The sequence below is a fragment of the Bacillus salipaludis genome (genome assembly GCF_004358205.1).
On record NZ_SMYO01000016.1, the window covers coordinates 1 to 89,952 of the forward strand.

Below are 89,952 nucleotides of genomic sequence, written 5' to 3' on the forward strand. Positions count from 1 at the left end.
CCAACAAAAAAACATATGTTCCTTAATCTTTATATACATATTAGACTATCATTTCAACATCTGGTTATAGATTCCAATATGTATTAAAAAAGAGGATATATGCCATCAAATTGGACAAAGTATTCTCTTCTAAATATAGTCTGTTTAACGTAAGCCGTGGATCAATGGAGGAGCGGTCAACTGGAAGACACAGCGTCCATACAGAGGAATTAATACTTTTCTTTTAGAAGCTGGTGAATATGCGACATTTAAGCAAATCCAGGATGCTGGCGGAAAGGTAAAAAAAGGAGAGAAATCACATATCGTAGTTTTCTGGAAGTGGATTGAAAAAGAAAATGAAGAAAGTCGAGATATCGAAAAAATACCTTACCTTCGGTATTACCGTGTATTTGAAATCAACAACCAAGTGGAAGGGCTTAAAAGCAAAAAGAAAGAAACAACTTTTGACCATGATCCAATTGAGAAAGCAGAAGAAATTTTTAAAGAATACAACAATTCACCAGATTATACCTTCTATTCAGGAAGAGCCGTTTATTATCCAACCGTTGATAAAATCAACTGCCCGCCATTAAAGGATTTTCCGAAAGCTGAAGAATTTTACAGCACATTATTTCATGAAATGATTCACAGTACAGGTCATAAAAGACGATTAGCGCGTCTAGGAGTGACAACGCAAAATGTAGCGTTTGGCGATGAGGTTTATTCGAAAGAAGAGTTGGTGGCAGAAATGGGTGCAGCCATGCTTTGCGGAATAGCTGGAATTGATAACAATACTCTCGAGAATAGCGCTAGTTATATCCAATCATGGCTTCGCTCGTTAAAAGAAGATAGTCGGCTGGTTGTCCAAGCAGCTGCACAAGCACAAAAAGCAGCAGATTATATTTTGGGTATAGAGGAAATTGAGGAAGGCTAAAGAACTGTAATATATAAACTCAAAAGCTCAAAGGACCGGTCGCCTTCCTCTTAAGGAAAGGAGACCATAAATAGATTCATACGATTATAGGGAGGTACATGATATGAAAGACTATGAGGTAATTACTTGTCCATATTGTGGGAGTGAATTGGTTGAGCAGGTAGAACAATATTATTGTGAATTTTGTCTCATGCGTTTAGATTTGAATCAAGTACAACGCAATCATGAAAGAATTTCTGTTCGAATAAGAGATTTTTGCTAGAAGTTTATCTGGACAAAACTACACCTGAGCTTATGAGACTTTCAACTTTTGAGTTACTAAGTTTGCTAAAGTACGCCAGAGCTGAAAGAGTATCTCTTTATCATTATTTAAATGTGTTCTATAAAGCTCGAAAGCTCGGTCAAACAGAGGAATATAAAGAAAACGAGGAAGAAAGCGGGAAAGAATACGAAAAAATCACTCGGAAAATGTTTGTTCTCGAAAATATTCTTCGTCAGCGGTTGGGATATGTTCCCCATCGCATCACAGATGACTATTTGGCAAGGTATTTGGAGGAAATGAAGAAAGGCAAGCATAAACCTATGATTATACGTCAAAAAAGAAGAGATGAAGTCAAAAGTGGCAGTTGAATTTCTAACTCTTTAAAGTAGTTAGCAGGAAAAATCACTTTTTTTTATAACGAAATTAGAGGAATCAATAAACTTGCAATCAAAAAAGAAATATTAAATATTGGGAATTGTATTAAAAGAACTAAATAAAATGTGTACTCTAAAAGGGAAGTTTTCCCGGATGTTTTGATGATAGATGTTCCTCAAAAATTTGTTTAAAAAGTTTAGGCAGCGTATGGTAACCGAAGGTCTTCGTGAGCTTCGCCGTCACCCCAACCCCATCATTACATTTACTTATATATTTTTTTCTTCGAAGTCAGGAATATCGGACGCCATGTTAGATCTGCAAATGCAAATTAGACATCGAATTGGGGTACGAGTTGAGTGTTTATTCACTGTTAAATCACAAAACTATAATTTCATATGCAAAACAGCCATTAGCAATATAAATGGCTGCTTTTTCAATTTATATTTGAATTGGATTTTTTCTTCCTATTTCGAAGGAATGCGATAAGTAGTAAGATGCTTGGAATGATAATTTGAAAAGGGAAATCTAAATAGACTGGTTCAAATTTAAGTCCTTCTTTATTAAACTCAGCATACGTTGATGCAATGGATATAGATGCAAACAAAACAATCATTCCAATTGGAAACACGAGATTTCCCAGTTTTTTATACTGAAATAAATCCGCTGTACCTGCTACTGCAACATAAAAATACAGTAATATTTTAAAAAATCCGCCAATGATTAGGTAGAGCATAAAAAGAACATCCAGCCGCTCAATAAAATTTGCTAGTTCAATTCTTGAAACGGTTGTTAACAACGGAAAGGTTGTGCGGGTATAAAGCTCGGGACCAATGGTTGACATCGTAATAATCACGGTAATGGTAATATTAAGCCCGCTTAAAATCATTCCGCCCATACAAGCAAATTTTATTTTCTTCGATGCATTTACAAGTGGGTATATCATCGTGAAAACAATTATTTCTCCAAACGGAAATACAAGTGTTTCGTGGAAAAACGTTTTGAATACGGGTTTCCAGCCATTTTCAAGAATAGGCTTAAGAAATTCAAAATGGATTAACCCGGAAAAAATAATTAGCAGAAATCCTATTAGGGCCATAAAATATACAATGCCAAAATAAATCTGTCCCACTCTTGCGATTACTTCTAAACCTTTATGAATGCCATAGATGATGGTCAGAACCATCAATGTATTGATGACAAATAACGGCGTATTTGTATAAACAGTCGTTACCAAAAGTTCCCCAAAATCTCGTAAAACTCTTGCGGTAAGATAGATAAAATAAGTGATATAGAATAACGCGATGATTTGGCCCGGCCATTTTCCTGCAATTTTTTTTATATAGCTAGTTAGAATTAATTCTGGATAAAAAAGAAACAAACGATAGTGTATAAAGAAGACGATCAAACCACCTGCTAACCCTAATAAAATGGTAATCCATGCATCTTGTTTTGCATTTGCTCCTAGACCAAAGAGGATTGAACTACCCATTTCAAATAAAAATACTAGTACGAAAAGCTGGGATGCGCTTATTTTAATCTTTTCCATTTACTATATTTCCCCTTTGCATAGGGTTATTTTTGCTTCTCCAAAGTACTTTTTTTCTTTAGTGTACTAATTGTTTCTTGGGCATCCTCTGAATTTCTTTTCAACCAAATGATCAATTTTTTAACAACAGCAACATTTATCAAATCGATAGGAATAAAATACTCTCTTCATTTGCAACTTTTTCGTTTCTCTTTAACAAATGAATAAAATTAAAAACAATCTCCGCCTAATTTAGAAGGTATCTCAAATATTTTCCCTAATATTGGGTAGAGTGTCAAATATCCACCAAATTATTCAAGTCGCATAGAGTATAAACGTTTTAACGTTACAATCCATGTTGAACTCGATTTATTAGTAAAAGAGAATGGTTCTGCTCGCAATTGTGAAATCCTAATGAAGAGAAAGCCATGGGAAGAAGGAAAGGGGGAAATTGTTATTGATGAAGAATGAAATACTATTGCAAAGGTTGGAGTTTGTGCAAAAAAAGAACAGAGCATTTATAATAAAATCCAAAAATAACATTGTTATGAAATAGAACAGGAGTCATTGTTTTTGAATCGGATATAGATAATTCAATACATATAAATATTATGTAATGATCCATCTTTAATATTAAGGATTTGAAAAAGGACTAACTAAGTAGATTGAATTTGGGAGCCGACAATTAATTAATCCGTTCGACATCAAAACCGAGTGAGTTTTTGTAGTGTGGGAGGGTAAAGGAAAGTTCTGACTAAGATTATAAAAATAATTGGAATAATTGTTTGCTTTTCTAAACTGAATGAGAATGAAAAAAACTTCAAATATATTTTCAAAATTTGGATTTTTTTATAATTCCCTAGGTTAAAGTAGACCACCAATAATATAAAATATTAATCTAATAATAAATTACAATTTCAATGCACCTAGGAAGGGTATGAAAAAAGAAGCGCAATAACAATAAAGAAAATTTATTATTACACTTCTGTATCTTCTTTCATTTCTTGAATTTGTCTACTGATACTTTCTTTATTCTTTTTTATATATTCTGCTAAAATTTTCAATAAATTTTCTGTATCTTTTGTTGGGACACCTTCTTCATTTTCTAAATACTTTTCAAGTAGTGCTCCTTTTTGAATCAATCTTCTAGTTCTTGACCTTCGATTTTCATTTGAAATTTTAAATTCTAATGCTTTCTTTTTTTGCTCTAGGACTTTAATTTTGTTCTCAAGTTTATGTATATCTTCCTTTGTCATTTTGAACACCCATGAGAATTAAATTTTAACCTCGTCCTCTTCTTGATTTTCTTTAGATGAAGCAACTTCTGAATATACCTTTACCTGGTCTTTAAGTAAGTCTATTAATTTTTTGGCTTCACTATACCACTTCGAGGATATGGTGCGTTGGCTCCTTCTTTGAAGAAGCCAATCTCGTGACGCGTCCAAAAAATTCGCTTCGCTCATGTATTAAAAAGAATGTGGGGTGTAATATCGATGGCTATCTATCATTTCTCAAATCAGATCATTTCAAGAAAAAAACAGCAAAATACAATAGCTGCTGCAGCTTACCGTTCTGGTGAAAGATTGATAGATGAAAGAACAAATGAGGAGAAGTTCTATAAAAGAAAAGTGAAGCCAATCACTCATATTCTTGCGCCACGCCATGCACCTCAATGGGTTTATGATCGCCAAAGACTCTGGAATGAGGTAGAGTTAAAGGAAAAACAATAGAATGCTCAACTTGCACGTGAAATAAATGTTGCATTACCAAAAGAGTTATCAAATGATGAACAAGAGAACTTAGCTATTGAATTTTGTAAGGAAGTTTTTGTAAACGATGGAATGGTAGCTGATTTATCCATCCACCGAGATAATGAGGAAAATCCACATTTTCATGTAATGTTAACGATTCGTCCATTTAATGAAGATGGGACCTGGGGAAATAAACAGGTGAAAGTAAAAGAAATAATGGAAGGTAAAGAACAAGTTAAAGCATTACATACAACTGATTGGAATACCAAAGAAAAATTGGTTTATTGGAGAAAACAGTGGGCTCATTATGCAAATCGTTATTTAGAGAAAAATGGTTTTTCTGAGCGAATTACTCACTTGTAAAATAAAGATAGAGGGATTGAAACACTGCCAACTATCCATGAGGGATTTGTTGCAAGGCAGATGCAAAACAATGGAAAAAATCCGACAGGATTCAAATAAATCAATCAAGGAAAGAATACAACAAAACTATTATTGAACTCAAAGAAGCGAAGAAAGAAAAACAAAGGAAAGAAAGAGAAATAAAATTTGTTCGTCGCTTTACTCCTATAGAAAAAAAGCAACTGCGTGAAACAGCGAAAAGCTTAAGAATGTTTGTAAACTATGAAAATATTAACACCAGAAAATTGCAGTTGGAAAAATGGCAGTCCCGTATTGAATTTCAAAAGGATACTATTGATAAATATAAAATATTAAATCGAATCGAAAAAGAAACGGATATCTTAAACCAAGATGAATTTATATTAGAAATGGAGGCCAATCGATTTCTGGATAAATATTATCCAAAATTAAATAAAAGTGAGCTAACAAAAGATCAGAAAATAGAAGTTGTTGATATTACAGTTTCGCAAAATAAATTGTTAAGCACTAATGATATTGAAACTGTATATCGTGAATTAGAGAAAAAACAGATTGAAAATGATCTAAATATTTTATTAAATAACCGACCTAAATTTGTTTTAGCATTGCAACAGGTAATACAAAATGCGGGGATGAAATTTGAACAATTAAGAGTAAAAAGTGGAATTAATTTTGCTGATCCAGCTTCCATAAAAAATGCTTCTGATAAAGATTTAAAACAAATGCAATTTTTATTGAAACAAAAGGAAAATATGAACAAATCTCTAGAGTTGATAAATCGACTTTATGATTATCAGCTTAGTGAAATGTATCCTAATTGGGATGGGCGAAAATATTTAACCTTAGAAGAAAAAGAATTATTTGTGATGGCAGAAGAGTTTTATGGAAAAAATTTAACTCCTAAAGATTTCATTAACCCACCAAGAAAATATTCAAAAGAAGAACAAAAGGAGATTATCACTTATTTGTATTCCATTCAAAACAATAAAATTGAATCAAATAGTGATGATCCGAACTATCAATTTTTACAAAACAAATATCCTGATTTCCAGTTGCAAAATCAATCTTATAAACAAATGTTTTACAATGAATGCATGAGATATAGGGATGAAATTGGCCAAGATACAATTGATCAACTTCAACGTATATTTAATGTTCTACCATATAAAAATGTCGAGGAATTACAATCGGATAGTCTTAGCAATTCCATACCAAATTCTAAACTCATTTCCTCTAATGGTTTCGACTTCTTTTCGATTCTTGAAAGTGCAATTCGTGAAGCCGATCGAAAATGGAGGGAAGACGAATTTGAACAGCGGAACAAGAAAAAGAAAAGACAAAAGGGGATGGATCGTTAGACTAACTGTTAGCAAATAACAAAGCTGCATCCTTTGCAACTGAATATCCGATGAATTAGTCAATGAAAGAATTATATGTACATTAATTTAGGAATTAAAATATTAAACAAATACACAAAAACTAATGGTGCTAGAACTTCGTCAATATGATTTTAATTTTAATTCTTGACAGTCTATAATTCTTATTTAGGATATTTACTCATTAATTAAAAACATGGATAGGAAAAGGTGATTCAAAAGACTATTTTAATTGCTTACACTTCCGCAAATTTTTCTAATAGTAATCATAATTACCTTTTTCTCAGTTCCAAAAATTGATGAATAATTATTTTGTATAGTTATGTCAATCACATTTTCTTTTATTTTGTTAATGGCTTAAAGAAAAAGAATGAAATCCGTTGTAATTAAATTTGTATAATACTTGTCAAACAAGTGGAATTGAAAATGTAATTTGGCTATTTAAAATGTTGCCCATATCATAATTGAAGAAATTAAAAAAGCCAGGAGCTTACCTGGCTTAGGCACAATGGTAATGAGGTGGAAACATACTGGTTGAAGGTAATTATTTGTATATACAATACTGCATATGAGGAGTTTAGTTTTGGGTATTTGCCTATTTTATAAAAATATGGGCCTCCAACGGAGCATAATAGACACACTTAATTGATACGTAAATTTACATAATTGATGAAAAAAAGGGGGCCAGTTGCAGGCTCCCTTTTGAAAACATTAATGCATTGAATTCATTGCCGCATGGTTGACGATGACGCGGCGGATAAAGAATGCTAGAACCAGACTGATCAGCGTCACGATCATTGCAAACAAAAACACGTTCTGTGAGCCGAACGTCATTGCGTTAGCCATCTCGGTCGGTTGGGTTGGAGCAGAGGATACGTGCTTATACTTCTCCATACCGCTCGTTAGGATAATGATTGCAATAGTTGTTCCTATCGCACCCGCAACCTGCTGCAATGTGTTCATGACTGCCGTACCGTGTGGATAAAGCTCCGGCGGCAGCTGATTCAGGCCGTTCGTTTGCGCAGGCATCCAGACCATGGAAATGCCGACCATTAATCCGATATGCAAGGCGACAATAAAAGCAATCGAAGATGAAGGAGATATGCTGGAAAGACACCATAGCATAATCGCGACGACGACGAGGCCGGAAATAACAAGCCACTTCGGCCCATATTTGTCGAACAAACTCCCCATGCGAGGTGACAGGATGCCGTTAAGCGCACTACCTGGCAACAACATAAGCCCAGCAGTAAACGCGGATAGTCTCATACCGTTTTGAAGAAACATTGGCAGAATAATCATGCTTGACAGGATTATCATCATACAAGACAGTACCATAAGCAGCCCAACGATATACATTGGATACTTAAAAACACCGAGGTCCATCATCGGCTCACGCATAAATATCTGCCTCAATGTGAAAAGCACGAGTGCAGCCAGCCCGATTGCGATGGAAGAGACCACGGCCGGGCTGGTCCAGACTTCCGCCCCTTCACCCGCCTTACTAAAGCCAAAGACAATGCCGCCAAAGCCGAACGTTGATAATATGACAGAAAGTAGATCAATTCGAGGCTTCGTGACTTCGGTAACATTTTCTAAATACTTCAGCCCTACTAAAAGCCCTATCACTAAAAACGGCAGAGATAGCCAGAAGATGTAGTGCCATGTTAAATATTCGATTAGAAGACCTGCCACGGTCGGACCAATGGCTGGTGCGAACATGATCACAAGTCCGACGAAACCCATCGCCGCCCCCCGCTTCTCCGGTGGATATACGACGAGGATCGTATTGAACATAAGTGGAATCAGCAGGCCCATGCCGACCGCTTGAAGAACTCGCGCGACCATAAGCATTTCGAAATTGAACGATAAAGCCGCAATCAATGTGCCTACGATGGAGCTAACCAGTGAACCGATAAACAATTGCCTGGTTGTAAACCATTGGAGGAGCAACCCAGTCATCGGCATCAAAATGCCGAGAGTAAGCAGGAACCCCGTCGTCAACCACTGTGCGGTAGCAGCCGAAATTTGGAAGACGACCATTAAATTACTAATCGCAATGTTGAGAGCAGTCTCACTGAACATGCCAACGAAACCGCAGATAAGTAGCGACGCCATGATGGCACGCGTATTGTATTGCTTCATTTTCTGATTCCACTTCCCTCTGATATCTATTTTTACACTCCTAGATGTGTGTTACCTGTTAAATTTTAGTGTCCACAATTATCCAAGTCAATAAAAGAAAACTTTAAGGGTAGCTCTTCTTTTTTGAGGAAAATTTTTCTATTGTTCCTGTTTCTTTTATTAAAATTCTAATTTCAATATGTGTTAAATTCAAATTATTATTATATGTATGCTCGGACAAAATATGATAAAAAATCCAAGTGCCATCACCAAACGGTTAGCAAGGAAGAGGGATTAGTCAGGATAATAAAAATAGAAGATAAAAAGTGAAGACTTGAAACAGAGGAAATTTTTAGCCATGCAGAAAACGTTTGGAACGAGGACGTCAGACCGTAAGGCCAACGCTGAGGAATCAAATACTAATGTTAATATTAATAATGGGATTAATCCTAGCGTTAAATTCGACAAAATTGAAGATCTAAAGAAAAGCTCCAGGAGGAAATCCCAAGAAAAAAACTGACGACAGTTATGAAGGGAAATTATTTTAAATGCAAGCTAAGCCGGAGAATCTTAGCGTAAGGTAATCCGGCTATTTTTTGGATAGGATTCAATATTTATCAAAAATTGTACAAAATTTATAAAAAAGTGACGTTTAATGTAATCTCTTCTTTCTTGGACGCTTCCGTAAGCTTAATCCATATATTCCTATTTAATAAAGCCTTCTTCCTAAAAGATTTTTATCAATACAACAGATCTTTATAAAAACATGAGTGAAATAGAGAAAAACTTCAAAATCATAAGATTGAACACCATGACGTTCGCTTTCATTCGCTTCCATTATCAATAAAGGTCACTTTCATAAGGAATACCGACTTTGTAAAAATATAACAAAATGGAGATAATAAAGATGCAACAAAAATATGGAGGTAATTCAAATGGTGAAATTATGGAAATATATTGTTGAGTGGTTAGAGGTTCTAGATAAGGCTTATCAAGTAGCTGAAAAAAAGCGCGAACATACTTTTGTAGAAATGTTAAAAGAAACAGCAGCCAAAATAAATAGAGAAGTGATTTGATGCATGTGGATTGGAAGGGATGATCCCCTGTTCGTTTCCAATATGGAGTGAACAGAGGATTTTTTAAGTAACAGCGTTTGATACCCTAAATTTAAATCTTGTTAAGATCTCGGTTGACACTTTGTTCATTTTAATTTATCAATAGGAACATCAAAATATAGTAAAAGAACAATAATGATTGGTACAGAAAGTGCATATGCCATTAAAGGTTTCTTATAGTGCAAAATTAACATCGGAAACATGACACAATTGAATAAAACGGACCACCAAAAATTCCATCCATGATAATATTTAAATAAACCAATTAGGTGATAAGATATTTCTATTGCTGAGTTTAACAATACCCAAAAAATAATATAGAAAATTTGTTTTTTTTTTTGTTTCAGGGTAACAGGAAAGAAATAGTAGAACAGTACAGGTAAATCCTACAAATGTGATTGCAAGGCTATTTAATGTATGAGTTGGCAGGAAGGTATCGAAATCACTATATTCCCATAAAGGATAATTGTAGGTCAAAACTTCATATAATAATGCACAAGTAATCTTAAAGAGAATGGTACTTTGGTACTTTTCCCAATTCCTCCAATCCCCCCAACGCCAGACAGCAACAATAAATGTAAATAACCCAAGGATTTGAATTGATTATCCCTCGTCTTTCCAAATGAATATTTGTCTAGGGTATTATCATTTCCAAATAATTGGGATTAATTCTATTCCGCTAAGCTTTTGACAATTGTTTTTCTTTCCACATAACAAGTAATATCGAGACCAATGACCAAAATGACAGCAGCGAAAAGATAAGGATAGTGAATGTTGAAGTCAAAAAGTATCCCGCCCATCGCTGATCCGACGATATTGACTAAACTTGTATAAGTTGAATTCATTCAAGCAACAAATTCTTGCTCTTTAATGGGAAATGACAGAAAACACCTCCAATTCAAGGAGGTGTTTTTATCATACTGAATAGTGAGCGGCTATTTAAATTTTATTTATTTTCCCTCATAGAAAACTAGCCTTAAGTTTGTCAATTTAAATAACAGTTTTATAAAATTAATTAATGTGCATTCATTTCTTCTGCGATTCCTTCACCGCTTAAATTAGAAAAATAATAGGTTGGCCAATTGTCTAATTCATTAAAAAGAGTGACATGATCTTCATCTCCAAAATAAATATGGTAATGTTCTGTTTTTGTTGGATAAATACTATGATCACTAAATTGAACATATTTTGGTACTCCATCTGCTTCTCTAACTAAATCAAATAAATAACGAATGCCTCTATTTCCAGATTCATAAGTTAAAAATTCGTATCCATGATACTTATATTCTCCTGTTTTTCCTTTTCCATTTTTATAAAACGTTATCGTATTATCTTTTATAACGATTCGTTCAATGTCTGTTTCATACCCAACTTTATAATATTCTTTGTACTCTTCAAAGGTTTTATCTTTCTTTGTTTCTGCTTTTTTCTGTAAGACCCCATCTAAAGTTCCATCTAATAAGTATGGGTAGACTGATTGCCAATCTCCTTCCCAATCTGATAATTCTCTATCTTCTACTTCATCATCTTCAAATATCCCTGAATATATTTCTTTCTGTTTTTCATCATCGTGAATATGGTTATGATTATGGGTATGATCTGTACTTTCTGCAGATTCAGAATTGGAATCAGAAGAAGCAGGCTCTGATTCAGAGGAAGCATTTTCGACAGGTGAATCCGCTTCTTTTTGACAGCCTGTAAGGATTATACCTAATAAGAAAAACACAATTATTGATTTGATAAATTCTTTTTTCATAAATAAAATCTCTCCTTTTCCTTTTTAATAGTCGACACAAATCGTAATGATTACTATTTGAATTCTATAAATATAGTATGTTTTAAAATTTCTGTCAATATAAAACGTAATGATTATGATTTGTTTAATTTAAAGGCTTCAATAATTGTTAAATGAGGACGAAATTATCCCACTAAAAGTCAACATTTGTTGGCTTCAATCTTTCAGAAGAGGGCAAAATTAGCAGCCAAAGGGGAATTTTGCATCTACATGCAAAATGAATTATAAAATTAAAAATATTTTTGCACTAAAATAAAAAATTTTTGACAAAGGCAGCTGTTAGTAAAGGATTTTTTACTAGAAATTTTGGCATAAAAATTGCATAATAAAATTTTGAATAAGTGCTTTGGTATTCAATTATTATCGGTTGAATTTTCGGAAAAAACTGAAAGTTAAAAGGACTTATTGGTACTTACTTACGTTAGATTACTGGTTATATTGTAAGTACTAAAAAAATAAAGAGGAGGAGTGATGTGAAAATGGGATTAAGGGAAGAAAAAGTGATAGTTCCCCAACACTCAGGAAATGAAGAGCCGAAGTTAAATCGCGGTTTGAAAGCCCGGCATTTAACGATGATTTCGATTGGTGGAGCGATTGGTACAGGCTTGTTTTTAGGCAGCGGTTCTGCGATTCACGCAGCTGGGCCGGGTGGTGCATTATTTGCCTATGCATTTGTTGGATTGATGGTATATTTTGTTATGACGAGCTTAGGAGAACTATCTGCTTTTATGCCAACAAGCGGTGCGTTTAGTACCTATGGAACGAAGTTTGTAGATCCTGCATTTGGATTTGCGTTAGGGTGGACATACTGGTTTAACTGGGCCATGACGATTGCAGCGGAATTAACAGCTTCTACCATGATTATGAAATTCTGGTTTCCGAATAGTCCATCAATACTATGGAGTTTCTCATTTTTAGCCATTATTTTTCTATTAAACTATTTATCCGTTAAGGGATATGGTGAAGGGGAATATTGGTTTTCCTTCATTAAAGTTTCCGCCATTGTGATTTTTATCGTCATCGGCTTATTGATGATTTTTGGAATAATGGGTGGAGAAGTCATCGGATTTAAAAACTTTACAGTTGATAAAGCCCCTTTTAGCGGAGGTTTTCTAGGTACCTTTCTTATTTTCATTGCCGCCGGCTTTTCGTTTCAAGGAACAGAAATTGTCGGTGTTGCTGCAGGTGAAAGTGAAGATCCAGCGAAAAACATACCAAAAGCCATCAATAGTGTTTTCTGGCGTATCCTCATTTTTTATGTACTAGCCATCTTTGTTGTTGGTCTTATTATCCCTTATACAAACCCGAATTTACAAAGTGATGATGTAATGGTGAGCCCATTCACACTTGTATTTAAAAAGGCTGGTCTTGCGTTTGCAGCATCACTCATGAATGCGGTTATTTTGACTGCGGTCTTGTCTGCAGGTAATTCAAGTCTTTATGCATCCACTCGTATGTTATACGCAATGGCAAAAGAAGGACAAGCTCCACGCATTTTTGCAAAGCTTAATAAGCGCGGAGTACCGTTCGCGGCCATTATTTTAACGACTGCAATTGGTATGCTTGCTTTCTTATCTTCCATCTTTGGTGACGGTATTGTTTATGTTTGGTTAATGAATTCGATCGGCATCACCGGTTTTATTTTCTGGTTAGGTATTTCTGTAAGTCACTATCGATTCCGTAAGGCTTATCTAGCCCAGGGCTATTCGCTCGATCAACTGCCATATCGCGCAAAATTATTCCCATTTGGCCCCATTTTCGCGGTATCTATTTGTTTAATTGTTACATTAGCCCAAAACTATCAAGCATTCCTTGGCGACAAAATTGATTGGGGCAGTGTCATTGCCGCTTATTTAGGAATACCGCTTTTCCTTCTCTTGTGGTTTGGATTTAAGTTTATCAAGAAGACAAAGGTAGTTAGACTAGAAGAATGTGAATTTGATTTTAATTTTGAAAAAACACATGATTAATTAGACTGAAAAAAATGCCCTCGATGTTTGAGAGCATTTTTCTTATTTAAAGAATCGATTATTGTTATGTTACCAATCCAACGAGAGTTATGAAAAAACCCGTTTTTTAATGTTGTATTTTCTAAAAGGACTTTAGTGTCCATGCTTTGAGATAATAACCTTTCCATATCTTCTATTTTGTCTCAACTAGATGTGGCTCACGAATAATTACTTGTGAAAGGGTTACTTTTCATTTTGAAGGTAGGTATTATATCTGTTAAAATGAACTGCCCCGTAATTGTTACGGGGTGTTTTTATGACCAGGCATTTTTCAGAAGCGTAACACCAAGTTCAATTTCATCACAATAAAGATTACTAAAACCAATTTTAATAATTTAGTTCATGCCAATATTGGCTCTGCGCGGATACTTGAAAAGAATAGATATGACTTTCATGGAAGATTAAAGGACCACTATTTTATAGAGAATAAGTATTATGATGCATTTCTTTTCGACAAAATTACAAACATGGAAACTTAGCGTTCTTATACAGATAAAATGAAGATCTTTGTTGACCATGATTCAATAAAATATAGTCCGTTGTTATTCAATTAAAAGGCGCGATTGTGGAGTAATTTAGATAGGAAACGAATAAACTTTTTTACAAAAATTGAAACCTAAATCTAATTTATGAAAAAGAATCCACTTTGATTGTAAGGATAAGCCCTTCTTAAAAACTATTTTGCAGAAATACCACCAGCGATCGGGTACTTTTCTACAATGGTTGGCCTTTTCTTTATATCCGCACGGAAACATAATAGCTACACCCCCGCAAACTTTGAGAGCTGCCCAAACCTGCAAGGGAAGAATTTACAACGTGTAAGTCTCTTGTTGGTCTGGCCATACGTTCAATCTTATAAATCACTAATTTGTCTCCTGCTCTTAGATATTCCATGGCATTGTTCAGTTCGGGCCTGCCATTATTACCACTTTTCTTTCGTGAAATATCTTAGTGCATCCATACTTTTCTAATTGTTCAACTTATAAGGAATAATCCTAATCTAAGATACTTACCCTTTGCGTATCCAACAAGTTCACTCAACTTTGATCATTCCTGTCTAAATGATATATAACTTTCTGTACATTTTTTATAGACTAACTTTTAGATGGAAATCAAAATAGAAAAAAAGCGAAAAAACTGATATTTTCGTAGTATTAAAAAACTTACGAGTTTTGGAACAAATAATAAAATGTGTTTTTTAACTTTGTTTAGCAATCGAGCCAAATTGTTGAAGAACGTATTTAAGAAAATTAGATATATTATTAAGTAATAGAATAGATTGTGAAGTAATTGTATTTAAACGAACTGTCAGTTGAATAAGAACTCATAATTTTATAAAAACAGCCAGATATGAATCTGGCAATTTTTTGAAAAGAAAAAAGCGAAAAGTTTCTTTTAGATTAAATTTCATGACTTATAGGACGTTTAATCATCTCATTAATTGATACAAGCTGGTTGTTCAATTGTAAATACAGTGGCAGGAGCAATTCTTAAGCATCCATCGTGCCTTCATAAATTTATATATTCTAACCTTTCTCATTGGCATAAAATTCAAATATCTTCTTGTATTTTTCCCCATACTTATCCAATAGTTCTGCTTCAAAATCTTTCTCAATATGTTGCATGATTAGATCATGGTAAAAAGCTGTTTTGAGCATACCAACTACAGATGGATGGTCAGTCTCTAAGGCAGATAGTTTTGTTGAACCTCCAAAGCCTCCTAGTAATGCTGTATGTGAATCGCATAAAATCGAAAAATTCCTTAATTCAGAAATGCTCCAATCATCGCTCCTTACGTGAACAAATACGTTCTGAAGCATTGTTTGACACTCACCTATAGTAATGAGTATGACATTGATTCCTCTTTTTTCGGCTTCAAGCAAGTCCTCTTCAACCCAATGTAAATCTTCTGACCAAATGTCTATAATTATGAAATCTTCAGCATTTGCAATTATTCGATGAATAGTTGTATTAAGCTGCTTCTCCCCTTGCCAGTTGTAAAAAGACGGAGTAATTCTAGGTGGAGACTTTAATTTATTTACTAAAACTTTTGTAACTTGTTCAAATTCAGCTTGTAAATGTTTCGCTAAATGCTCGATTGGAACAGTATCGTATCGGACCGGTTCTCCCTCAATGCTGCGACAAGCACCTTTATCTGTTAACGATCGCAGGGCGGAATAAACATTAGTACGAGAAACTGACACTCTTTTAGCAACCTCATAACCTGATATTCCGGGTTCATCATGAAGTGTTAAATAGCAGCGTGCTTCAAGATCAGATAATCCTATTTTTTTTAGCAACTCAATCATATGAAACCTCCTTTTATCTGTATAAACATAAGTGTTATTTTATGGTGCTACTAATGGATGAATATATTTAAATACTACTAGAATGCAAAAAATAATCAAGATACTTATTTCCATATTTTACACACATGTTTTGAAGTAATTTCTGGCCAAATATTAGAAAATCGTCGCTTGAAAAATAGTGGTATTAAAAAATACTACTTTAATACATAATTACATTGACACTATTCTGAATATTGTTTATAATCCTTTAAAGAGGTAGTATTATAAAATACTACTCATAAATATCTTATTCCTTATTTTAATTTTTTATAAAAAAAGAAGTGAGGTGAGAAATAATTGTTATAAATTTTACTTTTTAATCACCTGGAGAAATGGAGGGGTTTACATGGGGAATACAACTAAGATGGATAATGAAATTACAAAAAAAATGCGAATAGCGTACGCAGAGGATGAGTGGCAGTTTGGTGATTTACGGATTCCGAAAGGGCCAGGCCCCCATCCTGTTGCAATCGTAATTCACGGTGGATTTTGGAAATCAATTTTTGAATCGGATTTAATGGATGACGTTGCTGAGGACCTTACAAATAGTGGATTGGCAACGTGGAATATTGAATATAGAAGGGTAGGGAACGTTGGTGGATCCTATCCTGGTACATTGCAAGATGTTGCTAGTGCAACAGACTTTTTACGAACAATAGCTGAACAATTTAATTTAGATCTAACGAATGTCATTACGGTGGGGCACTCTGCAGGAGGTCATTTGGCTCTTTGGTTAGCCGGACGTCATCGCCTTTCAATGGGGAGTATTTTGAAAACGTCTAATGATCCTCTTTTGCTCAAAGGAGTTGTAAGTTTGGGTGGCATCATTGACTTAGAGCTTATGAGTAACCTTATACAATACAAACAACGAATGGTAAAAAAGGTGAAAATTGAAAACCCAGTGACTGACCTAGTAGGGGGGACACCAAATGAGGTGCCTGAAAGATATCGAGAGGTATCACCGGTCCATCTACTCCCGCTAAATGTACCCCAAGTATTGATTCACGGTGATCTGGATGTAAATGTCCCATTCAAATTAAGTGCCCTTTATAAAGAACTTGCCGAACAAGCAGGTGACCAAGTAAAGATGATTACACTTTCGAATGTCGAACACTTTGAAATCACTGACCCAAAGTCACCGGTATGGACTACTATCACTGAGCAGATTAAAGAGTTGATTGGCTCCTGATATAAAACATAAAATCAGCTTCAGTACTGAATGTTTGTTCGTTTTCTAAATCAAGAAGATGGAAATGTAGTTTACTCGAGCATTGAAGCCCAGGAACAATTGTACAAGCAGAAAAGAATATTCGGTTCCTCATAAACAGTTATTCTGTACTAATACATTTTATAAACTTTGGAGAGGAATGATCAAACCAATGTCAAATGCAATGAAAAAAGTATGGGGATATCGATACGTTATTTTGTTTATCGTTTGGATACTCTATATAATCAATTACTTTGATCGCATGGCTGTTATAACCTTTTTACCGTTCATCCAAAAAGATATGAATTTATCACCAGTACAGGTTGGACAAATAGCTTCGATATTCTTTCTTGCCTACTCTGTTGGTCAAGTTGCTTCTGGATTTTTAGCGGATAAATTCGGACCGAAAAAGGTCATGTATGTTGCCATTGTCACATTTACTTTAGCATCTTTTTTAACTGGATATGCCGAAACCTTCGGCCAATTTGTTGCTCTTCGAATTGCTTTGGGGCTTGGGGAAGCACATCATTTCCCTCCTTCGGCTAAAGCGGTAAGTAGCTGGTTTCCATATTCCCAGAGAGGGAAAGCGCTTTCTTTTTTCAATACATCCAATTATGTAGGGTTAGCGCTTGCGCCGATTATTTTGACTAGTCTCTCTGCCACTTTTTTTAATGACCAGTGGAGACCTGTATTCTTCACATTAGCTATACCTGGTTTAATAGGCATCTTGTTACTTTGGGCATTTTTTAAAGATACGCCAAAGGAAATGTATGAAAAAGGTCGATTAAAAATAGAGGAACTTGATTTAATAAATGCGGATCAAGGAGCCGTTCTACAAGAATTTCCAAAAGAAAAAGTAAAAAGTAAAATTTTCTTGAAAGACCCTTCTTTCTATGTCATTTGCTTGATTATGTTTTGTCAAATGGGTATTCTTTGGGGTTTCACCACTTGGCTTAGTACATTCTTAGTCCAGCAGCATGGCTTTAATATCAAGGAAATGGGATTCATAGCCTCATTGCCTCCTATTATTAGTATCGTCAGTATTCTAATGGGAGGATGGCTGTTGGATAAATTTAATAAAATGAAACCAGTTGCATTAATCGCATATTTAGGATGTATTCCTACTCTTTGGATAATTGGTTCTATTGAAAAGGGGAATACTGCTGCCCTGATTACTTTACTTCTTCTCTCTGGGTTTTTCGTTGCTTTTAACTCCGGTTGTATCACAGCCGTCGTTCAGAAGAGATATCCGAGTTCAGTTGTAGGTAGTGCAACGGGATTAGTTAATGGTTTCGGTCAGTTGGGGGCATTTCTTACTCCCTTAGTGGCCGGATATCTGGTGACTGTGGGAACCAGCAACAATTATAACTTTTCAAAAGTGTTTATTTATTTCTCTCTTCTTGCTGGCTTGGCAGCTATTAGTGCTCTTTTTCTAAAAGAGAAGCCAATCCAAATGAAAGAAATAAATCAGAAGATCGAAGTTCAAAATCATAAAATATAAAGTACATTCCATAGCATGATGTTGGGCGGACTTGGGATATAAGTATAGGATTGTTCGGAAGATCGTCATGAAAACAAGCAATTTACTTCGTACCAAAATAGGCTATAGCACTTCAGCTATAGCCTATTTTGCCATTAATTACTGGGAGGATAAAAAATGAATCGATATGGCATTTATCAAGTGACTATCCCACTACCGTTTTGGAATGGCAATGTTCATTGTTACTTAGCACAGCGGGAAGGGAAATGGACAATCATCGACACAGCGATGAACCAAGAAGTAACACGGGAAAGTTGGAAGGCGACGTTTTCTAAACATGGTATTAATCCGAAGCATGATGTGGAACGTATCTTGATCACTCATCATCATGCAGACCATTTTGAATACGCAAGAGAATTACAGCAACAGACAGGGGCAGATGTTTTTTTGAGCGAGAAAGAACAATCACTTGCTTTGTCAGTTCTAGACAGAGAATCTTTTACAGAATTTTACTTAGCTGCTGGTATGTCTAAGGAATTAGTCAAGCAATTACAACCGGTCAATAAAATAGATACCAGTTTTCCAAATAATTTATTCACCATAGATACGAATCGACTTTATCCGATTGGAGAGCTTCTATTTGAAGCTTTACACATGCCAGGTCATTCGGACGGACACATTTGTTTTTATAACCGAGAAGAACAGCTTCTCCTTTCGGGCGATCATTTGACTAAAGAAGCGATCCCTTATATTTCATATCATGGTTACGGAGATGAAAATCCATTAAGCAGCTACCTTGCAACATTGAAAAGGATAAAATTAATGAAAATTTCATTGGTGCTTCCAGGACATGGTCCCATTTTTACTGATGTTCAAGAGCGGATCACTGAGCTTCTACATCACTATGAAGAACGGATAGGTTTTGTACTCGAGCAAATAACTGGAGAAATGAATGCATACGAAGTATCACAATCATTATTTCCAGTAGATTCAAGTGTATTTGACCAATGGATTGCGATTGGAGAAACCAATGCCTATTTACGTTATCTAGCTTCAATAGGTGAAATAAGTGTATATAAAAAAGGGAAACAATTTAAATATGTAAGAATGTAAAGTTATTTTAGGTTAAAAGTTCAAAACTACTCCCTAGAAACACAGGATGAAAGTTCCTTGAAAGTTCCATTTAAATTCGCAATCGGGTGCTAGTTAAAATTTCTCCTCCCAAAAAAATAACCAAAATATTTAGTGGTTTATTCATTTCGATTGTAGAATAAGACAAATCAAAAAATCTGATTCCTCAAATATTTAGGGAATCGGATTTTTTAGTTTGAAAATCTTCTTTGTATTCAAAATTCCGGCATACCCTTCTACACGTTATTTTCGTTGACAAAAAAACGACAAAATAAATGAAAAGTAACAGATGGAAATCAAATTAGAAAAAAAGCGAAATTTAAAAAACATACGAGTTTTGTAACAAATACTAAATGTGTACATTTTAAACTTTGTTCAGCAATCGGGCCATTTAACAATAAGTAATTGTGTAAATTTGGAAAATTTGAAATAATTAGTAGTGTCAGTTGAATTAAGTGATTGTTAGAGGATTAGTCTAAAAATGAAAGGGGGAAGAATTAGGAAGCACAGATGAATTTATGATTTTATCTCTTAGTATGTTGTATTTTTTGTTGGGCTACTTAGTAAGAAAAGAGAAATAAAAGTTAGAGAGGTTAATAGGATTTAAGTTGGTGACCAAACCCGAAAAAAACATAATAAAAATGTACGCTAAAGGAGAATGACCATGCGATGGAGAATAATATTGGCATACTTAGTCGTAATAACTTTTGCGGCTACAATCCTTCTAATTTTCAACAGTAAAAGTTATGCTGAGAAGAACGATGTCATAAAAAAACATAATGTCGTCTACGAAGATCTAAGTTCGTATTTTACCGGTTTTAGCGGCACATTCGTGATGTATGATCTCGAGCATAAACAGTATACAATTTACAACAAATCCAAGAGTGAAAAGCGGCTTTCACCCAATTCCACTTTTAAAGTACCTCATGCTTTGTTTGGATTGCAAACGGGAGTGTTGGAAGATGAAAACACGATGTTTCAATGGGATGGAACCGAATATCCATTTCCTCAATGGAATCAGGATCAGACTTTGACCCAAGCGATTCAAAATTCGACGATCTGGTATTTCCAAGAAGTGTCTAGCCGGTTGGGGGAAAATCGTGAGCAGTATTTTTTGCACCGGATCCACTACGGAAATGAGGATATTTCGGGAGGATTGACCCATTTCTGGCTGCAAAGTTCATTAAAAATCTCACCCATAGAGCAAGTGGATTTCTTAAAACGGTTTTACACCTACCAACTGCCTTTCTTTCACCGAAACATCGATATTGTGAAGAAAATACTCGTATTGGATCAGAAGGATGGCGCAATGCTGTCTGGAAAAACGGGTACAGGATGGAAGGATGGAGTGATTAACGGGATTCCGGTCAACGGAAATTTCATCGGTTACGTTGAAAAGGACGGAAACGCTAATATTTTTGCCACGAATATTGAGGCAGACAATCTGGCGAGCAGCAGCAAGGCAAAGCAAATTACCCTTCAAATTTTGAAGGATAAGAAGATTTTTGAATGACTTTCACACGGAAATTTCATCATCTAGAGAAGACTATGGGGATCATCAAGATTTATGTCGCCAGAAGTAGTTTGAATTGGATGCTGGATAAATGAAAGAACTAACGTATTTAATATGGGTGCAATCGCTTTTGGATTGTTGGGTGGAGAACTTGACCGATCAATTTTAAAAAGTTAGATGCAGGTCAAAAGCTTTACGAAGTTGCAATGAAAGCAGTTGAAGTAGATAAAAAAGACAGATATTCAACAGTAAGAATTCTTTGTAGCGTGGGAATCAGCATCTAAAAAGTATCTATCCTGAACTAAGAGATTGTAAAGAAAAATACTTAAACTAAAATAGTTATCCTGAGCTACTCAGTTATTCCATTATAGGGCGCCATTCCTAAATAAGAAGGCGTCTTTCTTTAATGGGCCATATTGTCGGGAATTATAGATTGTGAAAATTGAGAATTTTGAAATAATTGTCCCTGGCTGTAGCAATAAGTTAGGAAGAGGAATAATTTACTAAGTGGAATTTTTATAATTTTATTTAAGACTAGAACATCACAATTGGGAATGAGGATGTAAAAATGGTGATAGTTTTATTCTCAATTTTATTCATGTTTTTAGGTTTATTTTGTTTGTGGATGTCTATTTTCGGTAAAACAAAGATGTTAATAGGAAGGATATTCTCATTCTTTTTAGGAATATGTATTGAAATTGTAGCTATTTATTTGTTAGATTTCTATGTGTTTTTTCAGCTTTAGGAATATATAAACTTTTTAACTATTAAGAATCGGGAGCTAATCCGAAGTAATGATAAAAGTCCAATATCTCAATTTTATTGAGATATTGGGCTTTTTATATTTATTTATAGTGCAAAATATCGCTTAAAACAAGCGCAAATTACCTCCTAAAGTGACAAAAGAAAAAAGCTGCTGTTTTCGTAGTGTACAAAACTTACAACTTTTATATACATAAATTTTTAGCCTTTACCCCTTCAGGGGCACTTCTTTTACACTACTATCTTCCCTTTGTGTTTCTTCGATACCGATGACAGCATTAACTAAAGAATACTCTTTTTCTATTAGGTATTTGAATATATTGGTACAAAATTTAGAGTATTTGAAGCTAAAAATAGCCATTCCAATTGTTGATAAGGAAGTCACAATAAGAGTGAAGTGGAAATTAAATATCTACATCATTCTGCTTGGAACAAATCCAACCATACACAATACAATCAAATCCAAAAAATCAAAATAAACCTTTACGCTTGTATTCATTTCATCGGTTTCAGAAAAATCATTAAGATAATCCAGACAAAACATTTCTCTAAAGGGCTTTTTTATAATGAAAATTGAGCCTTAATAAAAAATTACAATAAAATAATATGAAATTGACTCAAATATGTAAAGATACGGAAAAATTATTTCTACTCATTTTTATGTATAATGTCTATGAAAAACAAAACAAAACTATAAATGCTTGTTTATGAAATAATAATTGTAACTTTCATTCAGCCGGTTGCATTTGTAGACGTTCATTTCAACTTTAGACCCTCAATAGAGTAGGAGTATAGGGGAGGGTTAGTTTGAAGGATATTGTTATTTGTTCTTCTTTATAGAAGGATTTAAATGAGAGGAAAGAATGATAGAGCTAGATGTTAAAAAGGAACAGGCTATGCAAGAAACAATAGAAAAGATTGAACAGCGTAAATACCTTATTTCGAAACACGTAAAGGGATGATTAGATTTTTATTAATTTAATTCGTTATAGACGGATTTTAAATGAAAAGTAATGGACTAAAATCAGTCTCTCATCAGTCAGAGACAAGTTATTGATAACTGCTTCTTTTTAAATCAACTTTTAGTAACTTACACATAGGAGAGAAGATGAATGTCAGAAGAAACGTATCGTTCTCGTCACGAACGAAAACAAGCTGTAAAAATAAGACAAAATCAAAAAAAAAGTAATAAAACGCCAAAAATAGCATCCTTGTTGAAAAAAGTGTTAATTTCCTGTTTGGTGCTGGGATTTGTTTCGTCAGGAGTAGGTGCCATTACCTTCGCTACTATGATTAAAGATGCGCCTAAATTAAATTCTTCAAAACTAGTAGATCCACTACCAACAAAATTTTATGATAAAGAAGGGAATTTCATTTATGAATACGGTAAAGAAAATCGAACGAAAATTACGTATACTCAAGTTCCAAAAGTGTTGGAACACGCATTTATTGCTACCGAAGACGCAAATTTTTATAAAAATGATGGTATAGATTTTAAACGGACCGCTATAGCGATTTTCAAGAATCTAACCGGGCACTTCGGTTCTCAGGGCGGTAGTACCATAACACAGCAGGTAATTAAAAACTCCTTTTTGTCTCCACAGAAAACCATAAAGCGAAAGGTAAGAGAATGGTACCTGGCGTATCAATTGGACAAAAAATATTCTAAACAGGATATTTTAACGATGTATTTAAACAAGATCTACCTTGGAGATGGGGCCTATGGAGTGGCCGCTGCTGCAAAAACCTATTACGGAATTGATGCAAATAATTTAAATAAATTAACGCTTCCGGAGGCTGCCATGCTGGGAGGGCTCCCACAAAGTCCAGCTAATTACGATCCGTCTAAACCTGCGAACAGAGAGGCTGCCACCAATCGACGTAATCTTGTGTTAAGCTCCATGCATAAACAGGGCTATATTACAGAGAAACAAATGAAGGAAGCGATGAAAGTACCCGTAACGGAGGGCCTTGTTCCGAAAACCACTCAACAAGGTATTCCTTATGAAGCATTTTTTGATGCAGCTGTTAAAGAAGTGGAAGGAAAACTTAAAAGTGTAGACATCAGCACGGATGGATTATCTATTTATACCACTTTAGATCCAAAAGCACAGGATTATGCGGATAAAATGATGAACACAAATGATATCATTGCTTATCCTAATTCTAAGTTTCAAGGTTCATTTGTTTTTTTAGATACAAAAACTGGTGAAGTCCGGGCAATAGGGAGCGGACGAAATGAATATAAAGGAACATTTCTAGGAAACAACTTTGCAATTGATATAAAACGTCAACCAGGTTCTTCGTTTAAGCCGATTTTTGATTATGGTCCTGCGATTGAATATTTGAAATGGTCAACTGCTCACCAAATCAATGATCAGCCGACAACGTATACAAATGGTCAATCTATTTCAAATTGGGATAATCAATATCACGGGATGTTGTCAATACGGACGGCACTACAATATTCTTATAATATCCCTGCGCTTCATACTCTTCGTGAGGTTGGCATAGATAAGGCAAAGAATTTTGCAGAAAACCTCGGTATTCCTTTTAATAACAACCAAGTGTACGAATCCTACGCGATTGGAAGTAATACAGTTAATCCTTTAGAAATGGCAGGGGCCTACAGTGCTTTTGGAAATGAAGGAGTATACAATCAACCGCATTTTGTCCAAAAAGTAGTCTTTCCTGATGGAAAAGTTGTGAGCTTTACGCCACAGCCAAACCGTGTTATGCATGATTACACAGCCTATATGGTAACAGATATGTTACGTACAGTCGTAAACTCTGGGACTGGAAAAACGGCAAATGTCCCAGGATTGGATGTTGCTGGAAAAACAGGAACAACCAATTTTGACCATAAGACCAGTGCTCAATTTGGATATCCATCCAACGCAGTAAATGATAGTTGGTTTGCGGGTTATACCCCACAATACACGATGGCTGTATGGACTGGGTATGTGAATAACGGTCCAGGCAACTATATGCTTGGAGATACTACCAAAATCTCGCAAATAATGTTTAAGGACATGATGCAAGCGTTTGGAACAGATTCAACCAGCTTTAAGCAGCCAAGTGACGTTAATAGAGTGAATAATGAACTGTATGTTAAAGGAGGAAATTCTGACGATGCTCCGAACCAGAATAACGAGCATGTTACAAGCTATGATTCAAATTCTCAAGATTGGCAGGAGATGCTGCAGACAATCTCTTCTGCTATTGGAATAAATCAAAGCAATATAACTGTATGGTGGTTAGGGAGCGACAAAAGCAACCCAGGCGGCTCAGTTGGGATTGTATCAGCAAAAGGAAATGGCACGCAAAAATATCGTGTGTATGTCCAATGGGATGGTTCAAGCTATAAAGCAACAAAGGTTGAACCAGCTTCATAAAAAGGAAAAGGGGCTGTCCGATAATTTCTAAAATAAAGCAAGTGAAGAAAAACGGATAGTATTTCTCCATTTGCTTTTGTATTTTTATAATTTTTTTCTGAAAGTATCTGGCGGATGCCTGCTACTTTTAGTTTATTGTGGGCTAAAGCACAATTTGAGGGAATTGTTGGGATAACGCTCCACAAGAGTCTTTTTTTGGCCATTTTAAGGATGAGGCATTTATAAACCAGTGTAATTCTTTAGAAGAACAAAAAAAGAAATAAGGCGTTATATGATCTACTATAACAATTTTAGAGATCAATGGAATTTAAAGAAAATGACCCCTGTTGAATACAGAAATTATCTTCTCAATATGGCATAACCTTTTTTAAAATGTCCTTTACAATGGGTACACTTTAATCATCGAGAGGGGCTTTTTCTAATTCCATTACTAATTCAGTTATATCTTCTCCACTTGCCTTTACTCGCACTATTCTCCACCAAACGGCATTTCTCTTTTGATCTGTTTCCAAAATAAAAAAGTTACTTCTTCAGGCCGTTTTCTTCTCAAAGGAAATTCTCCCCTACGCATGACTTTATTTTCATTCGAGATAAAATGAAGCTTAATGGATACATTCATTCTGGATCAAATCCTATGCAATTGTTTTTTCTTAGCTTCAAATTCTTCATCTTTGCGCAGTAAGCACACATTTGTTTTACTTCCGATTCTCCCAATGCTCTTTAATCTCCAATTCCTCTTCAATCATTCTTTTTAACTGTGTTTCATCCACATATTTAGGACCTTTAATTAAAATATTTAAAGCTTCTCGATAGGTATAGTCTGTTTTAAAGGATGGGCAATTAGAAAGGTTTTCGTACTGTCCACTTTTCCAATGGTTGAACGTGGCACGCCTGTTTGTTTAGAAATAAAACAAAGATAAGTAGGACTACAATTAGTAAAATATCATCCGATAATGATTATGCACCTACACTCCCCACGATTAAAGAGATTATGAAGGCAATTCGTGAAGTGGATCTAGCTGCAAGGGCCGACGATTTTTTTGATATGAAAACTCCTCCGAAACGAATCAAACATTATTTAAGAATTAGCCTTAAGGCTTATATTACAGGCTTAAGCCTGTTAGTCGTATAGATTAGCCATCATTACAATTCCATCAATTTCTCTTTGTAATTCTTCAAGCTTAACAACAAACCACTCTTTAGGAATTAACACTTTTCCTTATAATTGGCTAAAAAATGAGGCCGACCAGGGAGATTTCTCCTTGTGAACTTGGTGACAAGATTTTGAATATAAAACATTAGTAGATTTAAGTTCATCAGGAATTTGAATTCTTTTAGTTAAGAAATAGCATATAACTATTTTACAAATTTGGTATATTATGGTTAACTAATAGAGTAAAATTATACTTTATGGGGGTAAGTTATGAGAAAGAGAAAGTTTAGTATTTTCATTGTTTTAGTTCTTTTGTTTACACTTCTGTATAGTCAGAACCCAGTTAAAACGAAAGCAGCAACAGGTAGTTCTTTAAATGAAAAAGTATTAACAACCACACCAATAGAAGCACAATTTGAACCGTCGGAACAAACGCATTGGTATAAAGTGATGCCCACAAATGAAGATGTTTCTAAGAACACTCACTTTCGCATCAAATTGCAGTCAGAGCAGGAGTTAAACATTTCTGTTTATTCTAGCTTAGAAAATGCACTGAACGATAATACATTTGACCGTTATATGGGATACACTTATTCAAACGAGCCTGCACAAATTGAATTTCCGCTTGCATGGACGGGACCATATTACATAAAGGTTGAAAATTATAATAGTGGATTAGAAGAAGGTGAAAGTAAAGAATTTGAGGGCGAAGAGGGACCTGATTCTCCGCCGATTGTTAATCCGGTATATACCATCAGCTATGAAGGGGATACACTCGCACCATCCGACTCACCTATCGGGGATCAGTGTCCGGCTGAATTAGGTGTTTTAAATAGAGAAAACGGCAAAGGGATTCTTAAAGATTTACGAATGATTCGGGAAACTCTATTAGCTAATACTGATAAAGGAAGAGAATTCACTTCTTTATATTATAAAACAGCGCCGTTTTTAGGCACAAAAATGATTGTCAATAAAGCACTACGAGAAGATGTATATAAAAACTTGGTTCAATTGAAAGGTTTATTTGCAGATCTAGCTGAAAACGGGGACCAAAGCTCCTATATCATTAAAACCAATGAACAACAAGCAATTAACAACTTGTATAAGATTTTACAGGAATCAGTTCCTGGATTTCTGAAAAAACAAATTGAGCAAAAAGCTGCTGAGATAGGTATTTCAAATTTAACTAATTCTAGTTTGTCTTCTGTTATTGAAAAACTTGATTTAAAAACTTCCAATGACAAGGAAGAAAACCGTATGATCGTGAAATTAAAGGAAGGAAAACCGCTTAGTCAATTCAAAACGAAAGTTAAGGCTTACGGATTAAGATCTATTAATCCATTAAATGTGAAACAAACTAATAATCATAATCTACTAGTTGTCGAAATGAATAAAACAAATCAATTTAAAATTGCTATTAAACAAATTGCAAACCTTCCAGAGGTTGAATTTGTTGAACCGATTCAGCAATATAAAGCCCTAACAGCCGATACACAGTACAAATACCAGTGGTCGCTACATGAAAATGAAGGAAATACTGGGCCTGATAAGATCAATAAAGATGCTAATATCCAGTTTGAAAAGCTACAAAATTTAATAAACGGCCAATTAAAAGATACTGTCGTTGCTGTAGTTGATACAGGTGTTGATCATACACTTGCAGATTTACAGGACAAGGTTCAATCTGATCAAGGCTATAATTTTATTAATCGGACAAATAATATTATGGATGATAACGGACACGGTACCCATGTGTCTGGAATTATCGCGGCCTCGGCTAATAATGGGTATTCAATGGCAGGTATCTCTCCTTCAGCTAAAATCCTGCCGGTAAAAGTTTTGGACTCATCAGGAAGTGGGGATACAGAACAGATTGCTCTCGGTATTTTATATGCTGCTGATCATGGGGCAAAAGTGATTAATCTAAGTCTTGGCGGTCCATATAGCCGCACAATTGAATATGCTTTACAATATGCAAACAAAAAAAATATCACCGTTGTCGCTGCATCCGGCAATGATGGGTTTGAAGAAGTTTCCTATCCAGCCTCTTCAAAATATGTAATCGCTGTAGGTTCAACGAATCGTCTAAATGTTGTATCAGATTTCTCTAATTACGGGGAGGGGTTGGATCTTGTTGCTCCCGGAAGTGACATACCAAGTCTTGTTCCTAATGGAAATGTGACGTATGCAAGTGGTACTTCAATGGCTGCGCCACATGTTTCAGCAGTTGCAAGTTTGCTGCTTTCGCAACAACCGAACTTAACACCATCTGAAATTCAATATTTATTGACGAAAACAGCAAATGATATTAGCTTCAATGAACAAGATAATCCGAACGGAGATTTTCCGGGAACCCCGGATCAAGAATATCCGCAACCAACGAAAGAGGTTGTTCCCGGATATGATCAAGTATCTGGCTGGGGGAATTTGAATGCCTATAGTGCGTTTAGTGCGGTGGCATTAAACGCAAATGTAGACCGTCTATTAAACAATCAGACTAAAGTTACCGGAACAGCCATCAATGGATCTACCGTAAAAGTTTTAGATGGAGATACAGAATTAGGCGAAGGTAAAGCAACAGCATCGGGGACATTTACTGTTAATATTCCAGTTCAAAAATCGGGAAAACTATTGAATGTGATAATAAGTACCAAAGGTGTTGACAACGGGCCGGAAACAACTTTTAGAATAGCAGTAGAAAAAGCACCTGAAAAGCCAACTGTCCAACCTTTATCAAACATTGATGAGTATCTAACTGGCAACGCAGCCCCCAAATTAACTGTCAATATCAAGGATTCTTCTAGAAAAGTCATTAAAACGGGCAATACAGATGATTCTGGGGCGTTTAAAATAAAGATTGACAAGCAAAAGGGAAATACTGTATTGTATGTAACTGTTTCAGATGACCAGAACAGGGAAAGCAGTGAAGTAAAGGTTACAGTAAAAGATGTCATTCTTCCCAATTCGCCTAAGGTCAAACCAGTTAGTGATCGGGACGAAGTCATTAAAGGAAGTTCAGAAGCAAATGCCCAAATAACTGCCAAAGTGAATGGGAAAGTAATTGGCACAAGTAAGGCTGATAGAACAGGCGCGTTTGAAATCAAAATTAAAAAACAAAAAGCAGGCTATGAAATAGCAATCACTGCAAAAAATGCAGCAGGAAATAGCAGTAAAGAAACAAAGATAAAGGTGATTGATAAAACGCCGCCGGCTACACCAAAAGTGAACGCTGTCGATGATAATAGTACAGTTATAAAAGGAAAAACAGAGGCAAATGCTAATGTTTCAGCAAAAGTGAATGGGAAAGTAATTGGCACGAGCAAAGCTGATAAAACAGGTGCGTTTAAAATTAAAATTAAAAAACAAAAAGCATACACTATAATAGCTGTCACTGTAAAGGATGCAACAGGTAATAGTAGTAAAGAAACAAGAATTACAGTGATCGATAAAACGCCACCAGCTACACCTAAAGTAAACGTTGTTAATGATAAAAGTACAGCTGTAAGAGGAAAAACAGAAGCAAATGCGACTATTACAATTAAAGTAAACAACAAAACAATTGGAATAGGAAAGGCAAATAAACACGGCAATTTTTTTGTGGGAATCAAAAAACAAAAAGCAGGAACTGTGTTAGTTATTAAGGCAAAGGACAAAGCTGGAAATGTAAGTAAAGGCATAAAAACAACTGTAAAAAAGTCAAAATAATTTTTAGTAGACAGAAAAACCTGGAAGGCAAGAAACCATTGCATCCAGGTTTTTTTGTTATTCGGTCAAATACAACCTTATTTTTTAAACATCTTTAATGCCATTCAAAACCTGATTAAATAAATTGCTTGTTACATCTTTAGCAGTTTTGTTATGGGGGTAATGATTTGTCTTAGCTTAATGGGCATGTGGTACCTCTTAAAGAAAATATGTATAGTGAACAGCTTGCGAAAACATTCACTTACGAATACATTGTTTACATGTCTTCAAAACAAGTTTTTTTACTTCTAAGTTTAGATACGCCCGTATTTACAAAGTTAAGGAGATTCAAAAAAAAAAAATCCCAATTTTCTCAGCATTAATATTGAGAAATTGGGATTTTTCGTTACTCAAGAAAAGAACTCTTTTATTGAATAAGAATTTTCTTCAAATCGAGACGGATTGGCATATAACGTTTTCGCATTCACGAACCCGCGAGCCTTAGAACGAAGTTCTTAAGCACGCAGGGGTGTCGCCTGAATATCTGCTTCTCTGCTTCTTCCCCTGGCGACCAAGGGGCTCGGAGAGTCCCGCAGCGTGAATGCTGTGTTATATGACGTACCCGACTTCTTCAAGTTATTTCACACTGCTTTTCTGTTTCAAGTTTTACTTCAGTAATGTATATTTCAGTAAAGGCTTTTTGTAAAACGTCACTTACTTATTTGTTACCGAGTTGTTCCGCCAAACCGATTAGAAGTCCTTCGCCACGAATGTAGCAGAGCCGATACGAGTCCTCGTACTGAACCACTTCGCCAACGAGCTGACACCATACTTACCAAAACTTTCTGAGGTGCAGCTTACCCATAAAGTAAAAGGTCACCTGCGAGAATGGAATTTCACGAAAACATATGAAGGAGAAGCAGAGTTCCAAAAAATTACGCTGTTTGAAGATGGGGAACAGGTTGCCATCTATTATCTATCCTCTAAAACAGTGACTTTGGAATTTGCTGGATTTACAGAAGCTTTACTCGTATCTGCGGACAATATGCCCAGCAGTGGCAGACTTTAAAGGAAGCCACAGTTTCAATTGCCATTGAACAAGATACCTCTATTCCATCTGGGTTATTTTATATTTATTTTCCGACGGAAAAAGCAACAGAATTGCGAATTAGCTTGAATGGTCCATTTTTTGGTGATATGAGTCGGATACATATGCGACTAGTCTATACCTTTGAATGCTTATTTTTATTTTTAGATTTGTCTCTTTGTGTTTGCATCACCTATATGCAAAAAGGTACTAGGAAATTAGAAATCCCCTCGAATAGTGGATAACTTTAAATTAGGCTTGTAATTTTATGAAGAACAGCGGTTCTATTATTGACATTTAGTTTGTTAAAAATATTATTCAAGTGAGACTTTACAGTATTAATACTCAAAAATCATGTTGCTGCAATCTCATTATTGCTATGACCTTTTGAAATTAAATCAACAATTTCTGCTTCCCTTTTTGATAAACAGTACTCCTTAATGGCCTGATCAATAAAATATCTTTCTTGTTTTTTAGGTTGAATATAAACTCCAAATAATTGTTTATTACTATTTAACACTTGATTAACTTGTTGGAGGTATTCTATTTTAAACAAATCCAAAGTCATAGCCCAGCTGGTCAAGGACGGAAGATGCGCTGAACCTACGATACCGCAAGGTGTTTATGCCGAACTCCGTGTGGCAAAGAAAATACGCGATCTCGAGCAGGAAGGGAATAGTGAGCAAGGTGATCCGTATAAGGGTGTTTTTGCCCGGTTAAAGGAGACTTATCCGAGGATTGAGCAATGTCGCGGAAAACTCGGGAGGATTTGGAGATTTTACCCGATGGGACTTTGTATTGTTAAGAAGAAAGTCTACCTACTTCATTCCTAAGTTCTGTTTTTATTCTGTTGGCCCCCTGATTTTCATAAATAAACGAAAGAAATTAAAATTTTAATTTCAATATGTGCTAAATTCAAAATATAATAATATGTACGCTCGGACAATATATGATAAATAATCCAAGTACTACCACTAAACGGTCAACAGGGAAAGGGTATTAGGCTGGATAATATAATATAAGAAAAAAGGTAATGACACGGAATCGAGGAGGGGAGACCGTACGGTCAAGAAAAACAGAAAAGGAATTGTTTCCATATAATTATTATTTAATATCGCCCGTGAAAAGGACGGATACTCAGCCACTTGATTGTACGTCATACCGATTTGAATTTGATTATATTCAGCTAAAGTAATTCCTTCTCTTTTCCACGGAGAAAAATATCCATTTAACGCTTCTTTTACATGTTTTTTCCAAATTGTTATGGGTTTTACTTTGTTATATGGAACATACACTCTTGCTGTCTTCGTTTTCTTAACCCATTTTTTGCCGATTTTCTTATAATCCATGTACTTTATTGAACCTTTATACCATTTAGAATTAACTTTAGTAAGAAGGGTATCTTTTGATATTTGTATTTTGTAAATTTTTCCTTTACTTGTATGTGCGATAAGGGCGCTAGTAAGACTTGCTTTTGTGTAAACTTGTGTTTTGACAGAAGTTTTATATCCCGAGGTGCGATCATAATCTACATATTTCACGTCGTAACCGTGAATACTGTTATCATCGTCATAATAATATAAATCAGGTAAATCATATAAATTTCTAGCATAAACTGTTTTTCCTCTTGAATCTTGAACATGTAATAATTTACCGTTTGGGCTAAGTGAGAATATAGAGTTTGCTTTAACTGTAATAGTATCAAATGAACTTGCTTCCGTTTTATTTGCTGTACCAACTCCCAGCAATATTCCTAACGATAATGCCCCAGTAAGGAAGGCCCTGCCGATCTTTACCAAATTAAATCTCCCCCTGTTTTACTTTCTATCTACTAGATATTATTTTGGATCTTGCGAGATATTAAGTTTGTATTGCATGTAATGAAAATCCAAGCCCAATTATAGCATTATACGGAATCAAACATGTATATATATAAGATGGTAAAAAATAAACGACTTTTTGGTTTTTAAAGTCGTCTCAGAGGATGATAAATTTACATTTATTGAGCCGATTAAGTGCCGGGTGAAGTATAGAACCTCATTAAAAATGGACTGCTTCGGCTACCTTCATTTTTTAGCTGGAATTAAATAAAAGCATCTTCCACCCCTTATTATCATTTTAAGGACTGATTTTCTTATTCAACAAACGGATTAGGTTAATGGGAGAAGGTTTTTTAGGTGTGATGCAAGGTGATAGCCGGCTTAAGTTTTTGTAAGATTACCCTTTTGGCTTGCCATCTTTTCGCCTCTAGCTTTTGGCTGCCTTCAGGCCAGCCTTATTCCATTCACGAATGATGTCCCGTTTTAAATTCCGTAAATACTGATTACATCCTAATCAATGTTTCAACTTCAGCATGTATCTAACTTATCTATTGCTACAAATTCTCTTTTTTTCCCCGCAGGGGTCAGCAATTTCGATTTATCGTTTTATGAATCTGGCTAAACGATCTAATTTGTAGACCACAAATAACCTTTTTTGAGGTAGTTGGTAATGGATATAATTCGTATAGGACTTTAGGTTAGGGTAGGCTGATTTCCCTCTTTTGTAGCGAATTATCTAATCAGCTATTTAAAGAGGTATTTTTAAAAAGTTCTCGAAGTTAAAGGGAGCGACTAATCTTCGCCTCTTTTTATTTACTTGGACTTTTTTAATACCTTCCCAATCCTCTTTAGAATCTCTCTCATTCCAGGTTAATCCAGGACCCGCTAAACCTAACCACCTTATATCCCTGCTGTTTTATAAAACGGTTTTATGGGCTGAACCGTTCAGTCCGTTTTTTATTTAGTTCTTGTTTAAATGGTATTTACCTCCAATACCGGTCATCATAAAAACTGAGAGTAACAGGCAACATAGTATTCCCTTTTCAAGTGTTAACCCTCCGACGGTACTTTTCAAATATCCAGCTATAGACCCATAAAAAGGGGGGAGCGACATATGCCAATAGAAGCCCTCCTTTCACAATCATTATTTGCCATTTTTCAGATTCATTCCAGGTAGGCTGGTGCCAAAAGATAATTCCAATAAAAATTAATAATAAAACGACTACATGGGAGCTATGATCCTGTTTTCCCAGCAATTTACTAGAACAAAATACAGAAAAATATACCCAAGGGATCCAGGCTGTGGAAACAACAATCAGATAATGGGCCAATAAAATCATGTCGAAACGTTCCAAAAAGCGAAATTCAATTAATTTAACTAGGTTCAGGACGGGTTGATTATATTCTAATATCCCCTCGGGGCTAAAATAGGCAAAACAGACCATCGTTGTAAATAAATAAAACAACATCGTTATTGTGTTCGCAATTGCGACTCCGAGAACAGCATACTGCTTTTTTTTTAAAAAGGGGTACAAGAAGAATGCAACTTCAAATCCCAAAAAGGAAAAAGTAGTGGTCGGCACTGCTGATAATACAGGTTTCCACCCTTCTTTCAGTAAAGGAAGAAAGTGCAACCAATTTCCATCTCGAAGAGGTATCAAGAAAAAAAGTGGGATCCACATCACCAAATAAAAAGATAGTTCGGAGTATCTGCCTAAAATTCGAATCCCGTTTCGGGCAACTAAAAATGTAGGAATCGAAAATAAAAGTAAAATAATGTAATCAGGGGTTTTAGGCAGGAACCATGACTTGATATACAGGCAGGCATTCACAAGAGTCGAACAAGCGAAAAATGCAAAGTACATCATGTACACCAAGACTACTGCTTTCCCAATTATTTTTCCAAATAATCGTATAAGAATTTCGTAAAGGGTGGCACTTGGATATCTTTCCACCGTTTTTACAATTAAAATGTTGGCCATCATGGAAAATATCCATCCTATCAGAATAGCTATCCAACCGTCTGTTCCTGCTTTATCCGCAAGTACACGCGGAAGGGATAGAACACCTGTTCCTACCTGCGCTCCATTAATCAAGAAAATATACTGCATAAGCGTGATTTCATTATAGGCATAATTTTTCATTGTCTCACCTTTTAGTACGATTTCAACCCTAGCGAATCAATCGATTAGGCCCGGTGCCATGAGGGCGTTTTTTCATTGCCTATATGCGGCCATCCTTTTGTTTCTAATCGACAACCTGAAATTTTACCACTTACTAATAGAATGCTATCTCCACCTAAAATAGCATTTTCGACGTCACCCCACGAATAGATGATTTCGACATCTCCTAATGTGACAGGCAGTTCATTATTAGGGTTGAAGAAGCTCTCCATCAAAGGTCTCAAGACGTGAGTATGAATTGTATTTTTATCTGTTGATCCTTTCAAGTACACAAAAGTGGCATCTGTTATTTTAATCCGACGAATGACTAAATCAGGTACTTGAGAAAAGGACGATTGAAGTTTCTCGATATTTTGGGATAAATCAGAAGAAAGGACTTCCTTATCCATATTTTTTTCCGAGAGTTAGAATTATTGTTTATTTGTTGGCATCGAAAAGAATTCAGATCCTTTAAATGCTTCAGAAAATAAACCATCAACTCCGTCCCTTTCCGTATTTACTCTATATTTTTTGGTTTTAGTATGGTTTGTTTATAGGGAAAATATTCTATTCCTCTGGCATCATTGATGTTCGTAAAATACGAGCTAGTTTGGACCTTGTAAGTAGGAAAAAGCAAAAGACAGTCTGAAGGCAAGAATTGTTCGGACAAGCAGGAAGGACAGCAAAGATTTTCCGAATAAAGCAGTGTCGTTTAATACTTAGTTGGAGTGTATTTCATTGTGGAACCACAGTGAATTTTCCCTAATGGGGTACCACCACATGCCCATCAAGTTAAGGCAAATCATTATCCCCATAACGAAAAAAACGCAATCATTTTTTGTAATAAGATGGAAAGGATGGTGCTTTTTGTGTAGTGAGGTTTTAAATGAACTTATTCTTTTTTCTCAAGAATTACAAAGAATTTTGTCCTCACAAGCTATCCAACAGTTGGCCAAAAAAGTAGCGAGTACTTCCTTGACTCAATTATGTTGTTGTTTAGAATCTTCAACGGGTGTCTTGACGATTAGGTGACCAAAACCCACTAAAAATAAAAGCAGACGAAATCTTTGACGGGAAAATTGAATGTATAGAATAAAATCTTTATTATAGGTTCTGATTCTGGAAAGAATGATCATTTTATTTTAGGGGGTTTTTTTATGAAAGAAGTTATATCACTTCCAGCTGGTCAAACACAGGATATTATTAAAAATTATTTGGTACACGCTCATCCTTATCCAAGACCTTACAAGGAAGCTCAATATATGACATTCCGAAAAATTGGCGGTGTTATGGATACATTATTTAGGTTGAACATGAATTCGTTTTAAAACCAGAAGACCAGGATATTGAAAAACAAATTAGTTATCTGAGCACTGGAAAAAAAGAACGTTTGCTAGGGTATATTCATGAAAGGAAACATACTTTTGGATTCGGAGAAAAGGAAGAATATAAATTTTACCTATTAAAAGAAGAAAGGCAATTAAAACAGCTTTCTAAACCTGAAGAGCCAAAACTTCAATCACATACGAATTATACATTTGAAGAAATAACAAGTGGGAAAAGATTGATATCCTGGGATTCCCAAAGAAGTAAAAGGATAAAAAGTAATTAAGAAATTTTAAAAAAGGAAAAAGGAACCAATCTCTTGTTGTTTCGAAAAAGCACTTAATGACATAGAAAAGAGGTTCAACCAATTGGTAATGGAAATGGATAATATAGTTACTAGTAAGTTAAAAGAGTTTGCATTAAATAACGGAAATAAGGTATTTGATAATAAATTTAGTGATATTACTTATAATTCAAGTAACAATAAATTTGATATTATTCTAAATGCAGGTAATATTTACGGTATATTTGTTCAACTAGATAATAAATGTAAAAATTTGTTGTAGGATGAAGTTGCTAATAAAACGAAAATTAAAGATATTAATAGTTTTATTCCTGTTTTTGATAATTGGTATCCTCTGTATTGGGGGAAAGATGTGCAAGGTGCCCAGAGAGTTTCTGCGTATATAAAAGGACATAAAAAGAATGGAAATATTAATATGCCTCAATATGATACTTTAAAAAGGTGAAAATTATTTATGGTTCAATCACTGTAGAAAATTATGTTAAGTTCGAAAAGGATATTATGAAAAAATATGCTCCGCTATTAGGTACATTCCGTAATGGTAGGATGGTTGTCAAGAAGTATTAATTTTTTCTTACATGCAGCAGTAAGTTGACTTCTACTGCTACGTTGTATCCTAAATAATTAAAATTAATATTCTAATATTATTTCGTGTTGACACTTTGTCCTATAAAGAAATTAATAAATAAGGTATTTAATAATCGTGTGGACAATTACATGGCTAGCATTATCTTAATTGGCAATAAACCTTGATAAAACGCCGGTGTGGAGGAATTGGTAGACGCGCACGACTCAAAAAAGTGCCTTTTTCCAAAAAAAATTTGTTAAATCTGGAATACAGAAACCTATAAAACGTAGAATATTAAAACGCTCTGCTGTAAATTGCAGAGCGTTTATGGGCATTTTTTGTTGTTTCAACTTATTTTAGGAATAACCAATATCAAATGTTATATCCGCTTACTTTTACGATTAAATAATCTTCTTACCGGTAAAAATTTATTGTGTTGCTGCTTTAAATGTTCAGAATCCATTTGAATATATTTTCTAGTCGTCTGAATATCAGCATGGTCCAGGATTTTCTGTTACGTGAATAAATCACCGCCGTTTAGAATGTAATTTCTTGCAAATGTATGTCTAAATATATGTGGATGTAGTTTGGGTATTTCCAATTTTTTTTTAACCCATTTAATCTTCTCCTAAAGGCGTCGGCAGTAAAATCATCCCCGTAGGCATTCATAAAGATCCGGCAACCTTCGCTAAAATATTGTTCAGTTTCATCTAAAAGCTGTTTTAACCTTTTGGATATTTCCCGGCTAATTGGTATATCTCTATTCTATCTATTTTTTGCAATTGAGGAAGGAACCAAAAGGGTATTCTGATGGAAGTCAACTTGCTCAGCGGTTAGTGACATTGCTTCATTGATCCGTAACCCCGTGTCTAATAATAGCAACACTAACGTCTTATCTCGCCACTGAGCAAATTGTTTATCATCATATGAATCTAGTATCATATCAATTTCTTCGTCCGATAGCCCTTGGACTTCTTCATGTGCGTCATCTTTAACCAAAGGAATATTCCTAGATGGATTTTTATTAATGATATCTTCCTCAAATAAAAAACGGAAAATTGCTTTTAAATTACGCAAATGAATATTGATGGTATAAACCGATAATCCTTTTTTATTCCTTTCCCGTTGTTCATCACCTGATAGGGGTCACGTTACCAAAAGTGAAAAATTGTACGTTCAGACACAATTTAGACACATTTTATCCAGTTACCTGTACGGTAAGACAAGATATAAAATACGTAAGATTATAATAAATGATGAAAATATATCTTGGTAGAGCTGGCTAGGCCACGTCTATACGCAACCTGCCAACGATTTTAAGAGGCATTTTAGTGTGTAGATGTAGGTATATTTTCTTTCTGTTTCTTATATTCTCTCCATCGACGATAAAAGGTAGCTTCGCTTATATTGGTGATCTTACAGATCTCTTTTATGGGTTTATTCGTGGTTTCATGTAATTCGATTGCATGTTTGACACCGTCATGCCTTAAGGTAAACTTCTGTTTCTTCCCTTTGTATGTCCCTTTCCTTTTTGCAATCGCAATGCCAGCTTGTTGTTTTTCTTTGATCATCGTGCGATCGAGTTCACTAAACGCCGACATAACCGTTAAAATGAATTTTCCTGAAGGAGTTCTCGTATCAATCCCCAGATTCAATATGACCAAATGAATGCCATGTCCTTCTAACTCTTCAATGAGCTCTAACAACTGCTTTGTATTTCTTCCCAGACGATCCATCCTTGTAACAATGAGTGTATCCCCTTTAACTAATCGATTCAGTAGTTGTTGCAATTCCTCTTTCTGATTTTGTACACCTGATACTTTTTCCTGAACAATTCGATCTACGTTTGCATTTCGCAATTGTTCAATTTGTGAATCCAAGTTCTGATCAAACGAAGAAACACGCGCATACCCAAAAATCATAAAATCCCTCCCAAAAACACGTAATCAAAGACAAGTGTATATGATAGTTAGATTGTACAATAAAATCAACACTTGAGCAATCTATCAATAGAGTATACCCTATTGATAGAATAATAGTAATTAGTCACTCAGTCCCTTACATGGATCTGCGCAACTATTCGTGTCAAAAGTGCGCAAAATAAAATGTAAAGTTACAAGCTGAAAAAATTGGTACGAACCAGCGTAACAGAAACGTTCGTTTTTGTTGCGTAATTTAATAGTAAAGGCTACTTTAAAATGACGAAAAAGATTTGAAATTTAACATGAGTTTCATTAAAGGAAATACTTACTCATGCCATTTTTAAATATAGGCAGGGTCTTAGTCACTAGCTCTTCTGGTGAAATAGGTCTTCCATCCTTATTCCATGTGTATGCAGCTCCGTATATACTCCAACTTAGCATAGTAGATAGGGTTGTTACCAATTGTTTATCCTCTAATTCAATGGTATTTTTAGTTCCTTTTAGCATAAGATCAGCTATTAGCTTCTGTAACTCTTCTTTAATTTTACTTTCTATAATAGTTCCTAAAGAGTTATAACCTTTAGGACATAGGTCGCTTAACTCTTTATGGTGATCACACATGGCTAGAAAAATATTTGCAATGACTTTTTCATTGAATCCCTCGTGATCATTTAGTCTTTTTTTCAATTTGTCTATAAAAGTATTGGTGATTGTAGAATGTAATAAATCAAATTTATCGTCAAAGTGCGCATAAAATGTAGCGCGGTTAATAGTAGCCTTTTCTGTGATATCACGTACCGTTATATTGTTGAAATCTTTTTCACTAGCTAACGAAAGAAAAGAGTCTACAATCAATTGTCTTGTACGAAGTATTCTCGGATCTTGTTTTGGCATAATCAATCTGTTCTTCTCCTTTTTAGGTACATAATGGTGTTTAAAAGCGACAATGTTAATAGAGATGTTGTGTAAACAACATATTAGCCATTTTGATGGTTGTTAATAGTTCTTTTTCATCTTATCATCAATTATACAACGCGCGTTGTTTAAATAACACATGTTTTTGTTTGAGGGTGTTGATTCAGCAAAAATTGTAGAGATCATTTAGAATCATACCGAAAATATTGTTCAGATGAAACGTGTAAATTCTTTTAATGAGTATTCAAAAAATGTTTGGGAATAAAAAACATTCATCAAAATCATAAAGGAGACAATTATCATGTCAAAAGTATTATTTGTTAAAGGAACACCTCAAAGTGAGGAGCAATCAAGAAGTACGCAAGTTGCAAGAGCATTTATCAATGAATATAAGGAAGTAAATCCAACGGATGAAATAATTGAGGTGGATGTCTATTATGCAAATGTGCCATTAATTGATGCTGATTTTTTAACTGGACAAAAGAAGTTAAGAAGTGGGGAAGCGCTAACAGATGTTGAAGCACAGAAAGTAGAAGCAGTTAATGCATTCACAAAGCAATTTATGGAAGTAGATAAATACATCATTCAGTCTTCAATGTGGAATTTAGGAATCCAACCGTTATTAAAAGCCTATTTTGATACAATCATGAGTGCTGGAAAAACGTTTAAATATACACCAGAAGGTCCAGAAGGATTGATGAAAGGGAAAAAAGCAATCCATATTCATGGAATGGGAGGGTTTTATTCGCAGGCAATTGGAATGGAGCATTCCGATTCTTACGTGAAAGGTGCGCTAAAGTTTGTTGGGATTGAAGTGGTTCCAACGATTTTTGTTGAAGGTATTGACTATGATCCAACTAAAGAAGAAGAAATTGTTGCTGCAGCAATTGAAAAGGCAAAAGCGGTAGCACGAACTTTTTAAAAAAGAGCATTGGTGGGATTAGTTAAAAAGATTTTTATTAACATAATCCCCTCACAGTAGACTAGTACAAAAAGAACGTTAAATTGTACTTAATATTGGAGGGGATTTTTCTATAGAATCAAGAGGACAAAAATTTAAAAACTATTCTTGCTAAGTAATATCAAATTACGTTATACAATTAAAACTGTCAAGCGTAATAGGGAATAGATAAAACACATTCATCAAAATAATAAAGGGGGAACATATGATGAAAGTAGAAATTTGGTCTGATTTTGTTTGCCCGTTTTGTTATATTGGCAAACGTCAATTTGAAATAGGGTTAGAACAGTTTAAACATAAAGAAGAGGTAGAAGTCTTATTTCGTAATTTTCAATTAGATCCATATGCGAAAAAAAATACAGGAATGGATATCCATCAAGTAGCATCTTCCAAGCATGGTATCCCATATGAAAAAGCAAAAGCAAGAAACAATCAATTGAAACAGAAAGCAAAAGAGGTTGGGTTAGATTATCAATTTGATACAATGATTCCTACGAATTCATATGATGCACTTCGTCTTTCTTATTATGCAAAAGAGAAAGGGAAGATACAGGAGTTTATGGAGCGTATTATGAAAGCTCATCTCACGGATTCACTAGATATCGGTGACCATGCAACACTTGCTCAACTTACAAGTGAGATAGGTCTTGATGGCAACGAAGCTTTGGATGTTTTAGCAAATGATAAATATAGCGAGAATATTGCAGCTGATAGAGCCGAGGGATCAAAAATTGGGATTCAGGGCGTGCCCTTTTTCGTAGTGAATGACAAATATGCCATCTCAGGAGCACAACCTAGCCAAGTATTTTTAGAAATATTACAACGGGTTTGGAAAGAAGAGTACGCGAATGCTAAGGTTGAAGAGCATAAATTAGAGCCGTCGCTCGATGATTATTGTTCAGATGGAACATGTGAATTTTAATGAATATTCAAAAAAAGATACAGAAATCTCAAAAGAATAATATAGTATTTCAAGGCTCCGGTATTGTTGTTCTAAATCTTGAAGTAGTGCCAACATCATTTTGGAATTTTTTATCCTATGCAGATTTTAAGAAGGTAATGGACTGTTTTTGAGTCCGCTAAAGACTTTTCAAAAAGGTTTTAGATTTGTTTTGATGGAACTTTGTTTATGGGGAATAAGTTTCGGAACTAAAAACTATCGATTTTCGGTACATTTTAAACTAACTAATTTTTAGTTCCAAAACACTTGTATTGAACCTAATCGGTGCCTGTGTTATATGACTACATTAAATACCACTTTATAATGAATCGTTTATTTCCAAATAAAAAATCAAAGGGGTTTCGCGATATGAAAAACACAATTTTTCAAGGCACAATAGAGCATTCAGGATTTGTAGTACCCAATATCGAAGTAGCTGTTGAATTCTTCACTAACATTTTGGGTTTTGAAGTCTTGTTCCGGCCAAGACGGATGCAGTTTGAAGACGATAGTTTAAAAAGGTACTTTGGGGTTCACGATAATTCAGTTGTAGAAGGGGCGGCATTTTTGCAATACGGCGGTAGAAAGATCGAACTGGTTCAATGGTCGACGCCAGATCAACAGAATGTTCACCTAAAACCCAGTGATATCGGTGTAGCTCATCTAGCTATTACAGTTACCAATTTAGAAGAGGCTTTGAAATATTTTGCAGAACAGTCTGATGTTAAAGTTAGAGAGCTGAGCCCTCTTGGATTTTTCTATATAACAACTTCATGGGGGATGGAGATTCAAATAATGAAACAGAAGTTTTAACTAAAGACCTTCTACTACGTTAAACTTGGGGCAATGGGGGGAAAGAAGACGAATTCCAACCGTCCCTTCTGCTCTTCCAGAAAGAGTTCCTTCATGTAGCCGCCGTCGGCAAAGTTAATTGATCGGAAAAATGCCCATTGAATTCAATAATTATATTAGCTTTAATCTCTTCGGGTCTAATTCCGAGGAGATTGGCGAGACAAGCTGGATTTACGCAGCGAAAAAGTAAGTTCCAGGAAATTCCGAAATAGAAAAGAAAATAATTACGGTATGACGAATGACGTAATAACCATTCCTTCATTTCATCAATCTTTTCAAGTGAACGAATTGGCTCTTTTGCTCCAGGCTTTCGCCCTCCTTTCGACATGTCAATAACCTCCTAACTTTCTGATGTAAACCATTATATGTAAAACTTAATTACATACATAAGGGGACCATACATATGGCGAGACAAGAACTTCTTACAGAAGCACAACGAAAAGAGTTTTATGATGTTCCAGAGTATGTAAGTGATCGCGATGCGATCAGGTACTATACGCTTTCCGATGAAGAATTAAATATTATCTACAAACAGCGTGGTGCTGCAAATCGATTGGGCTTTGCTATTCAAATTGCTTATTTAAGTTTCCCAGGTCGCTCTTTAACACCTGGAGAGAAAATTCCAGAGTATCTCGTGCGTATTATCGCCAATCAGCTTGGGATTGTGCCTTCTGCTATATATAACTATGCACAAGGGCGTGATGTAACACGACGGGAACATCTTAGTAAAATTCGAAAAGAGTTTCATTTTCGCACTTTCACAATTCGAGAATACAGAGAATTAGCACAATGGCTTCTTCCGACTGCAATGGGAACTGATAAAGGTTATTTACTAGTGAAGGCCCTTATTATGGAAATGCGCAAGCGAAAGATTATTTTGCCTGCTATATATGCAGTGGAACATTTAGCATGGTCGGTTCGTGAACGGGCACAAAGACGGACATTCAAACAACTGGTGCAAGGTCTTTCCCCTCATCAAGAGTGGCAATTGGATAAATTACTGCTTGTGAGTCAATCAGGGAAACAATCTGACTTATCCTGGCTTCGCCAGCCGCCTGGCGTTGTTTCTATTAAAAACTTTCATGAACTGATGGATCGATTGGAGTATATTCAAAAGCTAGCTCTACCATTAGACAACGGACGGGAAATACATCAGAATCGATTGTTGCAAATGGCACGTGAAGGCTCACGTTATTCTGCTCAGCATCTCTCCAGGTTTCATACCTTAAAACGACATGCCACCTTAATGGCATTCCTCATTCACATTTATGCATTTTTGACAGACCAGGGGCTACATATGGGTGAGAAACTAATTGGAAGAATCTTTAATCGTGGAGAGAAAGTACATAAGGAAAATTTTCAGAAAGATGGTAAGGCTATTAATGAAAAAGTGCGGCTGTATGCAAAAGTAGGAAAAGCGTTAATTGAAGCAAAAGAAGCGAATTTGGATCCATTTGAATCCTTACAATCTATTATTCCGTGGGAGCAATTTATCCAAACCGTGGAACAGGCGGAAACATTATCACGACCAGTAGAGTTTGATTTTCTAGATCTTTTGGATAATCATTATGGGCAATTGCGTAAATTCGCACCACGGTTACTGAGAACTTATACTTTTAAGGCATCTCATGCGAGTCAATCTCTCTTTCAAGCTATTGAACTATTACGGGAAGCGAATCGTTCAAAGAAACGGAAAATCCCTGAAATAGCTCCCACAAGTTTTATCAAGCAAAAATGGACTAAACATGTATTTAAAGAAGATGGCATTGACCGTCATTATTATGAGTTCAGTGTACTATCAGAGTTATGTAATCATCTTCGGTCTGGCGATATGTGGGTGACAGGTAGTAAACAATACAAAGACTTCGAAGAGTATCTCTTACCTCCGTCCAAATGGAATGCGGTGAAACAAACAGATGGAATTCCTTTGACCATTCCAACCAAAGTAGATCAGTATCTACAAGAGCGAATGGAACAGATGGAAGAGCAAATCAAGCAGGTAAGCTATCTCGTGGAAACACAACAGTTACGGGATGCTACGGTATATGCAAATAAAATTCAGGTGAAATCCTTAGCAAAGGTGGTTCCGGATGAAGTTAAGGATATAACAAGACTGATTTATGATGTATTGCCACGTATAAAACTAACGGAATTACTGATAGAGGTGGATCGTTGGACGGAATTTAGTAAATATTTTGTTCATCTTCATACAGGAGCACAACCAAAAGAGAAGTCTGTGTTATTTGCGGCCATTATGGCGGATGGAATTAACCTAGGTCTTACCAAAATGGCGGATGCTTGCCCCAATATCTCGTATGCGCAATTGGCTTGGATATCTGATTGGTATATCCGGGATGATAGCTATAACAAAGCACTTGGGGCCATTGCAAATTTCCATAACAAGCAGCCGTATTCTTCTTACTGGGGAGATGGATCCACCTCCTCTTCTGACGGTCAATACTTTCGAGCTGGAGGCACCTCAAGTCCACTAGCACAGGTGAATGCAAAGTACGGTCGAGATCCAGGTGTGAGTTTTTATAGTCATATCTCAGATCAATATGATCCTTTTTATGTCCAAGTTATTAGTTCCTCTGAAGAAGCACCACATATTATTGACGGTTTGCTTTATCATGAAACAGATTTACAGATTGAGGAGCATTATACAGATGCAGCGGGCTTTGTAGATCATGTTTTTGCCATGTGTCATATGCTAGGATTTCGGTTTTCCCCTCGAATTAAAACAGTGAAGAATAACAATCTTTATACATTTAATCGATCCTTACAAACACCGTTAAATTTTATGATTGGTGGAACCATCCAAGTTAAAAAGATCAAGGAACATTGGGACGATTTATTACGATTAACAAGTTCTGTCCGGATCGGAACTGTCACAGCTTCTCTTATATTAAAGAAGCTTGCTTCTTACCCTCGTCAAAATGGACTATCAGTGGCTTTACGTGAAATGGGACGTATTGAAAGGAGCCTATACACACTGAAATGGATCCAAAGTCCTGAACACCGGAGACGAGTACAAATAGGACTAAACAAAGGAGAAGCGAAACATGCGTTGGCCCGTGCTGTATTTTTTAATCAGTTAGGCGAGGTACGAGACCGCTCGTATGAAGATCAGTTACATCGAGCAAGTGGCCTTCAACTTATTGTTTCAGCTATTGTATCTTGGAACACGGTATACATTGAACGAGCAATCGAAATGTTACGTTCAAAAGGTATGGAGATTCCAGAGGCATACTTGCAGCACATATCCCCGTTGGGCTGGGAGCATATTACGCTAACGGGAGATTATGTGTGGAACCTAAAACAGGATGGAACTGTTAATCAATTAAGACCACTACGGGTCAAAAAGTAAGAGAATGAACAAAAGCCGGTTCCTTAACCTTAACGTACAGGGAATCGGCTAAAATGTGTCTAAATTGTGTCTAAACGTACAGTTTTTCACTTTTGGTGACGTGACCCCTGATAAGGTAAACGGTCATTTTTTAGATAGTTAATATAATCCCGTAAAATTGAACTTTTGATTTCATCAATGTATTCAATATCTGGATTTAACCAATCCCGGAAATATCGAACTGTATCATAATAACCTTTGATGGTACTGTTCCGTAATCTCTCTGCCTCCTTTGCTTTAATAAAGATTTCGACAGCGTCATGGAGTGTATATCGGTCATCCGGTGTATGTCTGTCATGACGAATCTGTCGGACCCTCGTTTGATTTTTTTTGTCCTCTTTGTGCAACAAATGTACGTCACATAAGTAATTATGCCCTCTATTTTGGTAGATGTGTCCTATAATTACAAAATTTGGTGTCCTACAGTGTGGCGAAAAAAACAACAAAAAAACGCTGATTCTCCGCTACATCTCAACCATCATAAAACAACGGTTAAATAGCGTTAAATCAGCGTTTTCAGGTTTTTGTACGTCCCGAAGAGGATTCGAACCTCCGACCTACAGTTTAGAAAACTTTACGATATGTAATCGCAGTGTCAAACGTTATGTCACCGCATTGTCATTCGGATTGATTGACCGATAGTGTCAGCGGATTGTCAATACGTGTCGATTATAGATTAGCGTCACCCTAACCAGTGGCGTTTTTTATTAAATTAAAAAAGCGCCAATACTGACGCTATTTTAGGGATCCGAACATTTTGGCCACTTACAATACACTTTTCCCAATATAATTTATGTAACCGTGTCAAATTCGGTATGGTTAAGTAAGGAAACTTCGCTTTTATATTAATGCGAAACGCATGTTCGTGATATAATAAACGCGAGAAGGAGCGGTAAATATGTCCGAATTTACTATCGCGAATGCGATCTGCCATTCGAATGGTTCGCTTATTTTCTATTTGAAAGGGATAAATTCTATGTTTGTTCCGATAACCAAAAGATGACCCGAACATTTGGCCAATATGCTATGGAAGGATTGAGGGTCAGTTTCTAAAAAAATTTTTGAAAACGAATACTCTCTCTATTCCATTTTTATGGAGGTTTCCATATGATTGGTGTTATTCGTGTATTTACAACGAGCGACTCGACCATTCTCAATCAGACCCAGTACCAGCGTTGCTGTAACCAGGGGCAAAGTGGACATAGTTTAAGCACCGCTTGCCCCATTGGTTACAGTTAGTCTCTTTATTGTTTTGTATCTTACGATACAGAGTTATTCTAGAGATACCAGCTTTATCTGCAGCATCCGTACGATTCATCCTTTGTTCCAAAAGGTACAAGGTATAATTAACCTTTTACTCATCAGTTTTCGGTCTTCCAGGATGTTTCCCTCGTTTCCTTGCAGCCTGAACCCCTTCCTTTGTACGTTCAGAGGTTAAATCTCTTTCAAATTGAGCAATTCCAGCGAAATTGGTAAACAACATTTTTCCATGTGCTGTGGTTGTATCCCGTCATGATTCCTTTAGGCTTTTCAAGTGTGCTCCTTTTTGAGAAATTAGTTTCCGTGATCTCAATCAGATCTTTTGTAGAACGTGGCAATGGAGTTAGATCTGTTAAACTACCGTATCTTACGGACGAAGAAACTCTAACATACGATCCAACTCCCGTCGGTTCCGTTTTGTTCAAGTTACTTTTAATGCGATTGCATCCAAATTCTTCAAGTTGAACTTTTGACAATCTAAATTTTGTTCTTATGTAGAAACACGCATATAGCCAAACTTCATATTCTTTTTTTAACCATAAACGAAAGTTTTTTGTACTTATATACAGATTCTTATGTATCAAGCGATTCAGTCTTAATGTATAAAGTCTGCGAAATGTTGGCGATACCTCAATTGCAGCAAAAAAATTCAAGGCCGGTGGCAAGGAAGAACTTCTAAATGCGAGGAATATTTATTTTAATTAGTATATTGCATATTATCAGAAATCTTGTTATATTATACCTAACTAAATTAGTTAGGTGGAATGTTGATGACGAAAAATAAAATTAAAGAAGTTGCTTACAGGCATTTAGTTGAGAAGGGGTATGAGCGCACGACCCTTTCTAGCATCGCTAAAGAGGTTGGGATTAAGACCCCGTCCATTTATGCCTTTTATAAAAGTAAAGAAGATCTATTTATAGCAGTATACAAAGATCTGTTGCAAGATAATCACCGTCACATTAAAAGTTCAATTGACAACCTATCAAATGGAACGGTCAAAGAAAAGCTCTATCAAATATTAAAAGCGATATGTGATTATCACTTAAGTGAACCTGAAAAAACGGCAGCCTATATGAAATTTACCTTTTTCCTTCCTCCGACTTTGAATGATGAAGTAAGAAAAACGTTTAGTGAGATAGAAGATATGCTTAGTCAGATGCTTAAAGGTATCTTTTCAGAGGGAATTAGACAGGGAGTGTTAAAAAATCAACCTATTGATGATTTAATTGCCTCCTTTCTATGTTTAATGGACGGGATCTTTTTGGAGTTACTCTATCATTCTCAGGAAGAGAAATTTAAAAGACGGGTGGAGCAAACTTGGAGCATTTATTGGAACGGAATTTATAACGATTAAGAATAAGCAGTAAACTCTGACGAAAGTAAAAAGTCTTTGGCAAAAACAATTTGATACTATGAAAAGGGGGCTGCTCTATGAAAGAGGAAAAGGTTATTTCAGATTTTGCAAGGGAGGCCGTACCAAAGGAATTACGAAGGTCTTGGTTTTCGATGTTTTTCGTATCGTGCGCTATTGGCGTGGATTTATCTTCGGTAATTTTAGGAGCGGAATTAGCAAATGGAATGCAGTTAAATCAAGCGATCTTATCAGTTTTTATCGGATCGCTTCTTCTTGCCATTTTATGCACGACTTGTGGAATTGTCGGTTCTTACACCAATCTATCTACATCAATGATCACAAAGTATGTATTTGGTAAATATGGTGCTAAAGTGTTTTCTCTGATCCTTGGAACATCCTTACTTGGGTGGTTTGGGGTCCAAGTTGGTTTTTTTGCCACTAACGCACACACGGTTTTACAAGATGCCTTTCACCTATCCATTAATGTTAAGGTCCTTTCTGTAATTGGTGGTTTACTGATGATGACTACGGCTATTTTTGGGTACCGGGCTATTGAGAAATTAAGTGTATGGTCTGTACCGCTAATATTAGGATTAATGCTACTTGCCTTATTTTTAACACTGAAAAGCCACTCATTGCCTGCGAGTGTTCCGAAAGCTGGAGAATTTACATTTGGTAGTGCAATTTCGCTTGTCATCAGTATTTTTATTGTAGGCGCAACGACGCAACCTGATATTACCCGCTGGTCAAAAAGCAGGAAGGATGCTATCATTGCCACCTTTTTCGGTATTTTCATAGGGAATAGCATTATGATTGTCCTTGCCATTTTAATGTTGGAGGCAATGGGGACAAATAATATAATGAAAATTTTTATCACGCTTGGCCTAGCAATTCCGGGAGTACTCGTATTAACACTTGCACAATGGACGTCGAATACAACGAATTTATATTCTTCTTCGCTAGGTTTTTCGTTGATTTTTATGAAAGTTCGTAAAGAATTGTTAACGATTATTTTAGGTATCATTTCAACGATGCTAGCTGTCCTGGGTATTTACGAACAATTTATTTCATTTTTAGATATTTTGGCGATCGTGATTGCACCGATTGGCGGCATTTATGTAGCTGAATTCTTTTTAGTTAAAAAAGAGTTCAAGCGTTATGACCAAAAAATGAAAGCGCAACCAGTTGTAACTCGATCGATCATTTCATGGATAGTAGGAATGCTTATTACATATTTGACATCCGCACAGCCGTTAGGATTATCTTTATTTTCGCTTACTAGTATTTCTTCCCTTGATGGCTTTTTAACCGGGTTCATTGTACAAGCAGTGTTAGGAAAACTATTGAAACACAAGGATTCATTTCAACAAGTGAATATCAATACTGGAAAGAGAGAGGAGTTTGGAGAATGAGATATATAGATGAACAGACAATTGAAAAAATCGCATTAGGTGCAGCCGTTTTAGGAACAGGTGGCGGCGGAGATCCCTATATTGGGAAATTGATGGCGAAAGAAGCTATTCGAAAATATGGACCTGTGAAATTAATTTCATTAGATGAATTAGAGGACGATCAATTGGTAGTAACTGTATCTGGGATGGGTGCTCCAACTGTCGTAATTGAAAAAATACCGTCAGAACATGAAATGACAGCACCATTTGAAACGTTAGAAAAAGTGCTGGAAAGAAAAATCGATGTGGTAATGCCAATTGAAGTAGGGGGAATCAACTCTTTATTTCCAATTATCGCAGCTGCTAAAAAAGGTTTACCAATGTTAGATGCGGATGCGATGGGACGTGCGTTTCCAGAAGCTCAAATGGTGACCTTCTATTTGGAAGGTTTTGACCCATCACCTGTTACAATGGCAGATGATAAAGGAAACACAGTCGTTTTGTATCCACAAGATGGAATGTGGACAGAACGATTATCACGTGCTCTCACGATTGAAATGGGAGGAAGCTCATCTGTTTGCGAGTATAGTCTGTTTGGAAAGGATGTCAAGACATCTGTTATCCCTGATACACTTTCTTTGGTTGAACGAATTGGTGAATTTTTGTTAGATAATCAAATGAAAGAACATGTAAGAATCAATAAAATGTTAGAGGAATTAAATGGATATCGTTTGTTTGAAGGGAAAATTGCGGACATTGAACGGAGGCTTAGTGGAGGCTTTACAATAGGTAGTGCAAAGTTGGATGGTAGTCGTAATGAGCAAGGGAAAACATTTACTATCTATTTTCAAAACGAGTATTTAGTAGCGAAAGAAGGCGAGCATCTATTATGTTCTACACCAGATTTAATTGCTGTATTAGATGTAGAAACCGGTTTTCCAATTACGACAGAACGTATGAAATATGGTGCACGTGTTGTAGTCGTTGCATTTCCTTGCCATGATAAATGGAGAACTCTAAAAGGAATTGAAACAGCAGGACCTCGTTATTTTGGGTACGATTTTGATTATAAACCAGTAGAAGTTCTACGGAAGGAGAGAAGATAATGTATCGTTTAGGAGTAGATGTTGGAGGAACTAATACAGATGCAGCTTTACTAGACGAGTATTTACAAGTCATTCATACGGTTAAAGTACCAACTACAAAAGATGTAGAAAGTGGGATCTTTGAAGCCATCGCAAAAGTGGTAAAAGAAAGCAGAATAGAGCGTAGTGATATTGGATATGCCATGCTCGGAACAACGCATTGTACGAATGCGGTTGTTGAGCGGAAGCGTCTAAATAAAGTAGGTGTCATACGGATTGGGAGGCCGGCAACGACTTCTATCCCGCCATTCACCGACTGGCCAAAGGAACTGAGAGAAAAAGTCGAAGTTGCATCCACGATTATTTCAGGCGGGTACGAGTTTGACGGAAGGTTAATCAGCGAATTAAAAAAAGAAGAAGTCGTTCAATTTTGCAGAGAAATAAAGGAAACTGTGGAAAGCATTGCGATATCGGGTGTATTTTCCCCAGTCAATAAAGAACAAGAACAAGTCGTTGCAAAATGGGCAAAAGAAGAGCTTGGTGATATTCCTGTTTCGCTTTCGCATGAAATTGGCAGCATTGGTTTATTAGAACGCGAAAATGCGACCATTTTAAATGCGGCATTAATGACAACTGGCAAAATGATTGTGATTGGATTCGCTAAGGCTCTAAAAGAACTCGATATTGAAGCAGAAATGTTCTTCAGTCAAAACGATGGAACGCTCATGAATGAGTCTTATGCTCTTCGTTATCCTATTTTAACGATGGGATGCGGCCCAACTAACTCGATTCGAGGATCGGCTCATTTATCAGGTTTGCGAGATGCGATGGTACTTGATGTTGGTGGAACGACAAGTGATATTGGTGTTTTATCAAACGGGTTTCCGAGGCAGTCGTCTTTATCCGTTAATATTGGTGGAGTAAACACAAATTTTCGGATGCCTGATATTTTAGCCATTGCTTTAGGCGGAGGTACACGTATTTGTAAAACAAACGGTAGTTTTACAATTGGACCGGATAGTGTTGGCTATGAAATAACGAAAAAAGCGATTCTTTTTGGCGGTGAAGAACTTACTACCTCAGATATTGTCACTCGTTTAGGACGTGCATTTGAAGGTCATCAGGAACAAGTCGATTTTCTGTCAATGGGCTTCTGTAAGCAAGTATTTGCCAAAATGACAGAGATGCTGGAAGAAGCGATTGATCAGATGAAAACAAGCTCTAAAGATATCCCACTTATTTTATCAGGTGGTGGAAGTATTATTGTAACTGATTCATTAAAAGGAATATCGAATGTTATTTGCCCTGATCATTATGATGCAGCGAATGCGATTGGCGCAGCTCTTGGCCATGTGAGTGGAGAAATAGAAAGAATTTATAGTTTGGACCGGATGAGACGAGAAGAAGCGATCGAAGACGCTAAAAGACTTGCTGCTAAAGAAGCAATGAGAGCAGGAGCAGATGAAAGCACCGTGTCCATTGTTTCGGTCGAAGATATTCCGCTCGCCTATCTGCCGGGGAACGCGTTATTTATTCGCGTCAAGGCGGTTGGGGATCTCGTTAGTTACCTCAAAGTGTGATTTATGGGTAGTTAAAATATTATAGTATAACTTGTTGACATTTTTCGCATACCAAACATGTGGATTACTGTACATTGATTAAAAGAATTAAAGAGTAAGCAGATGGGTTTTAAGAATCCATAAAAAGTTGATTCATTTGAGTACAATATAATAATCTTACTTCTAGTCATCGTTCATACGATAGGTGCAGGAGCACATAATTATTTAAAAGTAACGATTGATGTTTTGTAGGGTAAGGAGGAAGAAAAATATGATTGAAAGTATAAATAGTCAGTTATTAATTAATACTTACTTGAAAGCCAAAGCATTAAATCTGGATATCCATTTTATTATTTTGTTAGAAAGGGAAATAAGCAGAAGAGATTTGCATTTTAAAGTTGGGTAAAAATGATATAAGAAAATATGTGACTTTATTTATTTCAATTCATAAATGATTTTGTTGCAAAAAATTATGAGTATCTTATAAAGTCCTATTAAGGTTTCATTAATGGGACTTTACAGGATTAATGATTGAAAAACTGGCCCAGGCTATTCTCTTTTCTTCAGATGATAAGATTGAAGGGACAACTGCATTTTTAGAAAAAAGAAAGCCGCAATATCAAGGAAAATAAGAGATTTTAACTATGAATTAATAAATAGTAACGTATGCTAAGAAAGTAGGACGGTCTTTGCAGTGCCATTGGATTTATCGGACAAACTATAGCTCAACAATATACGACTCCAATGCAAGCGCGCGAGGGGGAATACAGGTAATTTACATAGTGGCGGGGCGTGTATGTTTTCGAGTCTTTGAAATGACTTTAATTTTTTTTTAGCCAATTTGCCTTAGGTGAATCGGCTTTTTAGGTTGTAAATCTAGTCTTTAACACTTTAATAAAATAAAAAACATATTGAAAACTACATTTCAATAATGGTATTAACCCTTCCTGAATGACTTGATCAATCTTATCTTTGTCCTGATACGCTAATATTGCTTTTCCCCCTGCAATGCAGTAGCAAGAAACTTGTTTACCAACCTTTGTAAATACTCGAAAGGGGCGATTGGGCTATTTTGTGAAGATAAACAAGCTTGGTTCCTTCTAGAATTCCGATATGTGCAGTTTCGCCAGTTTTTTGTACTAACTTTTGGAGAACAGGGAGGGCTTCTGATGTCCTGGAAACGACCACAATCATTTTTTAGATCGTTTAACAAAGCTTGTCGCAAAGTATTTTTTCAAATATGATATAAATACATTAATTGAAGATGAAAGAATGATGCAGGATGAAAACAATTTCAGATATTGCAAAAATGGCCGGTGTGGCGAAAAGCACGGTTTCCCGTTATCTGAATGGCGGATCTGTTAGTGATACGACAAAGAAGAAGCTTGAAAATGTGATTAAGGAGACAGGATATATTCCCAATACGTTCGCTCAAAGCTTAAAGGCAAAGAAACCAAATATTATTGGCACCATTATCCCGCGGCTTGATTCCTACGCCACTACGCAAACGCTGATTGGGATTGATGAGGAACTAAGAAAATTAAATCACCAAATGCTTATCTCAAATAGCAGCCAAGACTTGGAACGGGAAATCGAAAATATTTACGAAATGGCAAGGCAAAAAGTAGCAGGAATCATCTTGCTGGCAACGCAAATAACAAATGCCCATTTGGAGGCATTTGAAAAGGTGGACATTCCTGTATTGCTGGTTGGCCAAGAGCACAAAGGTGTTTATAGTATTATCCATAATGATTATGATGCTGCCTATGATATGGGGAAATATGTTCTTGAAAAAGGACACCGGAGAATTGCTTTTCTAGGAGTAACCGAAAAGGATATTGCGGTTGGAGTAAAAAGGAAGGCAGGATTTAAACGGGCCATACAGGAAGTGGATGGGGTCAATGTCAGATTTTATGAAACAACATTTAAAATTGATGATGCTATAGCAATATCATCAACCATTATTGATGAATTTAAGCCTTCAGTATTGGTCTGTGCAACCGATAATATTGCACTAGGTGCGATGAAGGCAGCTTATTTAAAAGGGGTTCGTATTCCAGAAGAGTTATCTATTACAGGATTTGGTGGATATGAAATAACCGAAATCATTCATCCAGCTTTAACAACGGCTAAGTTTTATTATCAAGATGCAGGGAGGATGGCTGCTCAAAGTATGATTCAATTAATAAATTATGAAGAAATAGAGCCATTAATTTTCTCAAAATATAAAATAATTGAGCAAGAAAGCGTTGACAATCTTTAATGCCATGAAATATAATTTCCTAGAACCGGTTTCAAAATACGGTTCTTATTTGAAGGTGAAAATGGAACCGGTTCCGCTCGTATTTATATTTTTTTATTAAAGTTTGGAACCGGTTCCGTCCGTGTGAATATTTTTTTGTGGTTGTTTGGAACCGGTTCCGTATTTTGGGTTTTTATCATGCATTTAAAAGAATTAAATGGGGTTGCAAACTAAAAACTAGAATCAAAGGAGAATGATCATGAATTACAATGATGTTGCTCAAGAAATCCTGAATGCCCTTGGCGGAAAAGAAAATGTTTCTGCAGCTGCACACTGTGCAACAAGGCTGCGGCTCGTCTTGCATGACGAAGAAAAAGTGGACAAAGCTAGGTTGGACAACTTGGATATTGTAAAAGGAACCTTTTCAACATCTGGACAATATCAAATTATTTTGGGTTCCGGAATTGTAAACGAAGTATATAAGCCATTCATAAAAATGGTCGGAATTTCGGAGATGTCCACAAATGAAGTGAAAAGTGCCAGTACCAAGAAAATGAATCCGCTTCAAAAACTGGTTAAATTACTTTCAGACATCTTTGTACCCATTATCCCAGCCATTGTTGCTGGCGGTCTGTTGATGGGGATTAATAACGTTTTAACAGCAAAAGATTTATTTGTTCATGGGAAATCACTTATTGATGCCAACCCTGGGATTGCGGATTTGGCCGCCATGATTAATACATTTGCAAATGCCGCATTTGTGTTCTTGCCGGTATTAATCGGTTTTTCTGCCACTAAACGGTTTGGCGGCAATGCCTTTTTAGGGGCCGCTTTAGGGATGATCATGGTTCACCCAGATTTATTGAATGCTTACAATTATGGGGCTGCGCAAATTGCGCATAAAGTTCCTGCTTGGCACATCCTTGGATTTACGATAGAAAAAGTGGGGTATCAAGGAACGGTTTTACCAGTTCTTGCATCTTCATTTATTTTAGCAAAAATTGAAACCTATTTACGGAAAGTGATCCCGTCCGCATTAGATAATCTTTTAACACCATTACTGTCCATTCTTGTTACAGCCGTATTAACTTTCACATTTGTCGGTCCCATTACACGGACTGCTGGTGACCTTTTTACAAGCGGACTGGCTTGGTTTTACAATACAACAGGCTTTGTTGGTGGAGGTATTTTTGGTTTATTCTATGCTCCTATTGTTATAACGGGTATGCACCAAAGCTTTATCGCTGTTGAAACACAATTGCTTTCCAATATTGCAAAAACAGGCGGAACCTTCATTTTTCCTATTGCCGCAATGTCAAATATCGCACAAGGGGCAGCAACCTTGGCTGTACTGCTGGTAATCAAGGATAAAAAGATGAAAAGCCTAGCCTCTGCATCCGGAATTTCTGCCCTATTAGGGATAACGGAACCAGCCATGTTTGGTGTGAACTTAAAACTGAAATATCCATTCATTGGGGCCATTGTTGGTTCAGGAATCGCTTCCGCTTTTATTACATTTTTTAAAGTAAAAGCAATTGCATTGGGGGCTGCCGGTCTGCCAGGTATTATTTCCATTAAACCAAATGCGATTGTTATTTATGTAATTGGTATGGTGATTTCATTTGTGGTTGCATTTTCCTTAACACTTATGTTGGCAAAAAGAAACGCCAAGAAGCACCCGGTTGAATTTAAGGAGAAAGCAGCTTAATAAATGAAGAAGTAAAAGGGGGAATCCAACGATTCTCCTTTCATTGTTAAAGGGAGATTGACATTATGTTATGGACAAAAGAACAACGTTATCGGCGTATTGAAGATGCCAGTCAGGAGGAAATCCGAAATTTAAAAAAAGTGGTAAAAAGTTGCCGCTGGCGCCAAAGCTATCACATTCAACCAGAAACGGGTTTATTGAATGATCCCAATGGATTTTCCTATTTTAATGGCGAATACCACCTATTTTATCAATGGTTTCCGCTTGGCCCCGTACATGGGTTGAAATATTGGTATCACACGAAATCAAAAGATCTTGTACATTGGGAAAACGCAGGGATTGCTATTGAGCCCACAAACCAATATGACAGCCACGGGGTATATTCAGGAAGTGCAATCGAGCATGAGGGCAGACTGTATTTACTCTATACAGGAAATACTCGTGATGAGAATTGGGTAAGACACCCCTATCAATGCCTGGCCGTCATGAATGAAAGGGATGAAATTAAAAAGCTGGAAACGCCTGTGATTGCTTCGGTTCCAAATGGATATACAGACCACTTCCGTGATCCAAAGATATGGAAAGAAGGTAGCTTGTTTCATGCCATTATTGGGGCACAACGCGAAAATGAAACAGGCTGCGTTGTATTGTACAGTTCCACAGATTTAGTAAACTGGAATTTTAAAGGTGAGATTAATACAAATTTGAAAGAATTCGGCTATATGTGGGAATGTCCGGACTATTTAGAACTTGATAATCAGGGTATTCTCATTTTTTGTCCCCAAGGTATTAAGCCGGAAGGGGATCATTTTTACAATATCTATCAATCGGGATATATAATGGGTGATAAGATGGATAAAAACAAAATGACAATGGTACATGACGCCTTTCAAGAATTAGACAGAGGTTTTGACTTTTATGCACCGCAAACAATGACGGGCCCGGACGGACGTCGAATTTTAGTTGGATGGATGGGACTTCCAGATATTGAATATCCAACGGACAAAAACGGGTGGGCACACTGCTTAACAGTGCCAAGGGAATTATCGATTTGGAATGGCAAGTTGATTCAACAGCCTGTCAAAGAGCTTGAATCCCTACGTAGGAAACGGCAAGATATTAAAGAGGTCCTGGATCATGAAACGAAAGTTTTCGATGAATTTTCAGGAACCGCTTTTGAGATGATTTGTAAGTTCGTGAACTTTGATTCATCTGAATTCGGAGTTGAATTTAGGGCAGGGGAAAAGGAAAAGACCGTTATCAAATATGATGCGATGGAAAAGAAAGTAGTTCTCGACCGAACTTTTTCTGGAGAACCCGTAGCGGAAGAGTATGGAACCGTAAGAAAGTGCTATTTGGATGCCCAATCGATAGAATTTCACATGTATGTGGATACATCTTCCGTTGAGATTTTTGTCAATAATGGTGAAGAAGTATTTACGAGCAGGATTTTTCCGGAAATACAGAGCCAAGAGATTCGCTTTTTTTCGAACGGAAAGACATTATTTCAGGCGACAAAATGGGATTATAAGGGTTAGGATAGGTGGAAGTCATGAAAAGCTTATATTCAATTGGTGAGGTTTTAATTGATTTCATTCCTCTTCAAAAAGGAAGAATGCTTAAAGATGTAGTAGAGTTTGAACGGGCACCAGGAGGGGCTCCAGCCAATGTAGCTGCAACGGTTGCCCGCCTTGGAGGAAAATCCTCGATGATCTCAAAATTAGGCACGGATTCCTTTGGAGATTTTCTGGTTGAGACGCTGCATCAAGCTGGGGTAAAGACAGATAAAATTTTAAAAACGGATAAAGCCAATACTGCACTGGCATTTGTTTCACTACGAAAGGATGGGGAAAGAGATTTTTCTTTTTACCGTAGCCCTTCAGCGGATTTATTAATGAAAGAAGAGGAAATTAACGGAGATTGGTTTACGAGTGGAGACATCCTTCATTTTTGTTCAGTTGATTTGGTTGAAAGTCCTATGAAGTATGCACATATAAAAGCAATTAAAGAAGCGAAACAAAACGGTGCACTTATTAGCTTCGATCCAAATGTTCGGCTTCCGCTCTGGGAGAAGCCGGAAGATTGCAGAGAAACAATATTGAGTTTTATTCCGAAAGCACATCTTATAAAAATTTCTGATGAAGAATTATCATTTATTACGAATATTGAAAATGAAGAAGAGGCGATTCGTTCTTTATTCATCGGTGATGTTACAGTTGTTATTTACACAAAAGGTGCGAAGGGTGCGGAACTTTATCTTAAAAATGATAAATTCACATCGACCGGATATAAGGTTGATGTTCAGGATACAACAGGTGCAGGCGATGCGTTTATTGGCGGCTTCTTGTACCAGTTGCTTTTAAATGAAGTGACTCCTGTTAATTTGAAGGATACTTGTAAAGTTAAATATCACGAATTTCTTCAATTTGCCAATGCAGTTGGAGCTCTTACCACGACAGGAAAAGGAGCGATTAGTTCTATTCCTGATAAAGAACAAGTATTAAAGCTAACTCAGGGATAATCCCTAATTTTTGGATTCGATTAAAACTATTTTACGATAACTTTGTAATGAAAATTGTAATTTTGCTGTGATGCCTACTCCAAATCGAAAAGAATTTTATAAACAGTATAAGAACTATGTAATAGAAGAAAATGAAAAATTCATTTAGCTTGATCAACAAATGAAACTTAAAGTGAAATATAGGAATAAAACCAAAAAGGGACTCCTAAGAATCCCTAGTTTTGTGGAATGGGTTAGTTAGAGTGGCTGAGATGTCACTCTTTTTTTCTGCAGTAAGTTTGCAGTATGCATTCAGTTCTTTAAATGTTATTGTGTAATTGTATTATTGTGTTAGATTAATTGTTATTTACTAAAAAAAATTTTTGGAAAAAATGCTAAAAAACTCTCCCCCCATCATTTTTTCGGTTTAATGGAGATTGTGAAGCATTGTACTTAAACTATCCTGAAAAATAGTAATGGTGAAAGGGCATTTTGGCAATACGAAACTAAACCCTATAAGATCAATTTTTTTAAAAAGATCTGGGTCTCGAGTTTTAGCTATATTTTTTTGACCATAATTACGCTATTGCTTCAACAGTTACTTTACAACCAAGAGTCTCTAATCGTTTGATAGATTGCTTAATTACGATTTCTTTCTTTCGGCGGTCGAAGTAATACAAAGACATGTTGCTTTTTAGGGCTACTAATGGCGCAGTATAACAGAATGATCAGAACGGAAAAACGTTTTCTGTTACTCCGTACGTACCGCTTAGGCATTAAATGGCACGATAACGACGGTCTGTACGGCTAACGCCTACATTACGTAGGTTCCTGTTCCATTTACGGCAGACCGCCGTACCAAACAAGACATAAAATTCTAATTTCAATATGTGCTAAATTCACATTATTATTGTATGTACGCTTGGACAAAATTTGATTTATAATCCAAGTACCACCACCAAACGGTCAGTAAGGGAGGGGTATCGGCAGGATAATAAAACAGAAGGAAAAATGTAAAAACACGGAACTAAGGTAACTTTTTAATCAAACAGCGTACGTTTGGATCGAGAAGGGGAGACCGTCGGCCAAGAAAAATAGAAAAAGGAATTGTTTCCTAATAATAATTATTTAAAACCGCCCGTGAAAAAGTGGATACTTACTTTTTGGGAAATTTCTTCAGATTAATAAAGAAAAACTGGAAAAGATAAAGCTCTACATCCAAAACTCTAAAAGTATGAACACCCAAAGAAGTTACGCGTCGGACTGGAGGCATTTCACAGAGTGGTGTAAGTTGAATGGACAGGATCCGCTTCCGGCATCTGCAAGCACGATCTGTCTTTATTTATCGGAATTGGCCACAACACATAAATATTCGACTATTAAAAGACGAGTTTCTTCTATTAATATTGCGCATAAATTCAAACATCATCTTCCACCTTCCAAGGAAGTTGAGGTTCAAGCCCTACTGGAAGGAATTAAAAGAGAGATCGGTATTCGGCAAGAACCAAAAAAGGCATTGTTGCTACAGGTCCTTCCAGCATAATACAACAAATAAAAAGTATTTATTAGGAACTGAAAGTAAAACTGAGGATCAAATTCTTTTGAAGATACAAGAAAGAATTTATGAAATACGAAAAGCAATTGCTCTTAATGGAAATGGGGGTACTGGATGGATTAATTGTAAGTAAAGATTTTATCCATTCCGTTCAAGAATCGGATGCTGTGTTGCTACCACAAGCAGTGAAGGAAAATGTTAATACATTGGAAGAGTACTTAAAGGTGCGATTACCTGAAGAATTTCAAATGTTACAGTCCGAAGTAGAAGGTATTTTAAAAAGCATTTCAATCGAAGAAATGGAAGACGGTTCCTATGCAACTCCATTTGGTTCTTATCAACACGGAGTCGTAAAATGATATGCCCCGTTTAGAGATTCTGCTACTTTTATTGGAAAAGAAGCAAGGAAGAATTACAGAGAAAAATTGGTTGCCGCTTTAGAAGAGGAACTATCCGAGTTAGATAGAGAGAAAGATGAATTACAATTAATGTTAGAGAAGAATACAAATTCTACTAAAAAATTAAAAGGTGGACACGTTGTGTTAACAAAGTTAACCCAAGAAGAACAAATCCTTTTGCGTAACTGGTTTCAATAAGATTTTTCCGCACAAAAGAGTGCCAAAATTTCTTTAAAAAAATTTGAAAAAAAGTTTGAAGGAACTCGATTTGATGGTGCTATGTTATTCGACGTAGTTGAAGGAGTAATTGGCCGGAAACTGGTCTATAAGAAAGAAGAAAAGGATGTAAATGAGCGTCAAAAAAATCACTTTTTTATAGAATTAGCAAAATCCTATACGTCTGAAGCTACCACTATTCTAACCGCCTCTATTCTTGAAAAACATCCTTTACACGTTGGATTTATTACGGCTTATAACAAAGGTGACCTAAATGAAATAGAAAAAGTTTACAAGGGACTTTCTATTTTACCATCGGGGAAACCCATAAGATTACCACTGTTTGCAGAAAAAGTAACCGGTAATCCGCACGAATTTGATAATGAAGGAAAGATCATTAGTGCTCTACAAATTGTAAGAGAAAAACATTATGGTATAGCTTCTCAAAACAATCCAAATGCAGAATATATCAATCAATTGTTGTTTGACTTTGGAATACTAAAAGATGATGTTACCAATTATGTAACCATATTTGGTCTAATAGGAGAAAGAAATGGAGAAGTTCTACGTTCTTGGAAGGAAACTTTTACTTAAAAATCTGTACGTAATGAGCCTTTAAGAGAAATTGTTAAATTGGATAGGGTATACCCCATACAAAAAGATAATCCCGTTTTTATTGTTGAGAATTCAGGTGTATTTTCAAGTATTGTGGATGAATTGGAAGATTATTCGATTTCGATTATTTGTACACACGGGCAATTTAAATTGGCTGCGGTTCAAATTATTAAATTGTTGGTAAAAGAAAATTGCACAGTCTATTATTCGGGAGATTTTGATCCAGAAGGATTATTAATGGCATATTCTTTAAAACAGAGATATCCAAACAATATACATTATTGGAGATATTCAGTAGAAGATTATATAAAGACGCTATCGAATATAGAGTTATCACCTGATAGATTGAGAAAGTTAGATAACATTAAAGATGTTGAATTGGAAGCTACGATTCAACAAATAAGGGAAATTAAAAAAGTTGCTTACCAAGAAAGACAAATAATAGAATTGGTTAAAGACGTAGCTAACGTACGTAAAGCTTAATTTAGAAACATTTAACAGGCTCTATTTTTAGAGTCTGTTTTTTATTTTTCATAAAAACAAAAACCCCACTCACGGATGAGTAGGGAATTCCAAAACAGTAAATCAAATGGTAATCAAAGTGTAGCATATAATTAGGGAATCTCCTAATTTTTTTCTAACCTGACCTTTATTTTGCAATACTTTATTTCATATTTACTGCATTCTCTTTTATAACCGTTGATAATTTTCCAGTTGTGACACTTGGTAAAGTCAAGGTGATTAAAAATCCAGCCAGTAAGAACACCACTAAGATATAGATTCCAGCACTACTGCTACCCGTTGTGGTAATTAACCAACCAACGATGTAGGGCCCTAAGAATCCCCCAAGGTTACCTAGACCACCAATAATGCCTCGTGAAGCCCCACATACCTCACCCGTAAACAACATTGGAGGAATTGTCCAAAACACACTAGATGCACTTTGCAAAAACACACCACATCCCGTCAAAAACGCGAAGGATAACCAAATATTACTCTTCGTTGCAGTTGCTAGCAAAAAACAAATAGCAAACCCAATGAGCGGAATGGAAACGAAGAGTTTTCGGTTTCCACTTTTATCAGATAGGTTTCCGAATATAAATAGACCAATAATAGTTCCAATATAAGGTATAGTTGACAACCAACCAACTCCAGCAATACCTGAATGTGTTAGTTCCTTAAGTAATGTTGGAAGCCACATGGAAAATCCATAAATACCAACTTGATAACAGAAATAAATACCGATTAGTTTCCATATATTTGACATTGAGAAAATTTGCCCAAGAGTTATGTTTTGCTGTTCATGTTTGGCTGTTAGAGCTCTTTCTGCTGCTATTGTATTAACAATATAATCTCTTTCCTTTTTTGAAAGCCATTTAGCATCTTTAGGAGTTTCACTCATGAATGGTATCCAAACTGCAAGTAGAGCCAACGTAAGTAATCCTTCTACGATAAATGCATATCTCCAATTGGATATAGAGATAATCCAACCGGAAAGCGGTCCTGTTATAATAGAAGCGACTGCAATATTCATAATAAAGTAGGAATTTGCACGTCCCAACTCTTTGCTTGGAAACCAATTAGCAAGCATCCCCAAGATACAGGGCCAAACCCCACCTTCAGCAAGTCCTAACAAAAACCGTACCAAAAGTAATTGCCATGTGTTTTGAACAAAACCGTTTAAAACTGCGATTAGCCCCCATATAAGGATACTGAAGGTGATGAATTTTTTACCAGAACCCCTTTCAGCCATTTTTCCACCAGGAATCTGGAGAAATAAATACCCAAAAAAGAAAATTCCAGCAGCAATACCAGAAACAGTCGCAGATATTCCTAAGGCCTTGTCCATGCCACCTGCCGTAGCAAAACCAATATTTGTGCGATCCATAAAAGCTACAATGTAAATGATGATGCAAGGGGGGATTATGTGGAGCCAGCGTCCATTTGGAATTGATTTCGAAAAGTTAGTCATCAGTTTAACCTCCTGTTATAAAGATATATTTTTGGTGTTAAATTCAATGATAGGAGAACAAATCTGAACCAGTCGATAATACTAAAGCTAGTGCAATCCTACATTTTTTAAAAATTTCAATGTCATAATTGTACTAACAGGCTTAAGATGTAAAAATATGTTGAATCCGCTTTCATAAATTTCCTAATTTAAAACGATATAAAATTAATAAGATTTGAAGTCCTTTTAAGGTTTCCACTAATATTGTTGAATGCATATCTGTATGAAGAACCAATTTCGGGAAGGATGATGAACATATGTAGTTAGATCCAAACGATGCAAACAAAATAGCCTCTTTAAATACATTGACAAAAGTTGAGCCAATTTGATAAAGAAGGGGATTATTAGCCAATTGTCAATGAAGGTTAAATGCTCTTGAATAATCTTTTGAGATGAAAGCCTTATTTATACCAACCGTCTGTTCGAGATAAAATTCCAATTAGCTGCTTCCCCCTCGCTAGGGATGGATTTGTCCTATCATATAAAACTAAATTTTATATGATAGACATGAGAATAGTTAGGTACATTGATAAGGCATCATTTCTTCTTTTTTCCTATGTAACCCTCCTTTGTTCTATAATATAAAACTACGTTTTGTAATATAGCTAAAAAATGAAAACTAAACTTTTATTTAGTTGCATTCACTATAGCATACGCTTACAATTCAAAACAATATAATTATTGGTAAAATTCAAAAAATATTTTATTGAAAAATAATGGCTCTTATAATATAGTTAAGTTGCATCGATTAGAATAGTAGACTGCTATTTTATATTATAAAACAGAAGGAGTGAATGATTATGCCTATTATTCAATCCTTAGATCGTGCCCTTCGAATTCTGGACCTTTTCGATGAACATACGACTGAGCTTAAGATCACACACATAAGTGAGCTAATGGGTCTGCACAAGAGCACTGTCCATTCTTTGTTGAAAACGCTTCAAATGCATGGGTACATCGATCAGGATTTGGAAAGTGGTAAATACAGATTGGGGTTAAAGCTGTTTGAAAGAGGAAATTTTGTCATACACTCTTTGGATATTCGACTTTTGGCGAAGCGGTATTTACTCGATTTGTCTTTAAAAACAGGACAGACTACTCATCTTGTCATTTTGGATGGCAAGGAAGGAGTTTATGTTGATAAAGTAGAAAGTCCTATGGCTACCATCCTTTATTCCCGAGTAGGTAGACGAATTCCTCTTCATTGTTCTGCCGTTGGAAAAGCCTTGATAGCCTTTAGGGAACAAGAAGAAATACAAAAGATTTTACATGGATATAATTATACGAAGAAAACAGAATTTACCATTATAAATGAAACAGACTTTTTAAGTGAACTTGAAAAGGTTCGTCAACAAGAATATGCAATTGACAGTCAAGAAAACGAACCCGGCGTCCGCTGTATTGCTGTGCCAATTCGAAATCATGAAAATCAGGTGATTGCCGCTATCAGCATTTCTACTCTTTTAGCTCGTATAAATGAGACTCAGTTACAGGAGTTTGTGGTATTACTTAAGCAAACAGGCTCCGAATTATCTGAACAAATGGGGTATCCAGTACCTATTCTTTAGGTATGGACCCTATACTTATTGTTTATATAATAAAACTGAGTTTTATAATATAAAACTTTTTAGGAGGATATTATATGCGTATAATTCGATATTCAGATGAAAATTCAGTTCCTGTTCTAGCTGCTTTAACAAAAGATGGGCTCATCTATCAACTACCACAAAGTGACTTCATGGAGTTAGCTCAGCAAGCTCAAGATCAAAATACTTCTATTCTTCACTTTATTGAAAACGCTATCTCAGATTCTACTCCAATTCAACAACCTCTAGAAAAACTATCATTGCTAGTACCAATTAAAGCTCCTGAAGTGTGGGCGTCCGGTGTTACTTATGAAAAAAGCAGAACTGCCAGAAACTTCGAAGCAACAAACGGGAAAATGGGTGCAACTACTTTCTATGACAAAGTCTATGATGCAGAACGCCCAGAGATTTTTTTCAAATCCACCGCTGCAAGAACAGTTGGCCCAAACGAAAAAGTATATATTCGAAACGATTCCCATTGGCAAATCCCTGAGCCAGAATTAGGGCTGGTCATCAATAGCAAGGGAGAAATTTTAGGATATACCATTGGAAACGACATGAGCTGTCGTGATATTGAAGGAGAAAATCCACTTTATTTACCTCAAGCGAAAATATGGAAAAATTCTTGCTCAATTGGGCCTACCATTCTTTTAGCAGAAGTGGTTCAAGATCCTTATCAGTTTGACATTACATGTAGAATCTATCGGAATGATGAAAAAGTTGTAGAAGGTAAGGCTAATACCCGCCAATTAAAACGTACATTTGATGAACTTGTTTCTTACCTCCTTAAAGATAATCAGATTTTTGACGGAACTGTTTTATTGACAGGAACGAGTATTGTTCCTCCTAATGAATTTACTTTAGCGGATGGGGACCAAATAGAGATAGAAATCTCGGATATTGGGATTTTACGGAACTCTGTACGTTTAGCAAACGCAGTTGTACCAAATTTATAAGTATTTCTCTTACCATATTATTAATTAAGCAATATAAAGCAGGGGGAGGTTTATATGAATAAAGCTTATAAAACAGTTATGATGCAACCTAACGATAAAGTGGCAATCGCTTTAATGAATATTCCAGCAGGGAGCCATGTTCAGGTCACATGCAAGGATCAGAAATACTCCATTGAAATAAAAGAGAATATTGAATTCGGGCATAAATTTGCTGTCAAGCCGATTTCCCGGGGGGAAGACATTCTTAAATATGGAGAAGTTATTGGCTTAGCCACTACTGATATTGAGCCAGGTGAACACGTTCATATTCATAATCTAGAAGGTAAACGAGGGAGAGGGGATAAAGTTGAAGTTAAATAGTGAAATGAGGTTTTGGGGATATAGACGCCCCGACGGTCGTGTTGGAGTGAGAAACCACGTGTTAATATTGCCTACTATTACTTGTGCTACACAGGCAGCTAAACAAATTACGGAATTGGTACAAGGCACTGTCTCCTTTATTCATCAGCATGGATGTGCTCAAGTTGGAATCGATTACGACCAAACGTTTAGTACATATGTAGGGATGGGGGCTAATCCGAATGTCTATGGAGTCGTTGTTTTAGGTCTTGGTTGTGAAACTCATCAGGCACGTAGTGTAGCGGAAGAACTGGCCAAGACGGGAAAGCCCGTTAGAGTAGTTTCGATTCAAGACTACGGTGGAACACTTGGCGCAATTACTGAAGGAGCAAAAATCGCAGCGAAAATGGTACAGGATGCGTCTGCTCAAAGAAGGGAACTTTGTGATTTCAGTGAGCTTATTGTCGGAACAGAATGCGGGGGGTCGGATGCATGTTCTGGTTTATCAGCAAATCCTGCGGTAGGGGTTGTTAGCGACATGCTTGTTGATGCTGGTGGTACCGCTATTTTAGCAGAAACGACAGAACTAATTGGTGCAGAACATTTATTGGCTAATCGTGCCGTTGATGATCATACAGCAAAGCGTGTATATGAAGTAATTGAAGCTATGGAAAACCGGGCTATTAAGATGGGAGTAGATATCCGCACAGGTAATCCAAGCCCTGGAAATATAAAGGGGGGATTGAGTTCTCTGGAAGAAAAGTCATTAGGTGCCTCGAATAAGGCAGGGAGGAGACCTTTACAAGAAGTTATCGATTATGCTCAGGTCCCAACTAAAAAAGGTCTTGTTTGGATGGATACACCGGGACATGATATTGAGCAATTAACGGGGATGGTAGCTGGAGGAGCCCAAATTGTTTTGTTTACCACGGGAAGAGGCACCCCTACTGGATCTCCTATCGCTCCTGTCATCAAGATTGCGACAAATACAGGAATATTTGAGAGAATGGGAGACAATATCGATTTGAACGCCGGAACCATTATCGAAGGGAAAGATTCCATAGAATCTGTTGGTCAGCAAATCTTTGATGAAATTGAACTTGTTGCTTCCGGAAAGCTTACAAAAGCAGAAATTCTTAAGCAGCATGATTTCGGCATCTGGCGCATTGGACCTACATTTTAAGGATATTGAAGGGAGTTTTTTTATCATGACAACGATCACCCAAGTGAAAAAATATCTTAACTATATTAACGGAGAATGGGTATCATCTTCCAGGGGATGTGTGGAAAGAAGCATTAATCCGGCCAATAAAAACGAAGTCGTTGGATTAATCCAGAGTTCAACAGAAGAAGATGTAAACAAGGCTGTGGCAGCTGCAAAGAGGGCCCAAAAGAAATGGAGAAGCCTTTCTGGTACCGAACGCGGTGACTTTCTATATAAAATTGCAAACAGTATGGAACGACGTCTTGATGAGATTGCCGAAACGATGACAAAAGAAATGGGCAAAACATTGCCTGAAGCTAAAGGGGAAACAATGCGGGGTATCTCGATTCTACGATACTATGCAGGGGAGGGTATGCGCAAAACGGGTGATGTTATTCCGTCATCAGACAGTCAAGCGTTGATGTTTACTACACGTGTTCCACTTGGAGTCGTTGGAGTTATTTCCCCCTGGAACTTTCCTGTAGCCATCCCAATTTGGAAGATGGCACCTGCATTGATTTATGGGAATACAGTCGTAATTAAGCCTGCACAGGAAGCAGCAGTAACTGCGGCAAAGATCATCGAGTGTATAGATGAGGCCGGCATTCCAACTGGTGTGGTAAATATGGTAACAGGATCTGGATCCATAGTGGGTACAGCAATAGTTAACCATTCAGATGTTAACGGCATTACATTCACAGGTTCAAACGCTACCGGAAAAAAAATCGGGCAGGCTGCTCTGGCCCGAGGAGCGAAATATCAGTTGGAAATGGGAGGAAAGAACCCGGTCATCATTGCAGGAGACGCTGATTTGGATCTCGCAGTGGAAGGAACTATTAGTGGCGGTCTCCGTTCGACCGGTCAAAAATGTACAGCTACTAGCCGAGTGTTCGTTCAGGCAGATGTATATGATTCATTTAAAGAAAAACTTCTTGAAAGAGTGAAAGAGATTACAATTGGAAACGGCATGGAAAGCAGTACCTGGATGGGGCCGTGTACCAGTGAAAATCAGCTGAACACTGTGCTTTCATATATTGAAAAAGGTAAGGGTGAAGGTGCAACATTATTATACGGTGGCGAACGCTATACGGCGAACGGAGCTGAAGATGGTTTTTATGTCTACCCGACAATATTTGATGATGTTACCAATGAAATGGTCATCGCGCAGGAGGAAATCTTTGGACCAGTCCTTGCCCTCATCAAAGTAAATACTATTGAAGAAGCCCTTACGCTAGCCAATGATGTAGAATTTGGGCTTAGTGCCTCCATCTACACAAAGGATATTGGCACAATGATGTCTTTCATAAACGAAATGGATGCAGGACTGGTTCGTATTAATTCGGAAACTGCTGGTGTAGAATTACAAGCACCATTCGGTGGAATGAAACAATCCAGCTCACATTCCCGTGAACAAGGGCAAGCAGCAATTGAATTCTTTACCGCCATCAAAACCGTATTTGTTAAAGCGTAGACAAAATGGTTGAATCTATCGTTCCCTAAAAATCTTTACAAAGTTTTTTTAGGGAACGACTGATGCAGAATATACAGTTTTATTAATCTACTAATCATACCATTATTCTGAAGCTCCAAACTTTTTCCTTATATTCAATAACAGATAGAATATCCAAAGGGGTACATAATTTTATTATCATCCTTTGTTTTAAAAATTAGCTCATGTCTGAAAAGAAACCTTTATCATGATGATAAACATTAAAATATATAAGGAGTTATATTATGCAAACAAGAACAAAATTTCATGGAGTTATTCCACCAGTTTCTACAATATTACATAGTGACGGATGCATTGATAAAAAGGGAATGGGAAACCTTATAGATTTTCTAATCAATTCAAAGGTAGATGGGCTTTTTTTTCTAGGTTCTGGAGGTGAGTTCAGTCAAATGTCTTTGGAATTTAGAAAAGAAGTAGCGGAATTTGCAACTCAGTATGTAAATGGGAGGGTGCCTGTTTTAATCGGAACAGGAAGTACAAGTACAAAGGAGTCCATTTCACTAAGCTTACATGCAAAAGAGATAGGGGCAGATGGAATTGTTGTCATTAATCCATATTACTGGTCACTATCTGAAGAAAATCTTTTTCAATATTATGCTGAAATTGCTCAAAGTGTTGACTTACCGATTCTTTTATATAACTTTCCTGAATTGACTGGTCAAGATTTATCGCCGGAATTTGTCCTTGAGCTTGTGGAGGCGTTTCCGAATATCATCGGTATTAAAGAAACCGTTCAGTCAGTGGGTCACACAAAGGAAATGATTCTAAAAGTAAAGCATAAAAAACCTGATTTTGCTGTGTTTTCTGGATATGATGACCACCTGTTAAATACATTATCCCTTGGAGGAGACGGTGCAATTCCTGCAACTGCGAATTTCGCACCGGAACTTTCAATAGGTATCTATCAGGCTTTTAAGCAAGAAAACTATGGAAAAGCAATTGAATTGCACCGTAAGTTGGCTCAATTAACGCTTTTATATAAACTTGATTCACCTTTAGTTAGTATTGTTAAAGAGGCGGTTAGTATAAGAGGAATAGAAGTTTCTACAGAGGTATTAGCACCGGCTCATTCGCTTAGTGACGAAAAGAAAGAACAAGTAAAAAGTATGTTAAATCAAATTGTAGATAAATCTTGTATTTTATGAAAACTGGGTGCTTAGTATCCTTCAGAAAGCTATTTTCCTTTTAGTTATAGTTCATTTCGTTAACATGATAGCTGAGTAGAGATACTCTTAAATTTATTAGAATTATTTATCTGAAAATATTTAATAAATAGAAAATATACTGTTTTATTTATATACAAGAACATAGTTTTATAATGTAAAACAAATAATGAGTTATTATTTTTTTGCGATTTGATTTAAAACTAATAATGATCCCCCATAATTTGACTGTTATCCGTATGACTTAGATTAAACAATAACGCTTTTAAAGCACATAACTTATTTCATTGGGTTTAGTGCCTTGAGAGAAGCGAAAGGAATGGGAATAAAATTGAAACCAAAAGTATTTATTGCGTTGCCGATTCCTCCTCAGGCAGAGGCTTTTATAGCAGAACATTGTGAGTACCGCAAATGGGATTTTAAAGAACCGATCCCTCGTGAAGTCTTGTTAAAGGAGATTGTGGATATGGACGGACTGCTCACGGTTGGGGGGGAAATAGACCATGAGCTGCTCAACTCTGCTCCCAAATTAAAAGTTGTCAGTAATATTTCAGTTGGTTACAACAACTTTGATCTAGAAGCCATGAAGAAAAGAGGAGTTTTAGGAATGAATACTCCTTCTGTGTTAGATGATACAGTTGCAGATTTGATACTGGCGTTAGTGCTGGCATCAGCAAGAAGGATTCCAGAGTTGGACAGGTACGTGAAAGAGGGAAGGTGGAGAAGAGGATATGATGGAAGTTTTTTTGGAGTGGATGTCCATCATTCCACGATTGGAATCATTGGGTTGGGTCGAATTGGTGAGGCGATCGCCAAAAGAGCTAAATATGGTTTTGATATGAATATTCTTTATTATAATCGGACGAGAAAGTTTAAAGCAGAAAAAAACCTTGGTGCCCAGTACTGTACTATGGATGAGCTCCTGCAAAAATCCGATTTTGTAGTGTTAATGACCCCATTAACACCGGAAACAACACGTATAATGGGACATCAGGAATTTTCTCTCATGAAGAATAGCGCCTTTTTCATTAATGCTTCCCGAGGTCAGACCGTCGATGAACAGGCTTTGATTGAGGCACTTTTGAAAGGGAAAATACGCGGGGCAGGACTGGATGTATATGAACAGGAACCAATTGATCCTGGGCATCCTTTATTAAAAATGGATAATGTCGTGACCCTGCCTCATATCGGTTCAGCCACGGAGAAGACCCGTTTTGATATGGCGATGCTTGCTGCTAAGAATTTAGTTCAGGCTTTGAAGGGAGAACAGCCGCTAAACATCGTCGATGAACTCAGTGGAGTAAAATTTTGATTACCGTTCTTTTTTCAGAGGGATAATAACTTGTTTAGGGTGTTAGAACAGAAAGAAGGATTTTAGATGTTCTTCTACACTAGCTGTATATCTCGAAATACCTGCTTCTACAATCGTTATGAAACTGATTGCTCAGGGAGAGAAGAAGAAGTATAAGAAAATTTGGCTAACATTGACTTCCCCATTAGTTGGAGTAAAACAATATTTATTTAATGGTGAAAGCGGAGACTGCTTATTAAATACCTATAGGGGCTAAAGTGATTTCAGAGGATCCGGATCAACATGAAATTCTTCCAGAAAGAGATCTTACTACTAATATTCTGGAGGAGATATTATGAGGATGGAACTGAAAGATAATCCAACGAAGATAACTATGAAGTCTAAAGGTAATTACCGATGGACAGTTGTTATCTGGCTTTTGATTGGAGGGGTAATTAACTATTTAGATAGGACTAACCTATCGATTGCCGCTCCCGAAATGATTAAGGAACTACATTTGAATAATACCGATATTGGTTTGATGGGGACGGTTTTCTCTTGGACTTATGCTATGATGCAGTTACCATCTGGATGGTTAATAGACCGTTTTGGCGCAAAGCGTGTCTTTTCAATCGCAGTTATTTGGTGGAGTTTTGCGACAGCTTTAACAGGAGCGTGCAACAAACTTGGAACATTGTTAGGCGCAAGATTTTTATTGGGAGTCGGTGAAGCTCCTTGCATGCCATCAAATGCTAAGATTACATCTTACTGGTATCCGAAAAAGGAGCGTGGATTGGCTACAGGAATTTGGGATTCATCATCAAAATGGGGTCCAGCTTTAGCCCCGCCCATTTTAGTATATCTCATGACAGCTTATGGTTGGAGAATCATGTTCTACATCACAGGATTAATAGGAATTATATTTATCCTTATCTTCATGAAATTTTACCGAAACCCCGAGCAAAGTAAAGTTCTTTCCAAAGAGGAGCTGGATTATATTCAGTCTGGAGGAGGAGGGTCAGCACAAGCGGACCAAAGTTCACAGATTAAGTGGGGGCAACTGTTCAAACATCGTAGTATGTGGGGAATGATCCTCGGCTTTTTTTGCACAATTTGGATCTGGAATATTTTCTTGAATTTTCTTCCTCTATATCTATTGAAGACTCATCATGTTCTGCTGAAAGATCTTGGAATATATGCGAGTATTCCTTGGATCGGCGGTATTGTAGGAGATATCCTTGGAGGATATATGACTAAGATTCTAACTGATAAAGGGATTGCCTCACCTATTAATGCAAAGCGTATAATGATTTCTGTTTGTGCTATTTTGTCGGCTGTTTTAGTTATCCTGGTTCCATTTGTTCAAAGCTTGGCAATAACAATTACCTTGTTAACATTTGCTCTTGCTTTTATTTCTGCCATTACAGGAAGTGCCTGGGCACTTGCCGGAGATATTGCCCCAGCTACGATGGTCGGTTCTGTAGGAGCCATTCAAAACTTTGGAGGATATTTTGGCGGCGCTTTCTCTCCGGTTATTGCCGGAATGATTGCTGATTCTACAGGATCGTATTCTTTGGCTTTTATCTCTGGTGGAATCATAGCAGGCTGTTCGGCCTTGTGCTACTGGTTCCTCGTGAAAAAGCCAATTGAAGAATCGGCCGGGTGACGCATTAAAAAAGATAGGGTGATACGGGCAACAAGAGGAGTTAGGAGTACAATGGATCTCTTCCGGATTGAACTTTTCAAAAAAATTATTAAAAAGCGGAGCATGAAATTATAACATTCTAACCTTATAGATTTTGAGAAAGGAGAAATATACGATGAGCGAGCGATTACACTATATTATGGGAAAGGACCGGGAGGAGCTGTATCGGGTTCATCCTCATGCCCCCGGTCCTACCGGTTCTCTTCCGTTAACACCTGATATGCTGTTACATTCTCCAAGTGGAGATTTATTCGGATTATCTCAAAATGTCGGTATGGGATGGAAGCCTAGCGAATTGTTAGGAAAACAAATTCTTATCCTTAGTACACAAGGGGGCATTCGAGCTGAGGATGGGACTCCAATTGCTTTAGGGTATCATACAGGGCATTGGGAGGTAGGATTGCTTATGCGGGCGGCCGCAGAAGAAATTCGAAAGAAAGGAGGCGTACCATTCGCCGGATTTGTGAGTGATCCGTGTGATGGAAGATCCCAAGGCACCACAGGGATGTTCGATTCTTTCCCTTATCGTAACGATGCCGCAATAGTTTACCGCAGATTAATCCGTTCCTTACCAACCCGCAAGGCGGTTATTGGTGTTGCCACTTGTGATAAAGGCCTTCCGGCTACCATGCTTGCCTTGGCCGCAATGCATGATTTACCCTGCATTATTATTCCTGGTGGGGTAACTCTTCCGCCTACGAATGGAGAGGATGCCGGTAAGGTACAAACGATTGGTGCGCGTTATGCACAGAACGAGTTGTCTTTAGAGGATGCCGCTGATTTAGGATGCAGAGCTTGTGCTACACCAGGAGGCGGATGTCAGTTTTTAGGGACAGCGGCTACATCTCAAGTAGTAGCTGAAGGATTAGGAATGTCTTTACCACATTCGGCCTTGGCACCATCTGGACAGCCGATTTGGGAGGAGATGGCCCGTCAATCTGCTCGGGCAGTGATTACCATGGAATCCAAGGGCCTGAGGATGAAGGATATTTTAACAGATGCAGCGATCCAAAACGCGATGGTCCTTCATGCCGCTTTTGGAGGATCGACAAACTTGTTGCTGCATATTCCAGCAATTGCTCATGCAGCCAAATTAAACATTCCAACGGTTCAGGATTGGATTCACATTAACAAAGAAGTTCCCAGGTTAGTAAGTGTTTTGCCTAATGGACCCGAACACCATCCTACCATTCGGGCTTTCATGGCTGGCGGGGTGCCAGAGGTCATGCTTCATCTTCGTAGGCTGGGTGTTTTAGAAGAGTCTGTTCTTACCGTCACGGGAGAGAAGTTGGGTACAGTATTAGACTGGTGGGAATCTTCAGAACGACGCGCTGAAATCAGAAAACGGCTTAAGGAAACAGATGGAGTAGATCCGGATGATGTGATTATGAGCCCGGATCAAGCAAAAGTCCGTGGATTAACTTCTACAGTAACGTTTCCAACCGGAAATATTGCACCTGAGGGATCTGTGATTAAGTCCACGGCAATTGATCCATCTGTTGTAGATGAAGACGGAATTTATCGCCACACAGGAAAAGCGAAAGTCTTTACTTCTGAAAAGTCTGCTATTACGGCAATTAAAAGCGGGAAAATTGAAGCTGGAGATATCATGGTCGTAATCGGCCGCGGTCCTTCCGGTTCAGGAATGGAAGAAACCTATCAGCTGACATCAGCTTTAAAGCACTTGTCGTTTGGAAAGTTTGTGTCGCTCATAACGGATGCTCGTTTTTCAGGAGTTTCGACCGGTGCTTGTATAGGTCATGTAGGTCCAGAGGCGTTAGCAGGCGGTCCTGTAGGAAAACTACGGACAGGAGATGTGATTAAGATAGTAGTAGACCGAAATAAGCTAGAAGGAAGTATTAATTTTATTGGAGAAGGGAAACAAATCTTTACTCCGGAAGAAGGAGCATTGATTCTGGAAGAGCGGGAGCCCAATCCAAATTTAGAACCGGATCCGAATTTACCGGATGATACCCGCTTGTGGGCTGCATTGCAAGCCGTCAGTGGTGGAATTTGGAAAGGGAGCGTCTATGATGTGGACCAAATTATTAAAGTGTTAGAAGCTGGTAAAAAGGCACTTGAAGTAGAATCGAACAATTTTGAGATAGTACAAAACACGGATCACTAAAAGAATTATATACTAGAAACGTTTAACAGATGATAGGCAGGGCAGATCATACGAAAATAGATGTTATTATTCGCTTTGAAATCAAACCTATGAAACTAGGGGTGAAAAAAGGAATGGAATCTCTTGATTTAACTGTATATCCGGAAATACAATTACCTAAATTTTTGAAAATTAAACAACATTTCAATAGTCAGCGGTTAGATAATATCCCTGGTGAAATTTGTAAGAATATGGCGCCTTATTTAGCTGGACTCCAAGGAAAACGAATTGCTGTGGGTGTTGGCAGCCGGGGAATCAGGAACATCGCCAAGATTACAAAATGTGTGATTGAAAATTTAAAGCTAGCAGGAGCTGAACCTTTTATTATCCCAGTCATGGGCAGCCATGGTGGAGCTACACCAGAAGGCCAAGCGGGCATTTTGGAGGCTTATGGAATTACTGAGGAGAAAATGGGAGTGACTATTGATGCTTCGATGGATGTGGAGTCTATAGGGGAGATTGAACCTGGATTAAAGATTTATGTAGCTAAAAGTGCTCTGCAAGCAGACGGTATCGTGATTATACCAAGAATTAAACCACATACAGCGTTTCGTGGCGAAGTTGAGAGCGGCATTTGTAAAATGCTAGTGATTGGTCTTGGTAAACAGAGGGGTGCAGACTGTGTACATAGTAAAGGATTTGGACGATTTGCAGAACTCATTCCTAAAATCGGGTGTATGATTGCTGAAAAAACAAAATTTCTGTTTTCAGTTTCAATTGTAGAGAATGCCTATGAAGAAACGTACAAAATCGAAGTCATACCTAAGAAAGATGTTTTGACATTGGAACGAGAAAAATCACTGCTTCTAGAAAGTAAAAATATTATGGGGAAAATATTATTTCAAAAATTTGATGTTTTGGTGATTGAAGAAATCGGAAAAAACATTAGTGGTGATGGACAGGATCCGAATGTCACCGGGCTTTACATTACGAAGTATGCCAGCGGAGGTCCAGAGTTTCAAACGTCATGCATTTTCGATTTAACCAAGGAATCACATGGAAATGCGAACGGATTGGGACCAGCGGATGTAATCACACAGAAACTGTTCAATAAGATTGATTTCATTTCGATGTATACTAATGCTTTCACAAGTACCGAATCAGTTACTGTAAAAATCCCGATGGTCGCAGCAACTCCAGAAGATGCACTGCGTATCGCTGTAAAGATGTGTAATGGTGTTGAACCTTGCCAACATAAAATTGTTTGGATTAAAAGCACATTGGAACTAAGTGAAATTATTATTAGTGAACCATTACTATCAGAAGTGGAAGCTAATCCAAATATTGAGGTTATCTCTAAGCCAGAGAATCTTTCTTTCATGAATGGAGAACCGTTGCTTGGTTTTGGCTTAGTTACCAAATAATCACGATCCCTGTATGGGGGAAGATGGGAAATGTAGATCTCAATGTTAGGCCGGGAACTATTACCATTTGATATATATAGCAGAACTTCCTTAGAAATAACCTTCACTTTTATCGAATATTGAATTGAAAGAAGGTCGAAATAATGAAAGAATCTAGAAATTTGCTAGAAAGACTGGGTTACCCGTCCACAGATTTAACAGAACTTCCTACATCCCTTAAAACATTTCCTGACGGTGCACAGTACCGGATTGAACTGCCAAGTGTGGAAGGACCAGCAGCTTTAAAAGAAACTTTAAAAGAAATCGATCGTTATGGATTGACAGTACATCGTATTTCTCAAGGAAGCGGTATCATGCTTCAAACAGATGAGGAAATTCTTGAAATGTGCAGGCTAATTTCAGAAAGAGGAATGGAACTTAGTTTGTTTGTCGGGCCGCGGGGCACCTGGGATATCAGTTCCGGGCCATTGACAAGCGCTGGTAAGTCTCAAGCTTTACGTCATGAAGGCGCCGATCAGTTAGTCTATGCAATGGAAGATTTAAAAAGAGGGGCTAAGTTGGGACTTAGAGGTGCATTGGTAGCCGATGAGGGACTTTTAATTTTGACAAAAGAAATGAAAAAAGCAGGACAGCTTCCAGAAGATTTTGTTGTAAAAGTATCCGTGCAAATGGGGTCAGCTAACCCTGTTTCTATAAGACTAATGCAAGATCTAGGGGCAGGAACTTATAATGTTCCATCTGCACTCACCTTGCCAAAACTAGCATCCATTCGCAAATCTATTGATATACCAATAGATTTATATGTTGAGGTTCCAGACAATTTCGGCGGTTTCTTACGCTACTATGAAATTCCGGAAATTATTCGTGTGTTAGCACCGGTTTATATTAAATTTGGTCTGCGTAATCACCCGGATGTTTATCCTTCTGGAAAACAGTGGGAATCAACAAATATTTCACTTGTACAAGAGCGTGTACGCCGTGCTGCAATCGGTGTTCAAATGATCGAGCGTTATTATCCTGAAGCCAAAATGTCAAAATTAGGTGCAGAAGGGCTTGGAATTCCAAAGATCATCACTGCAACTGCAGCAAATAATTAAAAAGGAGTGATTTAAATGAAATTTGTGGCTTTTAGAACCCAATCGGAAACACATCTTGGTGTAGTAAAAGAGAATCATATTTTAGACTTACACACTTTAGAAAAACTATCTAAGAATAATAATTCTGCGGCATTTTTTATCGCCAATGATTTGAAACAGCTTATTGAACAGAGCGAAACAGTCCTTCCATATGTTAGAACGCTTCTTAAGAATAAAGATGAAGTTTCGGAAAAGAGCGGAGATGTATTATTTCTCATTTCCGAAGTGGAGATTTTAGCTCCAATTGCCCAGCCGGAAAAAATCATTTGTGTAGGTTTAAACTATCTGGACCATTGCAAAGAAACAGGATTGGAACCGCCTGCATCACCGGTTATTTTTTCAAAATATGCGAATGCAATTATTGGAGAAAACGCTGCAATTGAACTGCCGATCAACTCCAATCAAGTAGATTTTGAAGCAGAGTTGGCAATTGTTATTGGGAAGGAAGCGAAATGTGTTACTGAAGAAGAAGCGGAAGATTATATCTTTGGCTATACCATAATGAATGATGTTAGTGCAAGAGATCTTCAATTTACCGATGGTCAATGGTCACGCGGAAAGTCAGCTGATACGTTTGCTCCAATTGGGCCAACGGTCGTAACGAAAGACGAAGTAGGAGATCCGCATAATTTAGATATTTCTTTATGCTTGAATGATGAAATCATGCAACAGTCCAATACGAAGAATTTAATTTTTAACATTCCATACATTGTATCTTTTCTATCCCAGTCAATGACCTTAAAGCCGGGCGATATAATTGCAACAGGTACTCCACCAGGAGTAGGAATGGGAAGAAATCCACAAATATGGTTAAAAGATGGAGATCAGGTGTCCATTACTATTGAAAAAATTGGAACTTTATCCAACCATGTTAAAAAAAATCATTCTAAATTAAGAGCAAGCATAAAAAAGGAAATACAGATCTAATTTCTTAAAACGGATACATTCCTGATTGATTCTGATTTACAAAACCCTTTATTTGTTTCGGATAGGTGCATACTAAGTTTGCCGATAGCAATTGATCTTTGCAAAGCATTTCCCTCATGAGTCCCTTAGAAGCAGGATAATACAAGCGGTCAGCTATGGCCATAAGGAACGAAATACCATATAGGACATAAAGATGAAAGGTCCCTGTCAGTAAAAGAATAGGAACAGTAAGCAGGAGAATCCCTTTTAATAATTGAATGACTACTACTATCAGCCTTCTATCCCAATTATCGATTAAAACTCCAAAGAATGGGGAGAGAATAATGACGTGTAGGGTTGACAAGGATAACAACCAGCCCAAGGAAGAAGTGGATTCCGTCAGGTCCAGAACTAACCAAGACATGGTGAATAAGTGAATGCCTAACCCAATGTTTGAAAGAGTATGACTGAAAAGATAGAGAAAGAAGGGCCTGTTCTTGATTAACTGGAGCATACGATGACTCCTTCAGTTTCCTCATCTTCAATGACAAATTTGATCTTGTTGAGTGCACATTGAGTATTTAGTAGTGCAACATCTGTGTTTTCTCCTGTGGCCAGCACGCATGCGGAACGTGAGAAACTGTCTTTCATACCCGTAATCTTAAGTCCCTGTTTTTGCAAGATTTCAACTCTAGAAACTCCGGCTTGCGATTTAGCTTCTTCTTCACCTAAAACCTCTTTTACTAGTCCAACGGAAGAAGGAGTTCCATACCAGATAGCGGCCGATTTTTTCATACTCGGGGTTTGTGGAATCTCATTTATAATGCTTTCACCCATTGCTTGTTTTGCCCATAAATCTAGCAAATCTATATCACTTACCATGTTAATTAGCTCTGGAATATAATCTCCGCCTAAGCGGGTGTGTGTTTCGACGATTTTAGGACCATCGATTGTGAAAATGATTTCTGTAAGGCTCGGGCCATGCGTAATTCCGATCGAGGTGAGGGCGTGTTGAACAAAATCATAGTCGCAGCCTAGTCGTAAAGAGTAGGTAACCAATCAGCAAATTTCGTTTCTCCAATTGTTCACGATTCCTTTTACCTTTACCACTTTAGGAAAAAAGGTGATAAGAAATTCAGCATCTCTTTGATTCACCTCCCTGACTTGCTAACGAGTTTGAACTTCCTTGTGACGAGTTTCTTCTATTATATAGTGTCCTTTTTTAGATACTGGATAGAGAATCTAGTTGAAAGGTGGGCTTTGTAAAATTGAGTTTCATAACCGAAATCGAGTAACCTAAGAAAACCAAAATACCGAAAGGAAAGGGAATGATCTGTCAAAAAAATGAGTAGCGTTTTTGCATCTGAACGGTATTTTTTGTTCGTGAGGAGAGAGATATTTTATTTTGAGGTAAAAGTTTCTCAAAAAACAATTCAAGAAAATCCTGTTTAGAATTATTTTCGAGAGTAAGGTTTCTATTTTAATTAAGTAGTTGACGATTTTTTAGATTCTCCTGTAAATGTGTTAAGTATATTTAGCAATTATATTTTGAAGAAGAGTCAAGTAATTCATATACGATGTCCAATTTGATTATTAACAATAATTATATTATGTAAAGTAAAGACAACTAAATCTTTTACAAAAGAAAAATATGGAGATATAAATGTTTAATCTTGTAATAATTCTAATCAAACCTGGATTTGATTATATCATTAATTTTCTAAATTCGATATGTGCTAAATTTACATAAACTTTTTATATGTACGCCCGGACAAAGAATGGATTTTAATCCAAGTAACACCTCCATACGGTTATCAAGGAGAGTTTATTTTAGAGGATAATATAATAGAAGAAAAAAGAAATAAAGTTACGAAGCCCGAGATAACTTTTAAATAACCATCTTGCGTTTGAAGCTGTTACATCCCCAGGCACTTATTAAATTGAAGTATTTCAATTGGATATTACCTATGTTAAATAAAGGGTACAAACGTACCCTAATATTTAAAAATAGTTGTAAACAGGTAGCTAAGGAATTCCAGCGTTTTTGCATTCAAGCTATAAATCAATAAATAAATTAACAACCAGAAAAAAACTTTTGTAGGAATTTCTGTCCAAAAGAGTTTAGAACGTTAATCATATTATTGGAAAGATTAGAACAACTAAGAATATTTATAGTATTAAGTAAGTAATTAAAACAAGTTAACTTTATTTAAATGAAGGTATGAGTTATCTTGGTTGATTCGTTCTAAATAAATATTCGTAGTAGATATATCAGAATGGCCAGCCCAATCCTTAACAACCGCAAGAGGTACATCATTTTCCAGTAGAAGAGTCACAAAAGTATGACGGAACCAATGGGGCGTTACTTTTAAATTATTACCAGCCAGATGCACTGCTTCTTTTACAATTTTATATAGGGCAGGGTATGTTAATCGTTTTTTATTTACAATAGGTACATTTTTATTATATATAGCGAAAAAAAGAGGATTTGTATCTTGCATGTTAATCTCAACTGATTCGCCCATGCTTTTCCGATAGCTAAATAGAATATCCTTGGTTTCATCTCTAATAGGGATTGATCGCGGCTTATTTCCTTTTCCAATAACATCTGCAAATAAAAACCCTTTTCGGTTATACCGAAAACTTCCCCAATTCAAACTCAAAAGTTCACTTGCTCGAAGCCCTGTGGTATAGAGTAGATAGCCAATCAGTAAATTTCGCTTCTCCAATTGTTCACGATTTCTCGTTGCTTTCACAATTTTAGGAAAGAAGGAGATCAGAAATTCTGCCTCTTTTTGATTCAATTCCCTTACTTGTACACGAGTTTGAGCTTCATCGTGACGAGTTTCTTCTATTATATAATGTCCTTTTTTAGATACCGGCTTAGTGATCCAAGTAGACAGGTGGGCTTTATAAAATTGAGTTTCATAACCAAAATCGAGCACCCTTCTGAAAAACTCTAATTTCCTGATGGCTGACTTAGCTGCATACTTTTCTTTAATAAATTTGTTATAAGCTTTTACTTCTGGAAATCCAATATCCCGAAAGGATAGGGAATGGTCCGTTAAAAAGGTGAGCAGCGTTTTCGCATCTGAACGGTATGCTTTTATGGTATGAGGAGAGAGCTTTTTATCTTGTGGGAATATTTTCTCTAAAAAAAACAATTCAAGAAAATCCTGTTCAGAACTATCTTCGAGAGTGAGGTTTCTATTTTCATCAAGTAGTTGACGATTTTTTAGATTCTCCTGTAAATGAGTTAAATACTGTTCACCATTTATATTTTGAAGAAGAGTCAAGTAATTCATGTTTGATCTCCTAAGTTTTCTAGTTTGAAATAATAATATTATGTATAGTAAAGATAATACCTAATTATCTTTACTTGAAAATATCACAGAATATCCGTTCTATCTATTATCTAAGTTCCAATAAGATATATTTATTCTGAACTTTAAATCAAAAAAATCAGCTAGGGGGTAGGGAGATACGCTGATTGGAAAAATGAAAATATATTACCAAAAGGAAAAGAAAATTTACCATTTTTTAGTGTGTTGGAGATTTGCATTCTAACAAATTTATTTTTCGTTTTATGTATAGTAGTTCATCTAAATTCGTCGTGCGGGATTTATTAGAAAACTCGAAAACTAAATCTGTTCCTATTGTAGATCAGCTAAAAGTTCAGTCATCCCCATAATCTAACATTTCAAAAAGAAAACAATATTAAAAGTACTTATAAAACAAATTATGACACCACTATATAAGCGGTGTCATAATTCTTTATCATCACTAGCCTTTAATTTTAATGAGCATTTGTATTAATTGAAAGTCCCACCGAATTGTTGTTCAGCCATTCTTACTAAGCGTTTTGTAATTTCGCCACCGACAGAACCGTTGGCTCTTGAAGATGTCTTGGCCCCGAGCTGTACACCAAATTCTTGTGCAATTTCAAACTTCATTTGTTCAAGTGCTTGCTCTACTCCTGAAACTAAAAGCTGATTGTTATTGTTGCTTCGTGCCATATGTATCATCTCCTAGGTGTAATTTATTTACACTATTAGTTTGGAGTAAATAGGTTAGATTATTCCTAACATAGAATTGGTAAATTTTAGCCACACTTAAATAATTTTTTAATTGATTTTATAAGCAAAGGGTTGTTGCTGGTATTAATACTTTTTTAGGAGATATATGATAGGAGAAAGGCTCTTGCTGCACAATGAGAGTTAGTAAAAGGATAAGTTTAATATTTTTCTTTACTTAAATAGAGAACACACCAATTTTCATAATTAGAAAAGGCTTTACTTAAAGTTAATTTTATAAAAGGTATTTGATAATATAACATATATATCAACATATATTATAAATAATAAAATATTTTATATGATAATTGTATGAATAATGACAACATCATAATCACTATTAATTTATAAAATTTCGTTGTTTATAAATAAAAGTTATGATTAACTTCTAGAGAACACCTTAAACTATGACAGTAATTACCCTATAATACCTGTATATTTATTTTGAATTATAGAGTAGAAATTGTGAAACATTTCACTTAAACTAATGGGGCAATTTAGTGGAAGAATCGTCTTTAGCTCTTATTCAATAATTGGGCCAGATTGTTTAACAACACGTTTAAATAAAATTGGTAAGGGAAGAAGTTGTGAAGATTTTCGCTTAACTGATCATTTAGTTAAATAAACCCTTGCTTATGTATCATAAAATTGAAATGTGATAAACCCATACAAAATATTTACGAGTTCTTTTCAGAAAATTATGGTAAATTAAAGAGAGGTGATAAGAAGATGGAGTACATACAAAAAAACATTTGGGAGCCATCAAGTCATAATCGTACGAGAAAAAATTCATTTTTTATTTCTATGTGTATAAGATTTGGCGCTCTCGTTAGACAGCAGATATTTCTTTCCATTTGTTGAACTTATTTGGGGAACAACGTATGTAGCCTCGAAAGATATTGTTTCGAATGTTGCCGTAATGCAATTTATATTCCTCATTTTCTGTACAATCCCTTAGCGTATGTTTTGAGCTTTTAGTTGGTAGGACCCCAAAAATTAACAATTTGTACACAGATATTAAACACTACCAGGTGTATAATAAAATTGAAAATAGGATTTATTGGGGAAGGATGAAATAAATGTTAACAGTATGCACTAAAGTAGTGGTCCCATATGATAATTCTGAATTAAGCAAAAAAGCATTGGAAACGGCTATGATGCTAGCAAAACAGGATGAAAGAATCGAATTGAATGTTATCACGGTTATTGATGTAACTGGTTCCATCTATTACTACGGTAACGGGGATCCAGTACGTGAAGCTCAACTTAAAGAGGCAAAAGAAGCACTCAATGAAGTAGAACAGAAACTGAAAGCTCTACCAAACAAGATAAAAACATACCTATTAGAAGGAAACCCTGCTAGTTCGATTGTGGATTTTGTCAAGCAAGAGAATGTTGATCTTATTGTTATGGGAAGCCGTGGCTTAAGCGGATTGAAGGAAATATTCTTAGGTAGTGTCAGCCATTATGTCGTACAAAAGTCCTGTTGCCCAGTATTCATCGTTAAATAGTCGACACCTTTACATTAATTAAACAGGATATTCTGTTTTAATATTCTAGTGAATATATTTTTACACCAGAACTTTATTTTTTGTTACTTTATGTAGTTTGTCAAAGTTTGATAGATAGCTTGAAAGCAGCACCCTAATTTTTTGAAATATGTTTTTGAATAAAAATAAAACTAAAAGTAAGAGGGTACAAGATGAAAAAGCTAATGGAAGGAAAGAAAGGGCTAGTTCTTGGAGTAGCAAATGAACATAGTATTGCATGGGCAATTTCGAAACGGTTAGCTGAGGAGGGGGCTGAACTTGCTTTTACCTATCAAAATGAAAAGACGGCTTCTTATGTAATTCCATTATTTCAATCGATTGATAGTCCATTTTATGAAAGGATGGATTTAACAGATCCACACCATGTAACAGAGGTTCTCGAACAGCTGGAACACCAATTTAAAGGTGAACTTGACTTTATTGTACATGCTGTAGCAGGTGGTCCCCACAAGGGAGAACTATCAGGAAAGTATATGGATATCTCGTTAGAGGGCTTCGTTCAATCAATGATTATTAGCGTATATTCACTTACGGATATTGTCAGAAGAACTTTTAAAATGATGGAAGGGCGCAATGCCTCTATATTGACACTCTCGTATTACGGTTCAGAAAAAGTAGTGAAAAACTACAATGTTATGGGAGTGGCAAAAGCTGCGCTTGAAAGCAGTGTTCGTTATTTAGCATCAGATGTAGGAGAATTTAATATCCGGGTGAATGCGTTATCTCCAGGAACAGTAAAAACCCGTGCAGCAAGTGGAATCGGTGATTTCGATGACTTATATGAATACACAAGTAAACATTCTCCCTTAAAGCATAATGCTACGATAGAAGAAATCGCAAATTCGTCACTCTTTCTTTTAAGTAATTTGAGTTCCGGGATAACCGGTCAAACCATTTATGTCGATGCAGGCTATAGTATTATAGGGGATAATCATTAATAACGAAGAGAAAGGGATGTACATAAATGCAAAAAGAGTTGACCTATGAGGATATTCAAATAGGAGATAGCGCTGTTTTTTCCAAAACCATTTCTGAATTTGATATTTATCAATTTGCAGGTCTTACAGGTGATTTTAACCCCATGCACATAGATGGGGAGTTTGCTAAAAATACATTCTTTAAGGAAAGAATTGCCCATGGTCTTTTAACTGGAAGTTTTATTTCCACTGTTCTTGGAATGAAGCTTCCTGGCCCGAACTCGATCTATCTGTCTCAAAACTTTACATTTACAGCTCCTGTCAAAATGGGTGATACGATTAAAGCAACCGTAGAAGTAGTGGAAAAACGGGATGACAAGAAATTAATTAAATTAAAAACACAGATTTGGAATCAGCACGAGGAAATGGTTGTAGATGGTGAAGCTTTGGTAATGAAGAAATATTAAGAAAGCAGAAAGGGGATTGGGATGGAGAATTCATTTAAGCAATGGTTGAAGATAAAAAAGAAAGAACCAGAAGATGTGTTATACTTCATCCAGGATGGAGATGATCTCCTTCTTCCTATTGCCAACGGAGAACCGAGAGTATTAATGGATATAATAGAGGAAAATGCTGTTCACTTTCAAAATGTTAGAATCCATCAAATGCATGCATTAAGGGAAAGATCGTATATCTATGGGAGAATGAAACCGTCACTTTCCTATGTTTCTTATTTTTTAAGCGAGGCTTCACGAAAGGCTTTTTTACAAGGACAGTGTGAACTTGTCCCAAATCACTTTCATGAAGTTCCTCGTCTTTTGCGTGAAACGACGAAAACTTCTCTGGTTTTATCTTGTGCATCTCCAATGGATGAACATGGGTTCTTCTCTTTAGGTACCCAAGCGGATTATGTTGCTTCTTTTATAGGGAAAGTTCCTTTTTTCTTAGAAGTTAATCAACAGATGCCGCGAACCTTTGGAGCTAATCAAATCCATATTAGTCAAATAGAGGGGTATATTCCTGTTGATTATCCTTTACATGAAGTTCCTCCTCCTTCTATCACGGATATAGATCAACGTATAGCATCTTTCATTTCGGAGCAAATCGAGGACGGGTCAACAATTCAATCTGGCATTGGGGCAATTCCAAATGCAGTCATAAGTTTGTTAGGTAGCCATAAAAACCTGGGGGTACACACAGAATTATTGTCTGATGGAGTAGTTGACTTAGTGGAAGCGGGAATTGTAAATGGAATCGAGAAAAAGACATATCCAGGGAAAATAATCGCGACCTTTGCATTAGGAACAAAACGGTTATATGAGTTTATCCACGAAAATACAGGCGTTGAATTTCTTCCCGTTGAATTGGTTAATGATCCCCGGGAAATCGCAAAAGAGGACCAAATGATTTCCATTAATGCGACAACAGAGGTCGATTTCTTCGGACAATGTGCGTCGGAAACAATCGGCGGTAAATATTATAGTTCAAGCGGGGGACAAGTTGATTTTGCTCAGGGAGCTCGTTTTGCTAAAAAAGGAAAAGGATTTATTTGTCTGCATTCTACGACAAGGGATGGCTCTATCTCAAAAATTCGTCCTTGTCTGACTACTGGATCAGTAGTTACGACTTCTAAAAATGATGTCGATCGCATTGTAACTGAATATGGTGTAGCCGAGTTACGAGGAAAAAGCATTTCGCAACGAGCAACGGAATTAATCAATATTGCCCATCCAAAATTTCGAGAGGAGCTAGTATATGAAGCGAAAAGTCTAGGATTTATTTTTTAAATGATTACGATTTTGTACTAGGAAAACCCAATACATTTTTGTGCCCAATCGAACCCCCATTTCAAGTTAAAAATTTTTTAAAGTCGATTCTTAAACTGGGAAATCGGCTTTTTTATTCGTTAAATAAAAGAGATTCAACTTGGATGACGGATGAAATAAGAGAGTATTTATTACCTAAATTCCCAAATGGGACGTATTGGACTACCAGAAGATGCTGCACACATTGTAGCATTTCTTGCTAGTGAAGATGCTAATTGGATAACAGACCAGGTTATCCATTCGGAACATGGATTTTATCAAAATTAAAATGACAACTGTCGGTCATTCATATAGAAATTAGTTAATTATTTATTAAATTAAAGGGCGCGTTTATTTTAGGAACGCGCCTTTTTCTTTTATAGGGCCATATTCTTGAATAGACTTCCAAACGAAACTGGATATTTATGTTAATATTGGTATGATATTGTGAAGAAATGCTTAAACAATTATCCTTAAAAGATGTCTTATTATGGAATTTGTGTCTAATAACATTAATTCAAGACCTAGGAGAGGACAATGTTAGCTAACTTAAATGGCTACTTAAAAGATTTAATGGTGTATATTCCTGAAGGCGAAATCAGCCTACGAGATTTTCGAAACGAGCAAAAATGGATTAGTTCAAACTATAAATTTGGAATGCCGGGTATTAGGAAAAATTTAAAGGAAGTTATTTGGAATGTTGAAATTAAGCCATTTTATCTTGCCAAATATACGGTGACAGAAGAGCTTTATGCGAATATTACGGGGGAGAAATTTTTAACAACAACTGAGGCTCGAAAACCAGTTGTTAATGTTTCATGGATAGATGCAGTGAATTTTTGTAATTTATTATCTGATACACTGGGTTATGACAAGTTTTATGATTTTGATAATGAAAGAAAATCAGTTCTTTGCAATTATAATACTAATGGTTTTCGTTTACCGACAGATGCTGAATGGCAATATGCATGTAAGGCAAAATCAAATGGATATCGGTATGGTGAAATTGATGAAATCGCTTGGTATAAAGATAATTCTAACGAACGAGTACACGAAGTTGGTAAGAAAAAGTCTAATGATTGGGGCTTATTTGACATGATCGGGAATATTTGGGAGTGGTGCTGGGATTTATACGATGAAGAGACATTTGGTAATTACAGAATAATTCGTGGAGGAAGTTGGGCAGAAGAAGAACGTGGATGTGGAGCTACTTGTCGTCGTAAGAGTATGCCTGATTTTTATATAGATGATATCGGATTTAGAATTGCTAGATCAATCGTTTAATAATTTGAAATTCTGAATTGATATAAGTTGTTGGGGATATATGGGTGGGTACAAGGTTCATAGAACCCAATAGACAATATGAGAGGATAATTTCTCTTAAACTTTCTAGGATGCTTTTCTGCAATATCTTTTGTAAGTAGCTAGAGGGCCCTTAATAATGTTGAACGGTCTTCCATTAAAGGGCGCTTTTCTCTAATAAGAAGGCGTCTTTTTGCATGGACAACACATTTAAGGGATTGAGTTTATTGAGGTGTAAAAAAGATTGTGAAGTATTGTACTTAAAGTAAACCAGCTAATAGTTTGTCAACATTTTTCAATAAAAACATAAAACTTTTTATGTTATACTAAAATGCGCATGACAAACAACCCTCCTAGATTCGACTTTTGGAAGGTTTTGTATTGTTTGGTTTTATTTATAAATTAAGCGATATCTTGGAAAGTAGTGTTGGTTTTTAATAGTGCGTAAATCCAGTGTAAGAGCTTATTTGCACAAGCGATTACAGCTACTTTATAAAGTTTTCCTTCTTCGCGTTTCTTAT

The 89,952-nt window shown here is 36.3% G+C and carries 71 protein-coding genes and 11 pseudogenes; 54 read left to right on the forward strand and 28 right to left on the reverse strand.

What is annotated here, in order from left to right; translation table 11 throughout:
* Nucleotides 1-160: 160 nt before the first annotated feature.
* The 3 genes and pseudogenes from E2K98_RS32140 to E2K98_RS24220 all read left to right on the forward strand — a co-directional run.
* Nucleotides 161-379 (forward strand): annotated as a pseudogene (locus tag E2K98_RS32140) (ArdC-like ssDNA-binding domain-containing protein); the annotation flags it as partial.
* Between the two features lie 27 nt (nt 380-406).
* On the forward strand, nt 407-913 hold the full coding sequence (locus E2K98_RS24215) for a zincin-like metallopeptidase domain-containing protein (protein WP_235824923.1): 507 nt from the start codon (nt 407-409) through the stop codon (nt 911-913).
* A gap of 324 nt (nt 914-1,237) precedes the next feature.
* Nucleotides 1,238-1,543, forward strand: a complete 306-nt coding sequence (locus tag E2K98_RS24220) for a hypothetical protein (RefSeq protein WP_133338760.1) — start codon at nt 1,238-1,240, stop codon at nt 1,541-1,543.
* A gap of 440 nt (nt 1,544-1,983) precedes the next feature.
* Here the strand turns inward: E2K98_RS24220 and E2K98_RS24225 are convergent, their stop codons facing one another.
* Together E2K98_RS24225 and E2K98_RS24230 are read right to left on the reverse strand one after the other, a co-directional pair.
* On the reverse strand, nt 1,984-3,096 hold the full coding sequence (locus tag E2K98_RS24225; RefSeq protein ID WP_133338762.1) for a GerAB/ArcD/ProY family transporter: 1,113 nt from the start codon (nt 3,094-3,096) through the stop codon (nt 1,984-1,986).
* Nucleotides 3,097-4,052: 956 nt separating this feature from the next.
* Nucleotides 4,053-4,331 carry a hypothetical protein gene (locus E2K98_RS24230; protein ID WP_133338764.1) on the reverse strand — a complete coding sequence of 93 codons (279 nt, stop codon included), beginning with the start codon at nt 4,329-4,331 and terminating at the stop codon, nt 4,053-4,055.
* A 237-nt stretch (nt 4,332-4,568) separates the two neighbouring features.
* On the opposite strand from E2K98_RS24230, the pseudogene mobQ reads away from it, so the two are divergent.
* Nucleotides 4,569-5,189 (forward strand): annotated as a pseudogene (gene mobQ, locus E2K98_RS31810) (MobQ family relaxase).
* 206 nt (nt 5,190-5,395) lie between these two features.
* Entirely contained in the window at nt 5,396-6,565 is a 1,170-nt protein-coding gene (locus tag E2K98_RS24245) for a hypothetical protein (RefSeq protein ID WP_268884135.1), read from the forward strand.
* A gap of 729 nt (nt 6,566-7,294) precedes the next feature.
* On the opposite strand, the gene E2K98_RS24250 is transcribed toward E2K98_RS24245, so the two are convergent.
* Nucleotides 7,295-8,728 carry an MDR family MFS transporter gene (locus tag E2K98_RS24250; protein ID WP_133338772.1) on the reverse strand — a complete coding sequence of 478 codons (1,434 nt, stop codon included), beginning with the start codon at nt 8,726-8,728 and terminating at the stop codon, nt 7,295-7,297.
* Between the two features lie 914 nt (nt 8,729-9,642).
* On the opposite strand from E2K98_RS24250, the gene E2K98_RS31180 reads away from it, so the two are divergent.
* The gene (locus tag E2K98_RS31180) at nt 9,643-9,783 is read left to right on the forward strand and encodes a hypothetical protein (protein ID WP_165976363.1); all 141 of its coding nucleotides are present in this window, start codon (nt 9,643-9,645) and stop codon (nt 9,781-9,783) included.
* Between the two features lie 291 nt (nt 9,784-10,074).
* On the opposite strand, the gene E2K98_RS32390 is transcribed toward E2K98_RS31180, so the two are convergent.
* The 3 genes and pseudogenes from E2K98_RS32390 to E2K98_RS24260 all read right to left on the reverse strand — a co-directional run bounded on the left by E2K98_RS32390 (nt 10,075) and on the right by E2K98_RS24260 (nt 11,578).
* Nucleotides 10,075-10,422 (reverse strand): CBO0543 family protein, encoded by a 348-nt coding sequence (locus tag E2K98_RS32390; protein ID WP_407921229.1) that lies wholly within the window; start codon nt 10,420-10,422, stop codon nt 10,075-10,077.
* A 79-nt stretch (nt 10,423-10,501) separates the two neighbouring features.
* Nucleotides 10,502-10,691 (reverse strand): annotated as a pseudogene (locus E2K98_RS24255) (MFS transporter); the annotation flags it as partial.
* A gap of 146 nt (nt 10,692-10,837) precedes the next feature.
* The gene (locus E2K98_RS24260) at nt 10,838-11,578 is read right to left on the reverse strand and encodes a metal-binding protein ZinT (protein ID WP_133338774.1); all 741 of its coding nucleotides are present in this window, start codon (nt 11,576-11,578) and stop codon (nt 10,838-10,840) included.
* Nucleotides 11,579-12,096: 518 nt separating this feature from the next.
* On the opposite strand from E2K98_RS24260, the gene E2K98_RS24265 reads away from it, so the two are divergent.
* Nucleotides 12,097-13,587, forward strand: a complete 1,491-nt coding sequence (locus E2K98_RS24265) for an amino acid permease (RefSeq protein ID WP_133338878.1) — start codon at nt 12,097-12,099, stop codon at nt 13,585-13,587.
* 774 nt (nt 13,588-14,361) lie between these two features.
* Here the strand turns inward: E2K98_RS24265 and E2K98_RS32395 are convergent.
* Together E2K98_RS32395 and E2K98_RS24285 are read right to left on the reverse strand one after the other, a co-directional pair.
* On the reverse strand, nt 14,362-14,571 hold the full coding sequence (locus tag E2K98_RS32395) for a recombinase family protein (protein WP_133338880.1): 210 nt from the start codon (nt 14,569-14,571) through the stop codon (nt 14,362-14,364).
* 581 nt (nt 14,572-15,152) lie between these two features.
* Nucleotides 15,153-15,935 carry a TrmB family transcriptional regulator gene (locus E2K98_RS24285; RefSeq protein ID WP_133338776.1) on the reverse strand — a complete coding sequence of 261 codons (783 nt, stop codon included), beginning with the start codon at nt 15,933-15,935 and terminating at the stop codon, nt 15,153-15,155.
* A 385-nt stretch (nt 15,936-16,320) separates the two neighbouring features.
* Between E2K98_RS24285 and E2K98_RS24290 the strand changes: the two genes are divergently transcribed.
* The 7 genes and pseudogenes from E2K98_RS24290 to E2K98_RS24315 form a co-directional block, all read left to right on the forward strand.
* A complete protein-coding gene (locus tag E2K98_RS24290; RefSeq protein WP_133338778.1) occupies nt 16,321-17,163 on the forward strand; it encodes an alpha/beta hydrolase family protein in 843 nt (280 codons plus the stop codon).
* A 178-nt stretch (nt 17,164-17,341) separates the two neighbouring features.
* The gene (locus E2K98_RS24295; RefSeq protein ID WP_235824924.1) at nt 17,342-18,682 is read left to right on the forward strand and encodes an MFS transporter; all 1,341 of its coding nucleotides are present in this window, start codon (nt 17,342-17,344) and stop codon (nt 18,680-18,682) included.
* A gap of 156 nt (nt 18,683-18,838) precedes the next feature.
* Nucleotides 18,839-19,774, forward strand: a complete 936-nt coding sequence (locus E2K98_RS24300) for an MBL fold metallo-hydrolase (RefSeq protein ID WP_133338780.1) — start codon at nt 18,839-18,841, stop codon at nt 19,772-19,774.
* A gap of 682 nt (nt 19,775-20,456) precedes the next feature.
* Nucleotides 20,457-21,305, forward strand: a complete 849-nt coding sequence (locus E2K98_RS24305) for a class D beta-lactamase (RefSeq protein WP_165976364.1) — start codon at nt 20,457-20,459, stop codon at nt 21,303-21,305.
* Nucleotides 21,306-21,335: 30 nt separating this feature from the next.
* Nucleotides 21,336-21,605: pseudogene (locus tag E2K98_RS32400) on the forward strand (serine/threonine protein kinase); the annotation flags it as partial.
* Between the two features lie 1,574 nt (nt 21,606-23,179).
* Nucleotides 23,180-25,462: a PBP1A family penicillin-binding protein gene (locus E2K98_RS24310; RefSeq protein WP_165976365.1), complete on the forward strand. Its 2,283-nt coding sequence runs from the start codon at nt 23,180-23,182 to the stop codon at nt 25,460-25,462.
* Between the two features lie 158 nt (nt 25,463-25,620).
* Nucleotides 25,621-25,823, forward strand: a pseudogene (locus E2K98_RS24315) (IS3 family transposase); the annotation flags it as partial.
* Between the two features lie 108 nt (nt 25,824-25,931).
* Here E2K98_RS24315 and E2K98_RS31185 read toward each other — a convergent pair.
* The gene (locus E2K98_RS31185) at nt 25,932-26,081 is read right to left on the reverse strand and encodes a hypothetical protein (RefSeq protein WP_165976366.1); all 150 of its coding nucleotides are present in this window, start codon (nt 26,079-26,081) and stop codon (nt 25,932-25,934) included.
* An 804-nt stretch (nt 26,082-26,885) separates the two neighbouring features.
* On the opposite strand from E2K98_RS31185, the gene E2K98_RS24325 reads away from it, so the two are divergent.
* Complete coding sequence (locus tag E2K98_RS24325) at nt 26,886-30,320, forward strand: S8 family peptidase (RefSeq protein WP_133338784.1); 3,435 nt, start codon at nt 26,886-26,888, stop codon at nt 30,318-30,320.
* Between the two features lie 697 nt (nt 30,321-31,017).
* Here the strand turns inward: E2K98_RS24325 and E2K98_RS24330 are convergent.
* The 6 genes and pseudogenes from E2K98_RS24330 to E2K98_RS24355 all read right to left on the reverse strand — a co-directional run.
* Nucleotides 31,018-31,122, reverse strand: a pseudogene (locus tag E2K98_RS24330) (VOC family protein); the annotation flags it as partial.
* Nucleotides 31,123-31,633: 511 nt separating this feature from the next.
* The gene (locus tag E2K98_RS32405) at nt 31,634-31,735 is read right to left on the reverse strand and encodes a helix-turn-helix transcriptional regulator (RefSeq protein ID WP_133338786.1); all 102 of its coding nucleotides are present in this window, start codon (nt 31,733-31,735) and stop codon (nt 31,634-31,636) included.
* A gap of 3 nt (nt 31,736-31,738) precedes the next feature.
* A complete protein-coding gene (locus E2K98_RS24340) occupies nt 31,739-31,948 on the reverse strand; it encodes a response regulator transcription factor (protein ID WP_133338788.1) in 210 nt (69 codons plus the stop codon).
* 412 nt (nt 31,949-32,360) lie between these two features.
* Nucleotides 32,361-33,185 carry a hypothetical protein gene (locus E2K98_RS24345; RefSeq protein ID WP_133338790.1) on the reverse strand — a complete coding sequence of 275 codons (825 nt, stop codon included), beginning with the start codon at nt 33,183-33,185 and terminating at the stop codon, nt 32,361-32,363.
* 1,064 nt (nt 33,186-34,249) lie between these two features.
* Entirely contained in the window at nt 34,250-35,350 is a 1,101-nt protein-coding gene (locus E2K98_RS24350) for a GerAB/ArcD/ProY family transporter (protein WP_133338792.1), read from the reverse strand.
* Nucleotides 35,351-35,394: 44 nt separating this feature from the next.
* Nucleotides 35,395-35,778, reverse strand: coding sequence for a spore germination protein (locus E2K98_RS24355; protein ID WP_133338794.1), 384 nt, complete (start codon nt 35,776-35,778; stop codon nt 35,395-35,397).
* 457 nt (nt 35,779-36,235) lie between these two features.
* On the opposite strand from E2K98_RS24355, the pseudogene E2K98_RS32410 reads away from it, so the two are divergent.
* From E2K98_RS32410 to E2K98_RS24360, 3 genes and pseudogenes are all read left to right on the forward strand, one after another.
* Nucleotides 36,236-36,388: pseudogene (locus E2K98_RS32410) on the forward strand (IS4 family transposase); the annotation flags it as partial.
* Between the two features lie 137 nt (nt 36,389-36,525).
* Nucleotides 36,526-36,696, forward strand: coding sequence for a hypothetical protein (locus E2K98_RS31190; RefSeq protein WP_165976367.1), 171 nt, complete (start codon nt 36,526-36,528; stop codon nt 36,694-36,696).
* 366 nt (nt 36,697-37,062) lie between these two features.
* The gene (locus E2K98_RS24360) at nt 37,063-37,260 is read left to right on the forward strand and encodes a hypothetical protein (protein WP_133338796.1); all 198 of its coding nucleotides are present in this window, start codon (nt 37,063-37,065) and stop codon (nt 37,258-37,260) included.
* A 1,071-nt stretch (nt 37,261-38,331) separates the two neighbouring features.
* Here E2K98_RS24360 and E2K98_RS24365 read toward each other — a convergent pair.
* The 3 genes from E2K98_RS24365 to E2K98_RS24375 form a co-directional block, all read right to left on the reverse strand.
* The gene (locus E2K98_RS24365) at nt 38,332-38,565 is read right to left on the reverse strand and encodes a tyrosine-type recombinase/integrase (protein WP_165976368.1); all 234 of its coding nucleotides are present in this window, start codon (nt 38,563-38,565) and stop codon (nt 38,332-38,334) included.
* A gap of 329 nt (nt 38,566-38,894) precedes the next feature.
* Nucleotides 38,895-39,488, reverse strand: coding sequence for a recombinase family protein (locus E2K98_RS24370; protein WP_133338800.1), 594 nt, complete (start codon nt 39,486-39,488; stop codon nt 38,895-38,897).
* Between the two features lie 312 nt (nt 39,489-39,800).
* Nucleotides 39,801-40,382 carry a TetR/AcrR family transcriptional regulator gene (locus tag E2K98_RS24375; protein ID WP_133338884.1) on the reverse strand — a complete coding sequence of 194 codons (582 nt, stop codon included), beginning with the start codon at nt 40,380-40,382 and terminating at the stop codon, nt 39,801-39,803.
* A gap of 322 nt (nt 40,383-40,704) precedes the next feature.
* Here E2K98_RS24375 and E2K98_RS24380 point away from each other — a divergent pair, with 322 nt between their 5' ends.
* From E2K98_RS24380 to E2K98_RS24390, 3 genes are all read left to right on the forward strand, one after another.
* Nucleotides 40,705-41,325: an FMN-dependent NADH-azoreductase gene (locus E2K98_RS24380; RefSeq protein WP_133338802.1), complete on the forward strand. Its 621-nt coding sequence runs from the start codon at nt 40,705-40,707 to the stop codon at nt 41,323-41,325.
* A 247-nt stretch (nt 41,326-41,572) separates the two neighbouring features.
* Entirely contained in the window at nt 41,573-42,286 is a 714-nt protein-coding gene (locus tag E2K98_RS24385; protein WP_133338804.1) for a DsbA family oxidoreductase, read from the forward strand.
* A gap of 387 nt (nt 42,287-42,673) precedes the next feature.
* Nucleotides 42,674-43,117, forward strand: coding sequence for a VOC family protein (locus E2K98_RS24390; protein WP_133338806.1), 444 nt, complete (start codon nt 42,674-42,676; stop codon nt 43,115-43,117).
* 91 nt (nt 43,118-43,208) lie between these two features.
* Here the strand turns inward: E2K98_RS24390 and E2K98_RS32415 are convergent, their stop codons facing one another.
* Complete coding sequence (locus tag E2K98_RS32415; RefSeq protein ID WP_407921228.1) at nt 43,209-43,484, reverse strand: hypothetical protein; 276 nt, start codon at nt 43,482-43,484, stop codon at nt 43,209-43,211.
* 75 nt (nt 43,485-43,559) lie between these two features.
* Between E2K98_RS32415 and E2K98_RS24400 the strand changes: the two genes are divergently transcribed.
* The gene (locus E2K98_RS24400; protein WP_133338808.1) at nt 43,560-46,523 is read left to right on the forward strand and encodes a Tn3 family transposase; all 2,964 of its coding nucleotides are present in this window, start codon (nt 43,560-43,562) and stop codon (nt 46,521-46,523) included.
* An 86-nt stretch (nt 46,524-46,609) separates the two neighbouring features.
* Here E2K98_RS24400 and E2K98_RS24405 read toward each other — a convergent pair whose 3' ends face one another.
* The 3 genes and pseudogenes from E2K98_RS24405 to E2K98_RS32425 all read right to left on the reverse strand — a co-directional run.
* Nucleotides 46,610-46,912: a phage integrase N-terminal SAM-like domain-containing protein gene (locus tag E2K98_RS24405; protein ID WP_165976369.1), complete on the reverse strand. Its 303-nt coding sequence runs from the start codon at nt 46,910-46,912 to the stop codon at nt 46,610-46,612.
* Nucleotides 46,913-47,715: 803 nt separating this feature from the next.
* Nucleotides 47,716-47,880, reverse strand: coding sequence for a hypothetical protein (locus E2K98_RS32420; RefSeq protein ID WP_372512720.1), 165 nt, complete (start codon nt 47,878-47,880; stop codon nt 47,716-47,718).
* Nucleotides 47,881-47,916: 36 nt separating this feature from the next.
* A pseudogene (locus E2K98_RS32425) lies at nt 47,917-48,057 on the reverse strand (recombinase family protein); the annotation flags it as partial.
* A 535-nt stretch (nt 48,058-48,592) separates the two neighbouring features.
* Here E2K98_RS32425 and E2K98_RS24415 point away from each other — a divergent pair.
* The 5 genes from E2K98_RS24415 to sda all read left to right on the forward strand — a co-directional run bounded on the left by E2K98_RS24415 (nt 48,593) and on the right by sda (nt 53,618).
* Nucleotides 48,593-49,177, forward strand: coding sequence for a TetR/AcrR family transcriptional regulator (locus tag E2K98_RS24415; protein WP_165976370.1), 585 nt, complete (start codon nt 48,593-48,595; stop codon nt 49,175-49,177).
* A gap of 77 nt (nt 49,178-49,254) precedes the next feature.
* Entirely contained in the window at nt 49,255-50,589 is a 1,335-nt protein-coding gene (locus E2K98_RS24420) for a cytosine permease (RefSeq protein WP_133338814.1), read from the forward strand.
* The gene (locus E2K98_RS24425) at nt 50,586-51,674 is read left to right on the forward strand and encodes a DUF917 domain-containing protein (RefSeq protein ID WP_133338816.1); all 1,089 of its coding nucleotides are present in this window, start codon (nt 50,586-50,588) and stop codon (nt 51,672-51,674) included. Before E2K98_RS24420 ends, E2K98_RS24425 begins: the two co-directional genes overlap by 4 nt.
* Nucleotides 51,674-53,233: a hydantoinase/oxoprolinase family protein gene (locus E2K98_RS24430; protein WP_208025417.1), complete on the forward strand. Its 1,560-nt coding sequence runs from the start codon at nt 51,674-51,676 to the stop codon at nt 53,231-53,233. Before E2K98_RS24425 ends, E2K98_RS24430 begins: the two co-directional genes overlap by 1 nt.
* Nucleotides 53,234-53,483: 250 nt before the next feature.
* Nucleotides 53,484-53,618 (forward strand): sporulation histidine kinase inhibitor Sda, encoded by a 135-nt coding sequence (gene sda / locus E2K98_RS24435; protein ID WP_235824925.1) that lies wholly within the window; start codon nt 53,484-53,486, stop codon nt 53,616-53,618.
* A 457-nt stretch (nt 53,619-54,075) separates the two neighbouring features.
* Here the strand turns inward: sda and E2K98_RS32535 are convergent.
* Nucleotides 54,076-54,406: pseudogene (locus E2K98_RS32535) on the reverse strand (IclR family transcriptional regulator domain-containing protein).
* A gap of 88 nt (nt 54,407-54,494) precedes the next feature.
* Between E2K98_RS32535 and E2K98_RS24450 the strand changes: the two are divergent.
* The 9 genes and pseudogenes from E2K98_RS24450 to E2K98_RS24485 all read left to right on the forward strand — a co-directional run bounded on the left by E2K98_RS24450 (nt 54,495) and on the right by E2K98_RS24485 (nt 62,929).
* A complete protein-coding gene (locus tag E2K98_RS24450) occupies nt 54,495-55,475 on the forward strand; it encodes a LacI family DNA-binding transcriptional regulator (protein WP_133338820.1) in 981 nt (326 codons plus the stop codon).
* Nucleotides 55,476-55,713: 238 nt separating this feature from the next.
* The gene (locus E2K98_RS24455; protein WP_133338822.1) at nt 55,714-57,162 is read left to right on the forward strand and encodes a sucrose-specific PTS transporter subunit IIBC; all 1,449 of its coding nucleotides are present in this window, start codon (nt 55,714-55,716) and stop codon (nt 57,160-57,162) included.
* A 65-nt stretch (nt 57,163-57,227) separates the two neighbouring features.
* Complete coding sequence (locus tag E2K98_RS24460; RefSeq protein ID WP_133338824.1) at nt 57,228-58,700, forward strand: glycoside hydrolase family 32 protein; 1,473 nt, start codon at nt 57,228-57,230, stop codon at nt 58,698-58,700.
* A gap of 14 nt (nt 58,701-58,714) precedes the next feature.
* On the forward strand, nt 58,715-59,683 hold the full coding sequence (locus E2K98_RS24465) for a carbohydrate kinase family protein (protein WP_133338826.1): 969 nt from the start codon (nt 58,715-58,717) through the stop codon (nt 59,681-59,683).
* Between the two features lie 1,195 nt (nt 59,684-60,878).
* Nucleotides 60,879-61,205, forward strand: a complete 327-nt coding sequence (locus E2K98_RS24470) for a hypothetical protein (protein ID WP_268884136.1) — start codon at nt 60,879-60,881, stop codon at nt 61,203-61,205.
* A gap of 80 nt (nt 61,206-61,285) precedes the next feature.
* Entirely contained in the window at nt 61,286-61,576 is a 291-nt protein-coding gene (locus tag E2K98_RS24475) for a hypothetical protein (RefSeq protein ID WP_133338830.1), read from the forward strand.
* A 66-nt stretch (nt 61,577-61,642) separates the two neighbouring features.
* Nucleotides 61,643-61,813: a hypothetical protein gene (locus tag E2K98_RS31195; protein WP_165976371.1), complete on the forward strand. Its 171-nt coding sequence runs from the start codon at nt 61,643-61,645 to the stop codon at nt 61,811-61,813.
* Between the two features lie 21 nt (nt 61,814-61,834).
* A pseudogene (locus tag E2K98_RS24480) lies at nt 61,835-62,425 on the forward strand (TIGR02679 domain-containing protein); the annotation flags it as partial.
* Between the two features lie 30 nt (nt 62,426-62,455).
* On the forward strand, nt 62,456-62,929 hold the full coding sequence (locus tag E2K98_RS24485) for a DUF2399 domain-containing protein (RefSeq protein WP_133338834.1): 474 nt from the start codon (nt 62,456-62,458) through the stop codon (nt 62,927-62,929).
* 181 nt (nt 62,930-63,110) lie between these two features.
* Here the strand turns inward: E2K98_RS24485 and E2K98_RS24490 are convergent, their stop codons facing one another.
* Nucleotides 63,111-64,418 carry an MFS transporter gene (locus E2K98_RS24490; RefSeq protein ID WP_133338836.1) on the reverse strand — a complete coding sequence of 436 codons (1,308 nt, stop codon included), beginning with the start codon at nt 64,416-64,418 and terminating at the stop codon, nt 63,111-63,113.
* 839 nt (nt 64,419-65,257) lie between these two features.
* Here E2K98_RS24490 and E2K98_RS24495 point away from each other — a divergent pair.
* From E2K98_RS24495 to E2K98_RS24550, 12 genes are all read left to right on the forward strand, one after another.
* Nucleotides 65,258-66,025, forward strand: a complete 768-nt coding sequence (locus E2K98_RS24495) for an IclR family transcriptional regulator (RefSeq protein WP_133338838.1) — start codon at nt 65,258-65,260, stop codon at nt 66,023-66,025.
* Nucleotides 66,026-66,099: 74 nt separating this feature from the next.
* A complete protein-coding gene (locus tag E2K98_RS24500; protein WP_133338840.1) occupies nt 66,100-66,999 on the forward strand; it encodes a fumarylacetoacetate hydrolase family protein in 900 nt (299 codons plus the stop codon).
* 54 nt (nt 67,000-67,053) lie between these two features.
* The gene (locus E2K98_RS24505; RefSeq protein ID WP_133338842.1) at nt 67,054-67,359 is read left to right on the forward strand and encodes a UxaA family hydrolase; all 306 of its coding nucleotides are present in this window, start codon (nt 67,054-67,056) and stop codon (nt 67,357-67,359) included.
* A 4-nt stretch (nt 67,360-67,363) separates the two neighbouring features.
* Entirely contained in the window at nt 67,364-68,521 is a 1,158-nt protein-coding gene (locus E2K98_RS24510; RefSeq protein ID WP_133338888.1) for a UxaA family hydrolase, read from the forward strand.
* A 25-nt stretch (nt 68,522-68,546) separates the two neighbouring features.
* A complete protein-coding gene (gene gucD / locus E2K98_RS24515; protein WP_133338844.1) occupies nt 68,547-70,013 on the forward strand; it encodes an alpha-ketoglutaric semialdehyde dehydrogenase GucD in 1,467 nt (488 codons plus the stop codon).
* Nucleotides 70,014-70,276: 263 nt separating this feature from the next.
* A complete protein-coding gene (locus E2K98_RS24520; protein ID WP_133338846.1) occupies nt 70,277-71,197 on the forward strand; it encodes a dihydrodipicolinate synthase family protein in 921 nt (306 codons plus the stop codon).
* A gap of 337 nt (nt 71,198-71,534) precedes the next feature.
* A complete protein-coding gene (locus E2K98_RS24525) occupies nt 71,535-72,527 on the forward strand; it encodes a 2-hydroxyacid dehydrogenase (protein ID WP_133338848.1) in 993 nt (330 codons plus the stop codon).
* A 334-nt stretch (nt 72,528-72,861) separates the two neighbouring features.
* A complete protein-coding gene (locus tag E2K98_RS24530; protein WP_133338850.1) occupies nt 72,862-74,172 on the forward strand; it encodes an MFS transporter in 1,311 nt (436 codons plus the stop codon).
* A gap of 154 nt (nt 74,173-74,326) precedes the next feature.
* Entirely contained in the window at nt 74,327-76,339 is a 2,013-nt protein-coding gene (locus tag E2K98_RS24535; RefSeq protein ID WP_133338852.1) for a YjhG/YagF family D-xylonate dehydratase, read from the forward strand.
* 113 nt (nt 76,340-76,452) lie between these two features.
* Nucleotides 76,453-77,742 (forward strand): nickel pincer cofactor-dependent isomerase, group 22, encoded by a 1,290-nt coding sequence (locus tag E2K98_RS24540; RefSeq protein ID WP_133338854.1) that lies wholly within the window; start codon nt 76,453-76,455, stop codon nt 77,740-77,742.
* A gap of 143 nt (nt 77,743-77,885) precedes the next feature.
* A complete protein-coding gene (locus E2K98_RS24545) occupies nt 77,886-78,839 on the forward strand; it encodes a U32 family peptidase (protein ID WP_133338856.1) in 954 nt (317 codons plus the stop codon).
* A gap of 15 nt (nt 78,840-78,854) precedes the next feature.
* The gene (locus E2K98_RS24550; protein WP_133338858.1) at nt 78,855-79,805 is read left to right on the forward strand and encodes a fumarylacetoacetate hydrolase family protein; all 951 of its coding nucleotides are present in this window, start codon (nt 78,855-78,857) and stop codon (nt 79,803-79,805) included.
* Between the two features lie 4 nt (nt 79,806-79,809).
* Here E2K98_RS24550 and E2K98_RS24555 read toward each other — a convergent pair whose 3' ends face one another.
* From E2K98_RS24555 to E2K98_RS24570, 4 genes are all read right to left on the reverse strand, one after another.
* Entirely contained in the window at nt 79,810-80,298 is a 489-nt protein-coding gene (locus E2K98_RS24555; protein ID WP_133338860.1) for an MFS transporter, read from the reverse strand.
* Entirely contained in the window at nt 80,286-80,843 is a 558-nt protein-coding gene (locus tag E2K98_RS24560) for a hypothetical protein (protein WP_133338862.1), read from the reverse strand. The genes E2K98_RS24555 and E2K98_RS24560 overlap by 13 nt, the downstream gene beginning before the upstream one ends.
* A 1,130-nt stretch (nt 80,844-81,973) precedes the next feature.
* Entirely contained in the window at nt 81,974-83,089 is a 1,116-nt protein-coding gene (locus E2K98_RS24565; RefSeq protein ID WP_133338864.1) for a tyrosine-type recombinase/integrase, read from the reverse strand.
* Nucleotides 83,090-83,596: 507 nt separating this feature from the next.
* Nucleotides 83,597-83,800 carry an alpha/beta-type small acid-soluble spore protein gene (locus E2K98_RS24570; protein ID WP_133338866.1) on the reverse strand — a complete coding sequence of 68 codons (204 nt, stop codon included), beginning with the start codon at nt 83,798-83,800 and terminating at the stop codon, nt 83,597-83,599.
* A 1,136-nt stretch (nt 83,801-84,936) separates the two neighbouring features.
* On the opposite strand from E2K98_RS24570, the gene E2K98_RS24575 reads away from it, so the two are divergent.
* From E2K98_RS24575 to E2K98_RS24600, 6 genes and pseudogenes are all read left to right on the forward strand, one after another.
* Complete coding sequence (locus E2K98_RS24575; RefSeq protein ID WP_133338868.1) at nt 84,937-85,368, forward strand: universal stress protein; 432 nt, start codon at nt 84,937-84,939, stop codon at nt 85,366-85,368.
* Between the two features lie 191 nt (nt 85,369-85,559).
* Nucleotides 85,560-86,345: an enoyl-ACP reductase FabI gene (locus E2K98_RS24580; protein WP_133338870.1), complete on the forward strand. Its 786-nt coding sequence runs from the start codon at nt 85,560-85,562 to the stop codon at nt 86,343-86,345.
* Nucleotides 86,346-86,371: 26 nt separating this feature from the next.
* A complete protein-coding gene (locus tag E2K98_RS24585; RefSeq protein ID WP_133338872.1) occupies nt 86,372-86,791 on the forward strand; it encodes a MaoC family dehydratase in 420 nt (139 codons plus the stop codon).
* 21 nt (nt 86,792-86,812) lie between these two features.
* Entirely contained in the window at nt 86,813-88,111 is a 1,299-nt protein-coding gene (locus tag E2K98_RS24590; protein ID WP_133338874.1) for an acetyl-CoA hydrolase/transferase family protein, read from the forward strand.
* A gap of 131 nt (nt 88,112-88,242) precedes the next feature.
* Nucleotides 88,243-88,417 (forward strand): annotated as a pseudogene (locus E2K98_RS24595) (SDR family oxidoreductase); the annotation flags it as partial.
* 249 nt (nt 88,418-88,666) lie between these two features.
* Entirely contained in the window at nt 88,667-89,413 is a 747-nt protein-coding gene (locus E2K98_RS24600) for a formylglycine-generating enzyme family protein (protein ID WP_133338876.1), read from the forward strand.
* Nucleotides 89,414-89,952 lie beyond the last annotated feature (539 nt).

Excerpts from the sequence above, each read along its gene's own strand:
- E2K98_RS24505 (WP_133338842.1), top strand. The coding sequence starts at position 67,054 with ATGAATAAAGCTTATAAAACAGTTATGATGCAACCTAACGATAAAGTG.
- E2K98_RS24550 (WP_133338858.1), top strand. The coding sequence starts at position 78,855 with ATGAAATTTGTGGCTTTTAGAACCCAATCGGAAACACATCTTGGTGTA.
- E2K98_RS24370 (WP_133338800.1), bottom strand. The coding sequence starts at position 39,488 with ATGATTTTTGGGTATGCGCGTGTTTCTTCGTTTGATCAGAACTTGGAT.
- E2K98_RS24600 (WP_133338876.1), top strand. The coding sequence starts at position 88,667 with ATGTTAGCTAACTTAAATGGCTACTTAAAAGATTTAATGGTGTATATT.
- E2K98_RS24585 (WP_133338872.1), top strand. The coding sequence starts at position 86,372 with ATGCAAAAAGAGTTGACCTATGAGGATATTCAAATAGGAGATAGCGCT.
- E2K98_RS24380 (WP_133338802.1), top strand. The coding sequence starts at position 40,705 with ATGTCAAAAGTATTATTTGTTAAAGGAACACCTCAAAGTGAGGAGCAA.
- E2K98_RS24355 (WP_133338794.1), bottom strand. The coding sequence starts at position 35,778 with ATGGATAAGGAAGTCCTTTCTTCTGATTTATCCCAAAATATCGAGAAA.
- E2K98_RS24455 (WP_133338822.1), top strand. The coding sequence starts at position 55,714 with ATGAATTACAATGATGTTGCTCAAGAAATCCTGAATGCCCTTGGCGGA.
- E2K98_RS24230 (WP_133338764.1), bottom strand. The coding sequence starts at position 4,331 with ATGACAAAGGAAGATATACATAAACTTGAGAACAAAATTAAAGTCCTA.
- E2K98_RS24310 (WP_165976365.1), top strand. The coding sequence starts at position 23,180 with ATGTCAGAAGAAACGTATCGTTCTCGTCACGAACGAAAACAAGCTGTA.
- E2K98_RS32415 (WP_407921228.1), bottom strand. The coding sequence starts at position 43,484 with ATGTCGAAAGGAGGGCGAAAGCCTGGAGCAAAAGAGCCAATTCGTTCA.
- E2K98_RS24580 (WP_133338870.1), top strand. The coding sequence starts at position 85,560 with ATGAAAAAGCTAATGGAAGGAAAGAAAGGGCTAGTTCTTGGAGTAGCA.
- E2K98_RS24400 (WP_133338808.1), top strand. The coding sequence starts at position 43,560 with ATGGCGAGACAAGAACTTCTTACAGAAGCACAACGAAAAGAGTTTTAT.
- E2K98_RS24250 (WP_133338772.1), bottom strand. The coding sequence starts at position 8,728 with ATGAAGCAATACAATACGCGTGCCATCATGGCGTCGCTACTTATCTGC.
- E2K98_RS24385 (WP_133338804.1), top strand. The coding sequence starts at position 41,573 with ATGAAAGTAGAAATTTGGTCTGATTTTGTTTGCCCGTTTTGTTATATT.
- E2K98_RS24300 (WP_133338780.1), top strand. The coding sequence starts at position 18,839 with ATGAATCGATATGGCATTTATCAAGTGACTATCCCACTACCGTTTTGG.
- E2K98_RS31180 (WP_165976363.1), top strand. The coding sequence starts at position 9,643 with ATGGTGAAATTATGGAAATATATTGTTGAGTGGTTAGAGGTTCTAGAT.
- E2K98_RS24575 (WP_133338868.1), top strand. The coding sequence starts at position 84,937 with ATGTTAACAGTATGCACTAAAGTAGTGGTCCCATATGATAATTCTGAA.
- E2K98_RS31190 (WP_165976367.1), top strand. The coding sequence starts at position 36,526 with ATGAAAGAAGTTATATCACTTCCAGCTGGTCAAACACAGGATATTATT.
- E2K98_RS24465 (WP_133338826.1), top strand. The coding sequence starts at position 58,715 with ATGAAAAGCTTATATTCAATTGGTGAGGTTTTAATTGATTTCATTCCT.
- E2K98_RS24305 (WP_165976364.1), top strand. The coding sequence starts at position 20,457 with ATGCGATGGAGAATAATATTGGCATACTTAGTCGTAATAACTTTTGCG.
- E2K98_RS24490 (WP_133338836.1), bottom strand. The coding sequence starts at position 64,418 with ATGACTAACTTTTCGAAATCAATTCCAAATGGACGCTGGCTCCACATA.
- E2K98_RS32420 (WP_372512720.1), bottom strand. The coding sequence starts at position 47,880 with ATGAATCGTACGGATGCTGCAGATAAAGCTGGTATCTCTAGAATAACT.
- E2K98_RS24350 (WP_133338792.1), bottom strand. The coding sequence starts at position 35,350 with ATGAAAAATTATGCCTATAATGAAATCACGCTTATGCAGTATATTTTC.
- E2K98_RS24295 (WP_235824924.1), top strand. The coding sequence starts at position 17,342 with ATGATCAAACCAATGTCAAATGCAATGAAAAAAGTATGGGGATATCGA.
- E2K98_RS24565 (WP_133338864.1), bottom strand. The coding sequence starts at position 83,089 with ATGAATTACTTGACTCTTCTTCAAAATATAAATGGTGAACAGTATTTA.
- E2K98_RS24420 (WP_133338814.1), top strand. The coding sequence starts at position 49,255 with ATGAAAGAGGAAAAGGTTATTTCAGATTTTGCAAGGGAGGCCGTACCA.
- E2K98_RS24260 (WP_133338774.1), bottom strand. The coding sequence starts at position 11,578 with ATGAAAAAAGAATTTATCAAATCAATAATTGTGTTTTTCTTATTAGGT.
- E2K98_RS24545 (WP_133338856.1), top strand. The coding sequence starts at position 77,886 with ATGAAAGAATCTAGAAATTTGCTAGAAAGACTGGGTTACCCGTCCACA.
- E2K98_RS24525 (WP_133338848.1), top strand. The coding sequence starts at position 71,535 with ATGGGAATAAAATTGAAACCAAAAGTATTTATTGCGTTGCCGATTCCT.
- E2K98_RS24425 (WP_133338816.1), top strand. The coding sequence starts at position 50,586 with ATGAGATATATAGATGAACAGACAATTGAAAAAATCGCATTAGGTGCA.
- E2K98_RS24590 (WP_133338874.1), top strand. The coding sequence starts at position 86,813 with ATGGAGAATTCATTTAAGCAATGGTTGAAGATAAAAAAGAAAGAACCA.
- E2K98_RS24285 (WP_133338776.1), bottom strand. The coding sequence starts at position 15,935 with ATGATTGAGTTGCTAAAAAAAATAGGATTATCTGATCTTGAAGCACGC.
- E2K98_RS24535 (WP_133338852.1), top strand. The coding sequence starts at position 74,327 with ATGAGCGAGCGATTACACTATATTATGGGAAAGGACCGGGAGGAGCTG.
- E2K98_RS24570 (WP_133338866.1), bottom strand. The coding sequence starts at position 83,800 with ATGGCACGAAGCAACAATAACAATCAGCTTTTAGTTTCAGGAGTAGAG.
- E2K98_RS24415 (WP_165976370.1), top strand. The coding sequence starts at position 48,593 with ATGACGAAAAATAAAATTAAAGAAGTTGCTTACAGGCATTTAGTTGAG.
- E2K98_RS24375 (WP_133338884.1), bottom strand. The coding sequence starts at position 40,382 with ATGCCAAAACAAGATCCGAGAATACTTCGTACAAGACAATTGATTGTA.
- E2K98_RS24450 (WP_133338820.1), top strand. The coding sequence starts at position 54,495 with ATGAAAACAATTTCAGATATTGCAAAAATGGCCGGTGTGGCGAAAAGC.
- E2K98_RS24460 (WP_133338824.1), top strand. The coding sequence starts at position 57,228 with ATGTTATGGACAAAAGAACAACGTTATCGGCGTATTGAAGATGCCAGT.
- E2K98_RS24520 (WP_133338846.1), top strand. The coding sequence starts at position 70,277 with ATGCAAACAAGAACAAAATTTCATGGAGTTATTCCACCAGTTTCTACA.
- E2K98_RS24265 (WP_133338878.1), top strand. The coding sequence starts at position 12,097 with ATGGGATTAAGGGAAGAAAAAGTGATAGTTCCCCAACACTCAGGAAAT.
- E2K98_RS31185 (WP_165976366.1), bottom strand. The coding sequence starts at position 26,081 with ATGAATGTATCCATTAAGCTTCATTTTATCTCGAATGAAAATAAAGTC.
- E2K98_RS24500 (WP_133338840.1), top strand. The coding sequence starts at position 66,100 with ATGCGTATAATTCGATATTCAGATGAAAATTCAGTTCCTGTTCTAGCT.
- E2K98_RS24495 (WP_133338838.1), top strand. The coding sequence starts at position 65,258 with ATGCCTATTATTCAATCCTTAGATCGTGCCCTTCGAATTCTGGACCTT.
- E2K98_RS24530 (WP_133338850.1), top strand. The coding sequence starts at position 72,862 with ATGAGGATGGAACTGAAAGATAATCCAACGAAGATAACTATGAAGTCT.
- E2K98_RS24430 (WP_208025417.1), top strand. The coding sequence starts at position 51,674 with ATGTATCGTTTAGGAGTAGATGTTGGAGGAACTAATACAGATGCAGCT.
- gucD (WP_133338844.1), top strand. The coding sequence starts at position 68,547 with ATGACAACGATCACCCAAGTGAAAAAATATCTTAACTATATTAACGGA.
- E2K98_RS24555 (WP_133338860.1), bottom strand. The coding sequence starts at position 80,298 with ATGCTCCAGTTAATCAAGAACAGGCCCTTCTTTCTCTATCTTTTCAGT.
- E2K98_RS24390 (WP_133338806.1), top strand. The coding sequence starts at position 42,674 with ATGAAAAACACAATTTTTCAAGGCACAATAGAGCATTCAGGATTTGTA.
- E2K98_RS24325 (WP_133338784.1), top strand. The coding sequence starts at position 26,886 with ATGAGAAAGAGAAAGTTTAGTATTTTCATTGTTTTAGTTCTTTTGTTT.
- E2K98_RS24225 (WP_133338762.1), bottom strand. The coding sequence starts at position 3,096 with ATGGAAAAGATTAAAATAAGCGCATCCCAGCTTTTCGTACTAGTATTT.
- sda (WP_235824925.1), top strand. The coding sequence starts at position 53,484 with ATGATTGAAAGTATAAATAGTCAGTTATTAATTAATACTTACTTGAAA.
- E2K98_RS24475 (WP_133338830.1), top strand. The coding sequence starts at position 61,286 with ATGAAATACGAAAAGCAATTGCTCTTAATGGAAATGGGGGTACTGGAT.
- E2K98_RS24290 (WP_133338778.1), top strand. The coding sequence starts at position 16,321 with ATGGGGAATACAACTAAGATGGATAATGAAATTACAAAAAAAATGCGA.
- E2K98_RS24510 (WP_133338888.1), top strand. The coding sequence starts at position 67,364 with ATGAGGTTTTGGGGATATAGACGCCCCGACGGTCGTGTTGGAGTGAGA.
- E2K98_RS24540 (WP_133338854.1), top strand. The coding sequence starts at position 76,453 with ATGGAATCTCTTGATTTAACTGTATATCCGGAAATACAATTACCTAAA.